This is a genomic window from Pseudomonas sp. IC_126 (genome assembly GCF_004331835.1).
Classification (GTDB): Bacteria; Pseudomonadota; Gammaproteobacteria; order Pseudomonadales; family Pseudomonadaceae; genus Stutzerimonas.
In genome coordinates this window covers 570,543-685,885 of sequence record NZ_SJSS01000001.1, presented here as the reverse complement: position 1 = coordinate 685,885, position 115,343 = coordinate 570,543, and the positions used below count along the sequence as shown (strand labels likewise).

The 115,343-nt window shown below is 60.7% G+C and carries 95 protein-coding genes, 3 tRNA genes and 3 pseudogenes (2 of these 101 cut by a window edge); 49 read left to right on the top strand and 52 right to left on the bottom strand.

Features of this window, described 5'->3' with window-relative positions:
- The 6 genes from pheS to E0D86_RS03170 all read right to left on the bottom strand — a co-directional run.
- On the bottom strand, positions 1-791 hold the 5' portion of the coding sequence (pheS, locus tag E0D86_RS03195) for a phenylalanine--tRNA ligase subunit alpha (protein ID WP_131648509.1). The gene continues 226 nt to the left of window position 1, outside the view; the window shows 791 of its 1,017 coding nt (coding positions 1-791); the start codon lies at positions 789-791; its stop codon lies off the left edge, out of view.
- Positions 792-958: 167 nt separating this feature from the next.
- Positions 959-1,315, bottom strand: coding sequence for a 50S ribosomal protein L20 (gene rplT, locus E0D86_RS03190; protein ID WP_131648508.1), 357 nt, complete (start codon positions 1,313-1,315; stop codon positions 959-961).
- Between the two features lie 27 nt (positions 1,316-1,342).
- Positions 1,343-1,537: a 50S ribosomal protein L35 gene (rpmI, locus tag E0D86_RS03185; protein ID WP_019339386.1), complete on the bottom strand. Its 195-nt coding sequence runs from the start codon at positions 1,535-1,537 to the stop codon at positions 1,343-1,345.
- A gap of 62 nt (positions 1,538-1,599) precedes the next feature.
- A complete protein-coding gene (infC, locus tag E0D86_RS03180; RefSeq protein ID WP_177493022.1) occupies positions 1,600-2,151 on the bottom strand; it encodes a translation initiation factor IF-3 in 552 nt (183 codons plus the stop codon).
- Complete coding sequence (gene thrS, locus E0D86_RS03175) at positions 2,151-4,073, bottom strand: threonine--tRNA ligase (RefSeq protein ID WP_131648507.1); 1,923 nt, start codon at positions 4,071-4,073, stop codon at positions 2,151-2,153. The genes infC and thrS overlap by 1 nt, the downstream gene beginning before the upstream one ends.
- Before the next feature lie 226 nt (positions 4,074-4,299).
- Positions 4,300-4,376, bottom strand: a tRNA-Val gene (locus tag E0D86_RS03170).
- Positions 4,377-4,539: 163 nt separating this feature from the next.
- Between E0D86_RS03170 and E0D86_RS03165 the strand changes: the two genes are divergently transcribed.
- Positions 4,540-5,823 (top strand): FAD-binding oxidoreductase, encoded by a 1,284-nt coding sequence (locus E0D86_RS03165; protein ID WP_131648506.1) that lies wholly within the window; start codon positions 4,540-4,542, stop codon positions 5,821-5,823.
- Positions 5,824-5,827: 4 nt separating this feature from the next.
- Here the strand turns inward: E0D86_RS03165 and E0D86_RS03160 are convergent, their stop codons facing one another.
- A complete protein-coding gene (locus E0D86_RS03160) occupies positions 5,828-6,778 on the bottom strand; it encodes a PA2778 family cysteine peptidase (protein WP_131648964.1) in 951 nt (316 codons plus the stop codon).
- Complete coding sequence (locus E0D86_RS03155) at positions 6,775-7,176, bottom strand: PA2779 family protein (protein ID WP_131648505.1); 402 nt, start codon at positions 7,174-7,176, stop codon at positions 6,775-6,777. Before E0D86_RS03155 ends, E0D86_RS03160 begins: the two co-directional genes overlap by 4 nt.
- 184 nt (positions 7,177-7,360) lie before the next feature.
- Between E0D86_RS03155 and E0D86_RS03150 the strand changes: the two genes are divergently transcribed.
- Positions 7,361-7,666 (top strand): I78 family peptidase inhibitor, encoded by a 306-nt coding sequence (locus E0D86_RS03150; protein ID WP_131648504.1) that lies wholly within the window; start codon positions 7,361-7,363, stop codon positions 7,664-7,666.
- 74 nt (positions 7,667-7,740) lie between these two features.
- Here E0D86_RS03150 and E0D86_RS03145 read toward each other — a convergent pair whose 3' ends face one another.
- The 3 genes from E0D86_RS03145 to moaB all read right to left on the bottom strand — a co-directional run bounded on the left by E0D86_RS03145 (position 7,741) and on the right by moaB (position 10,693).
- Entirely contained in the window at positions 7,741-8,772 is a 1,032-nt protein-coding gene (locus E0D86_RS03145) for an acyltransferase (protein WP_131648963.1), read from the bottom strand.
- A 170-nt stretch (positions 8,773-8,942) separates the two neighbouring features.
- Positions 8,943-10,157 (bottom strand): gephyrin-like molybdotransferase Glp, encoded by a 1,215-nt coding sequence (gene glp / locus E0D86_RS03140; protein ID WP_131648503.1) that lies wholly within the window; start codon positions 10,155-10,157, stop codon positions 8,943-8,945.
- On the bottom strand, positions 10,154-10,693 hold the full coding sequence (moaB, locus tag E0D86_RS03135; RefSeq protein ID WP_131648502.1) for a molybdenum cofactor biosynthesis protein B: 540 nt from the start codon (positions 10,691-10,693) through the stop codon (positions 10,154-10,156). Before moaB ends, glp begins: the two co-directional genes overlap by 4 nt.
- A 65-nt stretch (positions 10,694-10,758) precedes the next feature.
- On the opposite strand from moaB, the gene mobA reads away from it, so the two are divergent.
- From mobA to E0D86_RS03120, 3 genes are all read left to right on the top strand, one after another.
- Positions 10,759-11,355 carry a molybdenum cofactor guanylyltransferase MobA gene (gene mobA / locus E0D86_RS03130; protein WP_131648501.1) on the top strand — a complete coding sequence of 199 codons (597 nt, stop codon included), beginning with the start codon at positions 10,759-10,761 and terminating at the stop codon, positions 11,353-11,355.
- 54 nt (positions 11,356-11,409) lie between these two features.
- On the top strand, positions 11,410-11,631 hold the full coding sequence (locus E0D86_RS03125; protein WP_131648500.1) for a YgdI/YgdR family lipoprotein: 222 nt from the start codon (positions 11,410-11,412) through the stop codon (positions 11,629-11,631).
- Between the two features lie 101 nt (positions 11,632-11,732).
- Positions 11,733-11,809: transfer RNA gene (locus tag E0D86_RS03120), tRNA-Pro, on the top strand.
- Positions 11,810-12,007: 198 nt separating this feature from the next.
- Here the strand turns inward: E0D86_RS03120 and E0D86_RS03115 are convergent.
- Positions 12,008-12,247, bottom strand: coding sequence for a glutaredoxin family protein (locus tag E0D86_RS03115; RefSeq protein WP_131648499.1), 240 nt, complete (start codon positions 12,245-12,247; stop codon positions 12,008-12,010).
- Positions 12,248-12,650: 403 nt separating this feature from the next.
- On the opposite strand from E0D86_RS03115, the gene E0D86_RS03110 reads away from it, so the two are divergent.
- From E0D86_RS03110 to E0D86_RS03085, 6 genes are all read left to right on the top strand, one after another.
- A complete protein-coding gene (locus E0D86_RS03110; protein WP_131648498.1) occupies positions 12,651-13,898 on the top strand; it encodes an OprD family porin in 1,248 nt (415 codons plus the stop codon).
- A gap of 227 nt (positions 13,899-14,125) precedes the next feature.
- Positions 14,126-14,527: a YqjD family protein gene (locus tag E0D86_RS03105; RefSeq protein WP_131648497.1), complete on the top strand. Its 402-nt coding sequence runs from the start codon at positions 14,126-14,128 to the stop codon at positions 14,525-14,527.
- A gap of 17 nt (positions 14,528-14,544) precedes the next feature.
- Complete coding sequence (locus E0D86_RS03100) at positions 14,545-14,925, top strand: phage holin family protein (protein WP_131648496.1); 381 nt, start codon at positions 14,545-14,547, stop codon at positions 14,923-14,925.
- Positions 14,922-15,224, top strand: coding sequence for a hypothetical protein (locus E0D86_RS03095; protein WP_131648495.1), 303 nt, complete (start codon positions 14,922-14,924; stop codon positions 15,222-15,224). The genes E0D86_RS03100 and E0D86_RS03095 overlap by 4 nt, the downstream gene beginning before the upstream one ends.
- A 141-nt stretch (positions 15,225-15,365) precedes the next feature.
- Complete coding sequence (locus E0D86_RS03090; RefSeq protein ID WP_131648494.1) at positions 15,366-16,697, top strand: deoxyguanosinetriphosphate triphosphohydrolase; 1,332 nt, start codon at positions 15,366-15,368, stop codon at positions 16,695-16,697.
- A 5-nt stretch (positions 16,698-16,702) separates the two neighbouring features.
- Positions 16,703-17,797, top strand: coding sequence for an FUSC family protein (locus E0D86_RS03085; RefSeq protein ID WP_131648493.1), 1,095 nt, complete (start codon positions 16,703-16,705; stop codon positions 17,795-17,797).
- On the opposite strand, the gene E0D86_RS03080 is transcribed toward E0D86_RS03085, so the two are convergent.
- On the bottom strand, positions 17,787-18,131 hold the full coding sequence (locus E0D86_RS03080) for a YggL family protein (RefSeq protein ID WP_131648492.1): 345 nt from the start codon (positions 18,129-18,131) through the stop codon (positions 17,787-17,789). The two genes, E0D86_RS03085 and E0D86_RS03080, sit on opposite strands and share 11 nt — an antisense overlap.
- A gap of 205 nt (positions 18,132-18,336) precedes the next feature.
- Between E0D86_RS03080 and dacB the strand changes: the two genes are divergently transcribed.
- Positions 18,337-19,845 carry a D-alanyl-D-alanine carboxypeptidase/D-alanyl-D-alanine-endopeptidase gene (gene dacB / locus E0D86_RS03075; protein WP_131648491.1) on the top strand — a complete coding sequence of 503 codons (1,509 nt, stop codon included), beginning with the start codon at positions 18,337-18,339 and terminating at the stop codon, positions 19,843-19,845.
- 74 nt (positions 19,846-19,919) lie between these two features.
- Here the strand turns inward: dacB and rlmKL are convergent, their stop codons facing one another.
- Positions 19,920-22,100, bottom strand: coding sequence for a bifunctional 23S rRNA (guanine(2069)-N(7))-methyltransferase RlmK/23S rRNA (guanine(2445)-N(2))-methyltransferase RlmL (rlmKL, locus tag E0D86_RS03070; protein WP_131648490.1), 2,181 nt, complete (start codon positions 22,098-22,100; stop codon positions 19,920-19,922).
- A 342-nt stretch (positions 22,101-22,442) separates the two neighbouring features.
- On the opposite strand from rlmKL, the gene rmf reads away from it, so the two are divergent.
- Complete coding sequence (gene rmf, locus E0D86_RS03065) at positions 22,443-22,658, top strand: ribosome modulation factor (protein ID WP_021207445.1); 216 nt, start codon at positions 22,443-22,445, stop codon at positions 22,656-22,658.
- Between the two features lie 90 nt (positions 22,659-22,748).
- Here the strand turns inward: rmf and E0D86_RS03060 are convergent, their stop codons facing one another.
- Positions 22,749-23,789, bottom strand: a complete 1,041-nt coding sequence (locus E0D86_RS03060; protein ID WP_131648489.1) for a quinone-dependent dihydroorotate dehydrogenase — start codon at positions 23,787-23,789, stop codon at positions 22,749-22,751.
- Between the two features lie 110 nt (positions 23,790-23,899).
- A complete protein-coding gene (locus tag E0D86_RS03055; protein WP_131648488.1) occupies positions 23,900-24,121 on the bottom strand; it encodes a DUF2835 domain-containing protein in 222 nt (73 codons plus the stop codon).
- 167 nt (positions 24,122-24,288) lie between these two features.
- Here E0D86_RS03055 and E0D86_RS03050 point away from each other — a divergent pair, with 167 nt between their 5' ends.
- Positions 24,289-25,194 carry a DUF6685 family protein gene (locus E0D86_RS03050; protein ID WP_131648962.1) on the top strand — a complete coding sequence of 302 codons (906 nt, stop codon included), beginning with the start codon at positions 24,289-24,291 and terminating at the stop codon, positions 25,192-25,194.
- A 169-nt stretch (positions 25,195-25,363) separates the two neighbouring features.
- Here the strand turns inward: E0D86_RS03050 and E0D86_RS03045 are convergent, their stop codons facing one another.
- The gene (locus tag E0D86_RS03045) at positions 25,364-30,214 is read right to left on the bottom strand and encodes an NAD-glutamate dehydrogenase (RefSeq protein WP_131648487.1); all 4,851 of its coding nucleotides are present in this window, start codon (positions 30,212-30,214) and stop codon (positions 25,364-25,366) included.
- 280 nt (positions 30,215-30,494) lie between these two features.
- Here E0D86_RS03045 and E0D86_RS03040 point away from each other — a divergent pair, with 280 nt between their 5' ends.
- The 11 genes from E0D86_RS03040 (at position 30,495) to E0D86_RS02990 (ending at position 43,308) form a co-directional block, all read left to right on the top strand.
- The gene (locus E0D86_RS03040; protein WP_131648486.1) at positions 30,495-31,454 is read left to right on the top strand and encodes a MoxR family ATPase; all 960 of its coding nucleotides are present in this window, start codon (positions 30,495-30,497) and stop codon (positions 31,452-31,454) included.
- Complete coding sequence (locus tag E0D86_RS03035; protein ID WP_131648485.1) at positions 31,454-32,422, top strand: DUF58 domain-containing protein; 969 nt, start codon at positions 31,454-31,456, stop codon at positions 32,420-32,422. Before E0D86_RS03040 ends, E0D86_RS03035 begins: the two co-directional genes overlap by 1 nt.
- Positions 32,419-32,913, top strand: a complete 495-nt coding sequence (locus E0D86_RS03030) for a DUF4381 domain-containing protein (protein ID WP_131648484.1) — start codon at positions 32,419-32,421, stop codon at positions 32,911-32,913. Before E0D86_RS03035 ends, E0D86_RS03030 begins: the two co-directional genes overlap by 4 nt.
- On the top strand, positions 32,906-33,922 hold the full coding sequence (locus E0D86_RS03025; RefSeq protein ID WP_131648483.1) for a VWA domain-containing protein: 1,017 nt from the start codon (positions 32,906-32,908) through the stop codon (positions 33,920-33,922). The genes E0D86_RS03030 and E0D86_RS03025 overlap by 8 nt, the downstream gene beginning before the upstream one ends.
- Positions 33,919-35,643, top strand: a complete 1,725-nt coding sequence (locus tag E0D86_RS03020) for a VWA domain-containing protein (protein WP_131648482.1) — start codon at positions 33,919-33,921, stop codon at positions 35,641-35,643. Before E0D86_RS03025 ends, E0D86_RS03020 begins: the two co-directional genes overlap by 4 nt.
- The gene (locus E0D86_RS03015) at positions 35,640-37,259 is read left to right on the top strand and encodes a BatD family protein (protein ID WP_131648481.1); all 1,620 of its coding nucleotides are present in this window, start codon (positions 35,640-35,642) and stop codon (positions 37,257-37,259) included. The genes E0D86_RS03020 and E0D86_RS03015 overlap by 4 nt, the downstream gene beginning before the upstream one ends.
- A gap of 165 nt (positions 37,260-37,424) precedes the next feature.
- Positions 37,425-38,648, top strand: a complete 1,224-nt coding sequence (locus E0D86_RS03010) for a CmpA/NrtA family ABC transporter substrate-binding protein (protein WP_131648480.1) — start codon at positions 37,425-37,427, stop codon at positions 38,646-38,648.
- Positions 38,649-38,659: 11 nt separating this feature from the next.
- Entirely contained in the window at positions 38,660-39,238 is a 579-nt protein-coding gene (locus tag E0D86_RS03005; RefSeq protein ID WP_131648479.1) for an ANTAR domain-containing response regulator, read from the top strand.
- Between the two features lie 305 nt (positions 39,239-39,543).
- A complete protein-coding gene (locus E0D86_RS03000) occupies positions 39,544-39,987 on the top strand; it encodes a thioesterase family protein (protein WP_131648478.1) in 444 nt (147 codons plus the stop codon).
- Between the two features lie 359 nt (positions 39,988-40,346).
- Positions 40,347-41,558, top strand: coding sequence for an MFS transporter (locus E0D86_RS02995; protein WP_131648477.1), 1,212 nt, complete (start codon positions 40,347-40,349; stop codon positions 41,556-41,558).
- A 148-nt stretch (positions 41,559-41,706) separates the two neighbouring features.
- Positions 41,707-43,308, top strand: coding sequence for a protein kinase (locus E0D86_RS02990; protein WP_371924040.1), 1,602 nt, complete (start codon positions 41,707-41,709; stop codon positions 43,306-43,308).
- A 12-nt stretch (positions 43,309-43,320) separates the two neighbouring features.
- Here E0D86_RS02990 and E0D86_RS02985 read toward each other — a convergent pair whose 3' ends face one another.
- A complete protein-coding gene (locus E0D86_RS02985; protein ID WP_131648475.1) occupies positions 43,321-43,632 on the bottom strand; it encodes a class I SAM-dependent methyltransferase in 312 nt (103 codons plus the stop codon).
- 449 nt (positions 43,633-44,081) lie between these two features.
- Here E0D86_RS02985 and E0D86_RS02980 point away from each other — a divergent pair.
- From E0D86_RS02980 to nuoN, 16 genes and pseudogenes are all read left to right on the top strand, one after another.
- Positions 44,082-45,282: pseudogene (locus E0D86_RS02980) on the top strand (NAD(P)/FAD-dependent oxidoreductase); the annotation flags it as partial.
- 124 nt (positions 45,283-45,406) lie between these two features.
- Positions 45,407-48,103, top strand: a complete 2,697-nt coding sequence (locus tag E0D86_RS02975; RefSeq protein WP_131648473.1) for a nitrate reductase — start codon at positions 45,407-45,409, stop codon at positions 48,101-48,103.
- 73 nt (positions 48,104-48,176) lie between these two features.
- On the top strand, positions 48,177-48,914 hold the full coding sequence (gene cobA, locus E0D86_RS02970) for a uroporphyrinogen-III C-methyltransferase (protein ID WP_131648472.1): 738 nt from the start codon (positions 48,177-48,179) through the stop codon (positions 48,912-48,914).
- Between the two features lie 257 nt (positions 48,915-49,171).
- On the top strand, positions 49,172-49,579 hold the full coding sequence (locus E0D86_RS02965) for an NADH-quinone oxidoreductase subunit A (protein ID WP_131648471.1): 408 nt from the start codon (positions 49,172-49,174) through the stop codon (positions 49,577-49,579).
- A gap of 10 nt (positions 49,580-49,589) precedes the next feature.
- Positions 49,590-50,264 carry an NADH-quinone oxidoreductase subunit B family protein gene (locus E0D86_RS02960; RefSeq protein WP_014852512.1) on the top strand — a complete coding sequence of 225 codons (675 nt, stop codon included), beginning with the start codon at positions 49,590-49,592 and terminating at the stop codon, positions 50,262-50,264.
- Positions 50,265-50,328: 64 nt separating this feature from the next.
- Entirely contained in the window at positions 50,329-52,110 is a 1,782-nt protein-coding gene (gene nuoC, locus E0D86_RS02955) for an NADH-quinone oxidoreductase subunit C/D (RefSeq protein ID WP_131648470.1), read from the top strand.
- A gap of 1 nt (position 52,111) precedes the next feature.
- The gene (gene nuoE, locus E0D86_RS02950; protein ID WP_131648469.1) at positions 52,112-52,606 is read left to right on the top strand and encodes an NADH-quinone oxidoreductase subunit NuoE; all 495 of its coding nucleotides are present in this window, start codon (positions 52,112-52,114) and stop codon (positions 52,604-52,606) included.
- 5 nt (positions 52,607-52,611) lie between these two features.
- Entirely contained in the window at positions 52,612-53,949 is a 1,338-nt protein-coding gene (gene nuoF / locus E0D86_RS02945) for an NADH-quinone oxidoreductase subunit NuoF (RefSeq protein ID WP_131648961.1), read from the top strand.
- A 136-nt stretch (positions 53,950-54,085) separates the two neighbouring features.
- A complete protein-coding gene (gene nuoG, locus E0D86_RS02940; RefSeq protein ID WP_131648468.1) occupies positions 54,086-56,791 on the top strand; it encodes an NADH-quinone oxidoreductase subunit NuoG in 2,706 nt (901 codons plus the stop codon).
- Positions 56,788-57,783, top strand: a complete 996-nt coding sequence (nuoH, locus tag E0D86_RS02935) for an NADH-quinone oxidoreductase subunit NuoH (protein ID WP_131648467.1) — start codon at positions 56,788-56,790, stop codon at positions 57,781-57,783. The genes nuoG and nuoH overlap by 4 nt, the downstream gene beginning before the upstream one ends.
- A gap of 12 nt (positions 57,784-57,795) precedes the next feature.
- Positions 57,796-58,344, top strand: coding sequence for an NADH-quinone oxidoreductase subunit NuoI (gene nuoI / locus E0D86_RS02930; protein ID WP_131648466.1), 549 nt, complete (start codon positions 57,796-57,798; stop codon positions 58,342-58,344).
- A gap of 70 nt (positions 58,345-58,414) precedes the next feature.
- Positions 58,415-58,915 (top strand): NADH-quinone oxidoreductase subunit J, encoded by a 501-nt coding sequence (gene nuoJ, locus E0D86_RS02925; RefSeq protein WP_058078281.1) that lies wholly within the window; start codon positions 58,415-58,417, stop codon positions 58,913-58,915.
- A gap of 3 nt (positions 58,916-58,918) precedes the next feature.
- On the top strand, positions 58,919-59,227 hold the full coding sequence (gene nuoK / locus E0D86_RS02920) for an NADH-quinone oxidoreductase subunit NuoK (RefSeq protein WP_131648465.1): 309 nt from the start codon (positions 58,919-58,921) through the stop codon (positions 59,225-59,227).
- On the top strand, positions 59,224-61,068 hold the full coding sequence (nuoL, locus tag E0D86_RS02915; protein WP_131648464.1) for an NADH-quinone oxidoreductase subunit L: 1,845 nt from the start codon (positions 59,224-59,226) through the stop codon (positions 61,066-61,068). The genes nuoK and nuoL overlap by 4 nt, the downstream gene beginning before the upstream one ends.
- A gap of 22 nt (positions 61,069-61,090) precedes the next feature.
- Positions 61,091-62,620 carry an NADH-quinone oxidoreductase subunit M gene (nuoM, locus tag E0D86_RS02910; protein WP_131648463.1) on the top strand — a complete coding sequence of 510 codons (1,530 nt, stop codon included), beginning with the start codon at positions 61,091-61,093 and terminating at the stop codon, positions 62,618-62,620.
- A 7-nt stretch (positions 62,621-62,627) separates the two neighbouring features.
- Complete coding sequence (gene nuoN, locus E0D86_RS02905) at positions 62,628-64,097, top strand: NADH-quinone oxidoreductase subunit NuoN (RefSeq protein WP_131648462.1); 1,470 nt, start codon at positions 62,628-62,630, stop codon at positions 64,095-64,097.
- A gap of 309 nt (positions 64,098-64,406) precedes the next feature.
- Here nuoN and E0D86_RS02900 read toward each other — a convergent pair whose 3' ends face one another.
- The 8 genes from E0D86_RS02900 to E0D86_RS02865 form a co-directional block, all read right to left on the bottom strand.
- Positions 64,407-66,761 carry an RND family transporter gene (locus E0D86_RS02900; protein WP_131648461.1) on the bottom strand — a complete coding sequence of 785 codons (2,355 nt, stop codon included), beginning with the start codon at positions 66,759-66,761 and terminating at the stop codon, positions 64,407-64,409.
- A 12-nt stretch (positions 66,762-66,773) separates the two neighbouring features.
- Entirely contained in the window at positions 66,774-67,862 is a 1,089-nt protein-coding gene (locus E0D86_RS02895; RefSeq protein WP_131648460.1) for a YCF48-related protein, read from the bottom strand.
- A 290-nt stretch (positions 67,863-68,152) separates the two neighbouring features.
- Positions 68,153-70,810 (bottom strand): aminopeptidase N, encoded by a 2,658-nt coding sequence (pepN, locus tag E0D86_RS02890; RefSeq protein WP_131648459.1) that lies wholly within the window; start codon positions 70,808-70,810, stop codon positions 68,153-68,155.
- A gap of 111 nt (positions 70,811-70,921) precedes the next feature.
- Positions 70,922-71,755 (bottom strand): DUF2797 domain-containing protein, encoded by an 834-nt coding sequence (locus E0D86_RS02885; protein WP_131648458.1) that lies wholly within the window; start codon positions 71,753-71,755, stop codon positions 70,922-70,924.
- Entirely contained in the window at positions 71,755-72,030 is a 276-nt protein-coding gene (locus tag E0D86_RS02880; protein WP_131648457.1) for a YeaC family protein, read from the bottom strand. Before E0D86_RS02880 ends, E0D86_RS02885 begins: the two co-directional genes overlap by 1 nt.
- Positions 72,031-72,099: 69 nt before the next feature.
- Complete coding sequence (locus E0D86_RS02875) at positions 72,100-72,975, bottom strand: rhomboid family intramembrane serine protease (protein ID WP_131648456.1); 876 nt, start codon at positions 72,973-72,975, stop codon at positions 72,100-72,102.
- Complete coding sequence (locus E0D86_RS02870; protein WP_131648455.1) at positions 72,976-73,935, bottom strand: metallophosphoesterase; 960 nt, start codon at positions 73,933-73,935, stop codon at positions 72,976-72,978.
- A complete protein-coding gene (locus E0D86_RS02865; protein WP_131648454.1) occupies positions 73,935-74,822 on the bottom strand; it encodes an NAD(+) kinase in 888 nt (295 codons plus the stop codon). The genes E0D86_RS02870 and E0D86_RS02865 overlap by 1 nt, the downstream gene beginning before the upstream one ends.
- A 204-nt stretch (positions 74,823-75,026) precedes the next feature.
- Between E0D86_RS02865 and E0D86_RS02860 the strand changes: the two genes are divergently transcribed.
- Together E0D86_RS02860 and chrA are read left to right on the top strand one after the other, a co-directional pair.
- Entirely contained in the window at positions 75,027-75,956 is a 930-nt protein-coding gene (locus E0D86_RS02860) for a DUF1853 family protein (protein WP_131648453.1), read from the top strand.
- Positions 75,957-76,039: 83 nt separating this feature from the next.
- Positions 76,040-77,260, top strand: a complete 1,221-nt coding sequence (chrA, locus tag E0D86_RS02855) for a chromate efflux transporter (protein ID WP_131648452.1) — start codon at positions 76,040-76,042, stop codon at positions 77,258-77,260.
- A gap of 21 nt (positions 77,261-77,281) precedes the next feature.
- Here the strand turns inward: chrA and E0D86_RS02850 are convergent, their stop codons facing one another.
- The 5 genes and pseudogenes from E0D86_RS02850 to E0D86_RS02830 all read right to left on the bottom strand — a co-directional run bounded on the left by E0D86_RS02850 (position 77,282) and on the right by E0D86_RS02830 (position 83,437).
- Positions 77,282-78,388, bottom strand: a complete 1,107-nt coding sequence (locus E0D86_RS02850; RefSeq protein ID WP_131648451.1) for a cyclic nucleotide-binding domain-containing protein — start codon at positions 78,386-78,388, stop codon at positions 77,282-77,284.
- A 24-nt stretch (positions 78,389-78,412) separates the two neighbouring features.
- A complete protein-coding gene (locus tag E0D86_RS02845) occupies positions 78,413-79,321 on the bottom strand; it encodes a 1-aminocyclopropane-1-carboxylate deaminase/D-cysteine desulfhydrase (RefSeq protein WP_256681118.1) in 909 nt (302 codons plus the stop codon).
- 49 nt (positions 79,322-79,370) lie between these two features.
- The gene (locus E0D86_RS02840) at positions 79,371-80,732 is read right to left on the bottom strand and encodes a chromosome partitioning protein ParA (protein ID WP_131648449.1); all 1,362 of its coding nucleotides are present in this window, start codon (positions 80,730-80,732) and stop codon (positions 79,371-79,373) included.
- Positions 80,733-80,926: 194 nt separating this feature from the next.
- Positions 80,927-81,356: pseudogene (locus tag E0D86_RS02835) on the bottom strand (nuclear transport factor 2 family protein).
- 50 nt (positions 81,357-81,406) lie between these two features.
- On the bottom strand, positions 81,407-83,437 hold the full coding sequence (locus tag E0D86_RS02830) for an NADPH-dependent 2,4-dienoyl-CoA reductase (protein WP_131648448.1): 2,031 nt from the start codon (positions 83,435-83,437) through the stop codon (positions 81,407-81,409).
- Positions 83,438-83,657: 220 nt separating this feature from the next.
- Here E0D86_RS02830 and E0D86_RS02825 point away from each other — a divergent pair, with 220 nt between their 5' ends.
- Entirely contained in the window at positions 83,658-84,665 is a 1,008-nt protein-coding gene (locus tag E0D86_RS02825; RefSeq protein WP_131648447.1) for a carbon-nitrogen hydrolase, read from the top strand.
- Entirely contained in the window at positions 84,662-85,699 is a 1,038-nt protein-coding gene (locus E0D86_RS02820; RefSeq protein ID WP_131648446.1) for an AraC family transcriptional regulator, read from the top strand. The genes E0D86_RS02825 and E0D86_RS02820 overlap by 4 nt, the downstream gene beginning before the upstream one ends.
- A gap of 275 nt (positions 85,700-85,974) precedes the next feature.
- Here E0D86_RS02820 and E0D86_RS02815 read toward each other — a convergent pair whose 3' ends face one another.
- The 4 genes from E0D86_RS02815 to E0D86_RS02800 form a co-directional block, all read right to left on the bottom strand.
- A complete protein-coding gene (locus tag E0D86_RS02815) occupies positions 85,975-86,133 on the bottom strand; it encodes a DUF2474 domain-containing protein (protein ID WP_131648445.1) in 159 nt (52 codons plus the stop codon).
- Between the two features lie 24 nt (positions 86,134-86,157).
- Positions 86,158-87,165: a cytochrome d ubiquinol oxidase subunit II gene (cydB, locus tag E0D86_RS02810; RefSeq protein ID WP_131648444.1), complete on the bottom strand. Its 1,008-nt coding sequence runs from the start codon at positions 87,163-87,165 to the stop codon at positions 86,158-86,160.
- Positions 87,166-87,167: 2 nt separating this feature from the next.
- Positions 87,168-88,607 carry a cytochrome ubiquinol oxidase subunit I gene (locus E0D86_RS02805; RefSeq protein WP_131648443.1) on the bottom strand — a complete coding sequence of 480 codons (1,440 nt, stop codon included), beginning with the start codon at positions 88,605-88,607 and terminating at the stop codon, positions 87,168-87,170.
- A gap of 410 nt (positions 88,608-89,017) precedes the next feature.
- A tRNA-Asp gene (locus E0D86_RS02800) sits at positions 89,018-89,094 on the bottom strand.
- Positions 89,095-89,444: 350 nt separating this feature from the next.
- Between E0D86_RS02800 and E0D86_RS02795 the strand changes: the two genes are divergently transcribed.
- Together E0D86_RS02795 and gspD are read left to right on the top strand one after the other, a co-directional pair.
- Entirely contained in the window at positions 89,445-90,080 is a 636-nt protein-coding gene (locus tag E0D86_RS02795; protein WP_256681117.1) for a type II secretion system protein N, read from the top strand.
- A 3-nt stretch (positions 90,081-90,083) separates the two neighbouring features.
- On the top strand, positions 90,084-92,351 hold the full coding sequence (gene gspD / locus E0D86_RS02790; protein WP_131648442.1) for a type II secretion system secretin GspD: 2,268 nt from the start codon (positions 90,084-90,086) through the stop codon (positions 92,349-92,351).
- 49 nt (positions 92,352-92,400) lie between these two features.
- Here the strand turns inward: gspD and E0D86_RS02785 are convergent, their stop codons facing one another.
- The 14 genes and pseudogenes from E0D86_RS02785 to leuC form a co-directional block, all read right to left on the bottom strand.
- The gene (locus E0D86_RS02785; RefSeq protein WP_131648441.1) at positions 92,401-93,612 is read right to left on the bottom strand and encodes an O-succinylhomoserine sulfhydrylase; all 1,212 of its coding nucleotides are present in this window, start codon (positions 93,610-93,612) and stop codon (positions 92,401-92,403) included.
- 45 nt (positions 93,613-93,657) lie between these two features.
- Positions 93,658-95,163, bottom strand: coding sequence for an amidophosphoribosyltransferase (gene purF / locus E0D86_RS02780; protein ID WP_131648440.1), 1,506 nt, complete (start codon positions 95,161-95,163; stop codon positions 93,658-93,660).
- 83 nt (positions 95,164-95,246) lie between these two features.
- Entirely contained in the window at positions 95,247-95,759 is a 513-nt protein-coding gene (locus E0D86_RS02775) for a CvpA family protein (RefSeq protein WP_131648439.1), read from the bottom strand.
- Positions 95,760-95,881: 122 nt separating this feature from the next.
- Positions 95,882-96,517 (bottom strand): SPOR domain-containing protein, encoded by a 636-nt coding sequence (locus E0D86_RS02770; RefSeq protein WP_177493021.1) that lies wholly within the window; start codon positions 96,515-96,517, stop codon positions 95,882-95,884.
- The gene (gene folC, locus E0D86_RS02765) at positions 96,501-97,805 is read right to left on the bottom strand and encodes a bifunctional tetrahydrofolate synthase/dihydrofolate synthase (RefSeq protein ID WP_131648437.1); all 1,305 of its coding nucleotides are present in this window, start codon (positions 97,803-97,805) and stop codon (positions 96,501-96,503) included. The genes E0D86_RS02770 and folC overlap by 17 nt, the downstream gene beginning before the upstream one ends.
- Positions 97,802-98,695, bottom strand: a complete 894-nt coding sequence (gene accD, locus E0D86_RS02760; protein ID WP_131648436.1) for an acetyl-CoA carboxylase, carboxyltransferase subunit beta — start codon at positions 98,693-98,695, stop codon at positions 97,802-97,804. Before accD ends, folC begins: the two co-directional genes overlap by 4 nt.
- Before the next feature lie 223 nt (positions 98,696-98,918).
- Entirely contained in the window at positions 98,919-99,542 is a 624-nt protein-coding gene (locus E0D86_RS02755; RefSeq protein WP_131648435.1) for a phosphoribosylanthranilate isomerase, read from the bottom strand.
- 122 nt (positions 99,543-99,664) lie between these two features.
- Positions 99,665-100,528, bottom strand: a complete 864-nt coding sequence (gene truA, locus E0D86_RS02750; protein WP_131648434.1) for a tRNA pseudouridine(38-40) synthase TruA — start codon at positions 100,526-100,528, stop codon at positions 99,665-99,667.
- A 2-nt stretch (positions 100,529-100,530) separates the two neighbouring features.
- The gene (locus tag E0D86_RS02745; RefSeq protein ID WP_131648433.1) at positions 100,531-103,266 is read right to left on the bottom strand and encodes a FimV/HubP family polar landmark protein; all 2,736 of its coding nucleotides are present in this window, start codon (positions 103,264-103,266) and stop codon (positions 100,531-100,533) included.
- A gap of 152 nt (positions 103,267-103,418) precedes the next feature.
- Positions 103,419-103,505: pseudogene (locus tag E0D86_RS02740) on the bottom strand (aspartate-semialdehyde dehydrogenase); the annotation flags it as partial.
- A gap of 377 nt (positions 103,506-103,882) precedes the next feature.
- On the bottom strand, positions 103,883-104,995 hold the full coding sequence (asd, locus tag E0D86_RS02735) for an aspartate-semialdehyde dehydrogenase (protein WP_131648432.1): 1,113 nt from the start codon (positions 104,993-104,995) through the stop codon (positions 103,883-103,885).
- Positions 104,996-105,048: 53 nt separating this feature from the next.
- Positions 105,049-106,131, bottom strand: a complete 1,083-nt coding sequence (gene leuB, locus E0D86_RS02730) for a 3-isopropylmalate dehydrogenase (protein ID WP_131648431.1) — start codon at positions 106,129-106,131, stop codon at positions 105,049-105,051.
- A gap of 75 nt (positions 106,132-106,206) precedes the next feature.
- Positions 106,207-106,854, bottom strand: a complete 648-nt coding sequence (gene leuD, locus E0D86_RS02725; protein WP_131648430.1) for a 3-isopropylmalate dehydratase small subunit — start codon at positions 106,852-106,854, stop codon at positions 106,207-106,209.
- Between the two features lie 11 nt (positions 106,855-106,865).
- Positions 106,866-108,293 (bottom strand): 3-isopropylmalate dehydratase large subunit, encoded by a 1,428-nt coding sequence (gene leuC / locus E0D86_RS02720; RefSeq protein ID WP_131648429.1) that lies wholly within the window; start codon positions 108,291-108,293, stop codon positions 106,866-106,868.
- 185 nt (positions 108,294-108,478) lie between these two features.
- Between leuC and E0D86_RS02715 the strand changes: the two genes are divergently transcribed.
- Positions 108,479-109,345: a LysR family transcriptional regulator gene (locus E0D86_RS02715; protein WP_131648428.1), complete on the top strand. Its 867-nt coding sequence runs from the start codon at positions 108,479-108,481 to the stop codon at positions 109,343-109,345.
- Positions 109,346-109,470: 125 nt separating this feature from the next.
- Positions 109,471-112,377, top strand: coding sequence for an EAL domain-containing protein (locus tag E0D86_RS02710; RefSeq protein WP_131648427.1), 2,907 nt, complete (start codon positions 109,471-109,473; stop codon positions 112,375-112,377).
- A 173-nt stretch (positions 112,378-112,550) separates the two neighbouring features.
- Here E0D86_RS02710 and E0D86_RS02705 read toward each other — a convergent pair whose 3' ends face one another.
- The 3 genes from E0D86_RS02705 to flgK form a co-directional block, all read right to left on the bottom strand.
- On the bottom strand, positions 112,551-112,865 hold the full coding sequence (locus E0D86_RS02705) for a helix-hairpin-helix domain-containing protein (protein ID WP_131648426.1): 315 nt from the start codon (positions 112,863-112,865) through the stop codon (positions 112,551-112,553).
- 131 nt (positions 112,866-112,996) lie between these two features.
- Positions 112,997-114,214 carry a flagellar hook-associated protein FlgL gene (flgL, locus tag E0D86_RS02700; protein WP_131648425.1) on the bottom strand — a complete coding sequence of 406 codons (1,218 nt, stop codon included), beginning with the start codon at positions 114,212-114,214 and terminating at the stop codon, positions 112,997-112,999.
- An 11-nt stretch (positions 114,215-114,225) separates the two neighbouring features.
- Positions 114,226-115,343, bottom strand: the 3' portion of a protein-coding gene (flgK, locus tag E0D86_RS02695; RefSeq protein ID WP_131648424.1) for a flagellar hook-associated protein FlgK. It continues 901 nt past the right edge of the window; the window shows 1,118 of its 2,019 coding nt (coding positions 902-2,019); the start codon falls outside the window, past its right edge; its stop codon occupies positions 114,226-114,228.

The following is a 115,343-nucleotide window of genomic DNA, read 5'->3' as shown; positions in this document are numbered from 1 at the left end:
CACATCACACATTGCATGTCCACTTCAGCCGACGGCTCGGTGAAGGGAAAGAATGACGGACGAAAACGAACACCCAGCGGCTTTTCGAAAAACACGCGTAGGAACTGCTCAATGGTGCCCTTCAGGTCTGCAAAGCTGATGCCCTCGTCAATGAGCAAACCTTCGACCTGATGGAACATCGGGGAATGGGTGATATCCGAATCGCATCGATAGACACGCCCCGGACAGACGATGCGGATCGGGGGCTGCTGCGATTCCATCGTACGCACCTGAACCGGTGAGGTATGGGTACGTAGCAGCATGTTCGCATTGAAGTAAAAAGTGTCATGCATCGCCCGCGCCGGATGGTGGCCCGGAATATTCAATGCCTCGAAGTTGTGATAGTCATCCTCGACTTCAGGGCCCTCCGCAACGCTATAGCCTATATGGCTAAAGAACTGTTCGATCCGCTCCAGGGTGCGCGTCACTGGATGCAGCCCACCGGAGGCCTCGCCGCGGCCAGGCAACGTCACATCGATCCGCTCCGCAGCGAGCTTGGCGCTCAATGCTGCTTGATCAAGGTCGGTTTTTTTTGTGAGTAATGCGTCCTGAACCTGGCCTTTGGCCGCGTTAATCAAGGCCCCAGCCTTGGGGCGCTCTTCCGCGGACAGCTTGCCCAAGGTCTGCATGAGCAGCGTCAGCTCACCCTTCTTACCCAGGTACTGGACCCGGATCTGCTCCAGGGCATTGATGTCTTGACTATGTTGCACCGCCTCAAGCGCTTGCGAGACCAGTGCATCCAGGTTTTCCATGTACAACCTCCAGAGGTTCTTGCAGAACCGCACCAAGCGATCAGCACTCAGGCGTTACGCGACGTGCACTTTTGCAAGTGCCCCTTCAGATACGAAATAGGGGAAGAGCACAAGGCTCTTCCCCTATCGGTGACACTACGAATCCGAAGATCCGATTATCGATGGGCTTAGGCCAGAGAAGCTTTAGCTTTTTCGACAATTGCAGCAAACGCTGCTTTTTCGTTCACTGCCAGCTCGGCCAGAACCTTGCGGTCGATCTCGATGGCCGCTTTCTTCAAGCCAGCGATCAAACGGCTGTAAGACAGACCGTTTACACGAGCACCAGCGTTGATACGAGCGATCCAAAGAGCGCGGAACTGACGCTTCCGCTGACGGCGGTCACGGTAGGCATACTGGCCAGCCTTGATCACCGCCTGCTTGGCAACACGGAACACGCGCGAGCGAGCGCCGTAGTAACCTTTAGCGAGTTTCAGGATTTTCTTGTGACGGCGACGAGCGACGACGCCACGCTTAACACGAGCCATGAGTTATTCCTCTGAGTCTTGACCGAATTAACGAACGCGCAGCATGCGCTCTACTTTTGCGTTATCAGACGGGTGCATCAGAGATGTACCACGTAGCTGACGCTTACGCTTGGTAGACATTTTGGTCAGGATGTGGCTCTTGAAAGCGTGCTTGTGCTTGTAGCCATTTGCCGTCTTCTTGAAGCGCTTCGCAGCGCCACTTTTAGTCTTCATCTTTGGCATGTTCGGTACTCCACAGTGTGGGTGATTTCAAATAACCGCAAGGCCTGCCAGTGCCCTGGTGGTTACTTTTTCTTCTTGGGAGCGATGACCATGATCAGCTGGCGTCCTTCCATCTTTGGATGCTGTTCGACCGAACCGTATTCAGCAAGATCAGCTTCGACCCGCTTCAACAATTCCATCCCCAGCTCCTGATGGGCCATCTCACGACCACGGAATCTCAACGATACCTTGGCCCTGTCCCCGTCACTCAGGAAACGCACCAGGTTGCGTAGCTTGACCTGGTAGTCGCCCTCTTCCGTCCCTGGACGAAACTTTACTTCTTTAACCTGGATCTGCTTCTGGTTCTTCTTCGCTGCAGCGACCTGCTTCTTCTTTTCAAAGAGGTGCTTGCCGTAATCCATGATCCGGCATACGGGAGGAACCGCATCGGCGGAAATTTCCACCAGATCCAATTTGGCTTCTTCAGCTATACGAAGCGCTTCATCAATCGAGACGATGCCAACCTGCTCGCCATCAGCACCAATCAAACGGACCTCACGAGCCGAGATATTCTCGTTGATCGGGGCCTTGGGTGCAGCTCGTTTATCCTGTCTCATTTCACGCTTAATAGTCATTACTCCAATTCTTGGCGACCACGCCGGGAAACCGCTTGTGCCAGCAACTGGGCGAAGTCTTTCAGGGGCATGGAGCCCAGATCGACGCCTTCACGGGTGCGCACAGCAACGGCTCGTGTCTCTACTTCCCGATCTCCGATAACCAAGAGATAGGGAACCTTGAGCAAGGTATGCTCGCGGATTTTAAAGCCGATCTTTTCGTTTCTCAAGTCGGACTTGGCACGGAAGCCGCTTTGGTTGAGTGTTTTCTCCACTTCCAGAGCGAAATCGGCCTGCTTGTCGGTGATATTCATCACCACAGCTTGCGTCGGAGCCAGCCAGGCGGGGAAAGCGCCCTCGTAGTGCTCGATGAGAATGCCGATAAACCGCTCGAACGAGCCGAGAATGGCACGGTGTAGCATGACCGGATGCTGGCGATCGTTGTTCTCGCTGACGTATTCGGCGCCCAGGCGGATCGGCAGATTGAAGTCCAGCTGCAGGGTGCCGCACTGCCACACACGCCCCAGACAATCCTTTAGCGAAAACTCGATCTTCGGCCCATAAAAGGCACCTTCGCCCGGCTGCAGATCGTATGGGAGACCAGCACTGTCGAGCGCCGCCGCCAACGCCGCTTCGGCGCGATCCCAGAGCTCATCGGAGCCGACACGCTTTTCTGGACGAGTCGACAGCTTCAGTTCGATATTGTCAAAGCCGAAATCCGCATAGACCGCTTGGGTCAGTTTGATAAAGGCCGCCGACTCCGACTGCATCTGCTCTTCGGTACAGAAGATATGCGCATCGTCCTGGGTGAAGCCGCGCACCCGCATTATGCCATGCAGCGCCCCCGACGGCTCGTTACGGTGACAGGCGCCGAATTCGGCCAGGCGCAGCGGCAGCTCGCGGTAGCTCTTCAAGCCCTGGTTGTACACCTGCACGTGGCACGGGCAGTTCATCGGCTTGATCGCGTAGTCGCGGCTCTCCGATTCGGTGGTGAACATGTTCTCGGCGTAGTTGGCCCAGTGTCCGGACTTCTCCCACAAACTGCGATCGACGACCTGAGGCGTGCGAATCTCCTGATAGCCATTTTCACGCTGCACGACACGCATGTATTGCTCGAGCACCTGATACAGCGTCCAGCCATTCGGATGCCAGAACACCATGCCCGGCGCTTCTTCTTGGGTATGAAACAGATCCAGACGCTTGCCGATCTTGCGGTGATCGCGCTTCTCGGCTTCCTCGATACGCTGGATGTATGCCGCCAGCTGCTTCTTGTCAGCCCAGGCGGTGCCGTAGATACGCTGCAACTGCTCGTTCTTCGCATCGCCACGCCAGTAAGCACCCGACAGCTTGGTCAGCTTGAAGGACTTGAGGAAGCGCGTGTTAGGTACGTGCGGCCCGCGGCACATGTCGACGTATTCTTCGTGGTAGTACAGCCCCATCGCCTGCTCGTCTGGCATGTCTTCAACCAGACGCAGCTTGTAATCTTCACCGCGCGCCTGAAACACCTCGATGACTTCCGCGCGGGGTGTGACCTTCTTGATCACGTCGTACTCGGTATCGATCAGCTGCTTCATGCGCTGCTCGATTGCGGCCATATCGTCCGGTGTGAAGGGGCGCTCATAGGCGATGTCGTAATAGAACCCTTCCGCAATCACCGGTCCGATGACCATCTTAGCGGTCGGATAGAGCTGCTTGACCGCATGCCCGACCAAGTGCGCACAGGAGTGGCGAATGATCTCCAGCCCCTCCTCGTCCTTTGGCGTAATGATCTGCAGGGAAGCGTCCTGCTCGATCAGATCACAGGCATCGACCAGGCGGCCGTCCACCCTGCCAGCAAGGGTAGCTTTGGCCAGGCCAGCACCAATGGATTGTGCTACTTCGGCAACGGAAACCGGATGATCGAATGAACGCTGACTGCCGTCAGGAAGAGTAACGATGGGCATGGCGCCTCCTCTCCTAGTGGTGACCCCTACCAAAGGCCACATGGGTTGGGATGAGCCAGGAAAGCGGCCTGCCGGATAACCTGCCGCACGGTGGCAGGAGCCCTAAGGCTGATCGAGGCGGACCGAAGTCACTGGAAGTACGGGAGCACGGATGCTTTCAGAAAGCATCCGCACTGACAAGCAAGGCATAAAAAAAGGGTCGCTGGCGCGACCCTTTCTCGGAATTTGGTAGGCACAATTGGATTCGAACCAACGACCCCCACCATGTCAAGGTGGTGCTCTAACCAACTGAGCTATGTGCCTCCGATGGACGCGCATTCTAGAGATCCGCCGGAGGGAGTCAAGCGCTTTTTAGCTAAACCACTGATATTTTTAGAAACCAGGGACGCCCTCCGTTCTTTGATATGGCATCGCGGTTCCGGCAGCGCTAGCATCCTCGTCAAATATTCGGAACAGGACACTCAGAATGTCGCACACCCCGTACCCGTCATCGTATTACGCAGCTTCGGCGAATCCAGCAAACGCGCGCGATGCCCTGAATAGCAGTATCGAAACTGATGTTTGCGTCATCGGCGCAGGCTATACAGGACTGTCAAGCGCACTATTCCTGCTGGAGCAAGGCTTTCGGGTCGTCGTTCTGGAGGCAGCGAAAGTCGGCTTCGGCGCATCCGGGCGCAATGGCGGTCAGATCGTCAATAGCTACAGTCGTGATATCGACGCGGTCGAACGCAGCGCCGGGAGCGACGAAGCGCGCCTGATCGGAGCGATGGCATTCGAAGGCGGGCGAATCATTCGCGAGCGAGTCGCACGTTATGGCATCGATTGCGACCTGAAAAACGGAGGCGTGTTCGCGGCGTTCAATCTCAAGCAGATGCGTCATTTGGAAGCACAAAAGTCGCTCTGGGAACGCTACGGTTACGATCAGCTGGAGATGCTCGATCACGACGGCATTCGAAATGTCGTGTCCTGCGATCGTTATATCGGCGGCATGCTCGATCACGGCGGCGGCCATATTCACCCACTCAACCTCGCCCTGGGCGAAGCGGCGGCGATCGAGTCGCTCGGTGGCGTTATCTATGAGCAGAGCCCGGCAATCCGTATCGAACGAGGACGCAACCCACGTGTGCATACCCCAAACGGGCAGGTGACGGCGAAGTTCGTAGTGATCGCCGGAAATGCTTATCTTGGAGCGCTGGTTCCCGAGCTGGCGGCGAAATCCATGCCCTGCGGTACGCAAGTCATCGCCACCGAACCCCTGGCCCCTGACCTAGCGGCGAGCCTGCTGCCTCAGAATTACTGTGTCGAGGACTGCAATTACTTGCTCGATTACTTCCGCCTCTCCGCTGACAAACGCCTGATCTACGGTGGCGGAGTGGTTTACGGCGCGCGTGATCCAGCCGATGTCGATTCGGTCATCCGACCCAAGATGCTCAAGACGTTCCCTCAATTGCAAAACATCAAGACGGACTATGCCTGGACTGGCAACTTTCTGCTGACGCTGTCCCGCTTACCCCAAGTCGGCCGGCTCGATGACAACCTCTATTATTCCCAAGGGTGCAGCGGCCACGGCGTCACCTATACCCATGTGGCGGGAAAGGTAATCGCCGAGGCCTTACGGGGACAGGCTGAACGCTTCGATGCCCTTGCCAGCCTGCCTCACTACCCGTTCCCCGGTGGACAAACTTTCAGCGCACCGCTCAGTGCGCTCGGCGCGCTCTACTACAGCCTGCGAGACAGAATTGGCTTTTGACCGATCACAACACCGGACAAGGCGGAGGTTCCTGACAGGCAGCCGCTTCGCCGCGCCTTTGAGGCAACTCCGCCTTAAATCGCTCGTCGTCGGGCACGAGTCGTGCGGCGCATGCACGAGCGGCGGATGACTGCACGGGGCATCCCTGCTCCGCCAATACCTGCGAGAGGTTGAACCAGCCAGCAGCAAAGGAATCGTCGCGCTGAACACTAGTCCGCAGCGCTCGTTCGGCGGCACGTTTGTCACCCTGCGCATATCGAGCATTGGCCAGCGCAAACCAGGCCAACCCGCTGTTCCAATGCTCGGCTGCGGTCTCGTAAGCGATCATAGCCGCATCGTCATGATCCGTTTGCTCAAGATCGTTCGACGCCCTCAGCCAAACCGTTTCCGTGGCAGTGCGAGGCAGCTGATCAGGTGCCACGGTCACTACCGCCCAACGTTTACCTTTGGCCCAGCTTCGTTCGAACTGATGAAAGCTGCCGGTCCAGCGTCGAGTGGTCCCGGAACGCAGTACCACAGTCTGAGCCGCAAGGTCGTATCCCACCACGACCGCAAAGTGCCACTGAGGCCAGCGATCAAACGCAAGGTTCTGCAGCACCAGAACGGGGTTCCCCGCCGCCACTTCGGCCAACACCGCCTCCAGCCGAGGCTCCAACGGATAAACCAGCAAGTCATGCGCTCGGGCAGCGGCTACCATTTCGACCTGCAGGCTGCCTTTACGCTGCGGAAGATAGACCCTCGGAACGAGATCTTCCGGCGCGGTAGCAACGCCACGCTGGGTAAGCATTGTGGCAAGTGCTGCCGGCCCGCATTGATAGTCTTCCTGCGGAAAGAAAGGGACCTCATCCAACTCAACCCGCTCGGGGAGCCCTACGGAACCGATCGGAATGACCGGCGCCCGCGCGCACGCCCCGAGAAGGACTACCACCAACAGCAAGATTAGCTGCCGGATCAACGATTGATACAGTTGATGAAGTTGAAGATATTGGTGGCGCACAGCATGTCCGTGATGATGAAGATCACCAGAAACAGAACGATGACCCCAACCACTCCGGCACCGGCAGGCGCCTGATCCAGTTGTTGATTGAATTGTGCGAGTTCCGCCGGTGTCAGACTGTTGATTCGCTGCTCGACCTGATCCCGCTCGACGCCCATCGACACCAGCTTTTTCTGAACGTCTTCATCTTCAAGCATCGTCAGCAATTGCTGGCGATCCATTTGCTGTTGTTGCTCGGCGATAACCTCCGGGGTGCCGATCATGGTTGCCTGGGCCAGCGGAATCTGTGCAAACAGCATGAAATGCAACGCGGCCAAGAGTGTGGCGACACGCTTCATCACGGACGAGTTGAACATGGCGGAACTCCTTATTCGTTAGCCCAGCGTAGTGTGCTCGGGCCGTCAGGAGTAAGACGGCGCCTCTGTTCCGCCAGTTCCCTTTGAGCGTTATGGTTTCGCAAACAGAAACGTTCGACTTACCTACCACGGATTTACACACATCGTGCCGAACGACGTGATGCTCCCAAAACAAGGAAAACGCATGAAAACTACCTGTTCGATAACGCTGACGCTGTGCTGCACCATTCTGGCCGGTTGCCAATCATCATCACCCGAGCCTGCACATTCGCCTCACGGCTCAGCCGACCGATGCGATACATCCGTCGTGGAGAAGCTTGTTGGAGAACAGGCGAGTCCGGAACTGCTCGATCGGGCCCGTCGCGAAAGCGGGGCCACGGTCGCTCGCATCATTCGCCCCGGGGACATCGTCACGCTGGAATACAACGCGCATCGTTTAACGCTTACGACAGACGAGGCACTAACAGTGCAGCGAGTTAGCTGCGGCTGATCCGACCATAGCCACGGTGTATGGCTGCGCAGGTGCCATGATCGGCATGGCAACTGCGCTGGCATAGCGTACCGCTACTGAGCCACTGCCCTGCGTGTCCGCAGGCCGGTCGCTGACAGAGGCTTGGGCGGGGTCAACAGGAAATAAAGGTCATATCGTTTGATGATGATCTGAGCCAGCAACGGCCCAAGTAGCCCGACCAGAGTGCCAACCACCAAATGCACTGGGATCGAATCAATACCCATAAAGCTGCTCAGGATGACTCGAATTCCACTTCCGGCCAGAATATGCGCCAGATAAATAGTCATCGAAGAAGCCCCGATGAACAGCAGCCAGTCGATGCGGACCCGGCCCAGACACATCGACAGCGCGATCACGAAGAAGATCGAAACGGTCGCCAATACAAGTACCGGCAAGCCGCCTATTTCCCAATTCAAGCCGAAGGTGATGTGAAACAAATATTGGCCAGCAAGGAATAACGCGCCGAACAGCAAGGTGAGCGAAACATAACGGGCCAGGAAAAACGCCTTTATTTCGTTGAACCACACGCCTAGCGCGAAGAAAACCGCATTGCCGAAGATGAATCGGCCAATGTTCCCCATCGCCAAATCCTGTTTGAAGACATAAAGCGCGCCGAAGGCCAGAAATACAGGAAGGAAATAACGGCGATCGACCTTGGCGTAGATAAAGGAACACACCACGAAGACCAGGAACAGCGCGTAGAGGAACCAGAACTGCGCACGGGGCGACCAAAGCAGCGAGAACACCTGCCCTAACGTCACGTCGCCGTTGGTGTAGTTCGACAGCACTACCTCAAGCAGGCCCTGCAGCAACGACCATACGATGAAGGGATAGACGATAGTGTCCACCTTGTTGACTATCAATCCCGCCTTTCCACGCTTGATCAGCGAATCGTAAAAAAACAAACCGGATAGAAAGAAAAACAGCGGCATGTGGAAGCTGTAAATGATGCTATCGACGAGAAGATAGTTATCTTCATTCATCGGCAGCCCAGCGTTGAACACCCCGCGCGCGACATGTCCGTAGACAACCAGAATGATCCCAATGGCTTTGGCGTAATCGACCCAGGCATTTCTCTCCTGCATCACATTCTCCTTGTTATGGGTAATACCAGACACATCGCAGCCAGACCTGGCGCAGATGGGAAAGGTAGACAAGGGAAAATGCAATCCGTTTGATGTAGGCGCCGAGCCGCTGCTATTCCCGACGGAATGCGGCACAACTTCGGCGCCTGAATCAAGCGCGAGCGTTGAACTCAGCAGAGCAATTCGGCGAATGAGATAAAGGGCACCAAATCGCCATCTTTCAGTTGCCTGTGCTCCCGCACCTCGACCAATCCATCCGCCCAGGCTGCACTACGCAGAATCGACGAGCTCTGGTTGGAATACAGCACTGCCTTGCCCGATTCGAGACGCGCTCGCAGATATTCCCGGCGCTTGCCAGGCCTGGGCCAATCGAAGTTCGCAGGAACCTGAAAGCTCAGCGGTTCGACTTGTAACACACCCATTCGGCGCAACAGATAAGGGCGCGCCAACAGACCAAAGGTGACCAGCGTGGAGGCAGGATTGCCTGGCAAGCCAATGACGGCAACACCTTGATAACTTCCGCAAGTCAAGGGTTTGCCAGGCTTGATGGCCAGCTTCCAGAGCGACAGTTCGCCCTCTTCTCGAAGCACCTGCCCGAGAAAATCAGCCTCACCAACCGAAACGCCTCCGGTAGAGAGAATCAGATCGACCTCATGCAGATCCGCCAGGCACTGGCGAACCCTTACCAAATCATCCGGCACGATCCCGGCGTCTATAACCTCGCATCCCAGGCGTTGCAGCCAATGACGCAACAGCATGCGATTGCTGTTGTATATCTGTCCCGGCTGCAGCGTTTCACCCGGCTCGACCAGCTCGTCACCCGTGGACAGCAGCGCAACCTTGAGCTTTCGGCTCACGCTCAGCCGCGACACGCCTAATGACGCAGCGAGCCCCAGCTCGATCGGCCCCAGCCGAGCGCCGGCTGCTAGTACCTCATCTCCCGTTCGCGCCTCGCCACCCTGGGGACGAACGTGTTGCCCTCGCCTCACTGGCTCAAGGAAGCGCACTCGGCCATCGTCGAGCAGCTCGACGTTTTCCTGCATTTCCACGCTATCAGCGCCGTCCGGCATCGGCGCGCCGGTGAAAATTCGCGCACAGCTGCCGGCTTCCAAAGGCTCAGGCTGGCTACCGGCGAAGATCTTCTGACTGACCCGAAGCGGCTGCCCTCGAAGATCGCTTTCGCGGATGGCGTAACCATCCATTGCGCTGTTCGGCCAGGGTGGCAAATCCAGTTGCGCAACCAGTGGCTCGGCCAGTATTCGTCCAACCGCATCCTCGATCGAAACGCTCTCGACGTCCTTGATTGCAGTGCTTTCCGCTTGCCTGACCAAAGCGTCGAGCGCCTGTTCTACAGGCATCAGCGCTGGCGAGTCGGTCAATGTCATGAGCGGCTCTCGCATGGCTCGGCCTGCTTGAGATGCGGCACGAAGTTGCACGGACGATGACGCGCATCGAGTTGCTCGGCGAGAATGCCGTCCCAGGCGGTTCTGCAAGCGTTGGTCGATCCCGGCAGGCAGCAGACAAGGGTCGAATTCGACAATCCAGCCAATGCGCGCGACTGGACAGTCGAACTGCCGATATCGCCTACCGATATCTGGCGAAACAGCTCGCCAAAGCCATCGACCTGCTTGTCCAGTAGGCATCCAACCGCCTCCGGCGTACTGTCGCGACCTGTAAAGCCAGTGCCACCAGTGATCAATACGACCTGCACCATATCTTCGGCGATCCAGCTCGCGACCTGCGCTCGGATCCGATACAGATCATCCTTGAGCAGCACACGCGAAGCGAGTCGATGACCGGCAGCCTGCAGACGGTCGACGAGTAACTGCCCTGAGGTATCGGTTTCCAGCGAGCGAGTGTCACTGACCGTCAGGACAGCGATATTCAGCGGAACAAATGATTGATCGGCAAGGTGGCTCATGGCGGCATTCCGGTTGTTGGTCTGAATGCCGGGTGTTATATCACAAGCTTTTAATGGAGCCCTTGATGCAACAAAGCATGCTTGCCGATTGCTCAATCCTGCTGCTGGCGGGTGGTCGCGGGCAGCGGATGGGAGGCCGGGACAAAGGTTTGGTCGAGTGGCATGGCGAGCCGCTCATAGCCTGGCCGCATCGGATCGTACGGGCATTGACGGATGATCTGCTTGTTTCCTGCAACCGCAACCACCAGCGATACGCAGCCTTCGCGGATCGAGTGGTTAGCGACGACGAGCCGGACTTTCCCGGACCACTTGCGGGCATACGCGCCGGCCTCGCGGCGGCTCGTTATCGCTGGCTCTTGGTAGTGCCATGCGACGCACCGCTGATCGATGACTCACTGCTCGCAGGCCTGCATGCAGCGGCTCGAGCGGAACCAAACGTTCCCGTGATGGTTCGGCGAGGTGAGCAATGGGAACCGCTGTTTTGCGTCATCCCGGTCAGGCTTGCTTCTGCAATCGAGGAGGCCTGGCGGGCCGGCGAGCGAAGCAATCGCAAGATACTGCTGAGCCTACAATCCCGCGCTCTCGAGCTTAATGAGAATGATCTTCGGCTTGCCAATCTGAACTCACCCGAACTGCTTTCGGAGCAAAAGCCCCCAGATTGAACTTAGCGCCCTCGAACGCCGTCACAAACGCAACTAACCAAGAGGAGAAGCACTATGCGCGCAGCAACCGGACCCGCCTTGGCATTGTTGGTCGGACTGACCCTGCTAGCGGGCTGCTCGAACCCCAGCGTCATCACCCTGAACGATGGCCGCGAGATCCAGACACTGGACCATCCCCATTACGACGATGAAGCTGGCTTCTATGAATACGAAAGCATCGACGGCAAGCCGGGCAGAGTCAACAAGGATCAGGTTCGTACTGTCAAGGAACTCTGACGACCACCCTTCTGGTGCCAGGCGGCTTGCCGGGCACCACCAAAAAGCCCGTTCTAACCTCTTGTGAAGCAAAAGTTTTTATGTAAAATGCGCGCCATCTTCGGAGCGTAGCGCAGCTTGGTAGCGCGTCTCGTTCGGGACGAGAAGGTCGCTGGTTCGAATCCAGTCGCTCCGACCAAATCCCGATATTGGAAACAGTCTGATATATACAAAACCGGCTAATGGCCGGTTTTTTGTGTTCCAGATTTTCATTTCGTTATCTCGATTCGAGCAGCCAGGATCCGCCAACATGGTCCTGCCGTTTCGGTGACAACTATCTAACCCAGCGCCCTAACCAAGCCATCTCTCGCTGCAATTGCTCAGGCGCAACGGCTTATTAACGCAGAAACCAGACGACCTGTTCGGTTTCAAATGGCCAATCCAACTCAGCCCCCGTATCGACTCGCCGGAGCACGGGTATACGCAGCCCATAGTCGTCGACCCATTCAGGCCTGTCCGCTATATCCATCAATTCCACCAGCAGACCACGCTCCACCAACGGCAACACTACTGCCTCGGCCTGCTCGCATAGATGACAGCCCAACGTTCCAAATAGTTGGCATTCAGGAAGGTACATAAGTGCGCTCATTGAAACTGGCTGCACGCAATTCTAGCAGCCTCGCCCTGATCCGACTGCCGCTAGCCGACCTCATTCCTTGGCGTAACGAACAAGAAAGTGTGATCTCTACCCCACTCAAACGATGGTTTGGTTTAGGGAATCGACGCGAGGCCAGCAAACGGCTAGGATGCGCGAACCCAAGCGGCCACAGAGCTGTGGGGCCGAAGGTGTTCGTGCGTATCGGTAGCGATTGATGCTTGCATCAAATCAACCTAAAGCAACTACCGATCAGTTCAACCGACACTTTCGCATTTAAGCCTCAAAGACTAAGGTCTAAAGGCTGAAATACCTATGTAGTGCTTTATTGCACAGCGCCGTAAAGAGCGACTTCAGAGCATCATCCAACGAGGAGAAATAAGAAATGCTCAAGACCCCAATCGCCCGGGGCGTGGCACTCGCCACTCTGGGAGCAACACTGGCTATCCCTACCATGGCTCAAGCCGCCTTCATCGAAGACACCAAAGCTGGCCTGGAACTGCGTAACTTCTATTTCAACTCTGACAACCGCAACTCCGCCAACACGAAGTCGAAGAGCGATGAATGGGCGCAAGGTTTCATTCTGCGCGTTGAGTCTGGCTTTACTGAAGGCCCGGTTGGATTCGGTGTTGATGCGCTAGGCTTACTTGGTGTCAAACTGGATTCAAGCCCTGATCGCACAGGCACAGGCCTCCTGCCTTCAGGCGATTCCGGCGCACCGGACGACTATTCGTCTCTCCATGCCACCGCGAAGATGAAGGTCTCCAAGACTATTCTGAAGGTCGGAGCGATAGAGCCTAAGAATATGGCTATCGCCCGCAGTGACTCTCGCCTTCTGCCGCAAACCTTCCATGGTGCACAGCTGGTTTCCAAGGAAGTTGATGGTCTGACCCTGGATCTGGGCTACCTGACCGAGCAGAACAATCGAGACTCCTCCAACTACGAAGACATTACGTATGCTGGGAAAGGAGGCGTGACTGCCGGCGAAGCAGAAGACTTCATGTTCGCTGGCGCGACCTATTCGCTGATGAAGAACCTCACAGGTGCGTATTACTACAGCAACCTGGAGGAAGCATATAAACAGCATTCGTTCAATTTGGTTCATGTATTGCCGCTCGGTGAAGACCAGTCCCTGAAAACGGACCTTCGCTACGCGCGCTCGACCAATGATGGCTCCTCTACGGTTGACAACAAGGCTTTCGGAGCCATGGTCACTTATTCCATAAGCGGCCATAGCTTAGGACTCGGCTATCAGAAAATGAGCGGCGATACCGGCTTCGCCTACGCAGGCGCCAGCACCGATCCGTTCCTGGTCAACTATGTAATGCTGAGCGCAGACTTTGCCAACGCTGACGAAAAGTCCTGGCAAGCGCGTTATGACTACAACTTCGCAGCCATGGGCATTCCTGGTCTGACCTTCATGACTCGCTACGTTACCGGCGATGACTTTGGTACTGGTGGGAATAGCAAAGAATGGGAACGTAACACCGATATCGGCTACGTTTTCCAGGAAGGCACCCTGAAGAACCTTGGCGTGAAATGGCGTAACGGTACCTATCGCAGCAGCAATAACAGCGATAAGGATATTGACCAGAACCGCCTGATCGTCAGCTACACCATCCCGCTAATGTAATAGCGGCTACCGCATGCAAATGCAGTAGATAGAAAACCCGCTTCGGCGGGTTTTCTTTTCTCTGACACCCCACGCTACTGCGAAGCCAATCTGAAACTGGCACGCCGGCCTCATCGATCACCACGCGAATTGACTAACCGAAACGGGAACCTTGCGCCAGCAGCATGCTCGAAAACTCTAGGCACCGGGACCTGTCGTCCCTGCGCGATTAAAAAGAGGAGCTGCAGATGTCTACCGAATCGACTTTCGGCACCAATGACAACACCCCGATTCCCGACGCAACCACGGGAACATCCTCACCCCTGTTCGATAAATCCGCACACCGCCGCAATCTTCAGGCCGCTCAGGCGGCGCTCATCGATGAGTTTCATACGTTGATTGGCGATACGGAGCGTCTGCTGAAACATACGCAGGACACCGCAGGCACCCAGACAGAAGAGTTGCGCGGCAAGATCAACGCGAACCTGACCCGCGCCCGGCAGATGCTCAAGGAGCAGGAAGGCTCGCTGCGCGAACAAGGCCAGGCGGCTATTCAGTGCACCGAGGAATATGTACACACCCACCCCTGGCAGTCACTGGGCATCGCGGCTGGGGTCGGCTTTCTCTTCGGCCTGATCACCCGCCGCTGATGTGGGGAACCGATCCAATGGAAACCAAGTATTCCGATGAGGCCCCTGCCCCCTCCATCAAAAAGATGGGCAGCGCGCTTGCCGGCCTCATCCAGGGGCATCTGGAGCTTGTCGGAATAGAGCTACAGGAAGAGCGGGTACGGGTCTTCAAACTGTTTCTGCTGGCCAGCATCAGTCTGATACTCGGTTTGCTGATCCTGGTAGGGCTTTCGGCGGCGATCGTGATCGCCTTCTGGGATAGCAACCCTATCGCGGCGATTCTGATTCTCTGTGCGGCATACGCGGTTGTACTAGCGGTATGTATCAGCCGTGCAATCCGCCTCGCCAAGGCGAGCGCTTCGCCCTTCCAGGCGACGGTCGAAGAATTGGCCCGCAATCGGGAGCGTCTACTGCCATGAGCCTGCCTCTCAGTAATTCCAGCGATCTGACCATGCGCAAGGATTTGATCCGGTTGCGCATGGAAATGAACCGGCAACAAATCCTCTACCACTCACAGCCTTTGGCTCACCCATTCCAGCGAATCAAGGGGATGGTGGCGAATAGAGCTACCGGAGCCGATCAGCACATACCAAAAGCGCCTCTGATGGTTGCCGCAACCTTGGCCATGACGCTCTTCGGACGTCGTTTGGGGAAAGTTGGCAAACTCGCGCGGCTGGGTCTCCTTCTGTATCCGGTGATTCGCAAGCTGCGGCATTAGTGGTGTGGCAGCGCCTAGCGGTGAGGAAATACGGTAGGCTGCTGCCTGTGCGCGAACACTTCCCCGGCTTGATGCGCTCTCGCTGACGGAATGGCGCCGCTTGGCCTATCGGTCCCACTGACGGCATAACAAGGAGGCTCTTTGGATTGGAACACCCTGCTCAATCGTGAACGGCTCGGGAAATCCGTCCACAGCAATGAAGAACTTGGTCGAAGTCCATTCCACAAGGATCACGACAGGATCATCTTCTCCGGCGCATTCCGCAGGCTTGGTCGCAAGACCCAGGTGCATCCGGTCTCAAGCAACGATCACATCCACACCCGCCTAACCCATTCGCTGGAAGTCAGCTGCGTTGGACGCTCCCTCGGCATGCGCGTGGGTGAAGTGCTGCGTGAAGACCTGCCGGAATGGTGCAGCCCGGCCGATCTCGGCATGGTCATTCAGTCGGCGTGTCTCGCGCATGATATTGGTAACCCGCCGTTCGGTCATTCTGGCGAAGATGCCATTCGCCACTGGTTCCAGCAGGCCGCCGGCCGTGGCTGGCTCGATGACATGAGTGACGCCGAGCGAGCCGACTTTCTCAACTTCGAGGGTAACGCCCAAGGCTTCAGGGTGCTTACACAGCTCGAATACCATCAGTTCGATGGCGGCACCCGACTGACCTACGCAACGCTCGGCACCTACCTCAAGTACCCCTGGACATCGCGCCATGCCGAGGCGCTCGGCTATAAGAAACATAAATTCGGCTGCTACCAGAGCGAGCTGCCCCTGCTCGAGCAGATTGCGTCGAAACTCGGCCTACCGAAGCTGGACGAGCAACGGTGGGCGCGCCATCCATTGGTCTATCTGATGGAAGCGGCGGACGACATCTGCTACGGCCTTATCGATCTGGAAGACGGGCTCGAAATGGACCTGCTCGACTATCCCGAGGTCGAGGCGCTGCTGCTGGATCTGGTGGGCGAGGATCTGCCGGAAACCTACCGGCAGCTCGGTCCTGGCGATTCACGCAGGCGCAAGCTGGCGATCCTCAGGGGCAAGGCTATCGAACACCTCACCAACGCAGCTGCACGCGCCTTTGTCGAACAGCAACCGGCACTACTGACCGGCCAACTCACCGGGGATCTGGTCGAGCACATGCACGGCCCCGCCAAGCGCTGCGTCGTGCAGGCCAAAGCCTTGGCGCGGCAGAAAATCTTTCAGGACAAACGCAAGACGCTGCATGAAATCGGCGCCTATACGACGCTCGAGATACTGCTCAACGCCTTCTGTGGCGCGGCGCTGGAGCAACACGGCGGGCGCACGCCGTCATTCAAGAATCGCCGCATTTTGGATCTGCTTGGCAGCAATGCTCCAGACCCCGACTGGCCGCTGTATCAATCATTCGTGCGGATGATCGACTTTATCGCCGGCATGACCGACAGCTACGCGACCGAAATGGCCGGCGAAATGACTGGACGCTCGAGCCCGACGTGAGCCAGATGAAAAAACCGTTGTGGAAGGTCGTCGGATGGCAGCCTGGCCGCCCCGCCTGGGGAGCCGCAGCCGTGGCGGGCCTGGGCTGCGCATTGCCGCTTCTGCTCGGCCTGTTCAGCGGCCATCCGGGTTTCCTCTGGGCCACGGTCGGGGCCTTCCAGGCAGCCAAGGCGAATCCGCTACACCGTCTCGGAATGTTGCGAATGCTGTTGCTGATAGCCCTTGGCGCCGGCAGCGCCGGCCTCGGGTTCTGGTCGGCGACTCATCCACTGATCAGCCTCGGCCTGTTCGCCTTTTACGGTCTGTTGTTGGCATGGCTGCAACGTTACGGCAGCGAAGCCGGCAAGCTCGGGATCGGCTTGGCCATATGCCTCTGTCTTGGCCAGGGCCAATACGGCATCGGTGATTTCAACAACCCTCAAGCGATTGCCGCTCTGTTTGCACTGGGCGGTCTCTGGGTCACCCTGCTCGCCTTCGGCTTACGCGGCATGCATGGCTTGCGCATGTGGCCATACATGCCGCGCCTGCTCAGTTTGATGAAGGTGCTGCGACGCCGAGCGCGGCGCACGCCGATTCGCCAGTGGCGACTGCATGCACTCACTTACATGATCGCAGCTGCCGCAGGCGGCCTAATCGTCAACATTGCAGATCTTCCACGAGGCTATTGGCTGACGCTGGCGGTTTTCACTACGCTGCAGATGGATCTGCAACGCAGCCTCGCTCGGGCTTTGCAGGCCGGGGTCGGGATACTTTGTGCAGCGGCGGTGTTGATCTACATGGGCCACAGCCTGGCCGATCCGCCGATGATGGTCATGATCATGCTGCCGCTGGTCATGCTCAGCCGGGCGTTCCAGGCACATCACTATGGGCTTTTCGTCTTGCAGACGACTCTGAGTTTCCTGTTACTGGCCGAAACCCTGGCGCAAGACTGGGAATTACCACAACTGCGCCTGATCAACGCTGTGATTGGCGTAGGCGTAGCGTTAGCCGTTACGTTGCTGGTGTATATGCTGCGTAGGCTGCTTGCCCGGATTACATTGCGCAAACGCGGGCAAACGGCCACAACCGATCAGGACAAGAACGACTCGATCATGCCTTAGCGTTGATCTCGTTTTCCGGGTACCAGACGTCCATCAGCGGGCTTACGTTGAATTCGGACAACTCGTTGCGCCCTTTGAGCCACGCCTCGACCTGACCGCGCTGCTCTTCGTTGACCGAGCCACGGCTGGCCAGGCAAACGAAACCGTAATCCTCACCACCGATATAGCCCAGACCATTGGCTTCGATGGCCTCGATCAGAAAGGCTTCGAGGAAATCGTCCACCGCCTTGGCATCAAGACCCTCACCGTAGGTCAGAGTCACTTCAAAACCCAGTTCCTGGAATTCGTCGACACAGAGTTTCTTGCGCAAACGACGCGAGCGATTGGTAGCCATTGAATCGGTCCTTTTTTCTAACGAGATGACGGCGCGCACTCTAACAGCAACGCCGCGCTTGTGCGATTGCATCAGGCCGCACAGCTCATCGTCTTTTTGCAGACTCTCGACATCGCCGTCTACGCTTGTCGGATGAGAAGTACGTCACTTCTCGGTCACGGGCATAATGGCCCGCCATTTTCCCTGAACGTAGTAGGGAACCTCCATGCCATTGATTCTCGCAAGAACTGCCCCAGCCAATCGGGGCAGCGCAATCGGCAGATTTCTAGGCCGTGTCGCCGCCGCCGCACTGACGCTACCGCTGGCATTCCCGGTTTATGCCGAAGCCATCAATCAGACCCTACCGCCGCGCGTCGCGCAGGCACTCAAGGCAAACAAGATCGAGAGCAGCGCGCTGTCTGTCGTCATGCTGCCGCTCAACACCAACGCGACCCCGACGTTCGTGAATGCCGATGTATCGGTAAACCCCGCCTCGACCATGAAACTGGTCACGACCTATGCCGCACTGGAGTTGCTGGGTCCCAATCATCAATGGAAAACGGAATTTCATGCCGACGGACCGATTGAGAACGGCACGCTCAATGGCAATCTCTATTTAAAGGGCGGCGGCGATCCCAAGCTCAACATGGAGAAGCTCTGGCTCTTGCTACGAGACCTGCGCGTCAACGGCGTGCAGACCGTGACCGGGGATTTGGTGTTGGATCGCAGCCACTTCGTTCAGCCAGCCCTGCCGATCTTCGATGACGACGGCAATGACAAGAACAAGCCCTTCCTGGTCGCACCGGACTCGCTGTTGGTCAATCTCAAGGCGCTTCGCTTCATCGCCCGTAACGATGCCGGCAACGTGAACGTCGTCGTCGAGCCACCGATCGCCTCGGTTCGTATCGACAATCGCATTCAGGCTCTGCCGAAGGCCAAGTGCCCAGGTTGGCCCGATATTCGCTACAACCCGATCGAAGATGCTGAAGGCGTTACGGTCGTCGTCACCGGCAAGCTTCCGGCCGGCTGCAGCGGCCAAACCTATCTGGCGCTACTCGACCATCAACGCTACGCCGCAGGCGCCGTGCGTGCGATCTGGAAGGAGCTCGGTGGCAGCATCCTCGGTGAGGATCGCGTCGCCCCGGTACCCGACGACGCGCGGATGATCGCCCGTGCTTACTCGCCGGATCTGGTCGAGATCATTCGCGACATCAACAAATACAGTAACAACACCATGGCGCGGCAGTTGTTTTTGAGCCTGGGTGCCGAATTTCGCAACGAAACGGACGCGGATGATTCCATGGCCGCGCAGCGGGTGATTCGTCAGTGGCTGGCGAAGAAGGGGCTGATTTCACCGCACCTGGTCATCGAGAACGGCTCAGGCCTGTCGCGTGCCGAACGCGTCAGCGCACGGGAACTGGCGAGCTTGCTCCAGGCTGCATGGCAGAGCCCCTACGCCGCGGAATTCATTTCCTCGATGCCACTCGCAGCGATTGACGGCACCATGCGCAAGCGTCTGCGCAATACTGGCGTCGCCGGCAAAGCACATATCAAGACCGGCACGTTGAACAACGTGCGAGCAATCGCCGGTTATAGCCGCGACAACGATGGCAACACCTGGGCAGTCGTCGCGATTCTCAATCACCCCCGGCCCTGGGGCGCGTCTTCGGTGTTGGATCAGGTACTGGTCAGCCTCTACAACCGCCCAGGCAACGAAAGCACTGCGCAACGTTAACTCGGCGTGCCGGCGGTTGGCACCGCCGGCACGGGCTCGACTGAAACGGCGAGCCATTACCTTCTGCGAAAGCTTCAACGCGCCTGGAGCTTCCAGGCACGGTGAATCTTGCTGTTGCGACGGAAGTCATCGTCCAACGTGGCACTGGTGATCTCTTCGACGGCGTAGCGCTCGGCGATACCTGCGTCGAGCACGAACTTGCGGAAGTTGTTGGAGAAATACAGCGTGCCGCCTGCTGCCAGCCGCGCCATGGCCAAGTCGAGCAAAGCGATATGGTCGCGCTGGACGTCAAAAACGCCTTCCATACGCTTGGAGTTCGAGAAGGTCGGCGGGTCGATGAAGATCAGGTCGTACTCGCCACGATCCTCTTCCAGCCAAGCCATCACATCGCCCTGCTCCAGACGCTGCCGATCGGACAGGCCGTTGAGCGCCAGATTGCGCCGCGCCCAGTCCAGATAGGTTTTCGACAGATCGACGCTGGTCGTGCTGCGCGCACCGCCCTTGGCCGCATGTACCGTGGCTGTCGCTGTGTAGCAATACAGATTGAGGAAGCGCTTGCCGGCCGCTTCGCGTGCGATGCGCAAGCGCATCGCACGATGATCGAGGAACAGTCCGGTATCGAGATAATCCGTGAGATTGACCAGCAACTTGACGTCACCCTCGCTGACCTCCAAAAACTCTCCTTGGCTGGCCTGGCGTTCGTACTGCCGCGTCCCGCTCTGACGCTCGCGCCGCTTGACCACCACGCGCTCGCGAGAAACGCCCAGTGCCTGCGGGATCGCACTCAGTGCATCGTATAGGCGCGCCTGGGCTTTCTCCGGATCGATCGAGCGCGGCGGCGCATATTCCTGCACATGCACCCAGTCCCCGTACAGATCGATGGCTAGGGCGTATTCGGGCATGTCCGCGTCATATAGCCGATAGCACTGGATGCCCTCCTTACGTGCCCACTTGCCAAGCTGGCGCAGATTCTTCTGCAGACGGTTGGCGAACATCTGGCCACCCTCGCTGAGGCGCGCCAGTTCCATGGCGGACTCCTGCTCAGGCTTGTTTTCAGTGGACGCTTTGCGCTGACCAGTGACGAACTGATCCAGCTCGACCTTGATCAGCAATAGCTTGCACGGCAACGCACCGTTCCAGAAGGCGTATTGCTTGTGGCTGCGAATGCCCATGCGCTTGCCGAGATCGGGCGCCGACGTCAGGACCGCAGCCTCCCAACCGAGGCAGGCCTGTCGCAGCCGCTCGCCAAGATTCTGGTAGAGATAGACCAGGCTCGCCTCATCGCCCAGACGCTCGCCGTAGGGCGGATTGCAGATCACCAGGCCTTTCTGATTCTGATCGGGCCGGGGCTCGAAGGTCGCCACATCGCCTTGATACACACGGATCCAGTTAGCCATCCCGGCGCGCTCGATATTGTTACGCGCTGGCTGGATCAGCCGCGGGTCCGCCTCGTAGCCGCGTATCCACAACGGCTGCCGGGCCATGCCCGCCTCCGCCCGAGCCTGCGCTTCGGCATGCAGGCGGCTCCAGATGGCCGGAACGTGGCCAAGCCAGGCGCTGAACCCCCAACGCTCACGACGCAGGTTCGGCGCGATGTCCGCCGCCATCATCGCGCCTTCGACGAGAAAGGTGCCGACACCACACATGGGGTCTACCAGCGCACCGCCAGCTGCGGCGATGCGAGGCCAGCCAGCGCGAATCAGGACCGCGGCCGCCAGGTTTTCTTTCAAGGGTGCAGCACCCTGCTGCAGCCGGTAGCCACGCTGATGCAGGCTGTGCCCGGAAAGATCCAGGGACAGGACCGCCTGACCGCGATCCAGACGTACATGTATGCGCAGGTCAGGATTCAGCTTGTCGACGCTTGGGCGCTCGCCAGTAGCCGTGCGAAGGCGGTCGACAATCGCATCCTTGACCTTCAACGCGCCGAAGTGAGTGTTGTCGATCCCCGATCCGTGGCCACTGAGCTCGACCGCCAAGCTGCCGCTCGCTTCCAGGTGCTCTGACCAATCGATCCGATGAACGCCGTCATACAGCGTTTCGGCGTTTTCTGTGGCGAAACGATCGATCACCAGCAGCACCCTGTTGGCCAGCCGCGACCAGAGGCACAACCGATACGCCACCTCCATGTCGGCGAACCCGCGGATCGCAGCGGTCTGCTCACGCGCCTCTTCGAGTCCGAGCTCGGTGGCTTCTTCAAGCAGCAGGCCTTCCAGCCCTTTTGGACATGTGAGGATGAGTTCGTGGCGATCGGTCATGGCATGGTCCAGAGAATGTAGGCGACCGGTGGGGATTCCCGTTCCGGATCTCGTTCGATAGGGGTGCAGTCAGGATTGGCTTACTGCGAATCAGACGCAACGGGGCGCCTGAAAGCTGCGTCTTGCCTGCCTTATGGGCAGCGCTACTGTTTGGTTACCTGCTTATGACAAAACGATCATTCCCGCCTCGGAGCCATTAGGATAGAACTCGACTCAGCCCGGCATCGCAACGATGTCCGGCAGACGTCCGCCACGCCGGCAGCGGACTTCGCTGGCAGTCTATCTGCCGACCTCGCCATGAGGTCAACAGGAACACCAGTCAACCACTGAGGGCAATACCCAATGAGAAGACTCAAGCGTGATCCGATGGAACGAGCATTTCTACGCGGTTATCAGCATGGCATACACGGTAAATCTCGCGACCTCTGTCCTTTTTCTCATCCCGAAGTACGCCAAGCCTGGATTAACGGCTGGCGGGAGGGTCGCGGCGACAACTGGGATGGTCTGACCGGCGCCGCCGGTCTTCATCGACTGAACGAACTCCACGCGGTCGGCTGACACGATCACACCGACCTCAACTGGCACGCCCCACCCGGGCGGCGGGCTTGAAGCCCGGGGCTCCCTCAGGGAGCCCCACCGGGCAACCAATCAGCGATTCACTTCCTTTCTTGATTGCAACGCAGCGATGGCATCCACCGCCTCGCGTATCAATGCCGGCCCCTTGTAGATGAAGCCCGAATACAGCTGAACGAGGCTCGCTCCAGCTTCGATCTTTTCCGCCGCGTGCCGGCCTTCCGTGATCCCGCCGACCGCAATGATCGGTAGACGACCAGCCAGGGTTTCAGCCAACACCTTGACGGTATGGGTGCTTTTCTCGCGCACCGGAGCCCCCGAAAGCCCACCGGCTTCGTCGGCATGGGCAAGCCCCGCGACGCCTTCACGGCTCAGCGTGGTGTTGGTCGCGATGATCGCGTCCATCCCAGCCTGAAAAACCGCTTCGGCCACCAGCACGGTTTCTTCGTCGCTCATGTCCGGCGCGATCTTGATGGCCAGCGGCACACGCTTGCCATGCAGTATTTCCAAGTCTTCGCGGCGTTGGCGAAGCGCGTCGAGCAGTTGTTTGAGCGAATCACCGAACTGCAGACTGCGCAGTCCCGGCGTGTTGGGGGAACTGACGTTGACGGTGACATAGCTTGCCTGGTGATAAACCTTGTCCAGGCACAGCAGGTAGTCGTCCTGGGCACGCTCGACCGGCGTATCGAAATTCTTGCCAATGTTGATACCCAAAATGCCTTTGAATCGCGCTGCATCGACCCGGTCCAGCAGCGCATCGACCCCATGGTTGTTGAACCCCATGCGATTGATGATGGCTTCGGCCTCAGGCAGGCGGAAGATACGCGGCTTCGGGTTGCCCGGCTGCGGCCTCGGCGTCACGGTACCCACTTCGACGAAGCCGAATCCCAGCTGGGACATTCCGCAGATCGCTTCGCCATTTTTATCCAGTCCGGCCGCCAGCCCCACCGGATTGGAAAAATCCAGGCCCATCACGCGCACCGGCAACGCGGCCGGCGTCTTGTTCAATAGCGCGTTGAGCCCCAGACGACCGCCTGCACCGATAAGATCGAGCGATAATTCATGGGACGTCTCGGGGGTGAACTTGAACAACAGCTGGCGAGCCAGGTTATACATACGCAGCCTAGATCCTGGAAAGTGTGGCGCGGGAGTATAGCAGGCAGGAGGATTCGTCAGCGGGGCGAAACGCAGTTCGACCACCCGCATCGCCCTTATTCGAGCGAGAGTTAATCGAGGCGGCGCAAGCGAATCAGCTGGCCCTCTGGAGCAAATTCCATCTCGAATGAACCAAACACGCCCGCACTTGTCAGAAAGGGTCGCAGATGATGGGCCGGTAAGCTGACATTTCTTCCTTCCCGGCTCTTGATCAGGATGCGATTGGCGCGCCCCTGGTAGACCGCCAACAGTTTTTCGGCGGGCAGCGCGATATCCAGCACGAGGCTTGGCATGGAGGCTCCTCATTGATCAGCTCAGCGATTTTGCCATATTGGCGCCCTGCGGAAGATACATCGCCGGTACCCGAATATCTCATCTTCGAGCAAAAGCTCGGCAAACACGGTGCACGGCCTCGCCCGCTCTGCCACACTTCGACCGTTGCCCCATGCGTTCATCCACAATGATGAGCTTGCCAGAGCCGATGCCACCCGTGACTTCCCGAATCTCCAGATTTGCCCAGCGCCTTGGGCTGACCGGCAAATCGCCGCGCCAGATTCTTGAGCACGCCAGCCAGATCCGATTGCCGTTCGCCCCGCTCTGCGAACCGGCACCGAGCATCTTCTGGAACGACGGACCGTGCCTGCAGCGATTCGTCGTTCTCCCGAGAAGCGCCCTGTCCGGCCCGATACAGGAAGACAAGGCCCGAGCTCGCGCGGCTCTGATGCGACTCGTGCGTCAGGAGCAGAGCAGCCATCGGGCAATCGACCTGCGGCAGATCGACGGGCTCGGTGGCCAAAGCGCCGACGGAATGACCTATCCGACGTTCGAAGCCCTGGCTGCCACACCAGCTTGCCGTCAACTCCGCGTGATCAGCTACAAGGATTTCGTTCGGACCATCACCACCGCCCTGCCCGATTTTCTAGCTCGGGCTCCGATCGAGCTTCGTCAGGCCAGTTGGCTGGGCGAGCGCATTTATTGGACGGGCGAGCACCATGCCGAAGCCTTCGCCTGCGCCATCGCCTATGCGCGACTGCGTGGTCTGGAAGTGAGCCTGCCTTGCGAGCTGACCGACTACCGGCTCGACGCGGGCGGGCTGCATGCACTGGATAACGAATATCACGCCGTCACCATGCCAGCGCAGGCCTGGAATGATCGTGAATTCATGGGGCTATTGCTGGAAGCGAAGATCCCATACGCCCGCTTGACGCTCCTGCGCAACGCCAACAACACCGAATTACTCCTGCTGGACAAGCGACGGCCGGCCGCCAATGCGCTCGGCGAAGGACTGAAGCTGGCCGGAGCGCCAGACATGGTGCGTTATCTGCACCACCTGCCACAGATAACCCGTTTCCGCCTCGGCAACTAACCCGTACAAAGCGGACTAAACGTCGCCCTTATAATCACGGCGGCCATTCCATGGACGGGCCGCTGCGTAACCTCGAGGCCAATTGCACAACGCGAAACGCCGGTGCACACGACATGCACCGGCGTTTTAACGAGCGCCAGCTACCGGGCAGTCCGGCAGCTGACCGTTACTACGGTTGCGTGCTGTTCAGCGCCAGGTCCTGCAACTCGCGACCGGCGACGGCGTACATTGCGTAGTCGACACTGCTGGCGCCCTGCAACTCGACCAGCATCCGCCGCCAGCGCTGGACCTGATACTCACGCTGCGCCAGCCAGAGTTGAACCCGCGCATCCAGCTCTTCCGGTGCGTCACTCATCTGCAGCACCGACACCGTGATCGCACGCTGCTGAGCATCGAGATCATCGCGGAAACTTTCCCGCGCCAGCGCCTGCCAGTTGTTCTCGACCGGAAGCGCGGTGATTTGCTGCAGATACCAGGGCAACTCCAGGGCGCCGCCGACGGCAAAATAGGCCGCGGCGACGTCAGCCGGTGGCTGGCCGGTCTTGTCGGCGGCTTCGAGGATTGGCAACAAGGTGTACAGGTGGTTGGTGCCAGCTACCATCCGCGCCAGCAACTCGGGGACGCCTGCCTCGGTGTAACGCTCGTAACGGCCCTGCCACAACTCACGCGTACCGCCTTGCAGCAGCGCGTCGAGCTTCAGGCCGAGCGCCGCCACACGTGGTCCGAAATGAGCGATGTCACGCGCCGCGTCCAGTTCGTTGCGACGGTTGCGCAGGAACCAGCGAGTCGCACGGCGGCCCAGTCGCATGAGCTCATTCATCAGATTGAGCTGCAGCTCGGCCGGCACCTTGTAATCCAGCGCTTCGATCTGGCGGAACCAGTGCGGCAGATGAAAGATGTCCCGCACGATCACGTAGGCGCCAGCGACGTTCGCGGCGCTCAGGCCGGTGGCCTCTCGGAGGCGCTGCACGAAGGTGATGCCCATGTTGTTGATCAGGTCGTTGGCGATCTGCGTGCTGACGATCTCGCGCTTGAGGCGGTGCTGCAGCATCGGCTGACGATAACGCTCGCTCAGCAGCTGCGGGAATGCGCTCTCCATCTCCCGCGCCAGATAGGCATCGTCCGGCACGCGTGACTGCAGCAGCGCCTCCTTCAGATCGATCTTGCTGTACGAAATGAGCACCGACAGCTCGGCACGCGTCAGGCCCTTGCCCTGGCTTGCGCGCTCAGCCAACGCCTCGTCACTCGGCAGGAACTCCAGCGCGCGATCCAGCAACCCATCGGCTTCAAGGCCGCTGATCAACCGCTTGTACTCACCGCCGCCTTCACGGGCGCGGTGCTGCGCCTGCGACAGCGCCTGGGTCTGCTTGTAGTTGTCATGCAACACCAGCTCGGCCACCGCATCGGTCATCTCGAACAGCAACTGGTCACGCTGCTTGCCGGTCATGTCGCCAGCGCTGACGATCTCGTTGAGCAGGATCTTGATGTTAACTTCATGGTCGGAGCAGTTGACCCCTCCGGCGTTATCGATGAAGTCGGTGTTCGAGGCACCACCGTGCAGGCCGTATTCGACCCGGCCCAATTGCGTGACACCCAAATTGCCGCCCTCTCCAATCACCTTGGCCCGCACTTCGTTGCCGTTGACGCGCAAGACGTCGTTGGCCTTGTCGCCGACGTCGGCGTGGCTCTCCATGCTGCTTTTGATGTAGGTACCGATGCCACCGTTCCAGAGCAAATCCACCGGTGCCTTGAGCAGCGCATGAATCAGTTCGGCGGGTGTGAGTTCATCCGCTGCGATATCGAAGCGCGCCTTCATCTGCGGGGTGATCGCGATGCGCTTGGCCGAACGCGAAAAGATGCCGCCACCCGCCGAAATCAGCGAGGCGTCGTAATCGGTCCAGGAGGAACGCGGCAGGTCGAACAAACGCTTGCGCTCGATGAAGCTGCGCGCGGCATCCGGATCGGGATCGATGAAGATGTGCAGATGGTTGAACGCTGCGACCATCTGCAGGGTTTCGGACATCAGCAAGCCGTTGCCGAAAACATCACCGGCCATGTCGCCGATGCCGATCACGCTGACCGGGTCGCGCTGAACGTCGATGCCGCGTTCGCGGAAATGTCGCTGCACCGACACCCAGGCGCCCCTGGCGGTGATCCCCATTTTCTTGTGGTCGTAACCCGCCGAGCCGCCGGAGGCAAAGGCATCGCCCAGCCAGAAATCGTATTCGGCGGCGATGCCGTTGGCGATGTCGGAGAAGGTCGCGGTGCCCTTGTCGGCCGCTACCACCAGGTAGGGATCGTCTTCGTCATAACGCAACACGTTGACCGGCGGGACGACGTTTCCGTCCTTGAGGTTGTCGGTTATATCCAGCAAGCCACTGATGAAAATCCGATAGCAGGCGATCCCTTCGGCCAACACTTCGTCGCGCGAGCCGCTTGTCGGCAGCCGGCGCGGAACGAAGCCGCCCTTGGCACCGCCCGGCACGATGATCGCGTTCTTCACCTGCTGCGCCTTCACCAGCCCCAACACCTCGGTGCGGTAATCCTCTTCACGATCCGACCAGCGCAGCCCACCACGCGCCACCTTGCCACCTCGCAGATGAACGCCTTCGACCCGGGGCGAATAGACGAATATCTCGAATTTCGGTGCCGGCCGCGGCATCTCCGGAATCGAGCGGGGATCGAGCTTGAAGCTGAAATAGCTTTTCAATTTCCCGCTGGCATCGGTCTGGTAGAAGTTGGTCCGCAGCGTCGCCTTGATCAGCGCCAGGTAGCGCCGCAGGATGCGGTCTTCGTTCAGTACCGCGACATCATCCAGAGCAGTGACGATGGCCTGCTCCAGGCGTGCCTGCTTGTCAGCCAGATCTTCTTCGCCGAGCTTGCGCGCCAGGTAGAAACGCGTCTTGAACAGGCGTACCAGTTCGCGGGCGATATCGGTGTGGTTGAGCAGTGCGCTGGCGATGTATCCCAGATCGAAGCCCATGCGGATCTGCTTGAGATAGCGTCCATAGGCGCGCAGCAGCGCCACTTCACGCCAGGTCAGGCCGGCGGTCAGCACCAGTCGGTTGAAGGCATCGTTTTCCGCTTGGCCGTTGTGTATGGCAATGAAGGCATCCTGCAGCGGCTCGTTGATCTCCATCAGGTCGATTTCCAGACCTTCGGCGTAGGTAAAGGCGAAATCGTGAATCCAGTATTCGCGCCCGTTTTTGTGCCGCAGATGGAAGGGAAACTCGCCGAGCACCCGCAGGCCGAGATTTTCCAGGATGGGCAGCATGTCCGACAAAGGCAGAGGCGTGTCGAGGTGGTACAGCTTGCAGTGCAGGCGATTCTCAGCGGCGGTGATCGGCTGGTAAAAGCTCATTACCAGCGGCCGTTCTTCGCTCAGGCTCAGCACATGCTGCATGTCCACCGCAGCCGAATGCGGCGCAAAGCGTTCACGGTAGCCAGCCGGAAAACCCTTGGCAAAATCGGCGAGGATGCCGGTGCCCTGCCCCTCTCCGAAGCGCTCGATTACCACGCTGGAATAATCGTCCTGCCAGGTGCGACAGGCCTGTACGACTTCCCGCTCCAGTTGCGCCGCGTCGAACTGCACCTGCTTGCTCGGATCCAAACGCAGCAGGAACTGCACGCGAATCAGCACGGATTCGGAGAAGTACGTGGAGAACTCGCAGCCGCTGGCTTCTAGCCGATCCATCAGCACCTGCTGGATGCGCAACCGCGTTTCGGTCGAATAGCTGTCACGCGGGACGTAGGCCAGGCAGTAGCAGAAACGGCCATAAGGGTCGGTGCGCAGGAACAGCCGCAGCTTGTTCCGCTCCTGGATCTGCACGATGGCGATCGCGGTGTCGAACAGCTGGTCGAGCGTCATCTGGAACAGCTCATCGCGCGGCAGCACTTCGAGCACCTGGATCAGCTCCTTGGCCAGATGCGCCGAATCGTCGAAGTGAGAGCGCTCAACCACCTGCGCGACCTTGCTGCGGATATAGGGAATCCGCCGCACGCTCTGGGTGTAGACCGAGGAGGTGAACAGCCCGAGGAAACGACATTCCTTGACTACCCGCCCCTGCTCGTCGAACTCGCGGATGGAAACGAAATCGGGATAGGCCGGGCGATGCACTCGGCTCGGCGTCGCAGCCTTGGCGAACGACAGCAGCAGCGGCTCGCGTAAATAGGCCAGGGCCGGCGACATGATCAGCTGATCGCTTTCCTCCAACCCGATGCGCAGCGTGCGTGACAAACCCAACAGTGACGACTCGTCATACACGATGCGTCCGCCTTCGCCCTGGTCCACCACGGTGAATTCTTCATAGCCGAGAAAGGTGAAGTGGTCATCGGCGAGCCAGCGCATGAAATCCATGATCTCCGCCAGTTGCCCGTCGCCGACGTGCTGCGGCAATGCGCTCAGTCGGGCGTAATGTTCCTCGGCCTTGGCCTTCATGGGCGGAAAGTCGTTCACGGTAATACGCACGTCGGCGAGCACCGCATGCAGCGACTGTTCCAGTTCGCGCAAGGCAGCGGCGCTGGCGCAGCGGTCTATCTCGACGAAAATCAACGACTCGGCCTTGCTGTCCTCGGCAGAGCGCCCTTTAGGCAGCAGCTCGATCAGACTGCCATCGGCGTTCCGGCGAACCTGCAGCACGCTGTTCTGCAGCGTATGAATCGCATAACCACGGCGGGTCAGCTCCATCCGTACCGAGTCCACCAGGAACGGCATATCCGGATGCAGCACCTCGACCACACTATGGGTCGACTGCCAACCGTGCTTCTCGTAGTCAGGATTGAAGACATGAACCTCTGGACTGGCCGGATCGAAACGCTCCAACAGACGCCAACTGGCAAGTGTCGAACCGACGAGATCGGTCATGCGTCGCTGGGTGAGTTCGGGCAGGGCGACAATTCCGAAGAACTGCTCGGCGAAAAGTCCTACTTGTGGCAGGAGTCTCTCGTCGACATGCTGCGCCAGGGCCACTTGCAGTTGTTGCTGAAAGTCGGCTTTGCTGGCAGCGGTAAAGAACGCCATTGGTTCGCTCCATTCTGGCTTGAGATTCAGTTAAGGCAGTCGCGGCACCAGACTGGCAACGCAACGTTCAAGTTCAACGGTAGTTCAGCAGACAAGGATTGCATCAATATCAGCCTGCCCGATCTGGCGAGCCATGGCTCTGCCAGGCAGTCTCCAATGCGTTGGTACCTCCTGAGGCGACGAAGTTGCCGAGCCGCGCATAGCTCGCTCCCCGGCAAATGAATTAAAGTCGCGACGTCGAGCGCCCCCGCCCCGACATTCCCAGCAGAAGAGCTCAGCGATGGTCCACCGTGAAGCAATAGTCGCCTTGCGACAGTTCCTTTCAACCCAGATCCTCGGCCAGGAACGGCTGATCGAGCGGTTGCTGATCGCTTTGCTGGCCGACGGGCATCTGCTCGTCGAAGGCGCTCCGGGCCTGGCCAAGACCCGCGCGATCAAGGAGCTGGCCGGTGGCCTGGAGGCCGAATTCCATCGCATTCAGTTCACCCCGGACCTGCTTCCGGCCGACATCACCGGCACGGAAATCTACCGCCCGGAAACCGGCAGCTTCGTTTTTCAGCAAGGCCCGATCTTTCACAATCTGGTGCTGGCCGACGAAATCAATCGCGCCCCGGCAAAGGTCCAGTCGGCGCTGCTCGAAGCCATGGCCGAGCGCCAAGTCAGCGTTGGCCGCAGCACCTACGACCTGTCACCGCTGTTTCTAGTAATGGCCACGCAGAACCCCATCGAGCAGGAGGGCACGTACCCACTGCCGGAAGCGCAGCTCGACCGCTTTCTGATGCACGTGAAGCTGGGCTTTCCCGATGCCTCGGTGGAGCGCCGCATCCTTCAGCAGGCTCGTGGCGAGGCCATTAACGGCGAAACTCCTCCGGAACACCGCGTCTCGCAGCAAGCCATCTTCGCTGCGCGCAAGGAAATCCTCGGCCTGTACATGGCCGATGCGGTGGAGGAATACCTGGTGCAGCTGGTCATGGCGACCCGCACGCCCGCCAAATTCGATGCCGAGCTGGCCGGCTGGATCGCTTATGGCGCCAGCCCGCGCGGCTCGATCTCGCTGGACCGCTGCGCCCGCGCCCACGCTTGGCTGGCGGGCCGCGATTTCGTCAGTCCGGAAGACATCCAGGCCATGCTGTTCGATGTGCTGCGCCACCGGCTGATCCTCTCGTTCGAAGCGGAAGCCGCCGGCATCGATCAGGATCGAGTGCTGCAACGCATCCTCGACGTGGTCGCGGTGGCCTGATGCAACCCTCGCCATCGCCTGGCAGCGACGCGACGCCCTTCCAGGGCGCGGGCATTCGCGTGAGCCTGGCCGAGTTGATCGACATGCGTCACCGCGTCAGGGAAGTCCCGCTGTTCTCCAGCCCGCATCGACGCAGCTCGCTGGTCGGCCTGCATCACTCCAAGCTCCGCGGGCGCGGCGTGGATTTCGACCAGGTGCGCATCTATCAGGCGGGCGACGATGTGCGCACCATCGACTGGCGGGTAACGGCTCGCACCCAGGAGCCCCATACCAAGCTGTTCCACGAGGAGCGCGAACGGCCCATTTACATCCTTGTGGAACAGAGCCCCCGGTTGTTCTTCGGCAGCGGTCTGGCCTTCAAATCGGTACTCGCCGCCCAGGCTGCCAGCCTGGTCGGCTGGGCCGCGCTGAGTCACAACGACCGCGTCGGCGGCTTGGTTTTTGGCTGTGGCGAGCAGCACGAGGTAAAGCCTCGGCGCAGCAAGCAGAGCCTGCTGCAGCTGCTCGATCGTCTGGCCCGCGCCAACGTCAACCTGAATACCGACCAGAATTGCGATGCCGACGCGTTCGGCATGGCACTCAGGCGCGCCCGCGAAGTGCTGCGTCCCGGCAGCCTGGCGGTGATCGTCTGCGATGAGCGCACCCTGAGCGATGCCGCCGAACAACAGCTGACCTTGCTGGCCCGCCATGTCGACCTGTTGCTGATTCCGGTGTTCGATCCGCTCGACCATGCCCTGCCCGCTGCCGGTCTGCTGCGCTTCGCCCAGTCCGGCGCACGGCTGGAGCTGGACAGCCACGACGCCGCCATACGCCAGGCCTACCGGAGCCAGGGCGAAGCTCGCACCGCTCGGTGGCGCCGCCTGGCAGATCGCCTGCGATTGCCGTTGATGCCGCTCGACGCCCAGCGCGAGTTGATCGAACAGCTGCGTGAAAACCTCAGCGTGCAGCATCCAGGGGCGCCCCGATGAGTTCGCTCGATCAACTCGAGCCCCTTATGGCTCCTGCTCCGATAAGCGCCTGGCCGCCCGCGCCCGGCTGGTGGTTTCTCGCCGCATTGCTGCTCAGCCTCGTTCTGCTCGTACGCCTACGCCCCTGGCAGCGTTGGAAGCGAGACGACACGAACGAAGCCGAGCCGCCACTCGAACCTCAACGACAGATCGCCCTCGACGAACTTGCACAGCTGAACAAACCCTACGGAGGCCAGCCGGCCAACCAATGGCTGCAGCAGCTCAACGCGCTACTCAAGCGCCTCTGCCGAACCCGTTATCCGGACGCCCACCCGCATACGCTCAGCGGGCGTGCCTGGCTGGCGTTTCTCGACAATCGCTGCCCGGCGGCTGGCCTGACGCGCTGGATGGTGCTGGTCGAAGGCGTCTATCGCGCCGAGTGCCGACTGGACGACAAGGCCATCCAGGGACTGGAGCAGGCTGTGCAGATCTGGATTCGCAAACATGTTTGATCTGGCATGGCCGTGGGTCTTCCTGCTGCTGCCGCTGCCCTGGGTGCTGCGTTGGCTGTTGCCCGCCGCCGACAGTGGCGATGCGGCCTTGAAGGTCAGCTTTCTCGACGATCTGGAGGCACTGGCCGGTCGCCGCGCCATGGTCACGCTGCCGGCGTGGCGCCAGCAACTTCCGTATCTGCTGGTCTGGTTGCTGCTGCTGTTCGCCGCTGCCAGGCCGCAATGGCTCGGCGAGCCGTTACCGCTACCCACCAGTGGCCGCGACCTGCTATTGGCGGTGGATGTTTCCGGATCGATGGACTACCCCGACATGCAATGGCAGGGCGAGGAAATCAGCCGACTCGAACTGGTCAAGCACCTGCTCGGCGACTTCATCATCGAGCGGCGCGGCGACCGCGTCGGGCTGATTCTGTTCGGCAGCCAGGCCTATTTGCAGGCTCCGCTGACCTTCGACCGGCAAACCGTGCGCACCTGGCTCGACGAGGCGGCCATCGGCATCGCTGGCGGCAACACGGCGATTGGCGATGCCATCGGGCTGGCGGTCAAACGGCTGCGTGAGCGTCCAGCGGAAAGCCGAGTACTGGTACTGATTACTGACGGCGCCAACAACGGCGGCGAGATCGAGCCGCTACTGGCCGCTCGCCTGGCTGCAGCGCAAGGCATCAAGGTGCATACCATTGGCATCGGCGCCGACGCGGAAAGCGGCGGCGTGCTGCAGCATTTCGGCTTCAATGTCGGCGCCGAACTGGACGAACCGACGCTGCGGGCAATCGCTGAACAAACCGGTGGCGAATACTTTCGCGCACGTTCGAGCAGTGAATTGGCAGCCGTCGGCGCGGCACTCGATCAGCTCGAACCCGCCGCGCAACAACCAACCCAGGCACGCGTCGCCGATGCGCTCTATGTCTGGCCATTGTCCGCCGCTTTGCTGATCAGCCTGCTGCTGGTGGCCAACAGTCTCTGGCATTCCTCACTGCAACGCCTGTTCTGGCGTGGAGAACGGCCGTGATGGAGTTTTTGCCGCAGCTGCTTCGACCCTTCTGGTTACTGATCCTGCCGTTGCCGATCTGGCTGCTGTGGCGGCTCTGGCATCGCCAGCGGCAGATCGGCCGCTGGCAACGCCTGTTGCCCGAAGCATTCCATGCCGCCTTGCTGACCCGCGGCAGGCTGCGCAACAGCCGACGCCCCTGGCTGGTGCTCGGCGCGGCCTGGCTGCTTGCCTGTCTGGCGCTGCTCGGACCGAGTTGGCAGCAGGTCGAGCAGCCGAGCCTGTCGCGTGCCGATCCGCTGGTGGTGCTGCTCGACACCACGCCTGCCATGCTCGCCGCCGACGTTCGGCCCACCCGTCTAGAACAAGCCAAACACGAGATCCTCGATCTGTTGCAGACCCGCCAGGATGCACAGACCGCAGTGGTGGCGTTCGCCGGCAGCGCCCACACGCTGGTGCCGCTGACCAACGATATCGCCACGACCCAGAATCTGCTGGATGCCCTCCAGCCCGAGCTGATGCCTGAGGCGGGTCACCGAGCGGATCTGGCCGTTGCCCATGGCCTCGACTTGCTCGTTCAGGGTGGCCATGAACGTGGCCGGTTGTTGCTGATCGGTAGCCAGCTGGATGAACGGGAGCGCTCCGCGATCGCCACGCTATTGGAGGACAGTTCCGTACAACTGCTGATACTGGGCATCGGCACCGAGCAAGGCGCGCCGATCGCCCGTGAAGACGGCAGTTTTATGAAGGATGACAACGGCGCCATTCTGATTCCAAGGCTCGATGACAATGGTTTACGCCGCTTCGCCAGCGAAATCGGCGGGCGCTATCAGCAGGCGCGGCTCGATGAAAGCGACTTGCATGCGCTGGGATTACTGGCGCGCACCGGCGAGATCGTGACCCGAGACGACACCACTCGCCTCAGCGCCTGGCTTGATCAAGGGCATTGGCTGCTGCTGCCGTTGCTGTTGCTGGCCGCCTGTGCCGGTCGCCGCGGCTGGTTGTTCTGCCTGCCGCTGATCGTCTTCATGCCGCAACCGGCCAGCGCATCGGGCATGCAAGATCTGTGGTCGCGCCCAGATCAGCAAGGCATGCGCCTGCTCGAATCGGAACGTCCCGCCGAAGCCGCAGAGCGCTTCGAAAACCCGCAATGGCGAGGCTACGCTCTTTACCAGGCCGACGACTTTGCCGGTGCCGCCGAGCAGTTCGGTAAGGGCGATACTGCCGCGGACCATTACAACCGGGGTAACGCACTGGCGCGCAACGACGAGCTGGAAGCGGCGATCGAAGCCTATGATCAAGCATTGGCGCTCGACCCGGCGCTGGAACACGCCAACCGCAACAAGTCCACCGTCGAAGAAATCCTGCGCCAGCGCCAGCAACAGGCGCAGCAGGAGAAAGCCCCTGACGACCAGCATGTCCAGGATGCGTCGCCCGATGCCGAGCAAAAGCCTTCGACCAGCGGCTCGGCGGCCAGTCGACCCGAAGCAACCGAGCCGGTCGACGCCGATGAAGCCAGCGATGACGGCGAAAACGCAAACACCACACCCGCCGCGACGCCGGAACCGATAGAGCAGAGCGAGACGGATGAGTTACTTGCTCAGTCCCAGGACGGCTCGCTCGATCCCGAGCAGGATCAGGCGATGGACCAATGGCTGCGCAAAATTCCCGACAACCCCGGCGAGTTGCTGCGCCGCAAATTCCTCTACGAACAACGCAAGCGCCAGGAAACGATTAGATGACGCGGCTGATGACACTGGTGTTTTTGCTCCTGCTCGGCTGCCAGGCGAGCGCCGCTGCGCTGGTCGCTCGGGTCGATCGCACCCAGCTGAGCCTGGATGAAACCGTCGAGTTGACGCTTGAGACGGGGGATATCACGGCCTTCGGCAGACCGAACCTGCAGCCACTCGATGGCCTGTTCAAAGTCTTCGACAGCCGCCAGGTCAACCAGCTGTCCGGTGCCAATGGCGAGGCACGCACCATCACGCAGTGGCTGATCACACTTCAGCCGCTACAGACCGGCTACGTGGTGATTCCGCCATTGCAGCTGGGCGACTGGCGCAGCGAACCCATCACGCTGCATGTCAGCGAGCCCGGGAACGAAGGCAGCGAAACGCTGGCGCCAATATTCATCGACTCCAGCCTCGACCAGGACAGCGTCTACGTCCAGGCGCAGGTGGTGCTGACCCTGCGCATCTACCATTCCGTGTCGCTCTACGACGACAGCACGCTGTCGCCCTTGCAGATGAGCGATGCGCTGGTTGAGCGGCTTGGCGAGCCGCGCACTTACGAAAAAGACATCAACGGTATTCGTCACGGCGTCATCGAGATTCGCTATGCGCTGTTCCCGCAGAAAAGCGGCACGTTGAGCATTCCCGCGCAGCTGTTCAGTGCGACCACCGTGGCGTCGAACGGTGCCTTTTACGGCTCTCGCTTCGGCAAGTCCACCCAGGTCAAATCTCCTGAGATTCCTCTGGAGGTCAAAGCCAAGCCGGCCGAATATCCCGCCGATGCGCCCTGGCTTCCGGCGACAAATCTGACCCTGGTCGAAGCCTGGAGTCCGCAACCGCAGGACGCACAGCTGGGCGAGGCCCTGACGCGCAGCCTGATGCTGAAGGCCGAAGGCCTGTCCAGCACCCAGTTACCACCGCTCGAATCGCCGCCGGTGGCTGGACTTCGGCGTTATCCCGACCAGCCAAGCCTGAACGACGAGGTCACCGACAAGGGCGTCAGCGGCAGCCGTGAGCAGCGCGAGGCGCTCGTTGCGACAGGCGCCGGAGAATATGTACTGCCAAGCGTAGAGCTGGTCTGGTGGAACACCGTCGAAGATCGCCTGGAGCGCAGCACCTTGCCCGAGCGGGCACTTCAGGTATCAGAAAACCCCGAGTTTCAACAAGCACCGATCGAGCATCCAGACACGCCGCAGGCACACACCGAAACACGACTGTGGCCGTGGCAGCTGAGCAGCGCAGTGCTGGCCCTGACCACCCTGCTCGGCTTCGGCCTGTGGCTGCGGGCACGCAGCCAGCCGGCGGTGATTCGCACGGTACAGAGCGGTCCGACACCGCGCAGCCTGCTCGACGACCTCAAGCGCGCCTGTCTGGCCAACGACACCCAGGCGACCCGCCACGCGCTCGACGCCTGGGCACGTCAGCAACCCGAGACGCTGGCGGACATGGCTGCACGCTTCGTTCCGCTGTCCGATGCACTGGATGGCTTGAACGGCGCGCTCTACAGCGAGACCGGCCAGCGCTGGCAAGGCGAGGCGCTATGGCAGGCCATCCAGAATCTGCCGACTGCTCAACCGACCATCACCGAGGCGGAAGCCGGCGCCTTGCCACCGCTGTATCCACGCTAAAGCTCGCAGAGCAGCAGTTAACGTGTGACCCGCCGCTTGAACCGCGAGCGGGCAGGTCGTCATTCCCTTTGGCATGTGGCTTGCTTCGTCAGGCACATGATCTCTCAGCGCATTAGCCGCCTCCGGCGGCGATCCGCGCGTCCAGCATGTCGAAGGCCCGTCCGTATGACTCATCCCAACACGCCGCCACGGCCCGATCCATTGGCCTGGGTCACGGGCAGCGATGCACCGGAAAAGCACGTCGTCAATCTCGGCTTCATGGCCCTGACCGATGCCGCATCGCTGATCGTTGCCGCCACGCAAGGCTTTGCTCAACCCTACGGCTTGACCCTCAATCTGCAACGGCAAACGTCCTGGTCGAATATTCGCGACAAGCTGATCGAAGGTGAGCTGGACGCCGCCCATGGTCTGTACGGCCTGATCTATGCCGTGCATCTGGGTATCGGCGGCAACGCGCCGATAGACATGGCGGTGCTCATGGGTCTGGCGCAAAACGGCCAGAGCATCAACTTGTCCAGCACGCTCAAGACGTCTGGCGTGACCGATCCCGAAGCGCTCAACCGCAGCGTGCGCCAGAGCGGTGCAAAACTCGTTCTGGCGCAGACCTTTCCCACCGGCACGCATGCCCTCTGGCTGTACTACTGGCTGGCCGCCCACGGCATCCATCCACTGAACGACGTACATACGCTGGTGGTGCCGCCTTCGCAAATGGTGGCGCACCTGCAAGCAGGTCGCATCGATGGCTTCTGCGCTGGCGAACCCTGGGGCGCCCAGGCAATCAGGGAAGACCTGGGCTTCACCCTGGCCACCAGCCAATCGATCTGGCCCGACCATCCGGAAAAGGTGCTGGGCTGCACGCGCGCCTTCGTCGAGCAATATCCCAACACTGCCCGCGCGCTGGTCATGGCAATTCTCGAAGCCAGCCGTTTCATCGACGAGAGCCAGGAGAATCGACGCAGCACCGCGCAGTTGATCGCCGGCAACGGCTACGTCGATGCACCGGTGGCAGCCATCGAGCCGCGTTTCCTCGGCCAGTATGAAGATGGCCTGGGGCGCGCCTGGCAGGACAGCCACCCGTTGCGCTTCTTCGGCAATGGCGAGGTGAACATGCCCTACCATTCCGACGGCCTCTGGTTCATGACCCAACTGCGCCGCTGGGGCCTGTTGCGTCAAGATCCGGACTATCTGGCCGTTGCGCAGAAGGTGCAGCAAACCAGCCTCTACCGCGATGCGGCGACGGAATTGAACATTCCCGTGCCGGACTCGGTCATGCGCAGCGCCGTGCTGATGGATGGCAGTCGCTGGAACGGCAGCGACCCGGCGGCTTATGCGCGCAGCTTCGCCTTGCATGCTCTAACGGATACCGCCGTGCTCTCTGAGCCGAGCTAGGGGAGAAAGCCATGCTTCGCGTCCTTCTGATCGACGATACGCCCCGCAAGGTCGGTCGCCTGCGCGCCGCGCTGATGGAAGCCGGCTTCGAGGTGATCGAGGAATCCGGCCTGACCATTGATATGCCCGAGCGGGTCGAAGCGATTCGCCCCGACGTAGTGCTGATCGATACCGACTCACCTGGCCGAGACGTGATGGAGCAGGTAGTGATGGTCAGCCGCGATCAGCCGCGGCCCATCGTGATGTTCACCGACGACGACAACCCCGATGCCATGCGCCAGGCGATTCGCGCTGGTGTCAGCGCCTATATCGTCGAAGGCATCCAGGCTCAGCGCCTGAAACCCATCCTCGACGTGGCCATGGCCCGCTTCGAAAGCGATCAGGCGATCCGCGCGCAACTGCAAGCGCGCGATCAGCAGCTGATCGAACGCAAGCGCATCGAACTGGCCAAAGGCATGCTGATGAAGATGCGCGACTGCAACGAGGAAGACGCCTACACCCTGATGCGCCGCCAGGCCATGAGCCGCCAGCAGAAGCTGATTCAGGTGGCCGAACAGATCATCGCGATGAACGAATTGCTTGGCCAGTGAAGTTACCGGGCCGTAGGGTGCGCGGAGCGCACCCTACAAAGCATCCGCTACAAGGCCGAAGACTTGCGGGCCGTCACCGCAGAACGTGCCCTCCAGCTGTCCGATGATGGCCTGGATGCGCGCAATTCCTCCCCCATGTTACCGGGGCCGTAGGGTGCGCTCCGCGCACCGCAGGGCACCAAGTGCTGATGCGCGGAGCGCACCCTCAAAGCATCCGCTACAAGGCTGCAGGCTTGCAGGACATGCCTTCCAGCCGCCCCGTGATGCCCTAGAATGCGCGCCATTCCTCCTCGACCGAGCACACCATGGCCCGCCTGACCATGCAGTTTCCCGAAGACCAGTTCTGCTTCACCACGCAACTGACCGTACGCATCACCGACATCAACGCCGCCAACCATCTGGCCAACGATTCGATGATCTCGATGATTTCCGAAGCCCGCGCGCGCTTTCTGTTTGCCTACGGCATCGCTGAATCTCGCAAGGACGGCAGCGGCATCATCGTCACCGACCTCGCCACTACCTACAAAGCCGAAGCCCATGCGCGTGACGTGCTGCTGTTCGAAGTCGGCGTGATGGACTTCAACCGCTATGGTGGCGACATCACCTTCCGCATTACCCGGCCCGCCGACGGCACCCTGATCGCCATGGCCAAATCCGGTTTCGTTTTCTATGACTATCTGAACAAGCGCGTCGTGCCGATGCCCAGCGAGTTCGACGCGAAGTTCCCCAAGGCTAACCGCATCGGCTGAAAACGCCCCACTTCGAAGCACGACACACCTGAGGTGCGCCCATTTCGCTCGGCAGCGAAGCCCTGACCTGCGCGCGAAGCCGCTAAACGTCAGGCTTCGACTCTTGGCACAACCAATGCTTAGTGCACATCAGGTAGCCAAAGGCGGTTACTCACAGACATGACAAAGGCGTCGCGTTGCCCCGTCGAGACTGACGGCGGTTTCGCGGCGCTTTTTCGTTTGCTCCAGGGATCGGGGCGCGATGGCAACGACCCAGCCATTCGCAACAGCTTCGAGCGCGCAGCCGGATCGGCTGGGCAGTCACCGCATGGCCGCCGCCTATTTCGGCGCGGCGGTTACACCGTCTAGTGAGGTATTCAATGAATACGAGTTTCTGGAAAGCCGGCCATACGCCGACGCTCTTCTCCGCCTTTCTCTATTTCGATCTGAGTTTCATGGTCTGGTACGTGCTCGGCCCGATGGGCGTGCAGATCGCTGCTGATCTCGGGCTGACCACGCAGCAGCGTGCCTTCATGGTGGCTACACCCATTCTCTCCGGCGCCGTTCTGCGTCTGGTGCTGGGTATGCTGGCCGACCGCACCTCACCGAAGGCAGCTGGGCTGTTCGGCCAGATCGTGGTGATCGCCGCGCTGTTCGTGGCCTGGCTCCACGGCGTCCACAGCTATGAGCAAGCGCTGCTGCTCGGGCTGTTCCTCGGCATGGCAGGTGCCTCGTTCGCCGTCGCGCTGCCGTTAGCGTCACAGTGGTATCCGCCGCAGCATCAGGGCAAGGCCATGGGTATCGCCGGTGCCGGCAACTCCGGGACCGTCCTTGCAGCATTGTTTGCACCTGTGCTGGCAACGATGTTCGGCTGGAGCAACGTGTTCGGCCTGGCGCTGATCCCGCTGGTACTGACCCTGATCATCTTCGCCAGCGTCGCCAAGAACGCACCGAACCGTCCCGCGCCGAAGTCCTTCGCCGACTACATGAAGGCGTTGGGTGACCGCGATAGCTGGTGGTTCATGTTCTTCTACAGCGTGACGTTCGGCGGCTTCCTCGGACTGGCCAGCACCCTGCCCGGCTACTTTCACGACCAGTACGCGTTCGACCCGGTCAAGGCCGGCTACTACACCGCTGCCTGCGTGTTCGCTGGGAGCTTGTTGCGGCCGCTGGGTGGCGCGCTGGCCGACCGTATCGGCGGCATCCGCTCGCTGCTGGTGATGTATACCGTGACGGCCATCTGCCTGTTCATCGTCGGGTTCAATCTGCCGAGCTCGACGGCCGCATTGGCGTTGTTCGTCGTCGCCATGCTCAGCCTCGGTGCCGGCAACGGCGCGGTGTTCCAGTTGGTTCCGCAGCGCTTCAACAAGGAAATCGGCGTGATGACCGGGCTAGTCGGCATGGCCGGCGGCATCGGGGGCTTCCTGCTCACAGCCGGCCTGGGCGCCGTCAAGCAGGCCACAGGCGACTACCAGCTGGGCCTCTGGCTGTTCGCCAGCCTGGGTGCGTTGGCCTGGTTCGGCCTCTATGGTGTCAAGCGTCGTTGGAGAACCACCTGGGGGTCGGCGGCAATGACAGTGGCAAGGGTATAAAAGAAGCAGCTGGAAGCTGGAAGCGTTGCATTTAACTTCTAGCTTCGAGCTAAACCTGATCGCTTCGGATCGACTTATGCCACTTCAACTTTCCTTCGGCGAAGCCACCGCAACCGGTCCGCGTGCAGAAAATCAGGACGCGCTGCGTATCGTCACGCCGACGCTAGGCCTTGCGGCAAGCAAGGGTGCGCTGTTCGCTATCGCCGATGGTGTCAGCCAGTGCGCGGACGGCGGCCTGGCGGCGCGGACAACTCTGCAGGCATTGGCGACCGATTACTACGCCACACCGGAAACCTGGACCGTCGCGCAGTCGCTCGATCGAGTACTGGTTGCCCACAATCGCTGGCTGCAAGCCAACGGTGGCGGGCAGCCGTTGCTGACGACATTGACCGCACTGGTGCTGCGTGGCCGTCGATTCACCCTCGCCCATGTTGGCGACTGCCGGGCTTATCGCTGGTATGACGGCCAGCTACAGGGGCTGAGCGAAGACCATGTGTGGGACCAGCCGAACATGCAGCACGTGCTCAAGCGTGCCATGGGCCTGGATCAGCACCTGGTGGTGGATTACCTCGACGGCGAACTACGGCTCGGCGAATCCTTCGCGCTGCTCAGCGACGGCGTCTGGGCCAGCATCGCCGAGGATGATATCCGGAACGTTCTTAGCGCCGAGCCAGATCTATCCAGCGCAACCAGAACGCTGGTCGATCTCGCGCACCAGAGCGGCAGCCAAGACAACGCCAGCGCCCTGCTGCTACGGGTCGACGAACTCCCGCAAGCGGCGCTTGCCGATTCGCTCGCTCAGCTGGCCGATTGGCCGTTGCCACCCAGATTGCGGCTCGGCCAGACATTCGAAGGCTGGACCGTCGAGGCGTTGCTGGCCGAGTCGCGCCAGTCGCTGGTCTACCGGGTGCGCGATCAACAGGGTCAGCCCTGGCTGCTCAAGACCTTGCCGCCGAGCCGGGCTGACGAACCCGAAGCCGGACCAGCCCTGCTGCAAGAGGAATGGTTTCTGCGCCGAGTCGCCGGTCGTCATTTCCCCGAGCTCCACGACCTGCCCCAACGCCAACACCTTTACTACGTGCAGCGCGAATACAGCGGCCAGACGCTCGCCCAGCGCTTCAAGCAGCAAGGCCCGATGTTGCTGGTCGACTGGCTGCAGTTGGCGCCGCGCCTGATCCGCGCACTGGGCATGTTGCATCGACGCAACATTCTGCACCGCGACATCAAACCGGAAAATCTCCACCTGGACGACGCGGACGAGCTGAGCCTGCTGGATTTCGGTCTGGCCTATTGTCCAGGCCTCTCGCAGGATTCGCCGCACAAGCTGCCAGGTACGCCGAGTTTTATCGCACCCGAAGCCTTCAGTGGCTTGGAACCGAGCCGGGGACAGGACCTCTACGCGGCAGGCGTCACGCTCTACTACCTGCTCACCGGGCGCTATCCCTACGGTGAGATCGAGGCTTTCCAGCGTCCCCGTTTCGGTACGCCGGTATCGGCCAGCCGCTATCGACCTGACTTACCCCAGTGGCTGGATGAAATGCTCAGACGCGCAGTTGCGGCCGAGCCCACGCAGCGCTTCGAAACAGCGGAAGAATGGCTGCTGGTACTGGAACAGGGTGAGCGCCTGGCAAGCAACGCGCCGACGCGGCCATTGCTCGAGCGAGAGCCATTGAAGGTCTGGCGCGGCCTCGCCCTGTACTCTCTGCTGCTGAATCTGGTGCTGCTGGTGTGGCTGGCCAAAGGCGACTAAGCGATTGGCGGCTCACCGCCGAACGATCAGGCCTTGGCGCGCGACACGCGTCAGCTCGCGCACGCACTCCTCAAGCCGCTCGCCGCTCGGCGCCTGAATGACTGCCAGATCGAAACTGTTCGTGGCGAAATGCGCCAGCGATTCATCAGCACCTGTGAACTGAACGAGAAAAGCGCGCGGCTTTCCCCAGCGCTTTGGCCAACCGTCCAGATAGCGCAACAGCGACGGTTGATGATTACCGCCAAGGAGAATTTTCGGATTGCTGCGGACCAGCCCGCTGGTGATGGGGGCCAAACGTAGACAGGTGCGTTGCGATGCATTCATGAAAGATATCCCGCCTCGAGGATTCCGCTGGGCAGCGGTGGGAGGCGACACCGAACCAGCGCTTTAGCGGTATTTCGAAGCCTTCGGCTCCAGGCGCCCCGCAAGTAGCTGACTAAATCGGCGCATGAGGCGAAACAATAAAAAGCGACACGGGTGCTGTCAACGGCGAATTTTCCGCGTGCTAGATAGTTTGGCTGCACCAGTGCTGCACGGCGCGCATCATAGCGGTGCAAAAAACACAGCCTCAGCATTCCCCGTCGCTGACGCTAAGCGCCGGAAACCAAGCGAACGCAGGGTTGGCACAGCCCCTGCATTGTCAAGAGCAACACAAGCCGGGCCTTCAATGTGGAGGGCCGGGCTCCGAATACGGAACAAGGACAAAGGCGTCCTCACCGGGTAACTGGTGGGGGCGCCTTTTTCGTTGACGCCCAGCTCGCGCGGAGAACGGCATGAAAAAACTCAGACTCGTGATGATCGGCAATGGCATGGCCGGGGTTCGTACCCTGGAGGAACTGCTCAAGCTCGCCCCTGATCTCTACGACATCACGGTATTCGGCGCCGAGCCCCATCCCAACTACAACCGTATCCTGCTTTCGCCCGTATTGGCCGGCGAGCAAACCTTCGAGGAGATCGTGCTCAACGACCTCGACTGGTATGCGAAGAACGGCATCCGCCTGCTACTCAACCGCAAGGTGATTCAGATCGACCGGATCAGGCGTCGGGTAATCGCTGAGGACGGCAGCGAAGCCGAGTATGACCGCCTGCTCATCGCCACCGGTTCGACACCCTTCATCCTGCCGATTCCCGGCAATCAGCTCGACGGGGTGATCGGCTATCGCGATATCGCCGACACCCAGGCGATGCTGGACGCCGCCAGGAACCACAGGCACGCCGTGGTAATCGGTGGCGGATTACTCGGGCTGGAAGCGGCCAACGGCCTGAAGCTGCGCGGCATGCAGGTGACCGTAGTGCACCTCGGCGAATGGCCAATGGAGCGCCAGCTCGACCAGAGCGCCGGCACCTTGTTGCAGAACGCGCTGCAAGCCCGCGGCCTGACCTTCAGGATGAACAAGCAGACCGCTGAACTGATTGGCAACGATCAGGGCCGGGTCCAGGCCGTACGCTTCACCGACGGCGAAGTGATCAACGCCGATCTGGTAGTTATGGCCGCCGGTATCCGACCCAATAGCGCACTGGCGGAGCAAGCCGGAATCCCCTGCAACCGCGGCATCCTCGTCAGCGACACCCTGCAGACCTATGACCCCCGCATCTATGCCGTCGGTGAGTGCGCCAGCCATCGGGGCACCGCCTATGGGCTGGTCGCGCCCTTGTTCGAACAGGCTCGGGTCTGCGCCAATCACCTGGCAATGCTGGGCTTCTCCCGTTACCCGGGCTCGGTGACGTCGTCCAAGCTGAAGGTCACCGGAATCGACCTGTTTTCTGCCGGTGATTTCATCGGCGGTGAAGGCACCGAGACCATCACCCTCTCCGACCCCATCGGCGGCGTGTACAAGAAACTGGTGATCAAGGACGACGTCCTCGTCGGCGCCTGCCTGTACGGCGACACCTCCGATGCCGGCTGGTATTTACGCCAGGTACGCGAGAGTCAGAACGTCAGTGATATTCGGGATTGCTTGATGTTCGGCCCCGACTCGGGCGTTGGGGCTGATGCCCGGCGCAACGGTAGCGAATCCGGCGCCGTTCGGCTTTCAACGGATAGCGCAACCGAATGCGCCTGACGGCGCACTGTCCCACCGAGTCAGGAGAGAACGCCATGCGCCAAACCACCGCCTCCACCTGCTGCTACTGCGGCGTCGGCTGCGGCGTGCTGATCGAACACGACGGCGAGCGCATCCTCGATGTCGCTGGCGACCCGAATCATCCAGCCAACTTCGGCAAGCTGTGCAGCAAGGGATCGACCTTGCACCTGACCGGTGATCTCGACGCCCGCGCGCTCTACCCCGAGCTGCGCCTGAGCAAGGGCCTGGCCCGTGCCCGCACCGGCTGGGACAGCGCGCTCGACCATGCCGCTCATGTATTCGCCGAGACGATTGCCAAACACGGCCCGGACAGCGTCGCCTTCTACATCTCCGGTCAGTTGCTGACCGAGGATTACTATGCGTTCAACAAGCTCGCCCGCGCGCTGGTCGGCACCAACAATATCGACTCCAACTCGCGCCTGTGCATGTCGTCCGCCGTGGCCGGTTACAAGCGCAGCCTCGGTGCCGACGCGCCACCGTGCAGCTACGAAGACATCGAACAAAGCGACTGTTTGCTGATCGTCGGTAGCAACATGGCCTATGCCCACCCGGTGCTGTTTCGCCGCCTGGAAGAAGCCAAGGCGAAGCGACCAGAAATGAAAGTCATCGTGGTCGACCCGCGCCGCACCGACACCTGCGACCTGGCCGACCTGCACCTGGCGATCCTGCCCGGCAGCGATGTCGCGCTGTTCCACGGCATTCTGCACCTACTCCTGTGCGAGGGCTGGGTCGACCGGTACTTTATCGAGGCCCACACCGAAGGCTTCGACGAACTCGGGCGCATGGTGCGTGAGTACAACCCGACCAGGGTCGCGGATCTATGCGGCATCCACGTAGAAGAGTTACAGAAGTGTGCTCGGTTGATTGGTCGTGCTGACCGCTTTCTTTCTCTGTGGTGCATGGGCGTAAACCAATCCACCGCCGGCACCGACAAGAACAGTGCCCTGATCAATCTGCACCTGGCCACCGGCCAGATTGGCAAACTCGGTGCAGGCCCCTTCTCGCTGACCGGCCAGCCCAACGCCATGGGTGGGCGTGAAACCGGCAGCCTGTCCAACCTGTTGCCAGGCCATCGCGAATCGGGCAACGCGGGGCATCGTGCCGAAGTCGCTAATTACTGGAACATCCCTGCGCTGCCTGAAGCGCCGGGCCTGTCTGCCATCGAACTGTTCGATGCCGTACGCAGCGGCAAGGTCAAGGCGCTGTGGATCGCCTGCACCAATCCCGCGCAGTCGATGCCTGATCAGCAGAGCATTCATCAAGCGCTGGCGGCGTGCCCTTTCGTGGTCGTCCAGGAAGCTTTTTTCACCACCGAGACCTGCCGCTACGCCGACCTGCTGCTGCCCGCGGCCAGCTGGGGCGAAAAGGACGGCACCGTAACCAACTCCGAGCGCCGCGTCAGCCATGTGCGACGCGCCATTCCCGCACCGGGCGAGGCGCGCACCGATTGGTCGATCACCTGTGATTTTGCTCGCCGGCTGGAAAGCCTGATGCGCCCCGGTCAAGCCAGCCTGTTCGCGTTCGACACCGCCGCCGCGCTGTTCGAGGAATACAAACTGCTCACCCAGGGCCGTGACCTGGACCTGTCCGGTCTCAGTCACGCGGTGATTGACCAGCTCGGCCCACAGCAATGGCCCTTCCCTGCCGGCAGCCAGCGAGGCACGCCGCAGCTCTATGGCGACGGCGTGTTTCCGACCGATAACGGCCGCGCACGCTTTATCGCTGAGCACTATCAGGCGCCGAAGGAGAAACGCGAAACCCAATTCCCGCTGACGCTGAACACAGGTCGGCTTCGCGATCACTGGCATGGCATGAGCCGCACCGGCACCGCCGCGCGCCTGTTCGGCCATGTCGAAGAAGCGCTGCTGAGCATGAGCGCTGAGGACATGCGTAGCCGTCTGCTGCTCGATGGCCAACTGGTCAAGGTCCGCAGTCGCCGTGGCGAGCTGCTGTTGCCGGTACGTGAGGACGACAGCCTGCGCCCTGGCCAGGTCTTCATGCCCATGCATTGGGGTGATCGCTTCCTCAAGGGGTTGGGCGTCAACCGGCTCACGTTGCCGGCATTCGACCCGATTTCGAAGCAACCCGAACTCAAGCATGCCGGTGTCGAGGTGGAGAAGATCGAGCTGCCCTGGCAGTTCTTCGCCCTCGTCGAAGGCTCGGTGCAGCAACGTTTCGAGGCGCTGCGCCCATTGTTCGAAGGGTTCGCCTACGCCAGTTTCAGCCTTGCCGGGCGGGACCAGGCAGCGTTGGTGATCCGCGCCGCTGGTAGCGAGGCGCCGAGCACAGCGTTACTGGCGCAGCTCAATCATTTGCTGCGACTGGATGAAGGTCCGGTACTGATCTACGACGACCCGCGCCGCAGGGTTGGCAAACGGGTGCGCATCGAAGACGGCCGCATCGTCGCGCTCAGCTTGTCCGGCGAAACCGCCGCACGCCACTGGCTGAAGCAGCTCTGGCACGACGGCAAGGCCGATCCGGCGCTGCGCCGCTGGTTGCTGGCCCCGCTAAGCACGCCGCCTGGCAGTGATATGCGCGTCAGCAAGATTCTGTGCAACTGCATGAACGTCAGCCATGACGCGGTCTGTGCGGGAGTGGAGCGGGGCCTGGATCTGGATGGTTTGAAGCGTGAACTGGGCTGTGGGACCAGCTGTGGTTCCTGCGTACCGGAAATCAGGCGACTGCTGATGAAACAGCCAACGATGGCCTGAACGACATCGATGACGGAACAAGCGATGCATAGCGCATCGTCAGCACGATCGAAGCAGCATGAGAGGTAGACACATGAGCGCAAAAGTATGGCTGGTGGGAGCAGGTCCCGGTGATCCGGAACTATTGACGCTCAAGGCCGTGCGGGCCATGGGCGAGGCGCAGGTAGTACTGATCGACGACTTGGTCAATCCCGCCGTGCTCGAACACTGCCCGAACGCGCGGGTGATCCCGGTGGGCAAGCGCGGCGGCTGCCGCTCGACGCCGCAGGTCTTCATCCATAGATTGATGTTGCGCTACGCACGCCAGGGCAAGTGTGTGGTGCGCCTGAAAGGCGGCGATCCGTGCATTTTCGGACGTGGCGGTGAAGAAGCGGAATGGCTGGCGCAGCGTGGCGTCGAAGTGGAGATCGTCAATGGCATAACCGCAGGCCTTGCCGGCGCGACTCAGTGCGGTATTTCGCTGACCCATCGCGGCGTCGCCCGTGGCGTTACCTTGGTTACAGCACATACGCTGGATGGCAGCAGTCCCGAATGGCACGCGCTGGCGAAAACCGGCACGACATTGGTCGTCTACATGGGCGTCAGCAGCCTGCATCAGGTACAGGCCGGCCTGATCGAAGGCGGTCTGCCGGCGTGGACCGCCGTCGCGATGATCGAAAACGCCTCCCTTACGCAGCAACGTGAATGCCGCTCCAGCCTGGCAGACATGTGCCGCGATGCCCTGGCCTTTCAGCTGAAAAGTCCGGCGATCCTGGTGATCGGCCAGGTCGCCGCGCACGCGCAGATCATGTCCGGTAACCGTGTAGCCTGACCGAACAGGATGAACTGCCCATCAATCCAGTTTGCGACAGCCGGTTATCCACCTATGTTAGGCCCGACTCGGCGCCGTCTCGCGGCATACAACAATCGAAGCCATCAATGAAATGCGGGAAATACTTCAATATGTTTCATGTAGAAACATGTACTTAAACTTTAGGTAGGCATAGAATGCCCGGCCATTAGGGGTTGCGACGCTTGGTCGCTGTCGCAAGCTGGACATACATAAGCCGTTCCGTTAAGGGGCCCGGCATGCCTGATGTATCCCTGTCTCATAACTGGGGCTTCGCTGTATTTGTTCTCGGCGTTATCGCGCTATGCGCATTCATGCTCGGCGTATCCAGCCTGCTCGGCAGCAAAGCCTGGGGCCGCGCCAAGAACGAACCTTTCGAGTCCGGCATTCTGCCCACGGGCAACGCACGGCTGCGTTTCTCCGCAAAATTCTATCTGGTCGCGATGCTCTTCGTGATCTTCGACGTTGAAGCCCTTTATCTCTTTGCCTGGGCTGTCTCGGTGCGCGAAAGCGGCTGGGCGGGCCTCATTGAAGCTACCGTATTCATAGCAATTCTGTTGGCGGGTCTTGTCTACCTTTGGCGGGTGGGTGCGCTCGATTGGGCGCCATCCAGCCGTCGCGAGCGACAGGCGAAGCTAAAACAATGAGGCTTTTCACATGCAATACAAACTTACCCGGATCGATCCGGATGCGGTCAATGACCGTTATCCGATCGGCCAGCAGGAGACTGTTGCCGATCCATTAGAAGACCAGGTTCATCGCAACATCTACATGGGCAAGCTGGAAGACGTGCTGAGTGGCGCGGTCAACTGGGGGCGCAAGAATTCCCTCTGGCCGTACAACTTCGGCCTGTCGTGCTGCTATGTGGAGATGACCACTGCCTTCACCGCGCCTCATGACATCGCCCGCTTCGGTGCCGAAGTAATCCGTGCTTCGCCGCGCCAGGCCGACTTCATGGTTATCGCCGGTACCTGCTTCATCAAGATGGCGCCCATCATCCAGCGCCTTTACGAGCAAATGCTCGAACCCAAGTGGGTCATCTCCATGGGTTCGTGCGCCAACTCCGGTGGTATGTACGACATCTACTCAGTCGTTCAGGGCGTGGACAAGTTCCTCCCCGTGGACGTGTACATACCCGGCTGCCCGCCCCGCCCCGAGGCGTTCCTGCAAGGCTTGCAACTGCTGCAGGAATCCATCGGCAAGGAGCGCCGTCCGCTTTCCTGGGTCGTTGGCGATCAAGGCGTCTATCGCGCCGAGATGCCGTCGCAGAAAGAACAGCGACGCGAACAGCGTATCCAGGTCACCAACCTGCGCAGCCCCGACGACGTGTGAATTCCGGCTTTCCCGACCGGAAGGCCTCCGCACACCCAAACGTTGACCGAAAGCGACCGAGATCATGACTGCAGGCAATGCTCTGTACATCCCGCCCTACAAGGCTGACGACCAGGATATCGTCGTCGAACTGAACGCGCGCTTCGGCGCCGAGACCTTCACGCTGCAACCCAGCCTGACTGGCATGCCAGTACTCTGGGTTCCGCGCGAAAAGCTTATCGAGGTGCTGAGCTTCCTGCGCCAGGCCAGCAAGCCGTACGTGATGCTCTACGACCTGAGCGCCACCGACGAGCGCCTGCGCACCCAGCGTCGCGGCCTGCCTGCCGCCGATTTCAGCGTCTTCTATCACCTGATGTCGCTGGAGCGAAACAGCGACGTGATGATCAAGGTCGCACTGCGCGAAGGCGACATGAACCTGCCCACCGCCGTCTCCGTCTGGCCCAACGCCAACTGGTACGAGCGCGAGATCTGGGACATGTTCGGCATCACCTTCGCCGGCCACCCATTCCTCACCCGCATGCTGATGCCGCCGACTTGGGAAGGCCACCCGCTGCGCAAGGACTACCCGGCGCGCGCCACCGAGTTCGACCCCTATAGCCTGAACGCCGCCAAGCAGGATCTGGAACAGGAAGCCCTGCGCTTCAAGCCCGAAGACTGGGGCATGCAGCGCCACAGCGAGCACGAGGACTACATGTTCCTCAACCTCGGCCCGAACCACCCCTCGGCCCACGGTGCCTTCCGCATCATCCTGCAGCTCGATGGCGAGGAAATCCTCGATTGCGTACCGGAGATCGGCTACCACCATCGCGGCGCCGAGAAGATGGCCGAGCGCCAGAGCTGGCACAGCTTCATCCCCTACACCGACCGCATCGACTACCTCGGCGGGGTGATGAACAACCTGCCTTACGTGCTGGCGGTGGAGAAACTAGCCGGGATCACCGTGCCGTCGCGCGTCGACTTCATCCGCGTGATGATGGCCGAGTTCTTCCGCATCCAGAACCACCTGCTCTATCTCGGCACCTACATCCAAGACGTCGGCGCCATGACGCCGGTGTTCTTCACCTTCACCGACCGCCAGCGCGCCTACAAGGTCATCGAGGCCATCACCGGTTTCCGCATGCACCCGGCCTGGTACCGCATCGGCGGCGTCGCTCACGACCTGCCACGCGGCTGGGACACGCTGGTGCGCGAATTCCTCGATTGGATGCCCAAGCGTCTCAATGAGTACGAAAAGGCCGCACTGAAGAACAGCATTCTCATCGGCCGCACCAAGGGCGTCGCCGCCTACAACACCAAGGAAGCGCTGGAATGGGGCACCACCGGCGCCGGCCTGCGCGCCACCGGCTGCGACTTCGACATTCGCAAGGCACGCCCCTACTCCGGCTATCAGCATTTCGATTTCGAAGTGCCGCTGGCGGTCAATGGCGACGCCTATGACCGCTGCATGGTGAAGATGGGCGAGATGCGCGAGAGCCTGAAGATCATCGAGCAGTGCCTCAAGCACATGCCCGAAGGCCCCTACAAAGCCGACCACCCGCTGACCACGCCGCCGCCGAAAGAGCGCACGCTGGAGCACATCGAAACGCTGATCACGCACTTCCTGCAGGTCTCCTGGGGTCCGGTGATGCCGGCCAACGAGAGCTTCCAGATGATCGAAGCGACCAAGGGCATCAACAGCTATTACCTGACAAGCGACGGCAGCACCATGAGCTACCGCACGCGCATTCGGACGCCCAGCTTCCCGCATCTGCAGCAGATCCCGTCGGTGATCCGCGGCAGCATGATTCCGGACCTGATCGCCTATCTGGGCAGCATCGATTTCGTTATGGCCGACGTGGACCGCTGATATGAGCACTGTTATCAAGACTGACCGTTTCGTCCTCAGCGAAACCGAACGCTCGGCCATCGAGCATGAGATGCACCATTACGAAGACCCGCGTGCGGCCAGCATCGAAGCGCTGAAGATCGTCCAGCAGCAGCGCGGTTGGGTGCCGGATGGTGCCTGCGATGCCATTGGCGAGATCCTCGGCATCCCGGCCAGCGACGTCGAAGGCGTGGCCACCTTCTATAGTCAGATTTTCCGCGTGCCGGTGGGCCGCCACATCATCCGCGTCTGCGACAGCATGACCTGCTACATCGGCGGCCATGAAAGCGTGCTCGACAGCATCAGGAACGAAATCGGCATCGAGCCCGGCCAGACTTCCACCGACGGCCGCTTCACCCTGATTCCGGTGTGCTGCCTGGGCAACTGCGACAAGGCCCCGGCACTGATGATCGACGACGACACCTTCGGCGACGTTCAGCCCGGCGGTGTCGCCCAGTTGCTGGAGGCCTATCAATGAGCGTCATGAAGCAATTGGCATCCTTCGGTCCGGCCAACCGCATCGCCCGTAGCGAAGAAACCCACCCACTGACCTGGCGCCTGCGCGACGACGGCCAGCCGGTCTGGCTCGACGAATATCGCCAGAAGAACGGCTACGCCGCGCTGCGCAAGGCGCTGACCGAAATGGCCCAGGCCGACATCGTGCAAACGGTGAAGGAATCCGGCCTCAAGGGCCGTGGCGGCGCCGGCTTCCCCACGGGCGTGAAGTGGGGCCTGATGCCCGCCGACGAATCGCTGAACATCCGCTACCTGCTGTGCAACGCGGACGAGATGGAGCCCAACACCTGGAAGGACCGCTTGCTGATGGAGCAGCTGCCGCACCTGCTGGTGGAGGGCATGATCATCAGCGCCCGCGCGCTCAAGGCGTATCGGGGCTACATCTTCCTGCGCGGCGAATACGTCGATGCGGCACGCAACCTCAACCGCGCCATCGATGAGGCCAAGGCCGCCGGACTGCTGGGCAAGAACATCCTGGGCAGCGGCTTCGATTTCGAGCTGTTCGTGCACACCGGCGCCGGCCGCTACATCTGTGGCGAGGAAACCGCGCTGATCAACTCGCTGGAAGGCCGTCGCGCCAACCCCCGGGCCAAGCCGCCCTTCCCCGCCGCCGTCGGCGTCTGGGGCAAGCCAACCTGCGTCAACAACGTCGAGACCCTGTGCAACGTGCCGGCGATCATCGGCAACGGCGTGGATTGGTACAAGTCACTCGCCCGCCCCGGCAGCGAAGACCACGGCAGCAAGCTGATGGGCTTCTCCGGCAAGGTGAAGAACCCAGGCATCTGGGAACTGCCCTTCGGCATCACCGCGCGCGAACTCTTTGAGGATTACGCCGGCGGCATGAAGGATGGCTACATCCTCAAATGCTGGCAGCCCGGCGGTGCCGGCACCGGTTTCCTGCTGCCCGAGCACCTCGAGGCGCAGATGTACGCCGGCGGTATCGGCAAGGTCGGTACCCGCATGGGCACCGGCCTGGCGCTGGCCGTCGACCATACCGTCAGCATGGTCTCGCTGCTGCGCAACATGGAAGAGTTCTTCGCCCGCGAATCCTGCGGCTGGTGCACACCGTGCCGTGACGGTCTGCCTTGGAGCGTGAAGACCCTGCGCGCACTGGAGCGCGGCCAGGGCACGCGCCAGGACCTGGACATCCTGCTGCGGCTGGTGGACTTCCTCGGCCCGGGCAAGACCTTCTGCGCCCATGCACCCGGCGCGGTGGAGCCGCTGGGCGCCGCGATCAAGTATTTCCGGGACGAATTCGAGGCGGGTGTCGCCCAGGCGGCAACCGCGCCTCCACAGCCGGCATGAAGAATTGAAAGACGCTGAAGGCTGAACGCTGGATGAAAGAGCCGTACGGCCTCATCCAGCCCTGATCTTCAACCTTCAGCGGACAAAAAGTTTCCTATTAGCCAGACCCGCGCAAGCGGGATGAGAAGACCTAGAAATGGCCACTATCCACGTAGACGGCAAAGACTACGAAGTCGATGGGGCGGACAACCTGCTGCAGGCCTGTCTGTCCCTCGGCCTCGACGTTCCCTATTTCTGCTGGCACCCGGCGCTGGGCAGTGTCGGCGCCTGCCGCCAGTGCGCGGTAAAGCAGTACAGCGACGAGAACGACACCCGCGGTCGCCTGGTCATGTCCTGCATGACGCCCGCCACCGACAACAGCTGGATCTCCATCGACGACGAGGAAGCCAAGGCCTTCCGCGCCAGCGTGGTCGAATGGCTGATGATCAACCACCCGCACGACTGCCCGGTGTGCGAGGAAGGCGGTCACTGCCACCTGCAAGACATGACGGTGATGACCGGCCACAACCAGCGCCGTTATCGCTTCACCAAGCGCACCCACCAGAACCAGGAACTCGGCCCCTTCATCGCCCATGAGATGAACCGCTGCATCGCCTGCTACCGCTGCACGCGTTACTACAAGGATTACGCTGGCGGCACTGACCTCGGCGTGTTCGGTGCCCACGACAACGTCTACTTCGGCCGTGTCGAAGACGGAGTGCTGGAAAGCGAGTTCTCCGGCAACCTCACCGAGGTCTGCCCCACCGGGGTGTTCACCGACAAGACCCACTCCGAGCGCTACAACCGCAAGTGGGACATGCAGTTCGCACCGAGCATCTGCCACGGCTGCGCATCTGGCTGCAACATCAGCCCCGGCGAGCGCTACGGCGAAATCCGCCGCATCGAGAACCGTTTCAACGGCGAGGTGAACCACTACTTCCTCTGCGACCGTGGGCGCTTCGGCTACGGCTACGTCAACCGCAGCGATCGCCCACGCCAACCGCTGCTGGGCGCGGACAGTCTCGGCATCGACGCCGCCCTGGACAGCGCCGCCGAGCTGCTGCGCGGCAAGCGGGTGATCGGCATCGGCTCGCCACGCGCCAGCCTGGAAAGCAACCACGCCCTGCGTGCGCTGGTCGGTGCGGAAAACTTCTACAGCGGCATCGCCGCCAACGAGCTGGAGAATATCCGGCTGATCCGCCAACTGCTGCAGAACGGCCCGCTGCCGGTGCCGACGATGCGCGATATCGAAAGCCACGATGCGGTGTTCATCCTCGGCGAAGACCTGACCCAGACGGCCGCACGTATGGCGCTGGCCGTGCGTCAGGCCGCCAAGGGCAAGGCCACCGAGATCGCCGCCTCGATGAAGATTCAGGACTGGCACATCGCTGCGGTGCAGAACGTCGCACAAGGCGCCCTGCATCCGGTGTTCATCGCCAGCGTCACCGAAACCCGACTCGATGACATCGCCGAACAGAGCGTGCATGCCGCACCGGCCGATCTGGCGCGTCTCGGCTTTGCCGTGGCACATGCCATCGACTCCAGCTCGCCGGCCGTCGATGGCTTGGAAGCCGAAGCCCGCGAGCTGGTGCAGCGCATCGCTGACGCCCTGCTTACTGCCAAGCGCCCGCTGCTGATCAGTGGCACCTCGCTAGGCGAAAAGAGCCTGATCGAAGCCGCCGGCAACATTGCCCAGGCGCTGAAGAATCGCGAAAAGAATGCCTCCCTCAGCCTCATCGTGCCGGAAGCCAACAGCCTCGGCGTGGCGCTGCTCGGTGGCGAACCCGCGGATGCCGCGCTGGATGCGCTGATCGCCGGTGCTGCCGAGGCCGTGATCGTGCTGGAAAACGATCTCTACCGCCGCGTCGATCACACCAAGGTGGATAAGGCACTGGCCGCAGCCAAGGCCGTCATCGTCGCCGATCACCAGCAGACCGCCACCACCGCCAAGGCCCATCTGGTGCTGTCCGCCGCCAGCTTCGCCGAAGCCGATGGCACCCTGGTCAGTCAGGAAGGCCGCGCGCAGCGCTTCTTCCAGGTCTTCGAGCCCAGCTACTACGACGGCAAGATCCTGGTGCGCGAAGGCTGGCGCTGGATGCACGCGCTGCAGTGCACGCTGCAAGGCAAGGCAGTGGACTGGACCAATCTGGATCAGGCCACCGCCGATTGCGCCGCGGCCAACCCGCAGCTGCAGGGCATTCTGGCCGCCGCACCGCTTTCCTCGTTCCGCATCAAGGGCCTGAAAATGGCACGCGAGCCGCTGCGCTACAGCGGACGCACCGCCATGCGCGCCAACATCAGCGTGCACGAGCCGCGTCAGCCGCAGGACCAGGACTCGCCGTTCGCCTATTCCATGGAAGGTTATTCCGGCAGCAAAGAGGATCGCCAGCAGATTCCCTTCGCCTGGTCACCGGGATGGAACTCGCCACAGGCCTGGAACAAGTTCCAGGACGAGGTCGGCGGTCATCTGCGTGCCGGCGACCCCGGTGTGCGCCTGCTCGACGACGTCCGCCAGGATCTGGCCTGGAGATCCGCCCCCGCCGCTTTCGCCCCCGCGCTTGGCAGCTGGCAGGTGGTGCCGCTGCATCATCTGTTCGGCAGCGAGGAAACCACCGCGCTCGCCGCACCGATCCAGAGCCGCATCCCGCAGCCCTATGTCGCCCTGGCCGAAGCAGAAGCCGAGCGCCTTGGCATGGCCGAAGGCGAGCTGCTCAGCCTGCGGGTCGCCGATACGCACCTGCAACTGCCGGTGCGCATCGATGAATCCCTGGGCCTCGGCCTCGTCGGTCTGCCGGTCGGCCTCGAAGGCATTCCGGTACTGAACGGCACCTGCCTGGCCACTGAACTGGAGGCGTCGCGATGAGTTGGCTGACTCCCGAAGTGATCGACGTGATCATCGCCGTCGTCAAGGCGCTGGTGATCATGCTGGCGGTGGTGGTGTGCGGCGCCTTGCTGAGCTTCGTCGAACGCCGCCTGCTGGGCTGGTGGCAGGATCGCTACGGCCCCAACCGGGTCGGGCCGTTCGGCATGTTCCAGATCGCCGCCGACATGCTGAAGATGTTCTTCAAGGAGGACTGGAACCCGCCGTTCGCCGACCGGCTGATCTTCACCCTGGCGCCGGTGGTGGCGATGAGCTCGCTGCTGCTGGCCTTCGTCATCGTGCCGGTCACCCCGACCTGGGGCGTAGCGGACCTGAACATCGGCCTGCTGTTCTTCTTCGCCATGGCTGGCCTCACGGTGTATGCGGTGCTGTTCGCCGGCTGGGCGAGCAATAACAAGTTCGCCCTGCTCGGCGCCCTGCGCGCCTCGGCGCAGACGGTGTCTTACGAGGTTTTCCTCGGACTGTCGCTGATGGGCATCGTCGCCCAGGTCGGCTCGTTCAATATGCGCGACATCGTCGAATACCAGCAGCAGAACCTGTGGTTCATCATTCCGCAGTTCCTTGGTTTCTGTACCTTCTTCATCGCTGGCGTCGCGGTCACCCACCGTCACCCCTTCGACCAGCCGGAGGCCGAGCAGGAGCTGGCCGACGGTTACCACGTCGAGTACGCCGGGATGAAGTGGGGCATGTTCTTCGTCGGCGAGTACATCGGCATCGTGACCATCTCGGCGCTGCTGACCACGCTGTTCTTCGGCGGCTGGCACGGCCCCTTCCTGGATACCCTGCCCTGGCTGTCGTTCTTCTATTTCGCGATCAAGACCGGTTTCTTCATCATGCTGTTCGTGCTGTTGCGCGCCTCGTTGCCGCGCCCGCGCTACGACCAGGTGATGGCCTTCGGCTGGAAGTTCTGCCTGCCGCTGACCCTGATCAACCTGCTGGTGACCGGCGCGCTCGTGCTGGCCGCGGCCCAGTAAGGAGAGAATTCGATGTTCAAGTACATTGGCGCGGTGCTCCACGGCACCTACACCCAACTGCGCAGCCTGGTGATGGTTTTCAGCCATGGCTTTCGCAAGCGCGACACCCTGCAGTATCCCGAAGAGCAGGTCTACCTGCCGCCTCGCTACCGCGGTCGCATCGTCCTCACACGCGACCCGGACGGTGAGGAGCGCTGCGTGGCCTGCAACCTCTGCGCGGTGGCCTGCCCGGTGGGCTGCATCTCGCTGCAGAAGGCCGAGACCGATGAAGGCCGCTGGTATCCGGAGTTCTTCCGCATCAACTTCTCGCGCTGCATCTTCTGCGGCCTGTGCGAAGAAGCCTGCCCAACCAACGCGATCCAGCTCACCCCGGATTTCGAGATGGGCGAATACAAGCGCCAGGACCTGGTGTACGAGAAGGAAGACCTGCTGATTTCCGGCACGGGCAAGTATCACGACTACAACTTCTACCGCGTCTCGGGCCTGGCCATTGCCGGCAAACCGAAGGGCGCCGCGCAGAACGAGGCGGAGCCGATCAACGTCAAGGGGTTGTTGCCATGACGCGCTGTCTATTCGCAGGTTTCCCGCATGCCGGCTTCGCGCCGGACACCCATCGGTCGAGGATGCGTTGATGGAATTCGCCTTCTACTTTTCCGCCGGCGTGGCCGTGGTCGCCACGCTACGCGTGATCACCGGCAGCAATCCGGTGCACGCCCTGCTCTACCTGATCACCTCGCTGCTGGCCGTGTCGATGTGCTTCTTCGCCCTCGGTGCGCCCTTTGCCGGCGCGCTGGAAATCATCGTCTATGCCGGCGCCATCATGGTGCTCTTCGTGTTCGTGGTGATGATGCTCAACCTGGGTCGCAATACCGCCGGCCAGGAGCGCGCCTGGATGGCGCCGCGCGTGTGGATCGGCCCGTCGCTGCTGGCGGCGATCCTACTTGCGCAGCTGCTCTGGGCCTTGTTCTCAGCGCCGGAATACGCACCGGCCGGCCTGACCACCGTCGGCCCCAAGGAAGTCGGCATCGCCCTGTTCGGGCCTTACCTGCTGGCCGTCGAGCTGGCCTCCATGCTGCTGCTGGCGGCACTGGTCGCCGCCTTCCACTTGGGCCGCCACGAGGCGAAGGAGTAAGCCATGCATTCGATTCCAATGGAGCACGGCCTGGCCATCGCCGCCGTGCTGTTCTGCCTGGGGCTGGTCGGCCTGATGGTGCGTCGCAACATCCTGTTCATGCTGATGAGCCTGGAAGTGATGATGAACGCCACTGGCCTGGCCTTCGTCGTGGCCGGTAGCCGCTGGGCGCAGCCGGATGGGCAGATCATGTTCATCCTGGTGATCACCCTGGCCGCCGCCGAGGCCGCCATCGGCCTGGCGATCCTGCTGCAGCTGTATCGCCGCTTCAACACCCTCGATGTCGATGCTGCAAGCGAGATGCGCGGATGAACCTACTATTCCTGACCTTCGTTTTCCCGCTGCTCGGCTACTTCCTGCTGGCCTTTTCGCGCGGGCGTATCTCCGAGAACCTGGCCGCCGTGATCGGTGTCGGTTCGATCGGCCTGTCGGCGTTGATCAGCGCCCTGTGCATCTGGCAGTTCAACACCTCCCCGCCCGAGGGCGGTGTGTTCAGCCAGCACCTGTGGCAGTGGCTGGACGTGGTCGGTTTCAGCGTCGCCTTCGGCCTGCATCTGGACGGGCTGTCGCTGACCATGCTCGGCGTGGTCACCGGCGTCGGCTTTCTGATCCACCTGTTCGCGAGCTGGTACATGCGCGGTGAAGAGGGCTACTCGCGCTTCTTCGCCTACACCAACCTGTTCATCTTCAGCATGTTGCTACTGGTACTGGGCGACAACCTGCTGCTGCTGTACTTCGGTTGGGAAGGCGTCGGGCTGTGCTCCTACCTGCTGATCGGCTTCTACTTCAAGGAGCGCAAGAACGGCAATGCCGCGCTCAAGGCCTTCATCGTCACCCGCGTCGGCGACGTGCTGATGGCCTTCGGTCTGTTCATCCTGTTCGTCCAGCTTGGCACCCTGAACATCCCGGAACTGCTGGCGCTGGCGCCGCAGAAGTTCGCCGAAGGCGACCTGTGGATCACCCTGGCGACCCTGGCGCTGCTGGGCGGTGCGGTGGGCAAGTCTGCCCAGCTACCGCTGCAGACCTGGCTGGCAGACGCCATGGCCGGCCCGACGCCAGTTTCTGCACTGATCCACGCGGCGACCATGGTCACCGCTGGCGTCTACCTGATCGCACGCACGCACGGCCTGTTCCTGCTCGCACCAGATGTGCTGGAGCTTGTAGGCATCGTCGGCGGGGTGACCCTGGTGCTGGCCGGCTTCGCCGCGCTGGTACAGACCGACATCAAGCGCATCCTTGCCTACTCGACGATGAGCCAGATCGGCTACATGTTCCTGGCCCTGGGCGTCGGTGCCTGGGACGCGGCGATCTTCCACCTGATGACCCATGCCTTCTTCAAGGCGCTGCTGTTCCTGGCCTCCGGTTCGGTGATCAACGCCTGCCATCACGAGCAGAACATCTTCAGGATGGGCGGACTGTGGAAGAAGCTGCCGCTGGCCTATGCCAGCTTTATCGTCGGCGGCGCAGCATTGGCAGCGCTGCCGCTGGTCACCGCCGGCTTCTACTCCAAGGACGAAATCCTCTGGGAAGCCTTCGCCAGCGGCCACAGCGGTCTGCTGTACGCAGGTCTGCTCGGGGCCTTCCTGACCTCGCTGTACACCTTCCGCCTGATCTTCATCGCCTTCCACGGCGAGGCGAAGACCGAGGCGCACGCCGGTCGCGGTCTGGCCCACAACCTGCCGCTGGTAGTGCTGATCGTGCTGTCCACCTTCCTCGGCGCGATGATCTCGCCGCCGTTGTCTGGCGTGCTGCCACAGAGCGTCGGCCATGCCGGTGGCGAGGCCAAGCACAGCCTGGAGATCGCCTCCGGCGCCATCGCCCTGGCCGGCATTCTGCTCGCGGCGCTGCTGTTCCTCGGCAAGCGCGGCCTGGTCAGCGCCATCGCGCAAAGCGCACCGGGGCGTTTCCTGTCGGCCTGGTGGTACGCCGCCTGGGGCTTCGACTGGCTTTACGACAAGCTTTTCGTGCAGCCCTACCTCTGGCTCACCCGCCTGCTGGCGCGCGACCCCATCGACGCCACCATCGGATTGGTACCGCGTACGGCACGGGGCAGCCATGTGCTGCTCAGCCGCAGCGAAACCGGCCAGTTGCGCTGGTACGCCCTGTCCATCGTTGGCGGAGCCGTGCTGTTGCTCGGCATCGTTCTGCTCTGAATTTGCGCAAGGACTCGAAATCGTGATTCTGCCCTGGCTAATCCTGATTCCCTTCATCGGCGGCCTGCTCTGCTGGTTCGTCGAACGTTTCGACAAGAGCATGCCGCGCTGGATCGCCCTGCTCACCATGACGCTGTTGCTCGCGCTTGGCCTCTGGCTATGGGCGGGCGGCAATTACCAGCTCGCCCCTGCGCCTGGCGCAGAGGCCAACTGGGCCGTGGAATTCAAGCACGTCTGGATCGAGCGCTTCGGCATCAACCTGCACCTGGCACTCGATGGCCTGTCGCTGCTGATGATCATGCTCACCGGCCTGCTCGGCGTACTCTCGGTGCTCTGCTCCTGGAAGGAAATCCAGCGCCACGTCGGCTTCTTCCACCTCAACCTGATGTGGATTCTCGGCGGCGTGGTCGGGGTGTTCCTCGCACTGGATCTGTTCCTGTTCTTCTTCTTCTGGGAAATGATGCTGGTGCCGATGTACTTCCTCATCGCGCTCTGGGGTCACAGCTCGGAAGGCAAGCGCTCGCGGATCAACGCGGCGACCAAGTTCTTCATCTACACCCAGGCCAGCGGCCTGATCATGCTGGTGGCCATTCTCGGCTTGGTGCTGGCCAACTTCTACAACACCGGGGTGCTGACCTTCGACTACGAGCTGCTGCTCCAGGCCGACCTGGCGCCGGGCGTCGAGTACCTGCTGATGCTGGGCTTCTTCATCGCCTTCGCGGTGAAATTCCCCATCGTGCCGCTGCATTCCTGGCTTCCCGATGCCCACGCCCAGGCGCCTACCGCCGGCTCTGTCGACCTGGCGGGGATTCTGCTGAAGACCGCCGCCTACGGCATGATCCGCTTCGCTCTGCCGCTGTTTCCCGACGCCTCGATGGACTTCGCGCCCATCGCCATGGGCCTCGGCCTGCTCGGCATCTTCTACGGTGCAGTGCTGTCGTTCGCGCAGACCGATATCAAGCGTCTGATCGCCTATTCCAGCGTCTCGCACATGGGCTTCGTGCTGATCGGCATCTATTCGGGCAGCGAGCTCGCCCTGCAAGGCGCGGTGGTGCTGATGATCGCTCACGGTCTCTCGGCTGCAGCGTTGTTCATCCTCAGCGGCCAGCTCTATGAACGCCTGCACACGCGTGACATGCGCGAAATGGGCGGCCTATGGTCGCGCCTGCCATGGCTGCCGCCGCTGAGTCTGTTCTTCGCCGCCGCCTCGCTGGGCCTGCCCGGCACCGGCAACTTCATCGGTGAGTTCGTGGTGCTGTTCGGCGCCTTCGCCAATTCGCCATGGGTCGTGGTGATCGCCACCTTCGGTCTGGTGCTGTCGTCCATTTACTCGCTGGCGATGATCCACCGCGCCTATTTTGGCCCGACCAAGGCCGAAGGGCTACTACGCGGCCTGGACGCACGCGAGATAGGAATGGTGCTGTTGCTGGCCGTACTGCTGGTGCTGCTCGGCGTCTATCCGCAGCCGGTGTTCGACACCTCGCTCGCCACCATGAACGGTGTGCAGCAATGGATCGATACCGCTTTCACCCCAACAGTTTCGGCCCGGTAGTCTCGCCATGGAATTCACACAGCAACACTTCATCGCCCTGCTGCCTTTGCTGATCACTGGCGCCACCGCTATCGCGGTGATGCTGGCCATCGCCTGGCGACGCAATCACGGGCTCAGTTTCATCGTCACCTCGATAGGCCTGACGCTCGCCCTGTTATCCATTGTGCCTGCACTGCGGGTCGCCCCATTGGATGTGACGCCACTGCTGCGGCTGGACGCCTTCGCCTACTTATACAGCGCCGTGGTACTGGTCGCGACACTGGCCTGCGTGACCCTGGCCCACGCCTACCTGGGCGAGAAAGCCGGCTCCGAGGGTTTTCCGGGTAATCGAGAAGAGCTCTATCTGTTGATGACCCTGTCGGCAGCAGGCGGGCTGGTGCTGGTCAGCGCGCAGCACCTGGCCGGGTTCTTCATCGGCCTGGAGCTGCTCTCGGTACCGGTTTACGGGCTGGTCGCCTACGCGTTCTTCAACAAGCGCTCGCTGGAAGCCGGCATCAAGTATGTGGTGCTTTCCGCCGCCGCCAGCGCCTTCCTGCTGTTCGGCATGGCGCTGCTCTACGCTGAGTCGGGCAGCCTAAGCTTTGCCGGTATCGGCGCCAGCCTGGCTGCGCAAGGCTCGTCGCCACTGGTGCAGGCCGGCATCGGCATGATGTTGATCGGCCTCGGCTTCAAGCTCTCGCTGGCTCCCTTCCACCTGTGGACGCCGGACGTCTACGAAGGCGCGCCGGCTCCGGTGGCGACCTTCCTGGCCACCGTCAGCAAGGTGGCGGTGTTCGCCGTGCTGCTGCGCCTGTATCAGCTGTCGCCGGCCACAAGCGGTGGCTGGCTGAACGACGCGCTGAGCCTGATCGCCATCGCCTCGATCCTGATCGGCAACCTGCTGGCATTGAACCAGAGCAACCTCAAGCGGCTGCTGGGTTATTCGTCCATCGCCCATTTCGGCTACCTGCTGGTGGCGCTGATCGCCAGCAAGGGGCTCGCGGTGGAAGCCATCGGCGTGTACCTGGTGACCTATGTGCTGACCACCCTGGGCGCCTTCGGCGTGATCACCCTGATGTCGAGCCCCTACAACGGGCGCGATGCCGATGCGCTCTATGAATACCGCGGGCTATTCTGGCGGCGCCCCTACCTCACCGCCGTGCTCACCGTGATGATGCTGTCGCTGGCTGGCATTCCGCTGACGGCAGGCTTCATCGGCAAGTTCTACGTGATCGCCTCCGGTGTCGAATCCCAACTGTGGTGGTTGCTGGGCGCGCTGATCATCGGCAGCGCTGTGGGCCTGTTCTATTACCTGCGGGTGATGGTGACGCTGTACCTGGTCGAACCAGGCATTCGCCGCCACGACGCGCCGATCAATTGGGGGCAGCGTGCTGGGGGTATGATGCTGCTGGCCATCGCGGTACTGGCGTTCTTCCTGGGAGTTTATCCGCAGCCGTTGTTGGAGCTGGTGCAGCAGGCGGGGTTTGCCGCGCTCTAACACGCTCGATCTAGAAGCAGAACGCCCCGGCTCGGGGCGTTCTGCTTTCTGCGGATCGTAAGCTATCTCTCTCAACTCCTTTGTGATGTCGATCAGTCCGACAGACGCTCGCGCAACTCATGCATCTGCTAGCTGCCAAGCAGACCGCATCTAGCGATGTGGTTTTCATGTTGCATACAGCGCTGGTTTTTCGTAACCGTTTCTACGCTTCTAGTGGGGCGCACCCAGACGCTTCGCATCACGGAACCGAGCACTTCCGCAAAAAAAAACCGCGACCCAAGGGCCGCGGTTTTGCTTACTGCCGAAGCATCACACCTTCTGCTGCAGCTTTTCCGGTTTGATCAGGAAGCGCGCCAGGGCTGGCAGCAGCCAGATCGCGCCGACCATGTTCCAGAGGAACATGAAGGTGAGCATCAGGCCCATGTCCGCCTGGAACTTGATCGCTGAGAACACCCAGGTGAACACGCCGATCGCCAGGCAGACGCCGGTGAAGATCACCGCCTTGCCAGTGGATTTCAAGGTCTGATAGTAGGCTTCCTGCAACGTCATGCCTTGACGCAAATACGTCTCCAGCCGGCTATAGATGTAGATGCCGTAATCCACACCGATACCCACGCCCAAGGCGATCACTGGCAGTGTTGCTACCTTTACGCCAATGCCCATGAAAGCCATCAGCGCATTGCCGAGGATCGAGGTCAGCACCAGCGGCAGAATCACGCAGAGCGTCGCGGCAACGGAGCGGAACGTCAGCAGGCACATGAAGCTCACCGCCGCGTAAACCGCGATCAACATAGTGGTTTCGGAGGCTGCGATGACTTCGTTGGTAGCCGCTTCGATACCGGCGTTACCGGCAGCGAGGACAAACTCCAACCCTTCACGGTTGTTCTCCTCGGCGAACTCACGCGCCGCGGCTACGACGTGCTCCAGCGTTTCAGCCTTGTGATCGTTGAGGAACACCAGCACCGGCGCCAACGAGCAATCACCGTTGTACATGCCCTCGGCACGAGCGATGGAGCTGTTCAGGACGAACTGGTTACGCGACAGGGTTTCCCATTTCAGGCTGCCCTCGTTCATGCCCTTGATGCTCTGCCGCGCGACCGTGACCATCGACACCGCCGACTGCACGCCTTCTGTGTTCTCCATCTTCCACATCAGCTCGTCCATGGCGGCGAGCGTGTCGTAATGGGCGCAGCCTTCAGGCGCCGTCTTGACCATTACCACCAGCACGTCGGAGCTGGTCGAGTAGTTGCGGATGACGAAGTCATTGTCCAGGTTGTAGCGCGAATCCGGGTGCAGTTCCGGTGCGCCCTGGTCGAGATCGCCGATCTTCAGGTTCTGGCCGTACCAGAGCCCCCCGCCCACGGCGAGCAAGGCAATGACGATGGAAATCGGCGCGACCACCGGGTTGGCGAAATTCGCCAGCAACCGCCAGAACGGGTGGTTGCGCGCCGCTTCCTCGCGAGCCTGCTTGACCGCACGCTGGCTGATACCCATATAGGAAATCGCCACCGGCAGCAGGATCAGGTTGGTCAGGATGATCACCGCCACGCCCAGCGAAGCGCCAATCGCCAACTCGCGAATCACACCGATATCGATCAGCAGCAGCGTCACGAAACCAACAGCATCAGACGCCAGTGCCACCATGCCGGGGATGAACAACTGACGGAACGCCATGCGTGCAGCCGCCAGCGGATCATCGGTTTCGCCCGAAGCCATGGCGATGCCGTTGATCTTCTGAACACCGTGGGAAATACCGATGGCGAACACCAGGAACGGCACCAGCATCGAATAGGGATCGAGCCCGAAGCCCAGCGTGTGCAGCAAGCCGAGCTGCCAGGCCACGGCGATCAGCGTAGTCACCACCACCGCGATGGTGCTCTTGAAGCAGCGGGTGAACCACAGCAGCAGCGCTAGCGTGATGCCGATAGCAACGAAGAAGAACAACGCGACACCGACCAGCCCATCGATCAGATCGCCCACCTTCTTGGCGAAACCGATGATGTGGATGTCCACATTCGGGTTCTGCGCTTCGTACTTGTCGCGAATCTTCTCTTCGAGCTCGTGGGAAAACGTCTGGTAGTCGAGGGTGATCTGCTTGCTACGGTCATCAGGATCCGAGTAGGACTCCATCAGCGGCACGTCGATGATGCTGGACTTGAAGTCGTTGGCCACCAGACGCCCGATCTGACCGGACTTGAGGATGTTGTTACGCAAATCGTCGAGGCTTTCAGGCGAGCCGTCATAGGTCTGCGGAATGACTTCACCGCCGGCGAAGCCCTGCTCCGTCACCTCGGTCCAGCGAACGCTCGGGCTCCACAGCGACTTCATGTTCGAGCGGTCGACACCCTGGATGTAGAACACTTCGTCATGAATCTGACGCAGCGTCTCCATGTACTCCTTGGAGAAGATGTCGCCATCCTTCGCCGCCACGGAGATACGCACCGTGTTGCCCAGGTTGGCCAGATCATCACGATGCTGGAGCATGTTCTGAATGTAGGGATGCCCCAGCGGAATCATCTTCTCGAAACTGGTCGAAGGACGGACCTGAGCAGCCTGGTAGAACAGGAATACGCTGATCAACAGGCAGACAAGGATCACTGCCGGTCGATTGTTGAAAATCAGGCGTTCTAGAAAGGACGCCGGCTTCTGCTGATGCTTGGTCATGTTGGCTCCGGCTTATTGTTGTTGTGCGGGCAAGTTGGCGCCGGTCGGCGAAACGACCCTGACGCCGCTCTGCCCGACGAGGACCAGATTGCCGTCCGGGTTGGAGACGACGCCTGACAGTGAGCGTCGATCCGGGCGACTGAACAGCTTGAAGCTCCGTCCTTGATCCTCGCTACTAAGCACGGTGCCGCCGTGGCCGACCACGACGATACGACCATCCGGCAGAAGATTGCCGTCCGCTAGCCCCGACTCAAGGGCATCGCTTCCGTCGAGCAGATCGATCGCTTGCCAGCTATCACCGAAGTCGGCGGAACGGAACAGATGACCGCGCAGACCGAACGCCACGACCACTCCGGGTTCGCCGCCGCTCACGACGCCGAACAAGGATCCCTGATAGGGCGACTCGACGCGCTCCCAGGTCTCACCCATGTCGCTGGAACGGAACATTCCGCCCATTTCGCCAACAACGAACAGACCCGCGTCCTGAATGTGGGTGATGGCGTTCAAGTGGGCGCCGTCCTCGTTGTCGAGGCGATCAGCAACATCTTCCCAATTCTGGCCGCCGTCAGTGGTTTCCAGCAGCACGCCATAAGCACCCGTGGCGAAGCCGTGCTCCGAATTTTCGAACCAGACGTCAAGTAAAGGCACTTCGCCTTCGCGATTTTCGTATTGCTGCGTCCAGGTTTCACCGCCATCGCTGGTCGCCAGGATCAACGCGTCGTGGCCGACCGCCCAGCCATGTTTGTCATCGACGAAATAAACAGCCGTGAGCATCTGACGGGTCGGAACCTTGGCCTGAGACCACGTAGCGCCGGCGTCATCGGAAAAGAGGATATGCCCGCGATCACCAGCCGCGACCAAGCGCTTACCCGCATAAGTGATATCGAGCAGAAGAGCCGATGCGGCCTTCTCCGATTCGATCGCATAGCGGGTCGCTGGCTCAGCGCTTTGCGCATGAGCGGGAGCGGTGGCGAGAAACAGGATGGATAGAACACTGCAGAGCGAGAGCGTTCTTGCAAGCGGCGAATACTTGAAATTCGACTTGCGGGATGTTTTTTCCGCACGGCCGAACCGGGTGCGCCACATGACGGGCTCACTCATACATACCCCCTTTATTCTTATTAAGGTAAGACCTGCGTTAAGTACCAGGCGGAGCCATGCTATAGGGCTTTCGAAAGCGGCGGCAATTGCCTGGACGTTATGTTTTGTTAAGCCAGGCTGATTGATGTTGCTTGATTAGCAGGCTTTATGGCACGGCATTTCACCGCCGCTTTACATTCCGTTTCACGGAAACGATCCGATCTCCGATGAGTACCCCCCGAAAGAACGAATCCCGTGACATCGCACGGGATTCAGGGTGGTTCATATCACCTTGCAGGCGCTGCAGCGTGTCAGGCGAGGCTCTTGCTGACCACCTCGTAGACATCGCTGGACAGCTCGCCCGAGGCCAGAATCCGTTCCAGCTCGCCCTTCATCAGGCCCTGCCGACCGGCGTCGTACTTGCGCCAGCGAGTCAGCGGTGCCAGCAGGCGCGAGGCGATCTGCGGGTTGAGACCATTCAATACGATGATCTGATCGGCCAGGAACCGATAACCGGCACCATCGGCGCGATGGAAGTTGATCAGGTTCTGATTGGCGAAGGCGCCGATCAACGCACGAACCTTGTTCGGGTTCTTCAGCGTGAAGGACGGGTGTTGCATCAGGTGCTGGACACGCTCCAGGCCGCCCGGCTGGGTGTTGCCAGCCTGCACGCTGAACCACTGATCCATTACCAGCGGGTTGTCCTTGAAGTTTTCGGCAAAGGCTTCGAGCGCCTTGTCACGCTCGGCTGCGAAGCCCGAGTTGACCAGCACGGCCAGCGCAGCCAGGCGCTCGGTCATGTTGTCGGCCTCCTCGAACTGCTCGACGCAGGCGGCCACCACTTCGGGCTTGCCGCTGAGAATCAGATACGACAAGGCGATGTTCTGTAGAGCACGACGGGCAAAGTGGCTGGCTTCGGCAATATAAGGCGTCTGCCGGGACAGCTCGCGGTTGGCCTGGTAGCGCTTCCAGAACAGGTCGAACAACGCTGTAGCGATACCCTGGCGAGCAAAGTCGCGCGCCGCGTGAATGGCATCGACATCCGCCACTTCGCTGATTTCGGTGAGGTAGGCCTCGCTCGGCAGCGAAAGCATTTCGGCAACCATCGCCGGATCGAGGCTTTCGTCTTCCAGCAGGCTGCGCAACGCCTTGACCAGACGCTGGTCCAGTTGCAACGCTTCGCCGCGCTGATGCTGCGCGATCATTTCCTGCAGCACCTGCACCGACAATTGCTGACCGGCCTCCCAGCGGTTGAAACCGTCGGAATCGTGCTGCATCAGGAACATCAGCTGATCGCGGCTGTACGGAAACTCAAGCTTCACCGGCGCGGAGAAACCGCGCAGCAACGAGGGCAACGGCTGCTCGGGAACGTCGACGAAGGTGAACGTCTGTTCGGCCTGATCGACTGCCAGCACGCGAGTGGTCCCGACGGCGGCATCCTCGCCTTGCAGGCGCAGCGCAATCTCGTTGCCCTGGCCGTCCAGCAGGCCCAGCGAAACAGGGATCACGAATGCCAGCTTCTCGCTCTGGCCCGGCGTCGGCGGGCAGCTTTGGCGGAAGGTCAGGCTATAGGTCTTCGCGGCAGCATCGTATTGCTCGCTGACGGCGAGGCGCGGCGTGCCGGCCTGGCTGTACCAGCGCTTGAACTGGGTCAGGTCGGCACCGTTGGCGTCTTCCATGGCCTTGACGAAATCATCGACGGTCACGGCCTGGCCGTCATGGCGCTCGAAGTAGAGATCGCTGCCCTTGCGGAAGCCCTCCTCGCCCAGCAGCGTCTGGATCATGCGCACCACCTCGGCACCCTTCTCGTACACGGTCAGGGTGTAGAAGTTGGAGATCTCGATGAATGACTCGGGGCGAACCGAGTGGGCCATCGGCCCGGCATCTTCAGCGAACTGATGGGTACGCAGGTAGGACACGTCCTCGACGCGCTTGACTGTTTCCGAATTCATGTCGGAGGAGAACTGCGCATCGCGAAAGACAGTGAAACCTTCCTTGAGCGACAGCTGGAACCAGTCGCGGCAGGTCACACGGTTGCCGGTCCAATTATGAAAGTATTCGTGGGCAACGATCGCCTCGACCCGCTGATGTGCGGCGTCGGTGGCGGTTTCCGCTCGAGCCAGCACGGCGCTGGAGTTGAAGATGTTTAGGCCCTTGTTCTCCATCGCACCCATGTTGAAGTCGTTGACCGCGACGATCATGAAGATGTCCAGATCGTACTCGCGACCGTAGGCCTCTTCATCCCACTTCATCGATTTCTTCAGGCTGTCCATGGCGTGCTGGCATTTGTCGATATTCTCCGGCTCGACGTAAATACGCAGCGCCACGTCGCGGCCGCTCATGGTGGTGAAGCTGTCCTCGACGCACCACAGATCACCGGCCACCAGTGCGAACAAATAAGCCGGCTTCTTGAACGGATCTTCCCAGGTCGTCCAGTGGCGGCCGTCGTCCTCTTCGCCGCTGGCGATCGGGTTGCCGTTGGACAGCAGGATTGGATAGGCATGCTTCTCGGCGCTCACCGTCGTGGTGAACTTGCTCATCACATCCGGGCGGTCGAGGTAGTAGGTGATCTTGCGAAAGCCCTCGGCCTCGCACTGGGTGCAGAACATGCTGCCGGACTTGTAGAGGCCTTCCAGCGCAGTGTTGCTCTCCGGATGGATGACCACGCTGCTGTCGAGGGTGAACGCGGCGCTATCGGGCTGCAGGGTCAGGCTTTCGCCGGCGACTTCGTAATCGCCCAGGCCCAGCTGGCGGTCGTTCAGCGACAGCGATATCAGCTCGAGATCCTGGCCGTGCAACTGCAACGGCGGCAGGCCGGCGCCCGCTTCAGGATTGCGGCGCATCACCAGTTGCGCATGCACCAGGGTGCGGTCTTCGTACAGTTCGAAGGTCAGGTGTGTTTCATCGATCAGGTACTCGGGCGCCTGATAATCCTTGAGATGAATGACTTTCGGTTGTTCGGTGCGCATCGATAAAAGCCTCTTCGAGGCAGCTACAAGCCGCAAGCTTGAAGCTGCAGGTAAATGTGCCGTGGTTGCCTCCGACGCCCGGAATCAAGCCTTCGCGGGTCAAGCTTGAATTTATGGCGTGCAGCTTGCGGCTATTTGATAAGCGGTGAACTTGCGGATGTTGATCACGCCGGTGTCCAGGATCAGGTATTGACCCTTGATGCCGCGCAGGGTGCCTTCAACAACGGGCGTCTTTTCCAAGTCTAGACTGACGATCTTGGTCGGGTAGGCATCGACCGGGTAACGGATCTCCAATACCTCGGCGTCCGCCACTGGCTGGATTGCCTGTAACCCATAGCGCTGCTGCAGGCCCCGCAGGCCTTCGGCGCAGGCATCGAATATTTGCTCGCGAATCTCGATCAGGTCGATGGGCTCGGCATCCCCCTTGAGCAGCGCGCGCCAATTGGTGCGATCAGCCACCTGGCTGCGCAACAGGTCTTCGACCATGCCCGACTGCTGGCGAGTAGCGACACGCATGATCGGCAGCGCCTGGCTCGCGCCCTGGTCGAGCCAACGGGTCGGCAACTGCGTGGCGCGAGTGATACCTACTTTGATACCTGACGAGTTGGCCAGATAGACCACGTGGTCGGTCATGCAGAAGTCCATGCCCCACTGCGGATCGCGGCAAGTGCCGAAATCGTGGTGGCATTTTTCCGGACTCATGATGCAGATGTCGCACTGCGGGAGCTTCTTGAAGCAGGGATAGCAATAGCCCTGGCTGAAGCTCTTGTTGGTCTTGCGTCCGCAATGGGTGCAGTTGATAGCGCCAAGGTATTCCAGCCGCAGGGTCTTGCCGATCAGCGGATTGACGGGCACCAGTTCGTCGTTCAGACGGAAGGAATATTGCGCTTGGGCACCCAGCTGAATTGACATCTTGCTCAGGGCGCCGCGTCCTAGCTCCAACATCAGTGACGGGTCCCGGAAGCGGGTGCGAACAGACTGGTGTCGATCGGCGCCTTGTTCTTGCTCTTGGAGGCGCATTCATCACCGCCCATATAACCGGTGCGCTCTTCTTCCGGCAGGTTCTGGATTTCCCAGGCGATCATCGCGCCGAGGCAGGTTTCCTTCTGCTCGGGCGTCAGCTTGCGACCGTCGCTCCACTTGCCCAGCTCGACGGCAGTTTTCAGGTTTTCGTAGATTTCGGGGGTGATGTTTTCGATGGCTTCGATAAAGGACGACATGGCCGGCTCCCGGGGAAACAAGCGCGCATTCTACCGAGCGCCGCTGCTTTAGGGAAAACGATCAGCCTTTCAGTTGCCTTGGCCCGCGGCCCTGCGGCGCGCCAGCAGCCCACCAAGGATACCGGTCAGGCACCCAGCGACCAGCCCGCCGACGTGGGCCGCGTTAGCGATCGCCAATGCACCGAAGCTCACCACTTCGATCACCCCAGTCAGGCATACCACCAGCCAGATCAGCATCAGCACCACCACACCGGGCGGCAGTCGGTAGGCTTCGTCCGGCGACAGCTTCTGGAACAGCCAGCAGTGGCCGAGCAGTCCGTACAAAACGCCGGACAACCCGCCAAAGATGCTCGGCCCGCCGAACAGGTATTGCGCCAGGTTGGACACGGCGCCGAACAGCAGCGTGAACCCGAACAGCATCAGCGCGCCCTGGCGATATTCGATGCGCCGCCCCAGCTCCCAGTACCACATGGAATTCATCGCCAGATGCAGGAAGCCGAAGTGCACGAAGATCGGCGTCACCAGCCGCCACCACTGCCCTTCTGCGAGGGTCTGTTCGAGCGTCGCGAAATAGGCGTACTCGCCGTCGATACGAAAGTCGCTGAAGCTGAACCAGCGAATGGTCTCGAAATTCTCGCCGAGCATGGTGATCGCCGCCGCGATCAGCGTCAGCAGCAACACCGCGGCGGTCAGCGGACTGCGGCGCAGACTGGCGACGAATCCCCCACCGCGGCGTGGCGGTTGCTCGGCGACGACCGCGCCGTCGCCTTGCGGGTAACGCTGATAGAGTTCACGGACTTGCTCAGCGGTTTCAGCCGGCACGCGCAGTACCTGCTCACCCGACTCTTCGGAGACGCGACAAGGCACCTGCAGGCGCCGCAGCAGCGCGACGAAACCACTCAGGTCTTCGGATAAGGGCAGGCGCAACGCCTCGACAACCACCATCTAGCGCTCCACATTCACCCAGACGAATTTCGCCGGGTCGAGTCGGGTTTCCTGGTCGAGCCGGTAGGCGACCAGCTTGCCGTATTTCACCGCGCTGTAATCCAGGCAAGCCAGGTTATGACGTATGGGCGCGGGCTCGCCGCTACGCCAGTAATGCCCGACGAACAGCAGCGGATCGTCGGGCCCGTACAGGAACAAGCGGCTCTTCTGGCTTTCGCTAAGCGGCAGGCACGCCGCCTTTTCCGGCAGGCCGTCGGGCTGGAACACGATATCGCCGTAGGTCCTGGGGTTCTCTTCCCAGAACTTGGTGCGGAAGAAGCTGCGAGTGAATCCCTCGGCGCTGGTCAGCGTCAGGCCCTGGGGCAGCGGCATGTCGGTGCCACGCAGTAGACGGTCCAGTGCCTTGGCCGCGAATCCGTCACTGAACGCGGCATCGCGCAAGAATTCTGGATCGACACAGCCGTGGCTCAAACGCTGGCGAAGCTGATCGATGACGGCGTTATCCCAGCAGGCGTGAACCACGCGGAAACGCTCGCTCTGAAGAAACAGAGGCAGCTCCATGAACCACTCGCGAAACGCCCGCCATTCATCCGGATAGTGTTCGAACTGCTGGAAGGTCTCCTGCAGCAGCGTCTCGTAGCGCGGGGTATGTTCGCGAACGAAGGTCTTGCCGCTTTCCGGCGGTGCCGGGGTGTACCAGCCCAGTGCGTTGAATTCGTGGTTGCCCATGATGCAGTAGGCCTGTTCCGCCTCGACCATCGCATGCACCAAATGCAACGCCTCACGAATGCGTGGGCCGCGGTCGATGATGTCGCCGAGAAAGATCACTTGTCGGCGCGGATGCCGCCACACATCGCCATGCCGGCGATAGCCGAGCTGATCAAGCAGCCGCTCCAGGGTACGAGCGCAACCATGTACGTCCCCGATGAGGTCGTAGCTGCGCTCCGGATCGACGATCACTATTCCCCTCCACCGAGGCGGCTGCCCCAGCCAAGCTTGGTGCGGCAGACCTCGTAATAATTGTGGTCCAGCGGATGGATCAGGTGCAGCTTCTGCGGCTTCTTGCGCACCGTGACGGTATCGCCCGGCGCGCAAGTGAAATGGTTCTGGCCGTCACAGGAGACCTGCGGATAGATCTGCATGTTCGGCGATACCACGATCTTCAGCTCGCTGTTGCCATCCACCACGATCGGCCGGCTAGACAGGGTATGTGGATACATTGGCACGACGACGATTGCATCCAGCCGAGGGTGCATGATCGGCCCACCAGCAGACAGCGAGTAGGCCGTGGAGCCGGTGGGCGTGGCGATGATCAGGCCATCGGCCTTCTGGCTGCAGACGAACTGGCCGTCGATGTACAGCTCGAACTCGATCATTCGGGTCGACTTGCCTGGATGCAGCACCACGTCGTTGAGCGCGTCGCCTTCTCCGATGGACTCCTCGAAGCGCCTGACCTGAGCTTCGAGCAGGAAGCGATTTTCCAGGGTGTATTGCCCACGCAGCACTTCAGCAACCTTCTCTTCCAGCTCGTCGGGGCGAATATCGGTGAGGAAGCCAAGGCTGCCACGGTTGATTCCAAGCACCGGGACACGATGCTTGGCCAGCGCTCGCGCCGCGCCAAGCAAGCTGCCGTCACCGCCGACGACAATCACCAGATCACAAGAGTCGCCCAGCCGTTGCCGCGACGAGGTCTGCATGCCATGCCCCGGCAACACCTCGGCGATGTTTTCTTCGAGAATGACGTGCAGGTGGCGCTCCACGAGGAATTTCTTCAGTCGGCGAATGGTGTCCAGCACCTGGGAACTGCCCAGGCGGCCGATGATGCCGATGTTGCGGAACTGGTCCATTGAAGCTCCCTGATAGCGTGGCGGGTAACAGGCCGGCACGCATCGAGCGGTAGCGGGCCGGGCAGAGCCTAACAGGCTCTAGATTGGTGTCGCGCGGGCGCGTTTGAGTTCAACACCGCGTTAGCGGACCCCGTTGCGGTGCGGCGCGAGGATTATGGGCGAAAGGCCAGAGGCGCAGCAAACCATCCCGGCTATGCTTGCTGCATGACCCTCCCTTGTCTTGACGAAGTAATGTCTAACTTGCGGCACCCACAGGTGCGGGATCTCGCCTGGGTAGTGCTCTCGCCGCCGCTTTTGATCGATGCCCCATCACCCCAGCGCCACCCGCTTTCGGCCAGTCGCTGGAGCAATGACCCCGCTGCGCTGAGCGACTGGTTGCTATTGCTCGACAGACAGCCGGCGGTACTCCAGGCGTGGCTGGCACAACACAGCATTCGCCGGCTGGGCCTGTATTACGAACGCCTCTGGCAATTCGCGCTGGCTCAGGCGCCGGATGTCGAACTGCTGGTGGCGAATCTGCCGATCCGCCAGGGCGGCCAGACGTTGGGCGAGCTGGATCTGATCCTGCGCGATGCCGAAGGCGTGCATCACCTTGAACTCGCGGTGAAATTCTACCTGGGCCTGCAGACCGGCGATAGCCGCCGACACGACCACTGGCTGGGTCCCGGCAGCCATGATCGGTTGGATATCAAGTTGCAGCGCCTCTGCGAGCACCAGCTGCGACTCTCGTCCAGCCAACAGGCACAGGCACTACTGACCGAGCTGACTTGCCGCCAGATCAAAAGCGCCTTGTGGCTCGGTGGCTACCTGTTTCAACCCTGGCAGGACGGGTGTGAACCGCCCGTTGGAGCCAACCCGATGCATCTCGGCGGGTCATGGTTGCGGCTGCGCGACTGGCTGCATTCGGCTGTCACCGATAGCGATGCGCACTGGCAACCGCTGCCCCGTCAAACCTGGCTGGCCCCGGCGCAATTGGAAGACAGCCAACTCTGGCAAGCCGAAGACGTTCAGCAATGGATTGTCGATGCCAATCGCAGCCAGGCACGCCTGCTGGCTCGAATGGAGCCCGACGCAGATGGGCACTGGGTCGAGCGCGAACGCCTTTTCGTGGTATCCGATAGCTGGCCTGGGTGATGCACTCTTCATCAAATCGTCATTCACATGCGACACACTACAGCGCCCATCAGACTGCCCCTCAGTAACAGAACGGCCCATCGATGTCCTCAGTCCAACCCGATTCAATTCCTCTGCAGCATTCAAGCACCTGGACCATCTTTCTGGTGTTTCTGCGTCTGGGGCTGACCTCCTTTGGAGGTCCGGTGGCTCATCTCGGCTATTTCCGCGAAGAGTTCGTCAACCGCCGCCGCTGGCTGGATGAGGCGGGATATGCCGATCTGGTAGCGCTCTGCCAATTCCTGCCAGGGCCGGCGAGCAGCCAGGTCGGCATTGCCATCGGTTTGCTACGCGGTGGTTATCGCGGCTCGCTGGCCGCCTGGGCCGGGTTCACCTTGCCGTCGGCGATCGCGCTGATGCTCTTCGCGTTCGGCATCGGCAGTTGGGGCGAAGCCGTTCCGGATGGGCTTCTGCATGGCCTCAAGATCGTTGCGGTTGCTGTGGTGGCCCAGGCGGTTTGGGGCATGGCCCGTAACTTATGCACAGACGGGACACGTATCACCATCGCGCTGCTCGCCGCGTGCGCGGTACTGGCTCTGCATAATGCCTGGGCGCAGCTTGGCGTTATCGTGCTGGCAGGTCTGGCCGGGCTGATGCTGTTTCGCCCTACATCGAAGGGTTCTCTCGCGCCTCATCAGGGCCGTCAGGGTCGCTCGGTTGCCGGCCTCTTCCTGTTGTCGTTCTTCGCGCTGCTGATGGCGTTGCCCGCGCTGACCGCCGCTTCCAGCAGTCAGTTGTTGGCATTGTTCGACACCTTCTACCGCGCCGGCGCGCTGGTCTTCGGTGGGGGGCACGTGGTGCTTCCGTTGTTGCAGGCCGAAGTCGTACCCAATGGCTGGGTCAGCAACGACATATTCCTTGCCGGCTACGGCGCCGCCCAGGCGGTGCCGGGGCCGCTGTTCACTTTTTCGGCTTTTCTCGGCGGGTCCATCGGTACTGGCAGCGCCGACCTGATAAACGCAGCCGTATGCCTTGTGGCGATATTCACCCCTTCATTTCTGCTGGTGTTCGGCGTCATGCCGTTCTGGGACAGGCTACGCGCCAACCTTCGCGTACAGGCAGCGCTGGGTGGAGTGAACGCCGCGGTGGTCGGCCTGCTACTGGCGGCGCTTTATGATCCGGTCTGGACCAGCGCCATATTCGGCCCCGTCGACTTCGCTCTGGCGCTGGTCGCGCTGGTCGCCTTGATGGTCTGGAAGCTACCGCCCTGGCTGGTCGTGCTGGTGGGCGGCCTTGCAGGCTGGGCTATCGCCGCGGTGTCTTGATCGTTCGCCAGTGATTTCAGCTCAGCCACTGCGTTCAGTGCGACCACCGGAACGAGCTAGATAGCCGCTGCCCTGCTCACAGATCAAGGTCGCGTGTTGCTCGGCGGACAGCCCATCGAGGCCGTCACACAGCGGATAAGCGGTGAAACCCAGCTGGGTCAGCAGAAAGACCGCGCTGGCGCTGCGCTTGCCGCTGTCGCAGTAGCACAGATAGATCCGATCCTGAGCCAGCAGGCGTGTCTTGAGACGCAACAGATGCAGCGGCATATGCAGTGCCTGCAGCGCATGGCCGCGCTGATATTCCTCCAGCAGTCGGACATCCAGCCATTGAGCACCTTTCGCGATCAGTTCGTTCGCCTCGGCAAGGTCAAGCTCGGCTACCACCGGCGCCTTCAACAGGGCGATGAAATCCCGCCGCGCCAGGCGCAGCACCTGAGCATTCTCGAGCAGCGTCACGGTGGCGTTGCGAGGGCATTCGGTGAGCAAAGCTTCTTCGCCGAAGCAGGCGCCGACATCCAGTTCCGCCACGACCTGCTCTACACCGCCAAGGCCGGATATGACCTCGGCTCGACCGCTCTTGAGGAAGTAACAGCAGTCGCCGGCATCACCTTCACGCAGCAGTACGTAACCGGCAGGTAGCTCGATCGACTCGAGCCTGCCAAGCATCTTTCGCACGTTTTCCGGCGGCACCTTGGCGAACAGCGGATTGTCCAGCAGCGCTTCGAGCCAGTCAGTCAGTTCGCCAGCCGTGGACAGCTCCAGTAGCAGATCGGCATGGGTCTGATGCCAAGACAGCAAACGATCCAGCTGGGCGCCATCGACCGTCAATACCCTGCAGTCTTCCAGCGCCCGCACCTGGCTCAGCCGGGGTCCGGGGCCGAATGCGTGGCAGCTTTCCGGCGAGCCAGCGGCCATCCGCCATTGCTTGCCGTCCGGCCCATGCATGGACAAGGCGCCGGTGAGCAGGAAGTAGCAGGAACCGGCGCCTGTCTCGTCATCGAACAACAGCTCATCGGCGAGCAGCAGTCGCGGAATCAACTGCGCGCGAAGCGTTTGAAGTCGACGAGGCGAGAGCGCGTTGAGCGGAATCAGACTACCTAACTGATCGGGACGCAGCGGCTTGTTCATCCATGGTTCCAGAAGACGGGAAAGTCAGCGCAGCAGCTCGTCCAACTGCGCCTGCGCAGCTCGCCGGCCCTGCAAGCCACCGGTATGCACGAAGATGAGCCGCGTGCCGGGCGTAAAATAGCCGCGCTCAATATAAAGGCGCAATGCCATCATCGCCTTAGCCGTATAGACCGGTTCCAACGGCAACCCGGTGGCACGCTCGGTTTCCACCATGAAGCGCGCAAGCGCCTCGTCGAACCGACCGAAACCGCCGCGACACGCATCGATCAGCTGATAGTTCGTGTTGGAGACTTCAGCCTCGCCGAGCAGCCTGTCGACTTCCTGCGCGACACCATGAGACGGCGGTCCTGCCAGCGCACCGTAGACGCGGCGCTCGCCCTGCTCGGCCTCGCCGATCACCAGTCCCGCCAGGGTCGTACCGGTTCCAGCGGCCAGCCACCAGCCGTCGTGATCGTCCCAGCCAACCGCGGCCAGTTGCTCCCGTACGCGTGTCACCAGCGGCGCGCAACCCCGCGCGCCAGCGAGGCCGCCACCGCCTTCCGGCACGCAGTAAAAGCCGGGATAACGTTCGCACCAGGCATCGAAGAATCCCGGCTGGTGCCGCTCACGGTAGCCGCCGTAGCCCAGCCAATGCAGTTGCATACCGAAATTCTGCAGATCGTCGATGGTCGCCGTCCGCTGTGGTTGCCCGCGCAGCAGGCCGACACTGGCCAACCCGCTGCGTCTGGCAGCCGCCGCCAGCGCATGTAGATGATTCGAATGGGAGCCACCAAGGCTGATGAGTCCTGATGCACCGGTCGCCTGCGCGGCCTGCAAATGGTGAGCGAGCTTGAACCACTTGTTTCCAGACAGCTCGGGATCGACCAGATCCAGGCGCAACACGGCGACCTGCACCTGCGCTTGTCGCAGCCAAGGCAAGACGATGAGCTGCAATGGCGCGGGCCGTAACTCTGGAAATGATGATGGGAATGCCGGCAAATCGTCAGCTACCCGTGCGCAGCCGGTCCTGAGCTCTATGTCTGGCACAGCAGTTGGACTCGCCAATGAAAAAACGGCTAGGGGCTTCCACTTTGTCCAGCGGCATATTGCAGCGCTCTCCACTGGACAAGGTAGCGACGCAGGTCGGCTGTTGATAATGCTGTACCCACTGGCCGTACTGCTCTTCGGAAACGGCACATTTGGCTGCGGCATAGGCGAGAGGGTTTTGCTGATAGCGCGCCATGTCATGCAGCGGAATGGTCAGGTGGCCCGCACCGGGGTGATAAGCCATGAACGTCACGCCGATTCCTGAAAGACGCTTGAGCACTTGCTCACCGCTTTGCTCGATGAGTGCATCACGCTGCTTTTGGAGTTGCTCGATCTCCTGCTGCAGCTGGGAGTCCAGTTCGTTGCGGTAGGCCAGCTCCACATCACGGATGGACACTTGCTCTTTGTATTCGGCGACCGCTGCTGCGATCTGCCGCCTCAACTCCTCATTGAACTGCGCCTGCGAGGCTTGCGCTTCGGCGCGGCTGTTGTGCTCCAGCGCACGCAGCTGCTGGCTCATTTCTTCACGGTTTTTTTGGAAACCCTCCGCCTGCTCGGCGAGCTGCGAGCGAAGCTGTTCGACGAGCTGCTCCTTGTCCAAGAGCTCCTGGCGTAACTGGGCAGCCTCTTCCAGTAGCCTGGCCTGCTGCTGTGCAGCCAAATCGCGTAGTCGGGTGATATCGGCCTCGCGCTGCTGCTCGAGATTGGCGATGCGCAGACGCTGCTGCTTGATCAGCTGCGCCGCCTTAACGCGCTGCTCCTGCTCGCGCTTTTCGGCTCGCTCGGTGGCCGCTTGCTTGGCAGAATCAGCCGCATACCAGGCGTCCTCGGCGACCATCTGTAGGCGTTCGGCCGGTACCACCTGAGGTATTTCTTCTTCGACCAGCAGGCCGAGCTGGTTGCGCCTGATTCGGTCACGCAGCATGACGAGGTGATTCCGGCTCTGGGTCAGTTCCGGGTCCCAGAGATGCATCTGATACCAGGACACCGGACATTGGCTGCGGCATGCCAGGCGAATGGGGCCCGCGCCTAGGTCAGGCCCACGTCCGGTGCGCTCGGCCAGATTGCGCAGTGGAATGTTCCAGCCGCTGTCCGCCGAGCCGTCTTCGTTGAAATCCAGGTAAAAGAACACCGCCGCACGGATCTGCAACCGGGTATTGATCAAGACGTAGGCGACACGCATCTGCTGATCGGCGAACTCCGGCATGCTCACCACGCCATCGAGCATGGCCTCGAATTCCGGGTAGAGCATTTCCTTACAGACGCCGCCATCATTGAAGAACAGTACGGCTTCGACCGTCTGCGGTTTGATCTGCATGCTCGCACCCTCAATGGCTTGATCAGCTAGCGAATGTTTCCATGAGGCGGTCGCATAACGCCGCTTCTCTATTGTCGGGCGCAAGTGTAGGAGAAAAATCGAAACGGGCGATGTGATTGGGTTGGCAGCGAGTCCGGTGCCCACAACTCCTGAGTTGCGCAGGAGAAAAACTGTGACTGAGTTGGAGAAGCCGGTCAGGACTTCATCGCCGCAAGCTGAGGCGCCAGACGCCGGCCCATTTCTTCACCAAGGGCCGCCAGGCCGCTCATTGGGCACCATGACTTCGAAATCAGTGATCAGGCCGGACCCGTCGAAGCGAATCATGTCGATGCCCTTGAGCTGTCGATCGCCGACACGCGCGCTGAATTCCAGCACGACGCTCAAGCCGTCCGCACTGGCCAACTCGCGGTGATAAGCGAAATCCTCGAAGACCTTCACTACGGTATTGAGGATCAGACTGACCGCTGCCGCACTCTCATAGGGCTTGTAGGCCATCGGCGAGCGAAACACGGCGTGCGAATGTAGCAACTCTGGCAGGCGGCTGAGATCGGCGGCTTCGATCATCTGATGCCAGCGCTGCAGCGTAGCGGCAGCGGCCGGTTGCAACGAAAGTGCGGTGTGCATACGAGGCTCCTATGAATAAAGCGGCCCCGCTCGAAGCGGGGTCGGGTAACTCAGATTTCCGCAGCGAGGCGCGAGCCCTGGTTGATCGCGCGTTTGGCATCCAGCTCGGCGGCGACGTCAGCTCCGCCGATGAGATGCACCTTGGCGCCCGCCGCCTCGAGCTCGGCCTGCAGCTCACGCAGTGGATCCTGCCCGGCGCACACGATCACAGTATCCACCGGCAGGATTTGCAGTTCGCCTCCGGCGACGCTGATATGCAGGCCCTGGTCGTCGACCTTGAGATATTCCACAGAACTGATCATCTGCACCTGCTTGTTCTTCAAGCCGGTGCGATGAATCCAACCGGTGGTCTTGCCCAACCCATTTCCGACCTTGGATTTCTTGCGCTGCAGCAAATAGACCTGACGCGCCGGTGCGTGCGGTACCGGCTGGATGCCGGCGACGCCGCCGCGCGCTTCGAGCCCAAGGTCGATCCCCCACTCTTTCCAGAACGCCTCGCGATCCAGGCTGGTCGACTGCCCCTGATGGGTGATGAACTCCGAAACGTCGAAGCCAATACCGCCAGCGCCGATGACGGCAACGCGCTGCCCCACCGGCTTGCGCTGCAGGATCGCATCGAGGTAACCGATCACCATCGGATGCTCGATGCCCGGAATCTCTGGCGTACGTGGCGCGATGCCGGTGGCGAGGATGATCTCGTCGTAACCGCCGGCCAGCAGATCGGCCGCACTGATGCGGGTATTCAGGCGGACGTCGACACCGGTGCTTTTCAGTTTGCTGTCGAAATAGCGCAGGGTTTCGTAGAACTCTTCCTTGCCCGGGACGCGTTTGGCCACGTTGAACTGGCCGCCGATTTCGCTACCCGAATCGAACAGGGTTACCTGATGGCCACGCTCGGCGGCGACGGTGGCCGCCGCCAGACCGGCCGGACCCGCGCCGACCACGGCGATCTTGTTCACCGCTGCGGTGGGAATGTAGTTCAACTCGGTCTCGTAGCAGGCCCGCGGGTTGACCAGACAGGTGGTCAATTTGCCGCTGAACGTATGGTCGAGACAGGCTTGGTTGCAACCGATACAGGTGTTGATGGTATCGCTGCGATCGGCGGCCGCCTTGTTGACGAAATCCGGATCGGCCAGGAACGGGCGCGCCATCGAAACCATGTCGGCGTCGCCCTCGGCCAGCACCTGTTCAGCAACCTCGGGGGTATTGATGCGGTTGGTGGTCACCAGCGGAATGCTCACCTCGCCGCGCAACTTCGCCGTTACCTTAGTGAACGCTGCACGCGGCACTTTGGTGGCGATGGTGGGAATGCGCGCTTCGTGCCAACCGATGCCGGTGTTGATCAGTGTCGCACCGGCCCGCTCGATGGCTTTGGCCAACGTCACGACTTCTTCCCAGGCGCTGCCGCCTTCCATCAAATCGAGCATGGACAGGCGATAGATGATGATGAATTCAGGCCCTACCGCCTCCCTCACGCGCCGCACGATTTCCACCGGCAGGCGCATGCGGTTTTCGTAGCTGCCACCCCAGCGGTCCGTACGGTGGTTGGTATGGGCCACCAGGAACTGGTTGATGAAGTAGCCTTCCGAACCCATGATCTCGACGCCATCGTAGCCGGCCTGCTGGGCCAGGCTCGCGCAATTGACGAAGTCACGGATCTGCTTTTCGATTCCCTCTTCGTCCAGCTCGCGCGGCGTGAAAGGGTTGATCGGCGCCTGGATGGCGCTGGGCGCCACCAGCTGCGGACTGTAGGCGTAACGACCGGCATGCAGGATCTGCATGCAGATCTTGCCGCCCGCCTCGTGAACGGCCTGGGTGACGACCTTGTGTTCTTCTGCTTCGGCGGCGGTCGACAGCTTGGCCGCCCCTGCGCGCACCGAACCTTCTTCGTTAGGGCCTACGCCGCCGGTGACGATCAGGCCGACACCACCACGCGCACGTTCAGCAAAAAATGCCGCCATGCGCTCGAAACCATTGGGCATTTCCTCGAGGCCAGTGTGCATCGAACCCATCAGCGTACGGTTGCGCAGCGTGGTGAAGCCCAGATCCAACGGGGCAAGCAGGTGCGGGAAAGCGGTCATGGTCGTTCCTCGATCAAGCGGCGCGAGAGTGGTGCGCTGTAGTCAACGGTAAAATCGCCACGCCTCATGGGGTCGTGGTCGCTATGGAGCGAAGATAAACAGGCGCCACGAAGCGCTCAATGATCAAAACTCACAACTGCCTGACCCTAGTGCGCAAAACACTTGGCAATCGTGAACGATATACCTAGTCTTTCCGCATATGCCTTCAGCAGCGCCTTACATGCGTACCTACAGCAAATTGCTCGGTCTGACCGCCCTCGCCCTTGCCGCACTCATCATCTATCTGGACTGGACCGGTGACCGGCGCAGCGGCCCATTGCTATCCGATCTGCGCACGCTGCCGATCAATAGCCAGGGCCAACCGGGGTCCGCCGGTAATCTGCTCGGGATCGAAACGCGGCTGATGCCCGCCGATTATCAAAGCAGGGAGCGGTTGCAGCTGAAGTTCACCACCTACCTCGATCAGGCGCGTGACGCCGGCCTGCTGAACCCGCGCACGATCGTCGTGCTGCCGGAGCACGTCGGCACCGGCCTGTTCGCCCTGGGCGAAAAGCCCGAAGTGCAACAGGCACGTACGCTACGCGATGCCATGCAGTGGACGGCATTGAGCAATCCTTGGGACTACGTGCGCGCGCTGTTTGCCAACGAGGGCGGCCACCACCGCACCGAGGCCGTGCTGAAGATCAAGGGGCAGCAAATGGCCGATGACTATCAACTCATCTTCGGCAATCTCGCGCGCGACTACGGCGTCACGCTGGTCGCCGGCTCCATCGTGCTGCCCGAGCCACGCCTCGAGGATGGCAGTCTACGAATCGGCGATGGTCCGTTGCGGCAAGTCAGTCTCAGCTTCGCCGCGGACGGCCAGCCCATTGGTCCGCTGCAATACAAAATGGCCTTAAGCCGCTATGAACGCCGCTACAGCCAGGCACCTGACCTGCCATCGTCTACGATGCCCACGCCGGCCGGGCGCCTGGCTGTGCTGATCGGCTGCGACGGCTATATCCGCCAGCCACCTGCCGATGCTGAACTGCTCGCCCTCCCTGGCATGCGCGATAATCCGCACGCCAGTTGCGCAACCGCTCCCTTGCCGCAAACGTCGCTGCCCCGCATGGAAGTACGCACGTTCGGGCTGCCCTGGAATCTGGTCGGCTCGCCCCGTCGACCCGCACCGCAGCATTACAACAAGCCTGTGCAACTGAACAATCTGTGGCTGCCGGAGCGCTCGTGAATCGCCAGCGGGTGCGCCTCGGTGACCTCTCGGTTGGCTTCGTGCACAGCCTGAGCAGTGCCCTACAAGAAAAACAGATCGATCCGCAGCCGCTGCTGGACGCTTACGGTCTGGATCTGGCGCGCCTGTCCGAGCCACACGCGCGGCTGTCCATTCCGCGTTATATGCGCCTCGGCCACGCGGCCATCCAGCTTACCGGCGACCCCAGCCTGGGCCTGGAAATGGGGCGACTGCGCAAGGCCGGTCATCTGGGTCTGGTCGGCATAACCTCCGCCCAGGCGCCAACAGTCCGCGAAGCGGCACGCACCCTGATTCGCTACGAACCGCTGTACGCATCGAATTACCGTGGCGCGTCAACCTTCCATGAAGACGCCGAAGGGGCCTGGTTGCGGTTCTACTCGATCAGCCCCTACAACAGCTACAACCAGTTCGTCGTGGATACGGTATTGGCCAGCTGGATCACGCAACTGGCCACGGTCGCCGCGAACGCGATAATGCCCGTCGCGATTCATATCGAGTTCGAACGCCCCGACTATGCCGCGCGTTACGAGCCGATCTTTACGAAACCCGTTGAGTTCGCTGCCGAGCACAATCAGCTCCGGCTGGATAAAGCCACACTGGCGCTGCGCAACCCGGAGTACTGCCCGGGTACTTGGCGCCAGCTACTGGAACTTTGCGAAGCGGAACTGGAACAGCGGACCCGTACACGCAGCCTGCGGGAGCGGGTCACGCAACTTTTGGGGCCGATGCTCAAAGGCGGCGAGCCGGACCTGCAGCAGATTGCCAGCCGACTGCAGCTGCCATCCTGGACGCTGCGTCGAAAGCTGGAAGAAGAAGGCACCAGCTACCGGGCCACTCTCAACGATACGCGCCGCGACCTGGCCATGACCTATATTCGCGACACCGAATTGGCGTTTGGCGAGATCGCCTGGCTTCTGGGCTTTTCCTCGGCGGAAGCCTTTCAGCGCGCATTCAAGCGCTGGAGCGGGCAAACGCCTGGCGAATACCGGCGCCAGCAGCGGCGCGCAGACTGATCAACTAAAGCTCGAAAGCGTCTTCGGCCGGCTCGGGACCATCCTGCTCGGCGGCGTGCCATTCGAGTATTTCGTCCTGGTAGTCATCCATAGGAGCGCTCCTCGTATTGGGTCTCTAATCGACAAATCCGTACCAGCACGCTAACGCGAGTACATGACCAAAACATGAACCGCTGCGCACCGATGTTGGAATATCTGAATAGCCCAAGCTCACCGCCACCACAACGCGCCTAAACGCCGCATAGCACCGCACAGCACAGCACTTCGCGCGACGTTCATGGAGTCGTCAGGCCGGCGGCCGTCATGAACTGACGCAGCAACCAGGCGACTACTCCAAGCACCAATACGCTTGTGGACCAGATCAGCACGAGCCAGGTCATGCGCTTCCATAACGGCTTGGCCTCTGATGCGCTGTTTTCACGCTCCTTTTGCATAGGATCCTTCATGACGCGACCAACTCAGTGATAGCCATCTTCGGCACTGACCTTTCCCCTGAACACGTAGTAACTCCAAGCCGTGTACATCAGGATCAGCGGAATGATCAACAGCGCCCCAACCAGCGTAAAACCCTGGCTCTGCGGCGGCGCGGCAGCTTCCCAAATGCTTACCGACGGCGGAATGATGTTCGGCCAGAGGCTGATGCCCAGGCCGCTGTAGCCAAGAAAGATCAGCGCCAGTGTGAACAGGAACGGCGAGTAATGGGCGTAGCGTGCGATCGAACGCAGCAGGCCGTATGTGCACAGCAGTACCAGGATTGGCACCGGCATGAAGAGAAACAGGTTCGGCATGCTGAACCAGCGCTCGGCGATGTCCGGATGCGTCAGCGGTGTCCACAAGCTCACGACGCCGGTCACCGCCAGCAGCGCCCAGACCAGCGGCACACCTATATCGTGCATGCGCCGCTGCAGATCACCGGCGGTTTTCATGATCAACCAGGTGCAACCCAACAAGGCATAAGCGACGATCAAGGCCAGCCCGCAGAACACCGAGAACGGCGTCAACCAATCCAGCGGGCCACCGACATAGGCCCGATCGGCCACCGGAAAGCCGTGGATGAAGGCGCCCAGCGCGACGCCTTGGAAGAAGGTCGCGGCGAGCGAGCCACCAATGAAGGCTTTGTCCCAGATATGTTGGCGCGCAGCGCTCGCCTTGAAACGAAACTCGAAGGCGACACCGCGAAAAATCAGCCCCATCAGCATGAAAATGATCGGCAGATACAGAGCGGACAGCACAACTGAGTAAGCCAGCGGGAAAGCGGCGAACAGTCCGGCACCGCCCAGCACCAGCCAGGTCTCGTTGCCATCCCAGATCGGCGCCACGGTGTTCATCGCCACGTCACGCTCGGAACTGTCGGCAAGGAACGGGAAAAGAATTCCGATACCCAGGTCGAAGCCGTCCATTACGACGTACATCATGATCCCGAAAATGATGATCACAGCCCAGATCAGCGAAAGATCGACACCCATATTCAGTTCCTCTCGCCCAGTTGATCGCCGTGCTCATGGGGAATCGCCTCGTCGGCGGCGGAAATCGGCCGCATCGGCGTTCTTTTTTCACCGGGCCCACCTGCGCCCTTCTCGCTGCCTTCGTTGATGACCGGCCCTTTCGCAATCAACCGCAGCACGTAGACGAAACCGATGCCGAACACTGCGAAGTAGATGAGCACGAACAGCGCCAGCGTTAGGCCCAGCTGTTCGGCACCATGATTCGAGACTGCATCGGCGGTGCGCATCACGCCGTAAATAACCCACGGCTGACGGCCAATTTCCGTGGTGAACCAACCGGCGAGGATTGCGATGAGTCCCGAGGGTCCCATCCACAATGCCAGCCGCAGAAACGCACGCGATTCATACAACTTGCCGCTGCGCCGCAGCAAAAGACTCCATACGCCGGTGAGGATCATCAGAAAACCCAGCGCGACCATTATCCGGAATGTCCAAAACACGATCGTCGAGTTGGGCCGGTCTTCTGGAGGGAAATCTTTGAGGGCCGGAATGGGCTCGGTCAGGCTGTGCTTGAGAATCAGGCTGCCAAGGTACGGAATTTCCACCTTGAAGCGCGTCTCTTCACGCTCCATGTCCGGCCAGCCAAACAGCAGCAGAGGGGTTGGCTCGCCAGAGGAGTTATCCCAGTGCCCTTCCATCGCAGCGATTTTTGCGGGTTGATGCTCGAGCGTATTCAGACCATGAAAATCGCCGACCACAGCTTGAATTGGGGCAACGATCAGCGCCATCCACATGGCCATGGAAAACATCTTGCGAACCGCCGGATTGTCTCGTCCACGCAGCAGGTGCCAGGCCGCCGAAGCACCGACCATGAACGCCGTGGCAAGAAACGCCGCGATCGCCATGTGTGTCAGCCGATACGGAAACGACGGGTTGAAGACGATGGCGAACCAGTCCACCGGCACCACAATGCCATTGATGATCTCGTGGCCCTGGGGCGTATGCATCCAGCTGTTAGAGGCCAGGATCCAGAAGGTCGAGATCAGCGTGCCGACCGCCACCATGATCGTGGAAAAGAAGTGCAGCCCCGGTCCGACGCGGTTCCAGCCAAATAGCATGACGCCGAGGAACCCGGCCTCAAGGAAAAACGCGGTCAAAACCTCATAGGCCAGCAATGGCCCGGTCACGCTGCCGGCGAACTCCGAGAACGCGCTCCAGTTGGTGCCGAACTGGTAGGCCATGACGATACCGGAGACCACGCCCATGCCGAAGTTGACGGCGAATATCTTCAGCCAGAAGTGGTAGAGGTCGCGATATACACCACGTTTGGTCTTGAGCCATAGCCCTTCCAGCACGGCGAGAAAACTGGCCAGCCCGATCGTGATCGCCGGAAAGATGATGTGAAAGGAAATGGTGAAAGCGAATTGGATCCGCGCAAGCTCGAGAGCTTCCAAACCGAACATTCAAGGCCCCTCGTCAGTTAGCCGCGTGCCCATGGCAGATGGATGTCGTCACGCATTACTGACAGCAAGAAACCGCAAGGGTGCGCTCGATCGCTCGGCAACCACGTCGCTAGACCGAGCAGAACGCGCCATGACAGTGCAGAGCAAGAGGACAGAGGTAAGTACCATCGCTGCACGGTGCGATCAGGCGACGTCCCGATATGCAGAGCGCGGATGCGTAACTAAGAAAGCTGAGCGCGGTAAACAATCGCTTATCCGCACGGCAGAGCGGCGTGCTCAAGGAGCCAGCGAAAATCAGCCAGGACACTCTCGAATGGATGCGCTAAATAACGGCGAGGCAGAAACGAAAAAAGCGACCCGAAGGTCGCTTTTTGCGAGACTTCCCGGCGGCTAGGGCCTGGAAGTAAATATGGCGCAGCGGACGGGACTCGAACCCGCGACCCCCGGCGTGACAGGCCGGTATTCTAACCGACTGAACTACCGCTGCGCGTCGGCCGGACTTTCGTCCGAATCGTAAGGCTTGCTGTTAAGCAGTGGCCAACCGAGTAACCAACCGGTTGATCGCCTTGCGAGGCGCGCAATTTACGCATCCACCCGAACCAAGTCAACTGTGCGCAGCGTTTTTTTCAGAAAAAATCCGGCCATTTGCAATCACTGCCAGGAATCGCACGTTGCCGGGCACCTTTTGCCTGAAAAACAGTCATTTGCACTGGCTATTTTAGGTGCTTCAGTTGTCATGGTCTGGTCTAGACTCCAGGGCATGCCGGACATCGTCGGTACCCACCAACCTCTACCCAAACAGCGTTCACCCTTATTCAGTTTCACGGAGTGCCTGGCTTGGCTTCCACCGCCGCCCTGCAGAACGTTCGCCAACACGCGCCGCTGATCATCAGCGCGGCTATCGTCGTGCTCTTCGGTCTCTATCTGGCTGGTCAGATCAGGGAATGGCTGCAACTTACCCAGGCGCCCTCGGCGGCTGCTGCGCAGAGCAGCCAGCCAGCGGGCGTCGCGCCGGACCTGCAACGCATGGAAAGCCTATTCGGCACCCCCGTATCGTCCAGCCAGGGCTACACAGCCGGGACATCAAATTCCGATCTGACCTTGCTAGGCAGCTTCGTACACGCCGATCCGGCTCGTTCCACGGCAATAATCCAGCTGAGCGGCTTTCCACCACAGCTATATCGGGTCGAAGAGGAACTGGAACCGGATGTCAGCCTGCACAGCGTTCACCCTGACAGAGTCGAAATACTGAGAGGCGGCCGCGTCGAAAGTCTGTATTTCCCGAGCGTTCGCTCCGCTACGGCGGTACCCGACAATCTGCCGGACTACAGCGACCCTGCGGAGACGGAGTACGTCGACCCGCAAGCGGAAATGCTGCAACAGCAGATGGAAGCGCTCCGCCAACAGATGGAAGGGGCCACCAGCCCACCAGAAACCATGCCCACCGATGAACAGCCCACGGAAGACGACTGACTGATGCTGCCTTTTTCCTCTCGCCCGTTGATTGCATTGATCGCCGTTGGCGTACTCGCCGCTCCCCTGCCCTTGCTGGCGGTCGACCCCGGAATCGAGCCGAGCGAAACCCAACAGGACGGCTGGACGATCAACCTCAAGGATGCCGACATTCGCGCCTTCGTCGATCAGATCAGCCAACTGACGGGGCAGACCTTCATCGTCGACCCACGGGTCAAGGGACAGGTCAGTGTCGTGTCATCGACGACGCTCTCGCTAGCAGAGGTCTACCAGCTGTTCCTGTCGGTCATGGCGACTCACGGATTCAGCGTGCTCACCCAGGGCGAAGTCACGCGAATCGTGCCGAACGCCGAAGCAAAATCGGAGGCAGGCGGAGGACCGGCCGGCGGCGATCTGCTGGAAACCCGTGTCATCCAGGTCCAGCACACTTCTGCCACCGAATTGATCCCACTGATTCGCCCGCTGGTCCCGCAATATGGCCATCTCGCCGCGGTCGGTTCGGCCAATGCACTGATCATCAGTGATCGCAGTGCAAACATCGCCCGCATCGAAGATCTGGTCCGTCAACTCGACCGCGCCCAAACCGACGACCACAGCGTGGTCAATCTGCAGTATGGCTGGGCCGTGGACATTGCCGAGGTGCTGCGCAACACGCTGGCACGGGGCGAAGCCCGGGATACCGCAGGCGCACAAATCATTGCCGATTCACGCACCAATCGACTGATCTTTACCGGGCCGGAACAGGCGCGGCAGAAACTTGCCAATCTGGCGAGGACACTCGACACGCCAAGCACCCGATCGGCCAATACACGCGTCATCCGCCTGCGCCATAACGATGCCAAGTCCTTGGCCGAGACCCTCGGCGATATTTCCGAAGGTCTCGCAACACCAGTGGATGGCGAGGTTCAGGGCGGCCGTTCGCAGAACATCCTGATTCGCGCCGATGAAAGCCTCAACGCCCTGGTCATGCTCGCCGAACCCGAACTGATCGGCACCCTGGAGTCGATCGTGCGTCAGCTAGATATTCCACGTGCGCAGGTTATGGTCGAGGCTGCCATCGTTGAAGTTTCCGGCGATATCACCGACGCACTCGGCGTCCAGTGGGCGGTCGATGCGCGCGGAGGCACGGGCGGTGCCGGCGGCGTCAGCTTCGGCAATACCGGCATATCCATCGGTAGTGTGCTCAATTCGATCAACGAGGACGAGATACCAAGCAACCTTCCTGATGGCGCGATTATTGGGGTCGGCACGCGCAGCTTCGGCGCATTGATCACTGCGTTGTCTGCCAACAGCAAGAGCAACCTGCTGTCGACGCCCAGTCTGCTGACGCTGGACAATCAGGAGGCCGAAATTCTCGTGGGACAGAACGTGCCCTTTCAGACCGGCAGTTACACAACGGACTCGTCCGGCGCAAACAATCCGTTTACCACCATCGAACGCCAGGACGTGGGTGTGACACTGAAGGTGGTGCCACACATCAACGACGGAGCCACGCTGCGCCTGGAAATCGAACAGGAGATTTCCACGATCGCGCCATCGGCATCGCTTTCAGCGCAAGCGGTCGACTTGGTGACGAACAAGCGTTCGATCAAGAGCACAATTCTTGCGGAAGACGGCCAGGTGATCGTACTGGGAGGCCTCATTCAGGACGACGTTACCCGCACCGACTCGAAGGTCCCGCTCCTCGGAGATATCCCGTTTCTAGGCGCGCTGTTTCGTTCTACTCAGGAAACTCACATCAAGCGCAATCTGATGGTGTTTCTGCGCCCGACCGTTATTCGCGATCGCGCCGGGCTGGCAGCGCTGTCCGGTAAGAAATACAGCGATATCCGGGTCATCGAAACCGGCTCGGACAGCCCGAGCATCCTCCCTGCCACGCCAGAGCGGCTGTTTGACGGCCAAGGTCAGCCAGCACCGGCTATCGATCTTCGCTCCAACGAACCGGAGCAGCGCCGTGCGATTCCCAAAGCGCCGGCAACACAACGAGCTCCTGCAGTCTCCGCTCCTATTCCGCAAAGGGAACAGTCATCGATTCGCTCGGGCTGGGCCGTCCAGGTAGCCAGCCTGCAGAACCGCGACAGCGCCGAAGCGCTACGGGGAAAGCTGGGTGCTGAAGGGTTCGATACCTATATAAGAACGACAGGCCGGACACATCGCATATTCGTCGGGCCAATGGAACAGCGCCAGGAAGCAAGTCGGGTCCGCGACCAGCTCTCCGAGGAACAGCGCCTGGACGGTTTCGTAGTGAGCTTCGACGCTGGGGACAACTGAGATACCGTGCAATCCGGATTGAGGACGATCCTTCGTCCCCAATTCAGCATCACAGCGAAGCCAGCCCTCGGGCGAGATCGGCTTTCAAGTCAGCCACATCTTCCAGGCCCACGGCCACACGGATCAGACTGTCACGGATGCCAGCGGTTGCACGATCTTCCGGCGAAAGCCGACCGTGAGTGGTCGACCCTGGATGAGTGATGGTGGTCTTGCTGTCGCCCAGATTGGCGGTGATAGAGATGAGCCGGGTCGCGTCGATAAAGCGCCACGCAGCCTCCTTGCCCCCCGCAACCTCGAAGCTCAGCACAGCCCCAAAGCCCTTCTGTTGACGCTTGGCCAGCTCGTGCTGCGGGTGGCTGGACAGGCCAGCGTAGTAAACTTTTTCGACTCCCGGTTGCTGCTCGAGCCACTCAGCGAGCGCCTGCGCGTTTGCGCAGTGCGCCTGCATACGCAGCCGCAGGGTCTCCAGCCCCTTGAGAAACACCCAGGCATTGAACGGGCTCAACGTCGGACCCGCCGTGCGCAGAAAGCCCACCACTTCTTTCATCTGCTCGGCTCGGCCGGCCACCACGCCGCCCAGACAGCGCCCCTGGCCGTCGATGTACTTGGTGGCGGAATGAATAACGATGTCAGCACCGAGCGCCAATGGTTGCTGCAGCACCGGTGTGCAAAAGCAGTTATCCACCGCCAGCATGGCGCCCTTGGCATGGCAGAGTTCGGCCAACGCCTCGATATCGACCAGCTCGGCAAGCGGGTTCGAAGGTGACTCGACGAATACCAGGCGGGTATTGGGTTTGAAAGCGGGCTCCCAAACGTCAACTTCCGTGAGCGGGACGTAGTCGACTTCAAGCCCGAAGCGTTTCAGATACTTCTCGAACAACGAAACCGTCGCACCGAAGACGCTGCGCGAAACCAGCACATGATCGCCGGCGGAGCACAGGCTCATCACCGTTGCCAGGATCGCAGCCATCCCAGATGCGGTCGCCACGGCTTGCTCGGCACCTTCCATCGCGGCGATACGCTCTTCGAACGCACGCACGGTGGGGTTGGTATAGCGCGAATAGACATTTCCCGGCACTTCACCGGCAAAACGTGCGGCGGCGTCGGCGGCACTCCGGAACACGTAGCTGGATGTGAAGAACAGCGGCTCGCCATGTTCACCTTCGGGCGAGCGGTGCTGGCCCGCACGAACAGCTAGTGTATCCATGCCCACCCCGGACAGATCACTGTCCAGTCGGCCTGCGTCCCAGTCAGTTGTCATAAGTTGTCCACCCTGAACGGAGGCGGCAAGCCGCCGAATTATCGATCAGTTGTTATGTAGATCGATGATAGCGCTGCCCGTGATGCTCTTGCTTTTGCTCAAGTCGTTACGTGCCTGCTCGATCTTGTGCAGGTAGACCTCATCGATATCGCCGGTCACATACTTGCCATCGAATACCGCGCAATCGAAATTCTCGATCTTCACCTTGCCACCTCCGACCGCATCGATCAGATCATCCAGATCCTGATAAACCAGCCAGTCGGCGCCGATCAGCTCTGCAACTTCCTCGGTACTGCGATTATGCGCGATAAGTTCGTGGGCGCTGGGCATGTCGATGCCGTAGACGTTCGGGTAGCGAACGGCCGGTGCGGCGGAGCAGAAATAGACATTCTTCGCCCCTGCTTCGCGGGCCATCTGGATGATCTGCTTGCAGGTCGTGCCGCGGACGATGGAGTCATCTACCAGCATGACGTTCTTGCCACGGAATTCGAGATCGATGGCATTGAGCTTCTGCCGCACCGATTTCTTGCGCGCGGCCTGCCCCGGCATGATGAAGGTCCGGCCGATGTAGCGGTTCTTGACGAAGCCTTCTCGAAACTTCACACCCAGCCGGTTAGCCAGCTCAAGCGCCGCAGTACGGCTAGTGTCAGGAATCGGGATGACCACGTCGATATCGTGATCCGGACGTTCGCGAAGAATCTTGTCGGCCAGCTTTTCGCCCATCCGCAGACGGGCCTTGTATACCGACACGCCATCCATCAGGGAATCCGAACGCGCAAGGTAGACGTGCTCGAAGATGCAAGGCGCGTAATGGGGGTTCGGCGCGCACTGACGGGTATGCAGCTTGCCGTCCGATGTGATGTAAACCGCTTCGCCGGGCGCGAGATCCCGGATCAACGAGAAGCCCAGCACATCCAGCGCGACGCTTTCGGAGGCGATCATGTATTCGACCCCGTGCTCGGTATGCCGCTGTCCGAACACGATCGGGCGAATGGCATTCGGGTCGCGGAAACCGACTATGCCGTAGCCCGTCACCATGGCCACCACCGCGTAGCCGCCGACACAACGCTCATGGACCTTGGCCACGGCCGCGAAAACGTCCTCTTCGGTGGGCTGCAGCTTGCCTCGCACCGCCAACTCATGAGCGAACACGTTGAGCAGCACTTCCGAATCGGAGTTGGTGTTCACATGGCGCAGGTCGGATTCGTAGATTTCTTTGGTCAGCTGATCGACGTTGGTCAGGTTGCCGTTGTGCGCCAACGTAATGCCATACGGGGAGTTCACATAGAACGGCTGTGCCTCCGCCGAGCTGGAGCTGCCCGCAGTGGGATAACGTACGTGACCGATTCCCATGTTACCGACCAGACGCTGCATGTGACGCTGCTGAAAGACGTCGCGGACCAACCCGTTGTCCTTGCGCAGAAACAGCTTGCCGCCGTCACTGGTTACGATTCCGGCCGCATCCTGCCCACGATGTTGCAGTACGGTAAGTGCGTCATATAACGCCTGATTGACGTTCGACTTACCGACGATGCCGACAATGCCACACATGCAAGGAACCTCTCAGTTAATACAGGCTGACCCGGACATGACACAGACCTGAAGGCCCAACACACCCGTTGAAAATGCTCGTCTCAGCCGGACGCATCGAGCGAGCCGGCTACCCATTGGCTTCCAAACCCGAGAATCAGGTTTTTCGACCAGTCGGCAACCAATAGAAAATGGGGCAGCAGTGCCGATTCACGCCACCACGGATCCTGTTGTACAGGCGCGAGACTGAGCAGACCAACGAGCACAACGATCAATAGCCCGCCACGAGCCGCACCGAATACCATTCCCAGAAAGCGATCCGTGCCTGACAAGCCGGTTACCCGAACCAGCTCCCCAATGAGGAAATTAACCAGCGCGCCGACCAGTAGCGTCACGATGAACAGAATCGCGCATGCCGCGATGACCTGAAAAGAAGGGGTACTGATGAACTCGGCAAGGTGATGGGACAGCGCACCACCGAACATCCAGGCAACCACGCCAGCAATGATCCAGGTGAGCAGCGAAAGCGCTTCCTTAACGAAGCCGCGTTTCAAGCTGATCAGGCTGGAGATGACCACAACGGCGATAAACGCCCAATCGACCCAGGTGAGCGTCACAGGGTTTCCTGCTAAGGAGAAAGGCGGCGCATTTTAGCAGAGCGCCCGCGAAGGGGTAAGCAGGCAATCATGCTTACCCGCGGAGCGGCGGGACAACCAGCGACAAGCCTGAGCCCCCTTGCTTAACCCTGTTCAGGCTTGAAACGGACTACGAACCCGTTCAGCTTTTGCTGGCGTTGTAGTTGATCACGAAGGCGGTTGGCTTCCGCTCGCTCGACAAGCGGCCCGACGAAGACCCGGTTCATCCCGTCTGCGGTACGTATATAAGCGTTATACCCCTGAGAACGCAGTGTCTTCTGCAGCTTGTCGGCATTCTCGCGACTCGACAGGCTGGCCAACTGCACCGACCAGCTGATCGGCAAATTAGCCGCGTCCAGCCGTTTCTCTTCCGGAACAGCTGGCGTGGTCGGCGGCGTCTCGGAGGTTGCCTGCTCAGGTGCTGCTGGCGCGGGCGCCGGCTCGACAGGGGCTGGAGCCGGATTGATAGGAGTCGCAGGCGCCTCCGGCTGGGAGGCTGCATTTTCCTCGATGATCTCAAATTCTTCCGGGAACGGCTCGACCTCGGGCTCAGGCACCTCCACAGGCTGCGTCTCGATTACAGGCGCAGCAGGCGCTTCGGGCATACTCGGCGCATCCACGACAATTTGCCGACCGGCATCTTCGCGGTTGAACAGCATCGGAACGAATATTACCGCCAGCGCCAGAAGCACCAAGGCGCCAACGATACGCTGCAACAATCCCCTATCTACCAAGACCATGTTCTCCACTGGTTGCGTGCCGATCGATCCAGCTCAGCGCATCGGCCACACAGTAAAAAGACCCGAACAGCAATATCTCATCGCCATCGACAGCCAGATCGCACTGCCCTTCGAGCGCCTGGGATATCCCCGGATAGATAGTGACGCTTGCATTGCGTTCCAGCAATGCCGCACTCAGCTCAGCTGCTGAGCGCGAGCGCGGCGTAGCCAGCGGCGCAACCGCCCAGACATCGACCACAGGTAGCAACGCATCGATCACGCCAGCCAGATCCTTGTCGGCCAGCAGACCGAATACCGCCAGCCGACGGCCAGGCTTCGGTTGTCGCTGCAGGTGTCTGGCCAGATATCCAGCCGCGTGCGGGTTGTGCCCGACATCGAGCAGTATCGACAAGTTACGACCTTGCCAACGGATCGTCCGCCGGTCCAGACGCCCGGTGACACGAGTGTTCAGCAGAGCCTCAACCAGCCGCTCCGGCTGCCAGGACGACTGCAGCAATGCAAACGCTTGCAACGCCACAGCTGCATTTTCCATTGGCAACGCCAGCATCGGCAGATTCCGCAGTTCCAAGGGATCACCCGCCCCGTCTCGGCCACGCCAGTGCCAACGGGTCGCCTCCATCGCCAGATCGTAATCACGTCCACGGACCAGCAACGGCACAGTCGCCTCAGCCGCGTTTTTCAGCATGGAGTCTGGCGGAGCGGGATCACCACATACGGCAGGCTTTGCCGGACGGAATATCCCGGCTTTTTCAAACGCCACGCTTTCGCGCGTATCACCGAGCCATTCGGCATGGTCCAGTCCGATATTGGTGACGACCGCCACGTCCGCATCGATCAGATTCACCGCGTCGAGACGGCCGCCAAGCCCGACTTCCAGCACCACGGCGTCCAGCGCCTCACGTTCGAAAAGCCAGAAAGCGGCGAGCGTGCCCATTTCGAAATAGGTCAGTGATACTGAACCTCGTGCTTGCTCGACCGCCTCGAAGGCTTCACACAACGCCTCATCACTGGCATCCGTCCCATTGAGACGAACGCGCTCGTTGTAATGCAATAGATGAGGCGAGCTGTAGACGCCCACTTTCTTGCCCTGCCCTGTGAGCATCTGGGCGATGAAAGCGCAGGTCGATCCCTTACCATTGGTGCCGGTAACGGTAACCACCTGCGGAGCCGGGCGCTTGAGACCAAGCTTTGTCGCCACCTCACGGCAACGATCAAGGCCCATATCGATAGTAGTGGGGTGCAGCTGCTCAAGATAATCGAGCCAGTTCTGCAGGCTCCGCCGATTCATGCGCTGGCCGTTACCAACGCAGGCTCCGCCGGGGTCGGCAGATGTTGCAGCTGAGCGAGAAGGCGCGACAAGCGATTACGCAGATCGGATCGCGGAACGATCAGGTCGATGGCACCATGATCAAGCAGGAACTCACTGCGCTGAAAACCTTCAGGCAGCTTTTCACGCACTGTCTGCTCGATCACTCGGGGCCCAGCAAAACCGATCAGGGCCTTGGGCTCGGCGACGATGACATCGCCCAGCATGGCCAAACTTGCCGATACACCACCATAAACCGGATCGGTAAGTACGGAAATGAACGGCAATCCTTCTTCACGCATGCGGGCCAGCACTGCGGAGGTCTTGGCCATCTGCATGAGCGAGATCAGCGCTTCCTGCATACGAGCACCGCCGGAAGCTGCGAAGCAGATCAGAGGACAACGCTGCTCAAGCGCGGCGTTGGCCGCCTGAACGAAGCGCTCCCCAACGATCGCGCCCATGGAACCGCCCATGAAGGAGAACTCGAACGCGCAGGCCACGACCGGCATGTTCATCAAGGTACCCCGCATGGCGACCAGTGCATCCTTTTCGCCGGTCTGTTTCTGCGCCGCGGACAGGCGATCCTTGTACTTCTTGCTGTCGCGAAACTTCAGTCGGTCGACAGGCTCGAGGTCGGCGCAGATCTCTTCGCGCTCCTCCTTGTCGAGAAAAATATCCAGACGCGTACGTGCGTCGATGCGCATGTGATGCTGGCATTTCGGGCAGACATCCAGCGTTTTTTCCAGCTCCGGGCGATATAGCACCGCCTCGCAGGACGGACATTTGTGCCACAGGCCCTCGGGTACTGAACTCTTCTGCGATTCCGAGCGCATGATCGAAGGGATCAGCTTGTCTACTAGCCAGTTGCTCATGCTTTTATTCTCCACAGCTTGTCAGTCCCGCGCGTAACGACTGCACGCACCGAAAAATTCATCGTTGCGACCGGTCTCCATTCGGAGCTCACTGCGTCGCGTAGGCGATAGCCAAGGAATCGCTATCGCTGAAGTCTGATCGCCGTCTGGCACCAGATCGGTAACAGTGGCGAGGTTCGCCAAACCAGCGAATGGTAACTGGACGGTAATGACCCCGCGCTCGTCACATCGAAGATCTTACTGACCGAACGAAGTCCCGCACTTTCTGCGCATCTTTGACGCCCTTGCTCAGCTCTACTCCCCCACTCACGTCGACGGCGAACGGACGTACCTCGGCCAGCGCCTGACGAACATTTTGCGAAGTCAGCCCGCCAGCCAATATCAGTGGTTTGGGCAGATTTGCAGGGATCAGGGACCAATCGAACGCCTCGCCCGTCCCGCCAGGAACACCGGCAACAAAGGTATCGAGCAGAATTGCGCTAGCCCCAGCGTAGCGTGCGGCCTGCACCCGGACATCCTCACCCGCCTTGACTCTGAGCGCTTTGTACCACGGCCGATGAAAGCCTTCGCAGTCTGCCGGCGTTTCGTCACCATGAAATTGCAGAGCATCCAGCGGCACGGCATCCAACGTCTCATTGATTTCGCAACGCGATGCGTTGACGAACAAGCCTACGGTGGTGACGAAAGGCGGCAGAGCAGCAACGACGGCCCGCGCCTGCTGTATATTTACCGCGCGCGGGCTCTTCGCATAGAACACCAGGCCAATCGCATCCGCACCGGCTTCGGCAGCGACGAGCGCGTCCTCAACCCGGGTGATTCCACATATTTTGCTACGAACGATAGGCAACGGCAGGCACCTGCGATAAAAGACCCCGGATGGTAACAAAAGCGCTACAGGCTGCAACCCGCATCACTTTATCCTCCGTTTCCGAAGGATGACTCGTCACTTGTCCGGCCGCTGGCATCAGGTCAGATGACTCGCACATCCGGCAGGCCTGACAGGAAATGTGGCCCAAGATAGCGCTCAGGCAATTCGAACTGCTCGGGGTAATCTACCTGAACGAGATACAAGCCGTAGGGATGCGCGGTAACACCACCCGTTCGCCTTACACGCGACTCCAGCACTTCCCTCGCCCATTCGACCGGGCGCTCGCCCGCCCCGATGGTCATCAACACACCGGCAAAGTTCCGCACCATGTGGTGCAGAAAGGCATTGGCACGCACGTCGATCACGATCAGCCTGCCATACTCGAGCAGCTCCAGATGGTGAATGGTTTTGATCGGTGATTTCGCCTGGCACTGGCGCGCTCTGAAAGCACTGAAGTCGTGGGTTCCGACGAATGCTTTGGCCGCTTCGCGCATACGCGTGATATCCAATGGCCGGTGGTTCCAAGTCACCTCTTCGGCAAGATGAGCCGGGCGAATCTGGTCGTTGTAGATGACGTAGCGATAACGACGCGCCATGGCACTGAAGCGCGCGTCGAAGCTCTTGGGCATTTCTTTGGCCCAGGTCACACTGATATCACCTGGCAGATTCATGTTCGCGCCCATTACCCAGGCGTGCATGGAGCGCGTCACTGGAGTATCGAAATGCACCACCTGGGCGCAGGCATGAACGAGCGCATCGGTACGTCCGGCACAACTCAGCGTTATCGGGTGCCCGCCGGCCACCTTACTCAAGGCATTTTCCAGCGAGAGCTGAATTGACGGCACGCCATCGCGTTGCCGTTGAAACCCACGATAACGGGAGCCCTTGTATTCCACACCAAGGGCAATTCTGAAAACGCCAGCGGCAGCCGTTAGGGCTGCCGCTTCAGGTACTGCTTCGATCATGGTCAGGCTAGTTTGGCGAGCATCTCTCGCGCCTCTTGCTGCTGGGTATCGCTGCCCTCGTTCATGACCTCATCGAGGATATCGCGAGCGCCTTCGGCATCACCCATATCGATATAGGCGCGGGCAAGGTCCAGCTTGGTGGTGGTTTCATCGGTGTCAGCGAAGAAATCGAAATCATCGTCAAGCCCCTCCGAGGTTGACTCGGCCTCAAGCGCGGCCTCCGGCTCCGATAGGTCGAGCGGCTCGCCCATGTCTCGCGACAAGGCTTCAGACTCAGTTTCGGCCTCGTCGAACTCGGAGATAGACGTTTCGGATACCGCTCCGCCGCTGGTCTCGTCAGAGACCGACAGATCGAATTCATCCGGCATGTCCGCAGACTGGACTTGATCGGCGAGCTGGAAATCAAACTCCTCGGCAGCAGGCTCGCCCGTTACTGGCTTCGACAGTTCTTCGTCGAGGTCTAACAGCACATCGTCATCGGCAGTAGAAGCTTTCGGCTGATCGTCAAGATCGAGCGAGAAACCGGCAAGTTCGGCTTCAAGGGATTGCATATCCGCTTCGGACGATTTGTCCAGGTCAAATTCGAAATCGTCAGCGGCCTGCTCCTGCGCAGCGGCGTCAAGATTGAGGTCATCGAAATTGAGCTCGTCAAGCTCCCCTGAGGCCTCGCCAGACGGGGCTACGGCTGTTTCAGTCAGGTCATCATCAAGCTCAAGATCGTCCAGACTCAGGTCAAAGGCGTCATCCGACATCTGCTCAGCAGTCGTTGCCGAAGCCGGTTCGTCAAGTTGGAGATCATCCAGGCTGAAGCTCTCGAAGTCATTGGTGCTTGTCGCGGCGGTTGCCGCAGCGAAGCCAGCTGCTGAAGCCATTGCCGGATAACGGAGCTTCGTTTGTTCAATTGCGTCCAACGAGCCGCCGATTTCGCGGAGCTCCGCCTCTTGCCGAGCGAAACCATCCCGATCACCAAGTTCGGCATAGACTTCCATCAGCTTCAATCGCAGGTCACTGCGCTGCGGCTCATCGTTCAATGCATTCTGCAGCAGGTCGGCAGCCTGATTAAAACGTCCGTAAGCGATGTAGATATCGGCCTCGGCCAAAGGGTCGTTGGTAGCGGCAGCGAGCGAGTCAGCCGAATGTTCGCCGCTGTCTTTAACGGTCGACTCCACAGCGGACGAATCGAGATCCTGCTGCGCCATGTAGAACGTGTCAGGTGAACTATCGGCAAGCAGGCTTTCCTGCAGTTCAGCTTCCTTCAAAGCGTTGCGGCGTGACAACGCCATCAGCCCGACCAGCAATAGCAAAAGGGCTCCGCCACCCAAGGCGCCGAGGAGAATGGGATTGGCCAACAGCTCGTCGACGTAGCTATCAGCTTCAGGCTCTTGTACCGCTGGGGCCGATGCTGCCGGAGCCGGTGTGACCGGCGCCTGTGCAGCCGGCTCCGCATCTACCGCTGCTTCTCCCTGGGTCGCTGCTGGGGCTACGACCTCAGCACCAGCAACTTCGGGCTCGGCATTGGTTTCTGTTACCGCTTCGGACGTTTCCGGCGCGACGTTAGCGTTTGAATCAATTTCACCAGTCGAAGGCAGTGCGGATGTCGCATCGCCTCCCGGCTCGACCCCCGCTGCCAGTTGAGCCTGTAGTTTGGCTAACTGGTCGTCCTTGAGCTGCATCAGGCGCTGCAGCTTGTCGAGTTGACCCTGAAGATCGTTGAGACGGTCCTTGAGATCCAGATTTTCGCGACGACTGGAATCAAGACTTTCCTCGGAAACCGCGAGCTTGTCACGCAAGGCCTGAGCATCGGCTCCGCTTCCAGTATCACTGCCGGCTGTGGCTTCGCCGGCTTCCGGTGCGACCAAGCGCAGATTATCGCCCTGCTCGCTACGCGATGGTGCCGCTCCCACTGAATCACGCTGGGTCGCATCTAGCTGGCGTGTGCCTGCTGCGCCAGAGACGGCAGCCTGACGCCAACTTGCGTTCTGTTGCGCGACTTGCTGAATCGCCTCGGCTTGTGACCGGCTACCGATTTGCTCGGCATTCGGTAGGCGAAGCACCTGACCATTCTTCATTCGGTTGATGTTGCCAGCGATGAAAGCGTCAGGGTTCAGGTCTTGAATGGCCAGCATGGCCTGATGAACGGTGCCCCCTTGGCGGGCGCGCTCGGCAACTTCCCACAGCGTGTCATTGGGGGTGACTTTGTATTGCTCACCTTGCAGCGCGGAAGCGCCGGCAGGCGCTGGTGCAGGCCGCGTTGCGACTCGCGGCGCCGTCTCGGACCGAACGATTGGCGCTGCAATAGGCAACTGAGGGGCAACGGAAGCAGCAATTTCCGGCGAATAAAGCGGCGGGTCCAGCAGGAGCGTGTATTCGCGCAGCAGCCGACCGTTGGGCCAGAGCACCTCAATGAGGAAGTTCAAGTAAGGTTCGCGAACCGGCTTGGTCGATGAAACCCGGATAACGCTCTTGCCATCAGGGCGCAAAACCGGGGTAAAGGTCAGGTCCGTCAGGAAATACTGGCGGTCAACACCCGCCCGATTGAAATCTTCCGCAGATGCCAGAACCGGGACCACTTCACCCGGCGCCAGTGTTTTCGCATCCAACAATTCGATTTCAGCCACCAGCGGTTGATTCAGTGCCGACTTCAGCGTGACCTCTCCCAGCCCCAGCGCGTACGCCATTTCGGAAGTCAGCGCGGTAGCAGCCGCGATTGCCAGCACCAGATTGCGAACCCGAACCATTATGTAATCCCTTGTTTTTTAACTTTTCTCGGATCTTCGAGAAGGGTCTTATAGACGCTGCCCGTGCCCGCCAGATGGCGGCCCCCCGTCAGCGATAAGCCTAAACAGCGCAGCTAGCTAGAATAGTTATTCGAATTGCCGGTAAGTATCTTTTACAGATAGTGTTTTATCAATAACTCACCAGACCGCACGGCATTGCCCGCCACGCCTTTTGCCACGTTATCAGACACAATCCACAATTCGCGTTCTCCTGCTTCGACGAAGCTGCAGCCTGCTCGCGAACCGGTAACCCTTGTACTTCATTGCGAACAAGACGCTCAACGAAACAATGCGAAACCCTGGCCGTGTAGTTATTAAGCAATATCTATCGGCCCGCCACCTAAATATGGAAACGAAAAACACAGTCCTTAACCGCGTCGATACCCACACATGGTGAGCCGTTCCGAAGGGCGTCACTGTAGCCGAAGCAGATCGTCCCGCTGCGAGGTTAAGCCTAGATCCGACGAACGCGCCATGCAGAGCCTTCGCTGCAGAGCGCTCAGCTAGACAGCTTCGACCGGATAAAAAAAGCGCCGCGGCTGTGCCGAGGCGCTTCGGGTGTTTCCTTCCTTGCGGTTTAGCGCTCCAGAAGGATGCGCAACATCCGCCGCAAGGGTTCCGCGGCGCCCCAGAGAAGCTGGTCGCCGACGGTAAAGGCGCCTAGGTAATGGGAACCCATGTTCAGCTTGCGTAAACGACCGACAGGTACGTTCAACGTGCCGGTCACCGAGGTCGGACTGAGCTCCTGCATGCTGGCGTCCCGATGATTCGGAACCAGCTTCACCCAGGGGTTGTGTTGGCTAATCATGCCCTCGATGTCCGAGATCGGCACATCCTTGTTCAGCTTGATGGTCAGCGCCTGGCTATGGCAGCGCATGGCGCCGACGCGCACGCAGATGCCATCGACCGGAATCGGACTCTTGAAGCGACCGAGGATCTTGTTGGTTTCAGCCTGCGCCTTCCACTCTTCACGGCTCTGCCCGTTGGGCAGCTCCTTGTCGATGTAGGGGATCAGGCTGCCCGCCAGCGGCACGCCGAAGTTATCTACCGGGAAGGATTCGGAACGCTGGCACTCTGCGACCTTGCGGTCGATCTCCAGAATAGCGCTGGCCGGATCGGCAAGTTCATCGGCAACCGCAGCATTGATGGTGCCCATCTGCTTGATCAGTTCGCGCATGTTCTGCGCACCGGCGCCGGATGCCGCCTGGTAGGTCATGGCGCTCATCCACTCGACCAGACCGTTCTCGAACAGGCCGCCGAGTCCCATCAGCATTAGGCTGACGGTGCAGTTGCCACCAATATAGTTGCGAGTGCCGGCATCGAGCTGCTGGTCGATCACCTTGCGGTTGACCGGGTCCAGCACGATGACCGCATCGTCCTGCATGCGCAGGGCGGAGGCAGCGTCGATCCAGTACCCATTCCAGCCGGCTTCGCGCAGCTTGGGGAATACTTCATTAGTGTAATCGCCACCCTGACAGGTCAGGATCACGTCGAGGCTTTTCAGCTCATCGATGCTGTAGGCATCCTTGAGCGGCGCGATGTCCTTGCCGATCGAAGGCCCCTGACCGCCTACATTGGAAGTGGTAAAGAACACCGGCTCGATCAGGTCGAAGTCCCGCTCTTCCAGCATCCGCTGCATGAGCACGGAGCCGACCATGCCGCGCCAACCGATCAGACCTACACGTTTCATCGAACTACACCTATATATAAAGTGGCCCACCCGCTTGAAGGCGGGCCAAGAGATTACAACTTCGCGAGCGCCGCGACTACCGCATCGCCCATCGCCTGGGTGCCGACCTTGCTACAGCCCTCGGACCAGATGTCGCCGGTGCGCAGGCCTTGGTCGAGCACGTCGCTGACCGCTCGCTCGATGGCATCGGCCGCCACCACCTGATTAAAGCTGTAGCGCAGCATCATCGATACCGAAAGGATGGTCGCCAGCGGGTTGGCGATGCCCTTGCCGGCGATGTCCGGCGCCGAGCCATGGCAAGGCTCGTACATGCCCTTGTTGCTGGCATCCAGCGACGCCGACGGCAGCATGCCGATGGAGCCGGTGAGCATGGAAGCCTCATCCGACAGAATGTCGCCGAACATGTTGTCCGTAACGATCACGTCGAACTGCTTGGGCGCGCGGACCAGTTGCATGGCCGCGTTGTCGACGTACATGTGCGACAGTTCGACCTCGGGGTAGTCCTTGGCGACCTCCTCGACCACGACCCGCCACAACTGGCTGGAGGCCAGCACGTTAGCCTTGTCCACCGAGCAGAGCTTCTTGTTGCGGACCATGGCCATGTCGAAACCGACCTTGGCAATACGGCGAATTTCGCTCTCGCTGTAAGGCAACGTGTCGTAGGCCATGCGCTCGCCGTTCTCCAACACTTTGCTTTCGCGCGGCTGGCCGAAATAGATGCCGCCGGTCAGCTCGCGCACGATAAGGATATCCAGACCAGCAACGATCCCCGGCTTGAGGCTGGACGCGTCAGCCAGTTGCGGATACAGCAGCGCCGGACGCAGGTTGCCGAACAGGCCCAGCTGCGAACGGATTTTCAGCAGCCCGCGCTCCGGGCGGATGGCCGGTTCAATCTTGTCCCACTTGGGACCGCCGACGGCGCCGAGCAGAATGGCGTCGGCGGCACGCGCGCGCCCCAGGGTTTCATCGGCCAGCGGTACGCCGTACTTATCAATGGCAGCGCCACCCAGCTCGTCATAACTCAACTCGAAACCCAGCTGAAACTTATCGTTCGCCAACTGCAGCACCTTGACCGCCTCGGCCATGATTTCCGGGCCGATACCATCGCCGGGCAATACCAGAATCTTTTTCGACATTTCCATTCCTTCAGATAAGCGCTCATGGTGGGCTGAAGCCCACCCTACTTTTATTCTTGCGGCTTGCCGCTGCTGTTATTTGATCGCGCCGAACAGCCAGGGCTGGCTCTGCTGATGCCTGGCTTCGAATACCTTGATCGCGTCGGCATCCTGTAGCGTCAGGCCGATGTCGTCCAGACCGTTGAGCAGGCAATGCTTGCGGAAGGCGTCGACCTCAAAGCCGTACTGCTTGCCATCCGGGCGCGTGACGGTCTGCTCGGCCAGATCAACGGTGAGTTGGTAGCCCTCGTTGGCCTCGGCCTGTTCGAACAGTTCGTCCATCTCGGATTCGGTCAGGATGATCGGCAGCAGACCGTTCTTGAAGCTGTTGTTGTAGAAGATGTCGGCGAAACTCGGTGCGATGATTGCGCGGAAGCCGTACTCTTCAAGCGCCCAGGGCGCATGTTCGCGAGAGGAGCCGCAGCCGAAATTCTCACGTACAAGCAGCACGCTGGCGCCCCGATAGCGCGGGAAGTTCAGCACGAAATCGTGATTGACCGGACGCTGTGAACAATCCTGGTTCGGCTGGCCAACATCCAGATAGCGCCACTCATCGAACAAATTCGGACCGAAACCGGTGCGCTTGATCGACTTCAGGAACTGCTTGGGAATGATCTGATCGGTATCGACGTTGGCACGATCGAGCGGACAGACCAGGCCGGTGTGTTGGGTGAATGCTTTCATGTTTCGCCTCCTCAGGCCTGGAGCAGTTCGCGCACGTCGATGAAACGGCCGGTCACAGCGGCTGCCGCGGCCATGGCCGGGCTGACCAGATGAGTGCGGCCACCAGCCCCCTGGCGCCCCTCGAAGTTGCGGTTGGACGTGGACGCGCAATGCTCGCCGCTGCCCAGCTTATCCGGGTTCATCGCCAGACACATCGAGCAACCCGGCTCGCGCCACTCGAAACCGGCTTCGAGGAAAATCTTATCCAGCCCTTCCGATTCCGCCTGCTGCTTGACCAGGCCCGAACCCGGCACCACCATCGCCTGCTTGACGGTCGCGGCGACCTTGCGCCCCTTGGCCACTTCGGCAGCAGCGCGCAGGTCTTCGATGCGCGAGTTGGTGCAGGAGCCGATGAAAACGCGATCCAGCTGGATATCGGTGATCGGCTGGTTGGCGCGCAGGCCCATATATTTCAGCGCGCGCTCGATGGAGTCGCGCTTGACCGGGTCGGCTTCGACTGCGGGGTCCGGCACCTGTTGATCGACCGCCAGGACCATTTCCGGCGACGTGCCCCAGCTCACCTGCGGCTTGATGTCCTCGGCTTTCAGCTCGACGACAGTGTCGAACACCGCGTCCTCGTCAGATACCAGATCTTTCCAGGCCTCGACTGCCTTGTCCCAGTCCGTGCCTTTCGGCGCATAAGGGCGACCCTCGACATAGGCGACGGTTTTCTCGTCACAGGCCACCATGCCCACGCGAGCGCCAGCTTCGATGGACATGTTGCAGAGGGTCATGCGGCCTTCCATGGACAATTCGCGGATGGCGCTACCGGCGAATTCCAGCGCGTGGCCGTTGCCGCCAGCGGTGCCGATCTTGCCGATCACGGCGAGCACGATGTCCTTTGCGGTGACGCCGAACGGCAGTTTGCCTTCAACGCGCACCTGCATGTTCTTCATCTTCTTGGCCACCAGGCACTGCGTGGCGAGCACATGCTCGACCTCGGAAGTGCCGATGCCGTGGGCCAGCGCACCGAAGGCGCCATGGGTGGACGTATGCGAATCGCCGCAGACCACGGTCATGCCCGGCAGGGTCGCGCCCTGCTCCGGGCCGATGACATGCACGATGCCCTGGCGGATATCGTTCATCTTGAATTCGAGAATGCCGAAGTCATCGCAGTTCTCGTCCAGAGTCTGCACCTGAATGCGCGAGACCTCGTCGGTGATGGCTTCCAAGCCGCCCTGGCGCTCGCCCTTGGTGGTCGGCACATTGTGGTCCGGGGTGGCGATGTTGGCGTCGATACGCCACGGTTTGCGCCCGGCCAGACGCAACCCTTCGAACGCCTGCGGCGAAGTCACTTCATGGAGAATGTGACGGTCGATATAGATCAGCGACGAGCCATCGTCGCGACGCTTGACCTCATGCATTTCCCAGAGTTTGTCGTAGAGCGTTTTGCCGGCCATCGGACTCTTCCTCATCAGTTCTGCGGGCAAATAGCCCTTTCGCTTATGGGGAGATGCTAGGGGGTTGCGTTTAATTACTCAAATTCATATTTTTTATCTAACGCATTCCTCGCAGGAATCTCACGAACATTAAGTCGAGTGGGCCGGGCGGCCCACTACGGTCATTTAACGCCTTGGAAAAATACATGGATCTAGCCAGCCTCAACGCCTTCATCGCCATTGCTGAAACCGGCAGCTTCTCTTTGGCAGGAGAGCGCCTGCACCTGACTCAACCGGCGGTGAGCAAGCGTCTCGCCGCGCTGGAGTCGCAGCTCGATGTGCGCCTGTTCGATCGTTTGGGACGGGAGATTGGGCTCACCGAAGCCGGCCGAGCCCTGTTGCCCCGTGCCTACCGAATCCTCAATGTACTGGATGACACCCGCCGCGCATTGGCTAATCTCAACGGTGAAGTCAGCGGTCGCCTGTGTCTGGCGACCAGTCATCACATCGGCCTGCATCGCCTGCCGCCGTTGCTGAGGAGCTTCACTCGTGCCTATCCCGACGTGAACCTGGACATCCGCTTCCTGGATTCAGAAGTTGCCTACGAAGAGGTTCTTCATGGTCGTGCCGAACTGGCCGTGATTACGCTGGCGCCACACACAACTGCGCCGATCCGCGCCAGCAAGGTATGGGACGATCCGCTGGATTTCGTCGTCGCCCCGGAGCATCCGCTGGCACAAAAACAGCAGATAACCTTGGCCGACGTGGCCGACTACCCCGCCGTATTTCCAGGCGGCAACACCTTCACCCACCATATCGCTCAACGGCTGTTCGAGCGCGAGAATCTCAGACCGAACATTACGATGAGCACCAATTATATGGAGACGATCAAAATGATGGTCTCCATTGGCATCGCCTGGAGCGTGCTGCCCCGCACCATGCTCGATGAACAGGTGGTGCGTCTGCCGCTGCCTGGGGTTCAACTAACGAGGGAGCTCGGCTACATAACCCATACCGAGCGCACCCTGTCGAACGCAGCCAAGGCCTTCATGTCTTTGCTGGATGCAGGCTGACGCACTTGCACCTTGCCATCTGCTACGGATAAGTTCGGGACATAACAACAAGAGCACCATAATCATGAGCAGCACCGGTTATCGGCTGATCCGTCACCTTCCCACTTGCCCGGCGGAAACCATTCATGCGACCGCCTGAATCCCTGATCGGTGTCAGCGCCAGCGAAGCGGCAATGCCCTGGCGGGATGCGACCCGCCTATTATCGGTACTCGACGCCGCAGGACTTGGCGTTTGGTCGTGGGACTTGCAGCGCGGCATCGTCCACTGGTCGCTCGGCACAGGGCGGCTGTTTGGTCTCAGTGAACCGCTCACTCAGATTACTCAGGACGAGTATCTGAATCTGATCGCTGCCGAAGATCGGCTTCATCTCACAACCGTCGCCCGCTCCGTACTGTCGGGCGACAGGTCGCGCTTCAGTGTTCGTCACCGGGTGCGCTGGCCAGACTCAAGCGTGCACTGGATGGAGATCGATGGGCAGCTGCAGGACAACGGCACCAGCTCACCGATGCTGGTGGGCATCGTCCGCGACATTACCGCTCAGCACACTCAGGCCCAGGCCTTCGAAGACAGCCAGGAGCGCCTGGAACTGGCGCTGGCCTCAGCAGAGCTGGGCAACTGGGAATGGCACATCCCAAGCGACCGGCTCTATGCTTCGAGCCGCGCTTCTGAATTGCAGGGCATCATCGACGGTCCGTTCGATGGTTCGTTCCGGGAGTTTTTTCGCAGCGTCGCAGCCAATGACCGACAGACCATGCGCGAGGCTTACAGCGATCTGCTAGCCGGGCGGCGCCAAAGCTATCAGACGACCTATCAGGCAGTACATCCGAACGGTACCGTCCGGCATCTGGAAACCACTGCCAAGCTGTACCGTGACGAGCACGGCGTGCCGTTGCGGATGGCCGGAATCATTATCGACGCCACGGAGCGGGTCCTGCGCGAACAGCACCTGGCCGCGTCCGAAGCCAGATTTTCCGCCTTGTTCCAAGGCAGTCCCGACCCCATTTCCCTTTCCCGTATCCGCGACGGCACCTTCATTGATGTCAATCCCAGCTTCAGCGCTGTATTCGGCTGGGAAGGCAGCGATATCGTTGGGCGTTCGGCTCCGGACATACATTTCTGGCGCGACGAGAAACAGCGGCAGTCGCTCTATCAACGGCTGACTCGTGACCAACGCCTGGACGACGCCGAAGCGCAATTTCGCACCAGGGCTGGACAGTACATCACATGCGTGGTCTCCAGCCGCTTCATTCGAATCGACCGACGACTGTGCATCGTGACGACTTTCCGCGACATCACCGAGCGCCAGCAGGCCGAAGCAGCCTTGAAAGCCAGCGAGGCCAAGTTCGCTAGAGCATTCCATTCAAGCCCCGACGCCATCATCATCAGCGAACGAGCCACCGGTCGCTTCATAGAGGTTAACGAAGGTTTTCACCGTCTCTCCGGCTACCGTCCGGAAGAAGCCATTGGCCGTACATCCACCGAACTGGGCATCTGGTCGGACTCGCAGCGCAAGGACATCCTCGAACGGCTGGAGCGTGACGGCCGCGTCGCCAACTGGGAAATGGTTGGCCAGGATCGTCACAGCGACCCTAAACACATCGAGGTGTCAGTCGAACCGATCGAACTCAACGACACCGACTGCCTGTTGATATCGGCGCGAGACGTCAGCCAGCTGAAGGCGGCGCATGCGCAGATCCATCACTTGGCATATCACGACCCGCTGACCAACCTTCCCAACCGGGCCCTGCTGATGGATCGTCTGGTACAGCAGATCGCGCTACACAAGCGCCATGACCTGCGAGGCGCCATGCTGTTTTTAGATCTGGATCATTTCAAGCACATCAACGATTCGCTTGGGCATCCGGTCGGCGATGCTGTCCTGAAGATGATTACGGCTCGCCTCGAAGCCAGCATCCGCCAGGAAGACACCGTCGCGCGCCTAGGGGGCGATGAGTTCGTCGTCCTGTTGACAGGACTGAGCGGCAGGCGCTCGGAGGTGACGCGCCATGTACGTCAGATTGCCGAAAAACTGCGGACCCTGCTCGCCGAGCCCATGACATTCGAAGGCAACCGGCTGCACGTCACCCCGAGCATCGGTATTGCCCTTCTGCCGGACCATGGCGACACGCCCGCCGATCTCCTGAAGCGAGCCGACATTGCGCTCTACGGGGCCAAAGCAGCCGGGCGCAATGCCATCCAATTGTTTCGCACTACGATGCAGCAAGCCGCAAGCGCACGCCTGCAGCTGGAGAGCGAGCTACGGTTGGCGCTGCAGCGCAACGAATTCGAGTTACAGCTGCAACCCCAAGTGGATGCACGCTCGGGTTCGGTGATCGGCGCTGAAGTTCTGTTGCGCTGGAATCACCCGGAGCACGGCCCGCGCTCGCCCGCTCAGTTCATTGATGTGCTGGAAGAAAACGGCCTGATCGTCGAAGTCGGCGACTGGATCATCACACAAGCCAGCCGCATCGGCGCTTCGCTGTTGGCCGCGGGACTGGTGCACCCCGACACCTTCAGCCTTTGCGTCAACATCAGCCCGCGTCAGTTCCGTCAGAACGAGTTCGTCGAACGCACCCTCAATGCGCTGAAGGCCACCGGGGTTCCGCATAGGATGATCAAGCTTGAGATCACCGAAGGTATTGTGATCCAGAACCTGGACGACACCATTGCCAAGATGCGCCGCCTTTGCCGACACGGCATCAGCTTCGCCATGGACGATTTCGGCACTGGCTATTCATCGCTCACCTATCTGAAACGATTGCCGGTGGATTTGCTCAAGATAGATCAGTCATTTGTACGAGACGCGCTGGATGCGCCCAACGACGCCGAGATCATCCGCGCTATCGTCGCGATGGCTAGAAGTCTCGGGCTTGAGGTGATCGCCGAAGGGGTCGAGCAGCAGGCGCAGCTAGACTTGCTGCAACTGCAGGGCTGTCACCTGTATCAGGGTTATCTGTTCAGCCGTCCGCTGCCCCTCGACGAGTTCAGCAGGCTTCTGACAGGTTCCGACACGAACGATGGCGGCGGCTAATAGGCAGCGAAACGGCTAGGCATATTATGTGAGCGCAGCGACTGCCCTTCGCGCTGATCGGGCAGGATCGGGCAGGAACGATAGCCCGTAAACAAAAGCCCTGGCACAGGCCAGGGCTTTGTCAGCGTACTGAAGCCAGCGGAACACACCGGCTTAGAAATGAGCTCACCTGATCAGTTCAGGCTCAACTTGGCGCGGTTCTTTTCCAGGGTAGCGGCACCAATCCCTTTGACTTCCAGCAACTCATCGACCGAGCCGAACGGGCCATGGGCTTCACGGTACGCGATGATGGCCTTGGCCTTTGTTGCACCGATGCCTTTGAGTTCGCGGGTCAGGGTTTCGGCATCGGCCGAATTAAGATTGATTGTTGCCGTTTGAGCTACGGCTACTTCTGCTGCTGCAACGGGTTCAGTCTGGGCTGCATGGCCGCCAATGGAAACGCTGGCGAGCAGTGCGAAGAGTGCTGCGGAGAGAAAAGACTTGGTCATGATTCACGTCCCTTTGAGTGTTGGTTTTTGACCGGCGCGGTACTCCATGCGCCGCCGGGACACTTTATGCCGCAACAATGCCAAGTCAAATCGGCGCGCTGGTTCTGTGAACCACGCCCGCCAGGTCGCGCTTAACGCATCACATTGAACAGGCTAAGCCCGGAAATTTTCACGTAGCTCTGCTGGGCCGCTTCTAGAATGACCGTTTGCATCGACAGCCGCGACAACGCCTCGGCGTAGTCCAGTTCGCGCAGTTCCGCCTGGACGCCTTTGTTGACCAGCGCGACGTCTTCGTTGTCGGTCAGGGTGGTGTCGATGGTATTTAACCGTGCGCCAATATTGCCGCGCGCCGCGTCGACACTGACCATGCCGTGGTCGAGGTTGGTCAAGGCGACTGCGACCGCGTCGCGGACGCCGGTGTTGCCGGTCGATGGATCTTCCAGAGCCTTGCGGAGGTTAGCAATCGTATCGAGAACTCCTTGTTTAGGACTCTCACTTTCGGGAATCGTAATTACCTCGCCGGCAGTCGGCTCGCCTGAGATATAAAGAGTCACTCCGCCAACTACCAGCTTGTTTTCCTTTTCTCCGTCACTGTCCAAACTACCAGTGCTAAGGACGTTCCCGCTGGCGTCGGCCACGCTATAGTTCCGCTCGTTCGGACTCGCGCTGAACGTGATTTCCAACCCCCCAATGCCGGCAAAAGCGACCTCATCACTAACCAGCGCGTCTGAAACATTCAACGTCGAAGCCGCCTGGTCAGATACCGCAGCGCCAAGACGTCCAGCGTTGGTTACGTTCTCGAAAATGGACTTGCCGTTATCGCTGATCGGAACACTCAACGAACTGGCAATCTGCAACTTCCGCTGCCCCTCGTCACCCTGATAGCTGTAGCTACCATCCGTGCCCCTGACAAAGGGCTGCGTCTTGCCCTGAAATCCTGAGAACAAATACTCACCGCGCGCATTGCGCGTATTCATCAGCGACAGCAGCTCATCCTCGCGCTCACCCAGCTCGGCAGCGATGGCTTTGCGGTCCTGCGGGTCTAGCGCACCGTTACCGGCCTGAACCGCCAGCTCGCGGACACGCTGCAGCACGGTATTGACCGAGTTCAGCGTCACTTCTTCCTGAGTCAGGCTGTTCTTCGCAGCCGTCAGATTGGAGTTGTACTGGCCAAGCACGTTCTGCTGTTGCTCCAGCTGCAGCAGGCGTACCGAGGCAACCGGATCGTCCGCAGGCGTAAGGATGCGGTTGCCGGTGCTGATCTGCTCCTGGGTGCGCGTAGCGTTGGCGTAGTTTCGCTGGATGCCGGTCACGCCGTTATTGAATGCTTGCAAGGTCGAGATGCGCATGGGCGGGCCTGTTACCTGAAGGTGCTGATCAATGTATCGAACATGGTGCGCGCAACTTGAATGATCTGGGCCGAGGCGTTGTAGTACTGCTCGAACTTGATTAGGTTGGCGGCTTCCTCGTCGAGGTTCACGGCCGAGAGCGAGTCCCGGTTGTCGGTCGCCTGCTTGAGGATCGCACCCGTCGCTTCGCTGTCCATGCGAGCCTGAGCGGTCAGCGTGCCGACCCGCTCTACCAGCTCGCCGTAGCCATCGGTGAAGCTGGAGCCCGACCCGACAACAGCGCCATCGACCCCGATCGTCTGCTTTGTTTGCAGATCCACCAGCTTTAATGCGTTGCGGTTGTCCGATACGCCGCTCTGGTTGAAGTTGAGCGAGAAACTGTCATTCGCCTGTGGTCGTCCGTTGATAGTGAAATCAAACTGATAAACCTCTCCCGATGCTGCCGTATAAGCCAGCCGAACGGTGTTGCTATTACCGGATTGAAGCGTCGGAGTCGCTGGATTGCCGCTGCCATCGACAAGAGAATTGCCATTTTCATCCACGTATGACCAGTTGCCTGTAGCGGCGGACAACGTGAAGGTGCCGTCTGCGTTGACGGTTGCAGCTAGATTCAACCCACTGCCGAACGCTGTTTTCAGTTCGGCAGGGTCGATAGGCGAAGGCGCGGAAACCATGTCCGGCTGGCCAATCGCTCCGGTACCGCCGTTTTGCAAACTGCTTTCCGCACGCACTGCCGCAGCGAAGGCGAGCTGATCAGCCTGATCGAGCACTGCGCCGATTTCAGAGGCGCCGCGCCGAGTCGGCATGATCAATACCTTGTCACCCTCGCCGAGCGACGAATCGATCCGATGTAAGTTAAAACCCAATCCAGGCACTTCGGTACCGAACGTTTGACCCTCGATCCAGCGCCCACCCACCGGACGAATTCGATAACTGTCGCCCGCGCCGATTTCTATCTCGTAGTCACTAGCAGCAAGCGACGAGGTGTTAGTGATCTCGACATTTATCCCCGTCGGATAACTGCGCTTATCGACCAGATCGGCCGCATTGATATCTTTGAACAGGCCGACGCCAACGTTGCCCTTCAAATCCAGCCCCTGTCCCAGCTGGGCATTGACCTGATCACTCA

What these genes read in the sequence shown, in the direction of transcription:
- nuoC (WP_131648470.1), top strand. Translation starts at nt 50,329, where the DNA reads ATGACTGCAGGCAATGCTCTGTACATCCCGCCCTACAAGGCTGACGAC.
- E0D86_RS02815 (WP_131648445.1), bottom strand. Translation starts at nt 86,133, where the DNA reads ATGCAAAAGGAGCGTGAAAACAGCGCATCAGAGGCCAAGCCGTTATGG.
- E0D86_RS03005 (WP_131648479.1), top strand. Translation starts at nt 38,660, where the DNA reads ATGCTTCGCGTCCTTCTGATCGACGATACGCCCCGCAAGGTCGGTCGC.
- E0D86_RS02900 (WP_131648461.1), bottom strand. Translation starts at nt 66,761, where the DNA reads ATGACCAAGCATCAGCAGAAGCCGGCGTCCTTTCTAGAACGCCTGATT.
- cobA (WP_131648472.1), top strand. Translation starts at nt 48,177, where the DNA reads ATGAGCGCAAAAGTATGGCTGGTGGGAGCAGGTCCCGGTGATCCGGAA.
- cydB (WP_131648444.1), bottom strand. Translation starts at nt 87,165, where the DNA reads ATGGGTGTCGATCTTTCGCTGATCTGGGCTGTGATCATCATTTTCGGG.
- nuoH (WP_131648467.1), top strand. Translation starts at nt 56,788, where the DNA reads ATGAGTTGGCTGACTCCCGAAGTGATCGACGTGATCATCGCCGTCGTC.
- E0D86_RS02860 (WP_131648453.1), top strand. Translation starts at nt 75,027, where the DNA reads ATGACCCTCCCTTGTCTTGACGAAGTAATGTCTAACTTGCGGCACCCA.
- E0D86_RS02965 (WP_131648471.1), top strand. Translation starts at nt 49,172, where the DNA reads ATGCCTGATGTATCCCTGTCTCATAACTGGGGCTTCGCTGTATTTGTT.
- E0D86_RS03000 (WP_131648478.1), top strand. Translation starts at nt 39,544, where the DNA reads ATGGCCCGCCTGACCATGCAGTTTCCCGAAGACCAGTTCTGCTTCACC.
- nuoG (WP_131648468.1), top strand. Translation starts at nt 54,086, where the DNA reads ATGGCCACTATCCACGTAGACGGCAAAGACTACGAAGTCGATGGGGCG.
- E0D86_RS02785 (WP_131648441.1), bottom strand. Translation starts at nt 93,612, where the DNA reads ATGACAACTGACTGGGACGCAGGCCGACTGGACAGTGATCTGTCCGGG.
- E0D86_RS03045 (WP_131648487.1), bottom strand. Translation starts at nt 30,214, where the DNA reads ATGGCGTTCTTTACCGCTGCCAGCAAAGCCGACTTTCAGCAACAACTG.
- gspD (WP_131648442.1), top strand. Translation starts at nt 90,084, where the DNA reads ATGCTGCCTTTTTCCTCTCGCCCGTTGATTGCATTGATCGCCGTTGGC.
- E0D86_RS03085 (WP_131648493.1), top strand. Translation starts at nt 16,703, where the DNA reads ATGAAAAAACCGTTGTGGAAGGTCGTCGGATGGCAGCCTGGCCGCCCC.
- flgL (WP_131648425.1), bottom strand. Translation starts at nt 114,214, where the DNA reads ATGCGCATCTCGACCTTGCAAGCATTCAATAACGGCGTGACCGGCATC.
- E0D86_RS03060 (WP_131648489.1), bottom strand. Translation starts at nt 23,789, where the DNA reads ATGTATAACCTGGCTCGCCAGCTGTTGTTCAAGTTCACCCCCGAGACG.
- E0D86_RS03015 (WP_131648481.1), top strand. Translation starts at nt 35,640, where the DNA reads ATGACGCGGCTGATGACACTGGTGTTTTTGCTCCTGCTCGGCTGCCAG.
- E0D86_RS03030 (WP_131648484.1), top strand. Translation starts at nt 32,419, where the DNA reads ATGAGTTCGCTCGATCAACTCGAGCCCCTTATGGCTCCTGCTCCGATA.
- mobA (WP_131648501.1), top strand. Translation starts at nt 10,759, where the DNA reads ATGCAACAAAGCATGCTTGCCGATTGCTCAATCCTGCTGCTGGCGGGT.
- E0D86_RS02960 (WP_014852512.1), top strand. Translation starts at nt 49,590, where the DNA reads ATGCAATACAAACTTACCCGGATCGATCCGGATGCGGTCAATGACCGT.
- E0D86_RS03155 (WP_131648505.1), bottom strand. Translation starts at nt 7,176, where the DNA reads ATGTTCAACTCGTCCGTGATGAAGCGTGTCGCCACACTCTTGGCCGCG.
- leuC (WP_131648429.1), bottom strand. Translation starts at nt 108,293, where the DNA reads ATGGCCGGCAAAACGCTCTACGACAAACTCTGGGAAATGCATGAGGTC.
- E0D86_RS02715 (WP_131648428.1), top strand. Translation starts at nt 108,479, where the DNA reads ATGGATCTAGCCAGCCTCAACGCCTTCATCGCCATTGCTGAAACCGGC.
- E0D86_RS03125 (WP_131648500.1), top strand. Translation starts at nt 11,410, where the DNA reads ATGCGCGCAGCAACCGGACCCGCCTTGGCATTGTTGGTCGGACTGACC.
- E0D86_RS02830 (WP_131648448.1), bottom strand. Translation starts at nt 83,437, where the DNA reads ATGACCGCTTTCCCGCACCTGCTTGCCCCGTTGGATCTGGGCTTCACC.
- E0D86_RS03150 (WP_131648504.1), top strand. Translation starts at nt 7,361, where the DNA reads ATGAAAACTACCTGTTCGATAACGCTGACGCTGTGCTGCACCATTCTG.
- leuB (WP_131648431.1), bottom strand. Translation starts at nt 106,131, where the DNA reads ATGTCGAAAAAGATTCTGGTATTGCCCGGCGATGGTATCGGCCCGGAA.
- E0D86_RS02840 (WP_131648449.1), bottom strand. Translation starts at nt 80,732, where the DNA reads ATGCAGATCAAACCGCAGACGGTCGAAGCCGTACTGTTCTTCAATGAT.
- E0D86_RS02770 (WP_177493021.1), bottom strand. Translation starts at nt 96,517, where the DNA reads ATGGTCTTGGTAGATAGGGGATTGTTGCAGCGTATCGTTGGCGCCTTG.
- E0D86_RS03040 (WP_131648486.1), top strand. Translation starts at nt 30,495, where the DNA reads ATGGTCCACCGTGAAGCAATAGTCGCCTTGCGACAGTTCCTTTCAACC.
- E0D86_RS03145 (WP_131648963.1), bottom strand. Translation starts at nt 8,772, where the DNA reads ATGCAGGAGAGAAATGCCTGGGTCGATTACGCCAAAGCCATTGGGATC.
- purF (WP_131648440.1), bottom strand. Translation starts at nt 95,163, where the DNA reads ATGTGTGGCATTGTCGGCATCGTCGGTAAGTCGAACGTCAATCAGGCG.
- rpmI (WP_019339386.1), bottom strand. Translation starts at nt 1,537, where the DNA reads ATGCCAAAGATGAAGACTAAAAGTGGCGCTGCGAAGCGCTTCAAGAAG.
- E0D86_RS02825 (WP_131648447.1), top strand. Translation starts at nt 83,658, where the DNA reads ATGCGTACCTACAGCAAATTGCTCGGTCTGACCGCCCTCGCCCTTGCC.
- nuoF (WP_131648961.1), top strand. Translation starts at nt 52,612, where the DNA reads ATGAAGCAATTGGCATCCTTCGGTCCGGCCAACCGCATCGCCCGTAGC.
- E0D86_RS02895 (WP_131648460.1), bottom strand. Translation starts at nt 67,862, where the DNA reads ATGAGTGAGCCCGTCATGTGGCGCACCCGGTTCGGCCGTGCGGAAAAA.
- pepN (WP_131648459.1), bottom strand. Translation starts at nt 70,810, where the DNA reads ATGCGCACCGAACAACCGAAAGTCATTCATCTCAAGGATTATCAGGCG.
- nuoK (WP_131648465.1), top strand. Translation starts at nt 58,919, where the DNA reads ATGCATTCGATTCCAATGGAGCACGGCCTGGCCATCGCCGCCGTGCTG.
- asd (WP_131648432.1), bottom strand. Translation starts at nt 104,995, where the DNA reads ATGAAACGTGTAGGTCTGATCGGTTGGCGCGGCATGGTCGGCTCCGTG.
- E0D86_RS02805 (WP_131648443.1), bottom strand. Translation starts at nt 88,607, where the DNA reads ATGTTCGGTTTGGAAGCTCTCGAGCTTGCGCGGATCCAATTCGCTTTC.
- E0D86_RS02995 (WP_131648477.1), top strand. Translation starts at nt 40,347, where the DNA reads ATGAATACGAGTTTCTGGAAAGCCGGCCATACGCCGACGCTCTTCTCC.
- E0D86_RS02865 (WP_131648454.1), bottom strand. Translation starts at nt 74,822, where the DNA reads ATGGACCAGTTCCGCAACATCGGCATCATCGGCCGCCTGGGCAGTTCC.
- nuoE (WP_131648469.1), top strand. Translation starts at nt 52,112, where the DNA reads ATGAGCACTGTTATCAAGACTGACCGTTTCGTCCTCAGCGAAACCGAA.
- E0D86_RS03095 (WP_131648495.1), top strand. Translation starts at nt 14,922, where the DNA reads ATGAGCCTGCCTCTCAGTAATTCCAGCGATCTGACCATGCGCAAGGAT.
- E0D86_RS02745 (WP_131648433.1), bottom strand. Translation starts at nt 103,266, where the DNA reads ATGGTTCGGGTTCGCAATCTGGTGCTGGCAATCGCGGCTGCTACCGCG.
- E0D86_RS03100 (WP_131648496.1), top strand. Translation starts at nt 14,545, where the DNA reads ATGGAAACCAAGTATTCCGATGAGGCCCCTGCCCCCTCCATCAAAAAG.
- E0D86_RS03115 (WP_131648499.1), bottom strand. Translation starts at nt 12,247, where the DNA reads ATGTACCTTCCTGAATGCCAACTATTTGGAACGTTGGGCTGTCATCTA.
- dacB (WP_131648491.1), top strand. Translation starts at nt 18,337, where the DNA reads ATGCCATTGATTCTCGCAAGAACTGCCCCAGCCAATCGGGGCAGCGCA.
- E0D86_RS02705 (WP_131648426.1), bottom strand. Translation starts at nt 112,865, where the DNA reads ATGACCAAGTCTTTTCTCTCCGCAGCACTCTTCGCACTGCTCGCCAGC.
- rmf (WP_021207445.1), top strand. Translation starts at nt 22,443, where the DNA reads ATGAGAAGACTCAAGCGTGATCCGATGGAACGAGCATTTCTACGCGGT.
- E0D86_RS03050 (WP_131648962.1), top strand. Translation starts at nt 24,289, where the DNA reads ATGATGAGCTTGCCAGAGCCGATGCCACCCGTGACTTCCCGAATCTCC.
- infC (WP_177493022.1), bottom strand. Translation starts at nt 2,151, where the DNA reads ATGACTATTAAGCGTGAAATGAGACAGGATAAACGAGCTGCACCCAAG.
- E0D86_RS03105 (WP_131648497.1), top strand. Translation starts at nt 14,126, where the DNA reads ATGTCTACCGAATCGACTTTCGGCACCAATGACAACACCCCGATTCCC.
- E0D86_RS02850 (WP_131648451.1), bottom strand. Translation starts at nt 78,388, where the DNA reads ATGAACAAGCCGCTGCGTCCCGATCAGTTAGGTAGTCTGATTCCGCTC.
- nuoL (WP_131648464.1), top strand. Translation starts at nt 59,224, where the DNA reads ATGAACCTACTATTCCTGACCTTCGTTTTCCCGCTGCTCGGCTACTTC.
- E0D86_RS03055 (WP_131648488.1), bottom strand. Translation starts at nt 24,121, where the DNA reads ATGCCAAGCCTCGTGCTGGATATCGCGCTGCCCGCCGAAAAACTGTTG.
- rlmKL (WP_131648490.1), bottom strand. Translation starts at nt 22,100, where the DNA reads ATGACCGATCGCCACGAACTCATCCTCACATGTCCAAAAGGGCTGGAA.
- nuoN (WP_131648462.1), top strand. Translation starts at nt 62,628, where the DNA reads ATGGAATTCACACAGCAACACTTCATCGCCCTGCTGCCTTTGCTGATC.
- E0D86_RS02975 (WP_131648473.1), top strand. Translation starts at nt 45,407, where the DNA reads ATGCGCCAAACCACCGCCTCCACCTGCTGCTACTGCGGCGTCGGCTGC.
- chrA (WP_131648452.1), top strand. Translation starts at nt 76,040, where the DNA reads ATGTCCTCAGTCCAACCCGATTCAATTCCTCTGCAGCATTCAAGCACC.
- E0D86_RS03025 (WP_131648483.1), top strand. Translation starts at nt 32,906, where the DNA reads ATGTTTGATCTGGCATGGCCGTGGGTCTTCCTGCTGCTGCCGCTGCCC.
- glp (WP_131648503.1), bottom strand. Translation starts at nt 10,157, where the DNA reads ATGACATTGACCGACTCGCCAGCGCTGATGCCTGTAGAACAGGCGCTC.
- moaB (WP_131648502.1), bottom strand. Translation starts at nt 10,693, where the DNA reads ATGAGCCACCTTGCCGATCAATCATTTGTTCCGCTGAATATCGCTGTC.
- E0D86_RS03035 (WP_131648485.1), top strand. Translation starts at nt 31,454, where the DNA reads ATGCAACCCTCGCCATCGCCTGGCAGCGACGCGACGCCCTTCCAGGGC.
- folC (WP_131648437.1), bottom strand. Translation starts at nt 97,805, where the DNA reads ATGAATCGGCGGAGCCTGCAGAACTGGCTCGATTATCTTGAGCAGCTG.
- accD (WP_131648436.1), bottom strand. Translation starts at nt 98,695, where the DNA reads ATGAGCAACTGGCTAGTAGACAAGCTGATCCCTTCGATCATGCGCTCG.
- truA (WP_131648434.1), bottom strand. Translation starts at nt 100,528, where the DNA reads ATGATCGAAGCAGTACCTGAAGCGGCAGCCCTAACGGCTGCCGCTGGC.
- rplT (WP_131648508.1), bottom strand. Translation starts at nt 1,315, where the DNA reads ATGGCTCGTGTTAAGCGTGGCGTCGTCGCTCGTCGCCGTCACAAGAAA.
- nuoJ (WP_058078281.1), top strand. Translation starts at nt 58,415, where the DNA reads ATGGAATTCGCCTTCTACTTTTCCGCCGGCGTGGCCGTGGTCGCCACG.
- nuoI (WP_131648466.1), top strand. Translation starts at nt 57,796, where the DNA reads ATGTTCAAGTACATTGGCGCGGTGCTCCACGGCACCTACACCCAACTG.
- E0D86_RS03010 (WP_131648480.1), top strand. Translation starts at nt 37,425, where the DNA reads ATGACTCATCCCAACACGCCGCCACGGCCCGATCCATTGGCCTGGGTC.
- leuD (WP_131648430.1), bottom strand. Translation starts at nt 106,854, where the DNA reads ATGAAAGCATTCACCCAACACACCGGCCTGGTCTGTCCGCTCGATCGT.
- E0D86_RS02880 (WP_131648457.1), bottom strand. Translation starts at nt 72,030, where the DNA reads ATGTCGTCCTTTATCGAAGCCATCGAAAACATCACCCCCGAAATCTAC.
- E0D86_RS03165 (WP_131648506.1), top strand. Translation starts at nt 4,540, where the DNA reads ATGTCGCACACCCCGTACCCGTCATCGTATTACGCAGCTTCGGCGAAT.
- E0D86_RS03110 (WP_131648498.1), top strand. Translation starts at nt 12,651, where the DNA reads ATGCTCAAGACCCCAATCGCCCGGGGCGTGGCACTCGCCACTCTGGGA.
- thrS (WP_131648507.1), bottom strand. Translation starts at nt 4,073, where the DNA reads ATGCCCATCGTTACTCTTCCTGACGGCAGTCAGCGTTCATTCGATCAT.
- E0D86_RS02710 (WP_131648427.1), top strand. Translation starts at nt 109,471, where the DNA reads ATGCGACCGCCTGAATCCCTGATCGGTGTCAGCGCCAGCGAAGCGGCA.
- E0D86_RS02875 (WP_131648456.1), bottom strand. Translation starts at nt 72,975, where the DNA reads ATGGTGGTTGTCGAGGCGTTGCGCCTGCCCTTATCCGAAGACCTGAGT.
- E0D86_RS03080 (WP_131648492.1), bottom strand. Translation starts at nt 18,131, where the DNA reads ATGGCTACCAATCGCTCGCGTCGTTTGCGCAAGAAACTCTGTGTCGAC.
- E0D86_RS02885 (WP_131648458.1), bottom strand. Translation starts at nt 71,755, where the DNA reads ATGTTGGAGCTAGGACGCGGCGCCCTGAGCAAGATGTCAATTCAGCTG.
- E0D86_RS02985 (WP_131648475.1), bottom strand. Translation starts at nt 43,632, where the DNA reads ATGAATGCATCGCAACGCACCTGTCTACGTTTGGCCCCCATCACCAGC.